Below are 115,343 nucleotides of genomic sequence, written 5' to 3' on the forward strand. Positions count from 1 at the left end.
GCCGCCCCTGTCGAAGTAATCATAGCAGCGCCCGAAAATCTTCTCGTTCATGGCTTCCAGCTGGGCCGGCGTCAGCTTTTCGGCTCCGGAATCCACATCCTGGCGACGGTAGATAGGAATGGAATTGCCCGACTCCATAATGGCCCGCAGAATCGGGTTCTGGAAGAAGGTGCTCTTGGCCAGGAAGGCAATGGGCTGGCGGCGGTTTACGGCCGCCACCAAGGGGTCCATGAGTGTGTTAGGGTGGTTGCTGCAGATGAGCAGCGGCCCGGGCTGCTGCAGGCGCTCGGGGTGGCGCACTTCCAGCTGCCGGAAAAAAACGCGCAACGCCACCTGCACCAGGGGCTTCATAACGGTGTAAAAAAGCATACCCGTGGGAAAGGGTGAGAGGAGAGTTGGTTATACTCAACCGTGGCCCCCAAGTTGCGGGAACGGGTTGGGGGTAGCAACCTGCACAATTTTCGGCGGAAGCGTCCAACCACAACCCGCCGAATTCAGACTTTTCAGCCGTGAGTCAGCCCGCCAAAAACCTGCATCTTTAGCCCTCGATGGCGCGCCTGTTTTTTCTCCTGTTTGTATGTTCCGCTGGTCTGGCCCTATGTCCGGCCCAGGCCCAAACCACAGCGGCTACTGCCGCTGCGGCCGAAGCAACGGCGTTGCGCCAAGCCCGGCAGCTGGTGATGGAGCGCCGCTACGAAGCCGCCTGGCAGCTACTTACCCTCACCGACCCCGCCAACGCGGTACCGGCCGTAGTGCTGGAGAAAACGGATGTGGCCCTGCACTACTATACCAACACCGAGAGCCTGCGCCGCTTCGCCTTCCGCAACCTTAAACTACTGGACCCCAGTCTCGACAGCATCCGCCAACTGGGTACCGACTCGTTACGCTACCGCTTTCCGGTACGCAAGGTGCTGGAACGTCTGCAAACCCGCTTCCCGGATAACTACAAGCTGGCCCGCGCCCTCGGCGACTACTATTTCACCGTGCAGCAATGCGACTGCGCTGAGGCCGAGTTGGGTGAAGACGAGGTGTTCCGGCGTACCATCAGGCAGTACCAGGAAGCCCACGCCCACGGCCAGGGCGACTACCTTTCTTACTTTGCCCTGGGCTATGCCTACCAGCGACTGGGGCAGTTTCAGGAGAGCTTGGCCCCGTTTGAGCGCAGCCTGCAGCTCCGGCCCACCTACGCCACCGCTCACCTCAACCTGGCCTTCGTACTGCTGGAAATCAAGCAGTTCCAGAAAGCCCAAGAACACGCCCGCCGAGCCGTGGAGCTGTTCCCCGACGACGCCCACAAGGAAGATGCCGCCTTCCTGCTCAGCCAGATTGAGGAGCGGATGAAATAGGTGGTTGGGTGGGTAGGTGGTTGAACGGCTGAGTTGCTATTGCGAGCAGCGCGAAGCAATCCGTCCTTTCCAGTGCTCCAAGCCTTGAAACGCAGAAAGCCCCTGACGTCTGGTTCTCACGTCAGGGGCTTTTGCGTGGGTCAGGGTGTTAAGCCTAGAGAAGGACGGATTGCTTCGCGCTGCTCGCAATGACAGTTCAACCACCCATCCACCATTCAACCATCTATTTTTGATTCATCACGCGGTTTTGGCGGTTGATGGACTCTAGGTGCACCGCGTCAAAGTACTTCATGATGAAGTCTTCGGTGAGGCCTAGCTTGTGGCCTTTCTGGATGCCGCGCTCCAGGATTTCGTTCCAGCGGCTGGCCTGCAGAATGGTGATGTTGTTTTCCTTTTTGTAGGTACCGATGTTCTCGGCTACCTGCATGCGGCGGCCCAGCAGGTGCAGAATCTCGTCGTCGAGCTGGTTGATTTGCTCGCGCATCTGGGCCAGCTTGTTCAGGAACTCCTGCTGGTCGGTGGTTTCGTGACGCCAGATCAGGCCGTCGAGCAGCTCGGCCAGGCGCTGGGGCGTTACCTGCTGCTTGGCGTCGCTCCAGGCGTTATCCGGGTCGATGTGCGACTCCAGCATCAGCCCGTCGAAGTCCAGGTCGATGCTTTTCTGGGCCACGGCGGCCAAACCGGTGCGGTTGCCGCAGATGTGGCTCGGGTCGCAGATGATAGGCAGCTCGGGCAGGCGGCGCTTCATTTCAATGGGCAGGTGCCACATGGGTGCGTTGCGGAACTCGGTGTTGCCGTAGCTAGCGAACCCCCGGTGAATCAGGCCCAGGTCCTTCACGCCCACTTTCGCCAGGCGCTCCACCGCCCCCAGCCACAATTCCAGGTCGGGGTGCACGGGGTTTTTGATGAGCACCGGAATATCTACGCCCCGCAGCGCATCGGCTAGGGCCTGCACCGAGAAGGGGTTGACGGTAGTGCGAGCCCCAATCCAGAGCACATCCACATCGAAGGCCAGGGCATCTTCCACGTGCTTGGGCGTGGCCACCTCCACGGTGGTAGGCAGGCCGGTGAGCTGCTTGGCCTTCTGCAGCCAGGGCAGGCCCTTGGTGCCGATGCCCTCGAACATGCCCGGCTTGGTGCGGGGCTTCCAGATGCCGGCCCGCAGCATATCCACCTTGCCGGTAGCGGCCAGCTGGGTGCAGGTGGCAATGAGCTGCTCCTCGGTTTCGGCGGAGCAGGGCCCGGAAATGATGAGCGGTTTTTTCTTCAGCAACGAGGTGGCAACGGGTTGCTCGGCGGTAAGCGACTGACTCATGGTATGGTTAGGTTGTATGTTTTGCGAGGAGCGGCTGTGTAACAACAGCTTACTTCAGAATTTTCTTGATGAGGTTGGCCTGCTGGATCTGTTGATAAACAGCCGGGTAGTCTTCCTGATTCAACAGCTGGCGCAGGTGCTGAAGCTGGTGAATATGCTCATCCAGCACATCGAGCACGTTTTCCCGGTTCTGGCGGAAGATGGGCACCCACATATCGGGCGAGCTTTTGGCCAGGCGCACCGTTGATTCGAAACCGCCGCTGGCCAGGGCGAAAATCTGCTCGTCTTCCTTTTCCTTTTCCAGCACCGTGAGGGCCAGGGCAAAGGAGGTGATGTGCGAAATGTGCGAAATGTAGGCCGTGTGCAGGTCGTGAGCGGTGCCATCCATGTACACCAGCCGCATGGCCAAGCGCCCAAATACAGCTTCCACCCGGGCCACGGCATCCGGGGCGCTACGGGGCGCGTCACAGATTACCAGCGTCTTATCCCGGAACAGCCCCGGCAAAGCCGCCGAAGGCCCCGAATACTCGGTCCCAGCCATAGGGTGCACCGCCACGAAGCGGCTCCGCTGGGGGTGATTCTCTACCGCGCCCAGCAACAGGGCTTTGGTGGAGCCTACGTCGATAACCGTTTGCCGCTCGGTGGCCGCGTCCAGCACCTGGGGGAGCACCGTGAGCATGGCATCCATGGGCACGGCCACCACTACCAGGTCGGCGCGCCGCACGGCCTCGGCCAAGTCCTGGGTGGGCTCATCAATGAGGCCGATGGCCACAGCTTCGCGCAGGTGCTCAGGGCTGCGGTCCACCCCGATGATGTGGTGGGCCAGGGCGGTTTCCTTGAGGCTCAGGGCCAGAGAGCCGCCAATCAGGCCTATTCCGATGATGGTAACTACCATGACGATGAGATTATTTGCCTAACGCCTCCCGCACCCGCGCCAGTGCCTGCTGCAGCACCTCAGTGGGCTGGCACAGACTGATGCGAATGAAGCCGTTGCCGTTGCTGCCGAAGATGCCGCCCGGCGTCAGGAACACCCGGGCTTGTTGCAGAATTTCGTCGCTGAGGGCGTAGCCGTCGGCATACCGGGCCGGCACCTGCGCCCACACGAACAGGCCTACCTGGTTGGCATTGAAGGTGCAGCCCAGTAGGTGCAGCAGCTCGAACACCAACTCCCGCCGGGCGCGGTAGTGGGCATTCAGCTCCTCGTACCAGCTGTTGTCTAGGTTCAACGCCTCCACGGCGGCCAGCTGCACTGGCAGGAACATGCCCGAGTCGAGGTTGCTCTTGAAGCGGAGCACGTCCTGCAGCACATCGGCCCGGCCGGCCAGCAGCCCCACGCGCCACCCCGCCATGTTGTGCGACTTACTCAAAGAGTTCAGCTCCAGAGCCACTTCCCGCGCCCCTGGTACCGCCAGCAGGCTCTGGGGCTGGGTTTGGTTCAGGATGAAGCTGTAGGGATTGTCGTGCACCAGCAGAATGTTGTGGGCCTGGGCAAACGCCACCAACTGCTCGAAAAACTCGGGGCTGGGGGCCGTGCCGGTGGGCATGTGCGGGTAGTTCACCCACATCAGCTTCACCCGGCTCAGGTCGCGCTGGGCCAGGGCCTGCAGGTCGGGCAGCCAGTTGTTCTCTGGTTTCAGGTCGTAGTCGACGGGGGTGGCGCCGCTGAGGTGGGCGGCGGCGCGGTAGGCCGGGTAGCCGGGGTTCGGAATCAGCACCTCGTCGCCGGCTTCCAGCAGCGTCATGCTGATGTGGATGATGCCTTCCTTGGAGCCCAGCAGCGGCAGCAGTTCCGTGTCGGGGTTCAGGGCCACGCCGTATTGCCGCTGGTACCAGTCGGCCATGGCCTGGCGCAGCGCGGGCACGCCCTTGTAGCCTTGGTAGGCGTGGGTGTTGGGCTGCTCGGCGGCGCGGGTGAGGGCGGCAATAACCTTGGGGTGAGGGGGCATATCGGGGCTACCGATGCCGAGGTTAATCACCTGCGCACCGGCTTTGTTCATGCCGTCAATTTCCCGCAGCTTCTGGGAGAAGTAGTATTCCTGAATATGCTGAAGGCGGCTGGCAACTTGCATGAGGGTAAGCTGATGGTTGGTTGTAATGGTTGGTTGAGGGCCTTGTTGTGACAAACAGCTGGTTGTTTAATTAGGCAAGCGTGAGCAGCTTCTTCGCCGGCTCCGAATGCAGGTTTTTGCTGTCATCCAGTCCTTTCGCGTAAGCTCCCAGCAGCTGCAGATTTTCAGTGAGCGGGGCCAGGGCAGCCAGGGTTTCGTCCAACTGGGCCGGAGCGTCAAACTCCAAATCGGCGTGGAAGAAGTAGTGCCAGGTGCGGCCCGGCTGGGGGCACGACTGCAGCTTGCTCAGGTTCACGCCCCGCTCGGCCACGGCCGTCAGGATGCGGGCCAGGCTGCCGGTAGTGTGCGGGGCTTCGAAATAGAGCGAGGCCTTGGTAGGTTGCTCCGTCATCGGGGCGTTTTCCGGGAGGGCCACCACCAGAAACCGGGTGTAGTTGTTCTTCTCCGACTGAATATCGGCGGCCAGCACGTTCAGGTCGAACAGCTCGGCGGCCAGGTGCCCGGCCACGGCGGCCACGCCCGTGCGCAGCCCTTCCCGGATGCGCTGGGCGCTCAGGGCCGTATCCTCGGTTTCTACCAGCTTCCAGTGCGGAAATTGATTCAGGTAATCCGCGCATTGCAGCAAAGCCATGGGGTGCGAGTGTACCTCCCGTATATCCTCCAGTTGCTGCCCGGGCAGCGCCAGCAGCTGCTGGCCGATGTGCAGGTACACCTCGCCTACCACCCGCAGGCCGGCCTTGCGCAGCAGGGTGTAGTTGGGCAGAATGCTGCCGGCAATGGAGTTTTCGATGGCCATAACGGCGGCGCGGGCCCGGCCCTGGGCCACGGCCTGCACCAGCGCGGTAAAGGTGGCGCAGGGCAGTACCGCCACGTCCGCGCCGAAGTGCTGGCGGACGGCTATCTGGTGGAAACTTCCGGCGAAACCTTGAATGGCAATCATTTTTTAGAAGTGAGAAATGAGTAGTGAGTAGTTAGACTGAGCAACAAAAAAGGGCCTCCGGTGTGGGGCCCTGGGTTGCAGTGGCGTGAAGCGTGGTGCTTCACAACTGGCAAGCGGGCCCCGGCGGCTTCCGGTAAAAGAAGCCGTAGCTAAAGCCGTAATAGAAGAATGCCTGCGGTGCCATGGGGCGGAAAAGTGAGCGTAAAAAAAGCGCCTCCCGAGCTGGTCGAGAGGCGCTGAAGAGTTCGGGTTAGGAAGGCTACAGGGCGGCCGCTCGACTACGCGTTGGCGTAGTAGAAATAATAGCTAAAAAAGAAGCGGGCCGTGGGCTGAGCCATGAGTGTCAGGGGGTTTACTGGCGGCAAGGTGGGGCCGGCCGGCGGCAATTCCAAATGCAACATGTAAAAAAAGCCCGAACAACTGTTCGTTTGTCTCCGAAATCAGCCGGAAAAAAGGCAACTTTCAGCTACCGTAGCGGCCTGACTGCCCGTCTCAGAAACAAGATAGATAACTCGTTGATTGATGCGTTTTTATAGCATAGCTACCGTGCTGGGGTTAACCGTTCAGGTGGCCTTGGCCCAAACTCCCGCGGCAACTGCCCTGACCCGCGCGGCCCAGCTCACAAAAGAGAAAAAATACGAATCGGCGTTTGACGTGCTGGACAAAGCCGACCCCAAAAACCTGCAGCCGGAACTACTGCTGGCCAAGGAAAAGCTGGTGCTGGAGAACTACCTCATCAGCATGAACCACCAGGCATTCGGGCTGCGCGACCTGGCTCCCGGCGAAACCGTGGAGAAGCTGCGTGGCAAGGAAGGCGACTACTCCATGCACATGCTGAATCTACCGCTGGAGCTCAACCGCCTGCAGCGCAAGTACCCCACCAACTACGCCCTCAGCAAAGGCCTCGGCGACTATTGGTACGCGGTGCTTATGTGCGGGTGCGGGGAGCAGGATAAGCCCGAGCGGCAGAAGCAGGACCTGGTGTTGCGCTACTACAACGCGGCTCACGCCCACGGCCTCGGCGACTATACCTCCTACTTCGGCGTGGGCTACGTGCAGCTGCTGCGCGACCAGGTTGTGCCCGCCACGGCAGCCTTCGAGAAGTCGGTAGCCCTGAAGGCCGACTACCCGAACTCGCACTACAACCTCTCCTACGCCCTGTGGCTGCAGAAAAAGCCGGCGGAAGGCATTGCGCACGCCAAAGCCGCCTACGACCTGTACGCAGACGAGCCGCGTCGCCGCGCTGATGCCGCCCGCATGCTGGGCATGCTGCAGGAGCAGCAGCAGAAACCGGCCGAAGCCAAAGCCGCCTATCAGCAAAGCCTGGTCCTGAACCCGCAGGATGCGCCATCCATGCTCGGGATGCTGCGGCTGGCGGTGGCGGCCCACTCACCGGAGGCGCCCACCTGGGCCGCCAAGCTCTACCAGCTCAATCCGGCCGATGACCAGATGTTCAGCGACATTCTGGACGTGTACCAGGAACATAATCAATGGGCGGAGGCCGAAGCCTTTTTCCGGAGCCAGCTGCCCACGGCCCCCAAGGAACCTACCGCGCAAGGCCTGCTGCATTTTTACCTTGGCACCCTGAATATGCAGCTGAAGCAGCCCCAGGCCGCTCGCCCGCACTTTCAGGAAGCCAAGAAGCAGTTGGCAACGGTGGTGAAGCCCGACCACCCAATAATGCAGGTTATTGAGAAAGGCCTGGCCGAGTCGAAGCCGTAACGGAGCAGCTTAGCACTGTTTTTGCCCGGCAGGCTTCCTACGCCTTTCTTCCTATTCCTATGCTGATTTCTACCCTGCTCGTATTGCTAAGCGGCCCGGCTCAGGCTCCCGACACCACTGGTACGGCTCCCGGCTACGGCGGCCACACCTACGCCTGGGGCACACTGGTGCCTCGGCGCGGCCCCGTGGTGCGGGCCTATCTGCCCACCACCGATGCTGGTTTTGAGATGCTGGTGCCCTACTACTCCAGCCTGCCCGCCGCTGCTACCCTCAAACCCAAAATGATAGCGGCCGCCAACGTCCGCTGGGTGCGGGTGGGCACCCACTACTCGGCGCTGATGCAGCCCGACAAAAACGAGCTGGGCGAACTGGCATCCCTTCGGGTATCGGGACCGGTAGAGGTATACCGCGTGAAAACAGTACCCCTTCCGGTGGCCAGCTTCATAGGTTCGGCCCCGGTGCTGAGCGCGCCAGCCTCGGGTAGCGTAACCACCGGTGCCCGGTGGTACCTGCGCCGCGCCGATGGCACCATCCTGCGCATCGACCCCGAGAAATTTGCTACCCAGGTAGCCGGCTTTCTGGCCGCTGACAAAGAGCTGGCCCAGCGCGTAGCCACGCGGCAGCCCGGCTACGGCTTAGCCGAGCTGGAAACCGTGGTGCGCCAGTACAACCAGCGGGCAGCTAGCCGTTGAATAAGTTGTTCAACAGACCATCATTCCGAGCATGTGGCGCATCAAGCCAGGGTCCGAGGAATCTCGCGTGCTGACGTTGCTACACCATCCGTCCTGCTGAGCTTGTCGAAGCATCTCTACCGCTTCGTTAGGCTATCATCACAACATCAGCACGCGAGATTCCTCGGCTGGGCTCGGAATGACGGTCTAATAAAGCGGTAGCTCTACAACAACCCATGCTCCACAGCCAGCCGGATGAGGGCGGCGGTGTTGTTCACCTCGAATTTTGCGAGGATGTTGCGGCGGTGCGTTTCTACGGTGAGGGCGCTCAGGAACAGCTGTTCGGCAATGGCTTGGCTGGTGAGACCCTGGGCAATGAGGGGCAGAATTTCCTTTTCGCGGCGGGTGAGCGGTGGTAGTGTGGGCGCGGGCGGCGAGGGTTGCAACAGTAGCTCCTGCACTTCGTCGCTGAAGTACTTGCGGCCCGCGTGCACCCGGCTGATGGCTTCGGCCAGCTCCTCGGGGGAGGCATTTTTGAGGACGTAGCCGGCGGCTCCGTCCTGCATCAGCCGCTGCACCATGCTTTTCTCGTTGAGCGTGGTGAGCACCAGCACCTTTACGCTTGGGTAGGTGCTGGCAAGCTGGCGGCACACGGCGCTGCCGGGCTGGTCGGGCAGGTTCAGGTCCAGCAGCACTACATCGGGCACCTCGGCGGCTACGGCGGCCAGGGCTTCGGCGGCACTGGCGCAGGTGCCCACCACCTGAATGTGGGGCAGAGGCTGCAGCAGAAGCCGCAGGCCTGCCAGCACCATCCGGTGGTCATCAACGAGCAATACACGAATAGCAGCCATACAGGAAAGTAGTCGGAAAGATATCAGGCAGAAAGCGGCGCGGCCCCGGTGGTGGGTACCGGCAGGGTAAGGGTAGCCGTAGTGCCCTGGTCGGTTTCAGATTCAAAGGTAAGCTGCCCGCCCAGCTGTTCGGCCCGGGCCTGCAGGCTGCGCAGGCCCACGCCCGTGCTGGCCAGCGTTGGGTCGAAGCCCCGGCCATCATCCTCTATTACCACGTGCAGCAGGGCATCGTGGCGCATGAGCTGCACCAGCACGTGCCGGGCCTGGGCGTGCTTCACCACGTTGTTCAGCAGCTCCTGCGCAATGCGGTACACGCCCGTTTCGAGGGCGGGGGGCAGCCGCTCAGTGAGGCCGTGCAGGTGCAGCTCCACCTGCAGCTGGCCGGTGCGGCGCAGGGCATCGCAGAAATCCTGCACGGCCTGGGCCAGCCCCAGCGCCAGCAGAGCCTCGGGCATCAGGTTGCGGGCCACGCGCCGCAGCTCACTAATGGAGCTATCCAGGTGCTCTACCGACTGCCCCAGCAACTCAGTGGCGGGCTCCGGCAGCGGGTGGCGGGTGCGCAGGGTGCCCAGGTACAGCTTCACGGTGGAAAGCATGCCGCCCAGGCCGTCGTGCAGGTCGCGGGCCACGCGGCGGCGCTCCTCTTCCTGGCCCTGCAACACCGATTGGGCAGCGCGTAATTCCTGCTCCTGCTCCAGCTGCCTAATCCGCTGCTGCTGCAGCTCCTGCTGCTGCCGGGCCAGCCGCCGCCGGTGCCGCAGCAGCCCCAGCGCCAGCAGCACGGCCACCCCCAGCACTCCGGCCAACAGCAGATATAATGTATTCAGGCGCCGTTGCTGCCGCAAGGCCAGCTGTTGGGCAGCTTGCTGCTGCCGGAGCTGTTGCAGCTGTTGGGCCTGCTGCCGGGTGCGGTACAGGGTTTCCAGCTGATTGACCTGCTGGCGCACCGTGGCCGCCGCCAGGGAGTCGCGCAGGTGCTGGCTACGGCGGTAGTAGCGCAGGGCCGTTTGGTATTGTCCGGTGCTTTCAGCTAGGCGGCCCAGCGCCGTCAGCACGGCGGCCTCCTGGTCGGTATCATGCAAAGGATGAAGCAGCTGCAGACTGTTGCGCAGCAGCTCCACGGCCCGGCCGGTGTTGCCCAACTGGGCTTCCAGCTGCCCCAGGTTGAAGAGCAAGCGGGCTTGGTAAGCAGGGTCACCTTTGCGGGCGGCGTAGGTAGCCGCCCGTTGCAGCGCCGGGTATGCCCGCTCGGGCTGCTGCCGGAACAGGTAATACTGCCCCAGCGTGCCGTAGTACTCGCCCGCGTACAAGCTGGCTTCGGGGTGAAGCGGGCGGGCCAGCTGCAGGAGGGTGTATGCACTGTCGGGCTGCTGCTGCTGGAGGTGCCAGGCGGCCAGCTGCAGGTAGGCGGGCAGCAGCTCGGGCCGGGGGCTGGGGCCGCCGGTTACTACCGCCCGCCGCCAGTAGCGGGTAGCCTGCTCAGGCTGGCGCAGCAACTGAAAGGTGCGGCCCAAGTTGGTGTACACCGTCAGCAGCACGGCCGTTTCGGAAGTATTTTCCAGATAACCCGCCGCCTGCAGATAGTAGCGCGTAGCCGCAGCCAGCTGCCCCTGCTGGTCGGCGGCGCTGCCGAGGTTGTTGGCAATGCTGGCCAGCAGCCGCCGTAGCCGCCCGCTGCCGGGTTTGCGGCGCAGCAGCGGCTCGGCCGCTTGCCGGGCACGCTCCGCGGCCTGCCGGGCCAGGTTGTAGCGGTGCCCAATAAGATGCAGTGCACTAAGCTGCAGCCAGCTATGCGCCTGTCCATACGCGTAGCCCAGGCGCTGACTCTGGCGCAGGGCCTGGGCGGCTGCTTGTCGGGCTTGGGCGGTGTCGGTGGCCGCCAGCGCGGCCGAGAGCCGCAGGGCCGTTTTCACCTGCTCGGTATCGGCGGGGATGGTGCGCAGGGCACGCTGCAGGCTGTCGATGGCACGTTGGGCATGGGCCGACTGAGGCAGCAGCAGCAGCACCCACACTCCTAGTGTCCGCGCACTTCGAAAACCAGCTGATAGCAACACCATAGCGGCTGCAAACATGCTCGGGTTTTTCAGAAAATTGGGTGCCCCGCAGAAAAATACTGGTTTTCCGGTAGGCCAGATTACCGCTTTCTGGTGAAGTCATGAAGGCCCCGCGTGGATCACCTTTGTATCGGTTCCTCCGCCGCCACCGCTTGCCTTTCTGCGCTATGAAAATCCTGTTTCTCCTGCTATGCACTGGCCTGCCGCTGCTGCGCTACACGCAACAATGGCAGCATGTTGCCGGGTCCGAAACGGCATCACTCGCGCAAACGGGCACTTCCGCGGCGGCCCGGGCTGGCTTCGTAGTGATGCCGGATGCGAAGCATAAAGGCTATTATCTGGTACGGCTGCCCGCCCGGCGTGAGGCTTTGCAGGTAAGCGTACTGGATGCCCACGGCCAACCCATGCAGCCGGCTCAGGTGGTGGCGGCTGCTACCACTACCCTCACCCTCGATGCCCGGCAGTGGCCCGCCGGCCAGTATCAACTACAGTTCCGCTCGGCTTCGGCAAGCATCAGCACCAGCCTGACCATTCCTTAATCAATACCTCGGGGCCTTACCTCCGCTCCTACTTCTTCCCTACTATGAAAACGCTTCGCCTCCTTCTCCTATTTCTGACTGGCCTGTTAGGCCTGATGAGCTGCCAGCACGATGCCGCGCCCGAGGTGCCGGTAACGCAATTGGAAAAGTACCTGGCCAACGACCCGCAGTACAGCACTTTCTACGCCGGCCTGCGCAAAACCGGGCTACTGCCGGAACTGAAGCCCGGTGAATCCTTTACCGTACTGGCTCCTACTGATGATGCCTTTGCCCAACTGAGCACCCCGTACGACGACTTCTCCACGGCCGACCGCATCAATGCCCTCACGGACGCCGGTAAGCTGCAGCTGCTGCGCGAGGTATTGCAATACCACCTGCTTCCCGGGCAGCAGCTCAGCAGCCTTTCTATATTTCCCTCCGTTGGCCGGGCCCAGTTTACCACGCTGCTGGCTGCCCCCAGCACCGCCCGCCGCGAGTTGCAGGTAGTACGTCACTTTGAAGTTATCAGCATCAACGGCCTGCTGAGTGGGGTTACATCCGCCGTCGGCGTCCCGCTGGCCGAATGCACAGTGCACCCGTTACGGCGCGTTTTGCTGCCCGGCACCCAGTCGCTGGCCGCGCTTATTCAGGAGCAGGCCCGGCAGACCGGTGGCCAGCACGCCCTGTTCTGGCAGGCCCTGCAGCGCCCGGCCGCGGCGGCTCTGCTCGCCGAGCTAACCTCTCCGCAAACCGACTACACCGTACTGCTGCCCTCCGATACCGGCCTGCTGGATCGGTGGCAGCAGCAAAACCCTGCCTGGACCAGCCTGAGCGCCGTACCCGATAAAGACCTACTTAAGACCCTGCGCTTGCACATTGTTTCCCAGCACCTGACGTCCAATGTCTTCCTGGGAATGGAGAAATCTCCCACTACTCTGTCTTCTGATATACTCAAGTTCACCGGCAGCTACACTTGGCCGAATGCCAGCAACCCTTCGCGCTATAGCTTTCAGGTGTGCACTCTGTTCTACTCCGGGGTAGAGGACCAGCAAACACCGTTTTTGCAGATTGACCACCAAGCTTCCAACGGCGTCATGCACCTACTGAACGGAGCTATTAAGCCGTGGTAAATCTATTGCAATTTATTGTCTGTGAAGTAACTATGTGAAAATACAATCAAGTGTTACTCAGTTTGCCGCTCGTGTTTCGCGGGCGGCAAACTGCGTTTCCAGGCCTTACAAGCGGTGGCTGATGAAAAAGTTGGCACGGTTTTGAAACACTACCCGTCAACTGGCTGCCCACCCTGCGCACACGCGGCGGCCGGTTTCTCCTTCCAACACCTTTCCTGCCATGAATACGAAGCGACTTTTCGGCCGCCTGGCCGCTGCTACTCTATTGTTTTCGGTTTTCACGTCGGCTGCAGAAGCGCAGGTGGTTACCCACCGCGTGCCCAAATACACCGGCCCGGCTCAGGCCCGCGCGGTGCGCCCGGCTCCTTCCTACTCGTCCTCCACGGCCACAGATGGGGTGAAATTTGGAGTGCGGGCCGGCGTCAACGTCTCCGACTTTTCGGGGGATGCCGTGAACAGCGTGATGGACCTGGCCGAGTACACCAACGGGGCGGTTACCAAGCAGATGAAGCCCGGCTTCTACGCTGGCCTCTACGCTACGCTGCCGCTGGGCCCACGCTTTGCCATCGAGCCCGGCATCGGCTACTCTGAGAAGGGTACCATTCTCACGGGCCGCATTCCGCTGGAGCAGTTTGATTTCCTGAATGCTAAAGTAACGGCCACCGGCCGCCTGGCTTACCTGGATATTCCGCTGCTGGCTAAGGCGTACCTGACGGATGGTTTCTACATCTACGCGGGTCCGCAGGCGTCGGTGCTGCTGTCAGGTAAGGCTCGGGTGCAGGCCGGGGCGCTGGGCTTCAACGCCATCAACACCAACTTCGACATCAAAAACCAGTTCCGCCAGGTTGATTTCGGGGTAGTGGGCGGCCTGGGCTACCAGTTCCAGAATGGCCTGGGCCTGAGCGCCGGCTATGACTATGGCCTGTCGTCTCTGGACAAGAACAACAACTTCAACGCCTACAACCGCGTGATTAAGGCCTCGGTAAACTACTCATTCTAAGCACCCGGCCTTCTTGAATAACGATAAACGGCCCCGCTGCTAACCAGCGGGGCCGTTTTTGCTACACATAGGATGCAGAGGTGGGAGGATATGACACCCAGATCAGAATAATAAAACCGAAGGCGGCCCGGCGGCGTGGGCCAGCGCCGGAGTCTGCAACCTCCTGCGCCTGCCGCCTTGTGAGTGAAGGTGGGCCGCCTCCGGTGAAAGTAAAATCAGAGCCGAAACGCCCGGAACCTTTGGCTAGTGTGGCGACCGGGCAGAATCAAGAGCTCCGGCAGGCAGCTCATAGTTGCATATTCTTGAAAATCTGTTAGTTATTTTTTTACAAAGCTTTTTACCGGGCGCCATACGCCTCGGGGCGCAAGCCTTCGGCCAGCTTCACCAGCCGCACCAGCTCGGCGCGGTAGCCGTCGGGGTCAAAGCGGCGGGCCCCGTCGGCCAGGCGGGTGGTGGCTTCATAGGTAGCCGTGCCCCGGTAGTCGCTCTGGCGGAGCAGCATGCCAAACTGGGCCACCGCCGCCGCAAAGCGCAGGTTCTCGCTGGCCTCCTGTATGGGCCGAGCGGTGCCGGTGAGCGGTATTTCCAGCTTGCGGCTCGTCAGGCCCTGGGGTTCTTTGTAGCGCAGCTTCACGGTGAGCAGCTCGGCTGAGGTTGGTACCGGCGTAGCAGGTTGGGTGGTTTGGTACTTGAGCGGGTCCACTGCACCGGGGGCACCTACGGGTACTACCTCGTAGAGGGCCGTAACGGTGTGGCCGGAGCCCAGCTCGCCGGCGTCTTTGCGGTCATTGTTGAAGTCCTCGGCGGCCAGCAGGCGGTTTTCGTAGCCCACCAAGCGGTATTCGCGCACCCGGCTGGGGTTGAACTCCACCTGCAGTTTCACATCCTTGGCCAGGGTGAACAGGGTGCCGCCGAACTGCTGCACCAACACCCGCCGGGCCTCGTCGAGGTTGTCGAGGTAGGCGTAGTTGCCGTTGCCCTTGTCGGCCAGCAGCTCCATCTTTTTGTCCTGGTAGTTGCCCTGGCCCACGCCCAGCACCGTCAGGAACACGCCGCTTTCCCGCTCCTGCTCAATGAGGTGCTCCATAGCGTCGTCGCTCTGCTCGCCCACGTTGAAGTCGCCATCGGTGCAGAGTAGCACGCGGTTGTTGCCGTCCTTATTGAAGTGCTGCCGGGCCACCTGGTAGGCCAGGCGCAGGCCCGCGCCCCCGGCCGTGGAGCCGCCCGCCGCCAGGTTGTCAATGGCCTGCAGAATAGTGGCCCGCTCGGTGCCGGCCGTGGGGGGCAGTACCGTGCCGGCGGCCCCGGCGTACACCACCAGCGCCACCCGGTCCTGGGGCCGCAGCTGCTTGGTGAGCAGGCGCAGGCTTTGCTGCACCAGTCCCAGCCGGTCCTCACCCTGCATCGAGCCCGACACATCCACGAGGAACACTAGGTTGGCGGGCGGCAGCTTCTCGGTGACTACCTGGCGGGCCTGCAGGGCTACCTGCACCAGTTGGTGCTCGGGGTTCCAGGGGCACTGGGCCTGCTCGGTGATGATGCGGAAGGGCTCGGGGACCGTGGCGGCGGGCTGGGGGTAATCGTACTGGAAGTAGTTGAGCATTTCCTCTACCCGCACGGCATCAGCGGGCGGCAGCTGGCCCTGCTGCAGGAAGCGGCGCACGTTGCTGTAGCTGGCCGCGTCCACGTCAATACTGAAGGTGCTCAGCGGCTCCTTGGCCACTTTTTGGAAGCCATTTTCCTGCACGTGGGCATAGGTTTCGCTGGAGCTAGGCGTGGGCTGCGGATATAGGTAACCGGGACTAACGGCCACGCCGGCTACGCGCCCCGAAAGGACATCTTTTGCGGCCCGACGCTTCTCATAGCTCCGGTTGCCACGGATGCGGCCGGGGGCGCCTGTTACTATTACTTCGTTCAACGTTTTCTGGTCGGCGGCCAGGGTTACGTTGATGACCGTTTGGCCATTGAGTTTTACTTCTTTCGCAACGTAGCCAACCGAGCTGAAAATAAGCGTGGTAGCTCCGGCCGGCAGCGTGAGAGTGTACGCACCATCATGGTCGGTACTTACGCCCACGCTGGTACCCTTTACCAATACCGTGACACCGGGTATGCCTTTGCCAGTGCTTCTCTCGCTCACGCGGCCCATGACAGTGTTTTTTTTCTGGGCTGGGTCTGCTACCTGGTAGAGGGCGTTGGCTTGTTGGGCCCGGGCGGCCGGGGCTGCCAGCCAAGCGGCCGCCAGCGTGCAATACAGAAGGGTTTTCATCAGCAGAAAGAATAGCGGTGTAAGGATGGGAACCGGCCGGGTTCTATAGGGTAGATGCCGTACTGTTTCGGATTCCACACGGCGGCGGCAAACTATTTTTTGGGGTAGCCAGAGAAACCCTAGCAAGAGGATTTCCGCCGCTGCTTGTTACTGGTGCCGTACCTTCGCCTTCCGCATGGCCTCCCTCCTCACTGACGCGCTCAACTTCCTGTCGAAAGCTACGCCCGGCCGCCTCTGGAACGGGGCGCAGGTGGTGGGCGGCTATGCCCTAAGCAAGCTCACAGGCAAGGCCCGCCACTGGGGCCTGCCGGTGGCCCTGAGCTTCGAGCCCACCACCAGCTGCAACCTGCGCTGCCCCGAGTGCCCCAGCGGCCTGCGAAGCTTCACGCGGCCCACCGGCATGCTGCCCGATGCGCTGTTTAAAAAGACCATCGACGAGGTAGCCTCCCGGCTTTGGTACCTGATTTTCTACTTTCAGGGCGAACCGTACCTGCACCCCAACTTTTTGGATTTGGTGCAGTACGCCAGCCGCAAGGGCATTTACACGGCCACCAGCACCAACGCCCACTACCTCAACGATAACAATGCCCGCCGCACCGTGGAGTCGGGACTCGACCGGCTGATTATTTCCCTGGATGGCACCACCCAGGATGTGTACCAGCAGTACCGGGTGGGCGGCAAGCTGGACAAGGTGCTGGAAGGCACCAAAAACCTGATTAAGTGGCGGCGGGAGCTGAAAAGCCAGACGCCCCGGGTGGTGTTTCAGTTTCTGGTGGTGCGCCCCAACGAGCACCAGATTGAGGAAGCCAAGCAGCTGGCCCAGGAGCTGGGCGTGGATGACGTGTGGTTTAAAACCGCCCAGATTTACGACTACCACAACGGCAGCCCCCTCATCCCCACCATCGACTACTACTCGCGCTACGAGAACAACCCGGACGGTACCTGGAGCATCAAAAACCGCCTGCTCAACCACTGCTGGAAGATGTGGCACTCCTGCGTGATTACCTGGGACGGCTTGGTAGTACCCTGCTGCTTTGATAAGGACGCGGAGTACCGCCTCGGCGACCTGCAAACCCAAACCTTCCGCCAGCTCTGGCACGGCACCAAATACCGTAACTTCCGCAGCGCCCTGCTCAAAGGGCGCGACCAGATTGAGATGTGCCGCAACTGCACCGAGGGCACCAAGGTGTGGGGCTAGGGTTGAATAGGTGAATTTGTGAACTGGCGGGCCGGGGCCGGATGTGCGGCAGAGCACTTATCTTGGCAGGTATCTAGCCCCCTGTTATCCACTACCCTATGTTCTCCACGGCCCGCATCACTACTATCCGCAAAAGCAAGGGCCTTTCGCAGGAGATGCTGGCGGAGCAATCGGGGGTGAGTTTGCGCACCATTCAGCGGGTAGAGCAGGGCGAAACTGAGCCGCGCGGCTACACTCTGCAGGCCTTGGCCGCCGCCCTCGATGTACCATTGGAAGCCTTCCGACCGGAGTCGGAGCCGGAACCGGTTGCCCCTACTCCACCCGCGCCCCCGGCCCCAGCCGCCCTCCGCTCCGACCCCGATTTTCTGCAGTTGCTCAACCTGAGTGCGCTGAGCTTTCTGGTGCTGCCGCTCCTGAATATTCTGGTGCCGTGGTGGCTGTGGCGGGCGCGCCGGCATACTACGGCACATGTGGCGGAGGTAGGCCGGCGGGTGCTGGGCTTTCAGATTTTGTGGCAGGTGGGTAGCTTCTTTGCCTTTATGCTGGTGCTGGTGGCGCAGCTGTTACTGGCTGGTTCGCACCGGGCCGTTTTTCCTGCGTTGTATACAGGCATGGTGGTGCTTACCTACGGCTTCAACGTGCTGATGATTGGCTACTATGCCATGCAGCTGCGTCAGGGCAACCTGGATATTTACCTGCCCCGGCTGTAAACCACAATTTCGCAGCGCATTATAAATCAGCTACATACACACAATGGCGGGCAAATGACGGGAGAATGACGCAGGGCCGAGTGCAGACAACCCGCACTTTTGGTGACATCAACCACCTGTGCTTACCCTGCTATGAAAACCCTGTTCAAAGTTCTCCTCGTTCTGATTGTGCTGCTGGTAGCCAGCGGCATTGGCGGCTACTTCTACGCTCGGCAAGCCTTTGCGCCGCCGGCCAATCAGCTTACCGTAGCCGGCCTGCCGGCTACTACTACCTTCGCCTGGCAGAGTGACTCAACGGTTACGCCGGCGCGGCCCCACGCGGTGCTGCTGGTGCCGGTGCAGCTGGCGGGCTGCCGCCGCACCTGCTACCTGCAGTTTGATACCGGTGCTCCGTACACGGTGTTCTACGCTAAGCCGCTGGCTGCCCTACGCGCCGCCTACCCCGCCACCCAAAACGCCCTGCTGCCCCAGCACGATACGCTCCGGGCCGTACGGTTCGGGTTGGGCAACGCGCAGGTAGCAGTAGCCAAAGCGCCAGTGCTGCGTTACGGTGCTGCCACGCTGCCCGCGGATAGCACCGCGCCGTTTGTCATCGGCTCACTGGGGGCCGATGTGCTGGTGAACCAGGCGTTGGGCATCGACTTTCCCCGGCAGCGCTTCAGCCTGTACTCCCGGTTGCCCGACAGCCTTACCCGGCGGGCCCAGTTCACCAAACTCAGCTTCGATAACCGCCGGGTGCTGGTGCAGGCCACCGTGCAAAACGACCAGCAGAATTACCTGTTCGACTCGGGCAGTAGCGCGTTTTCTCTGCTCACCAGCCAGGCCAAGTGGGAGAAGCTGGCCACCCCAGCCGCTACGCCCAGCGTATCGGGCGTGAACTCCTGGGGCAAAACGCTAACCGCCCACACCGTGGCCACTACGGCCGCTTTGCAGATTGGTACTCAGGTGCTGCCGCTGCACTCCGTCACGTACATGGATAATGTGAGCTTCTGGCAGCGGGCGCTCATGCAGGTTTCGGGTATGGGCGGCATGCTGGGCAACGAGGCCTTCACGCAGCACACTATTCTGCTTGATACCCAGGGCAGCCGGTTTGGCGTGGTGCAGTAAACTGCTTGGGCTCTGGCAATAAGAAAAGGCGTCCCGAACGAATTCGGAACGCCTTTTCTACTCATACGAGTACAGTTATTACTTGTGCTTCTTATCGAGGTTTTTACCCAGATCCTGTACGGTTTTCAGGAAATCATCCACGTCAGTATCAGCGTAGGTGCCGAAAGCGGAGGAAATAGTCCCGCGCGTACCATCGGCAGCCTCCACGGCGTACAGGATGGACATATCATCGGGGTTGCTTTCACCTTCGAAGCGGTAGAAGTCCACGATGGTCACGTCCTCGGGGCCGTAGCCTTTCGAGCGGTCATCTCCCATCGGGTACAAACGGCCATCCGTCACCCGGAAATCAGCCGTGAAGCCCTCTTTATTTAGTCTGCGCTCTACGTTTACGAGGGTGCGTTCTTCTTCTTTGTCCTGCATGGCGAGGGGTGTTTTAGGGAATAGGAAGGGATGGGGTCAGTGGGAATGTGGGTGGCCACGAAAAAGCCCCCGTGCCGGGCTATACGTAGCCGGCACGGGGGCGGGTTATATCCGAGGGCAAGAATATTGCGCCGTCAGGCTTTGGCTCCTTCACGGGCGGCAGCCAGCTCAATGGTGCGCTGCAGGCGGTCAACATCAATGGTGGAGCAGGCGCCCCCGCAGCCTTTAGCGCAGGCCGTTTGGTCTTTGGAGAAAAAGGAACGCCAGAAGATGCGCCCCACGTACCAAGCTGCCCCAACGAACAGCAGGGCAATGATGAGATACTGTATCCACATGATGCTCACAAAACTACGATGCGCGCCGGAAAGTTTACCGGTAAGGCCGAATCCATTTGGCTGTCATTCCGAGCGAAGCCGAGGAATCTTGCGGGCTGACATTGAATTAGGCAACTCAACGAAGCAGTAGAGATGCTTCGACAAGCTCAGCATGACAATACCACTGCAACGTCAGCACGCGAGATTCCTCGGCAGGCTCGGAATGACGAACAATGGTGGCTATGTGTACTCTACTCCGCTTCGTGCCAGAACTCCCGGATGGTGTTCTGCATTTCCTGGTGTACCAAGCCGTTGCTGGCTACCACCTGTCGGCCCGAAAGCGGGTCGCCATCCTGCAGGAACTCCGTTACGCGGCCCCCGGCCTCGCGCACCAGCAGAATGCCGGCTGCTACGTCGTAGGAGTTGAGGTTGAACTCGAAGAAGCCCTCGAAGCGGCCAGCGGCCACGTAGGCCAGGTCGGCGGCGGCGGAACCAACGCGGCGCACCCCGTGGGAGCGGCGCATGAACGAGCCCAGCACCTGCAGGTAGTCGTTCATCAGCTCAAACTTGGTGTAGGGGAAGCCGGTGGCAATAAGGCTGTTGTTGAGGTCGGGCACGTCAGACACGTGGATGGGCAGCTCGTTGCAGAACGCCCCGGCACCTTTGGCGGCCCGGAAACACTCGTCGCGCACTACCTCGTACACCACGCCGGCTACCAGCTCCTGGCCCTTCACCAGGCCCACGCTCACGCAGTACACCGGCAGGCCGTGCACAAAGTTGGTGGTGCCATCCAGCGGGTCGATAATCCAGTTGTATTCCTCGGCCCGGTCGGCACCCTCGGTGCCTTCCTCGGTGATGAAACCGGCTTCGGGCAGCACCTCGCGCAGGCCCGCCACCAACAGCTTTTCGGTTTCCTTATCCACATACGACACCAGGTCGTGCACGCCTTTCAGTTCAATGTGGCTGCGGTTGAACGTGGCCGCCTCTTGGCGGATAAATTGGCCTGCGTGGCGCGTTACGGCCGCCAGCTGAAAGCTGAGTTGATTGTAATCCATGCAATTAGTCGTGTTAAATCCTGCTGACCAAAGTTGAAGCAGAACATTCTAAGCCATTTCAGGCTGTTTGGGTTGTCTTTGTAATACGGCTCGCACCGCAACCAGCACCAACAGCAGCACTGCCAGCACCTGGCAGGCAGGGCCGAGCAGCTCGCCGTGCTGCACGTAAAACGTCAGCTCGGTGTTCAGGTGAACAGTGGCGCGGCTCACGGCGGGCACCCACCAGCCGGTTTGCTGGGTGATTTCGCCCTTCTGGTTGATGAAGCCCGAAATGCCGGTGTTGGCCGAGCGGGCCACGTCGCGGCGGGTTTCGATAGCGCGGAGCGTGGCGTACTGCAGGTGCTGCAGGTGGCCCGGCGAGTCGGACCACCACCCGTCGTTGGTGATGATGCCAATGAGCGTGGCCCCGTTCTGGGCGTACTGGTTCACGAAGTCGCCGTACACCGATTCGTAGCAGATAACCGGGGCTACTTTGAGGGCGGGCGTGGCCATCTGGTACACCGTGCGCTCCTCCTGGGAGCCCAGGCCACCGGCCGTACCACCCAAATCAATGACGAACATGCTCAGCCACGGCGGCACGCCCTCCACCCCCGGCACCAGCCGGCTTTTGTGGTAGAACTGCCCCGGCCCCGGCAAGTGCACGGCCGCGTTAAAGACATCATAGTAGCCTAAATCCTCGCGGAAGCGGGCGGTAGGGCTGGCCTTGGCTTTATCGGGGCCATACTGCTGCACGGAGGTGAGGCCGGTGATGAGGTCGAGGCCGGGGTGGCGGCTCAGCCACTCGCGCAGGCGCTGCACCTTTGGGTAGCTGTTGAAGGTAGCCTCGAAGTAGGTTTCGTCGAGCGACGTTTCGGGCCAGAGCACCAGCTTGGTTTGCGGGGTCAGGTTCTGCTCGGTGAGGGTCAGCAGGCGGGTCAGCTGCTCATCGTAGGACACAAACCGGGAGCCGCCCTCGAATTTCTCGTTGTAGGGGTCGATGTTGGGCTGTACCACCAGCACCTCGGCCGTTTCGCCCTTTTCCTGGTAGCGGCTTTCGATGAATTTCGACAACCCGATAGGCAGCAACACCGCCAGCAACGGCAGCAGCACCAGCCGCTGTAGCTGCACCCGTGATAAAGGTAGGCCTCCCGGCCGGGAGGCGGCGCGGTAGTCGCGGAAGGCAAAGAACACCAGCAGATTCACCACCCACATCCAGAGGGAGCCGCCCAGAAACCCGGTGTACTCGTACCACTGCACCCACTGATTGGCCTGGGCAAAGCCGTTGCCCAGCGTGAGCCAGGGCCAGGTCAGGAACCAGTGCAGGTGCAGCTGCTCGAAGGCAATCCAGAAAACAGGCAAAGAAGCATAGCCCAGCCTGGGGCCGAAGTGCTTCTTGGTGAGGCGGAAAGCGGTGAGGGGCAAGCTCATGAGGGCGGCATTGGCCACCACGGCCGTAATGCCGCCGCCCAGGGTGCTGTAGCTTACCCAATAGGTGGTAAACAGGTTCCAGAGCAGCAGCAGCAGGTAGCTGTAGCGCCACACTTTCCAGCCGCTCGCGCCGCGCCGGGTGAGCAGGTGCTCCAGCGTGAGGTAGGGTACCCAGCCCACCAGCAGTACCGCTGCCAGTGGGGCCGGATGCACCGGCCAGCCCAGCCACAGCAGAAATGCGCCCAGCAGCGCCAGCATAGTGGGCAGCCAGAACGCCGGAGTGGTGGCGGCCGGCGCGGTGGTGGCGCGGGTGGCGTTATTCGTCACGGTCATCGTTCTTGTAGCGGTCTTCTTTGGCGGGGCGCTCCTCCTTGCGGCCCTGCACTACCAGCACTATTTCGCCTTTGATGGCGGGGCGGGCGGCAAAGTTCCGGGCCAGGTCGGCCAAAGGAGCGGTTACGGTTTCCTCAAACAGCTTGGTTAGTTCCCGGCTTACGGAGGCCGGCCGCTCGGGCCCCAGCACCTCAGCCAGCTGCTCCAGGGTTTTCACAATGCGGTGCGGCGACTCGTAGAAAATCATGGTGCGGTGCTCCTGGGCCAGCTCCTGCAGGCGCGTCTGGCGGCCCTTTTTCACCGGCAGAAACCCCTCAAACGTGAACCGTTCCGCCCCAAACCCCGATTTCAGCAAGGCCGGCACAAAGGCCGTGGCCCCGGGCAGACATTCCACTTTGAGGCCCCGGGCCAGGCACTCCCGCACCAACAGGAAGCCGGGGTCGGAAATTCCGGGCGTACCGGCATCGGATACCAACGCCATGGTTTCGCCTTTCTCCAGGCGCTCCAGCAGGCGCTGCACCTGCTGGTGCTCGTTGTGGAGGTGGTAGCTGAGCATGGGCTTTTTCAGCTCCAGGTGCTGCAGCAGCCGGCCGCTGGTGCGGGTGTCCTCGGCCAGCACGGTATCTACCTCCCCCAGCACCCGAATGGCGCGCAGGGTTATATCCTCCAGGTTGCCGATGGGTGTGGGCACCAGGTACAGCAACGTCTTTTCTTGGGGTTCAGCCATACGGGCAAAGGTAGTTGAAGGGAGAGATGAGTGATGAATGATGAGAGTTGAGTGATGAATGATGAGTTTGTGTCGGAAGCCATATACTCCCCAACTGTTTAACTCATAACCCATCATTCATCACTCAACTCTCATACCTAATCACTCAACTCTCCACAGTTCCGCCGTAGTCAGCGGCCAGCTTGTCAATGGCAGCGGCCAGCTGGTGGTCTTTGGCGGTTACGGTATTGCCCGCGTCGTGGGTGCGCAGGCGGAAGCTGACCACATTATACTCGTTGCTCCACCACGGGTGGTGCTCCTGGTACTCGGCTTCCTCAGCCACGTCGCTCATGAAGCTGAAGGCCATTTTGAAATCCGGGAAGCGGAAGGTGCGGGTGAGGGCGTTGTCGGTTTCGGTCCACATAGGCGGCTGGAGGAGAAGATTTGAGCGAAAGGTAGTACAGCGGACCTAGTGCTGAGCCACCCAGCTTTTCAGCACCAGCCCGTCCGGTGTCAGAGCTACACTCAGGAAAGCAGGGTCCATGACAGACCAGCCGACCGGATAGAGCAATACGCGCACCGACCGACCGTGTGCCCGAAGGAACTGCGCTTCCTGAGCAGCTACCCGTTCGATGCTATTCATGCGGGAATTGGGGCCGGTAGCAGCACTCTTAGGGAGTGAAACCGAGTCTGGCAGCAGGGTGGTTAGCTCTTCCCGGTAGGGTGGTCCTAGTAGCTGTAGCACTTGCTGCTGCGTCATGCCGGGTCGTAGCTGACGGTGCACTACATCCTCCGCCATGTAACGGCGCGGATTATTCGTGTCCGTCATTTCCGGATTCTGCAGCCACACTTGTTGGTCGAAAGTAGTAGCAGGCTGGCAGGCGCTTGGCAATAGCACCCCACCAAGTAAGCAGTAGCGAGCAAGAGACATATGGTTCGGTTCTACAGTACGAGAGGGGCGCCTTTTATTTAGAGGACGTCACGCGCTTCCATCAGGGCAAAACCCAGCAAATTCAGGCCGGGCCACTCGGCGGGGTTGGCGGCGTGCGGATGATTCTGGGCCAGCCCAATGCCCCAGATGCTGTCAACGGGGCTGGCCTCTACCAGCACCCGATTGCCGGTACCCAGCAAAAATTCTCGTAGCGCCGGGTGCTGGCTGAACTTGGCCACGTTGCCCCGCACCACAATCTCAAACCGCGCAGCATTCCACCGGGCCTCATCGAAACCCTGTACTTGGCGGCCCAATCGTTTGGCCACATCGGGGTGAGGAGCCTGCAGGATGTCTTGGCGGGTGGCCTCATCCTGAAACAGCCGGGCTTTTTCGGCCATCATGTAGTGCTCGGCCGTGACGTACGTATCACCATCCGTCGTAAACGGGGCCGGATACCACTGGCTGAACACCTCTTTGCCGAGGCTGCCCTTACTGGTATAACCCCAGAAATACAGATACTTAGGCGCGGCTCCGTGGTGCAGGTGCCGGAGCAGGGTTTCTACGGAACGAATAGGCGGCAACTGATTGACAGACACAACAGTAAAGCAAATAACACGATAGTCAGGATCACCAAAGCTAAACCCAAACCTGGGAACGGCAGTACACTAACTCAGTACGCTCTGCCCACCTCAACACCTCTTTCACCATGGCTATTGACCCCAAAGACCGCCCCGTGCGCGTCATCAACGACGATACTACCGAACAGGAAATGGCGGCCGGCCACATTACGCCCGGCGGCGACCCACCCAAGAACGAAGCCGCCCGCGGGGGCTTCGGTAACCGGGAAGGCAAGGAAGGCTATGGCACTGACAGCGGCAGCGGCATTTCGGCCGTGTCGGTGAACGAGGATACCGACAAGATTGAGCATCCCGCTGATAACATGCGCACTTCCGACGAAGGCCGTCCCGACCGCCCCAACCAGGATTTGCCCGCTGATGACGACCAGGACCTAGAGGCCCGCCGCCCGGTAGACGAGCTGGATCTGGATGATGAACGCTCCGGCCACGACGAAATGGAAAATCCTGACTCCCGCGTAGGCATGGGGCAGATGGAGCCCAAAACCGGCACCAATGCTGACCTGGCCCGCCAGGGCACTAACGCCGACCTCACCGACCCCAACGCTTCCGATACGGCTATTATTCAGTAACGAAAGCCCCGCTTCGGCTGGCTAAGCCGCCCAGCCTCTCTCCCGCTCTTTTCTGTGAAAACAAACGAAACCACTTCCCGTCATGCCTTACAAAAGCAATAACACCAACCAGCAGTCCAAGGAAAACCACGGCAGCCCCACTCAGAGTGAGCAGCCTAAAGGCACCGGTAATTTACCCGTGAATCCGCGGAGCGAAGCCGAGGAAAACCGCTTGGCCGACGAAGCCCAGGATGCGGGCCAGCAGCACCCCAACCGCAACACCGAAAAGCCCGATCTGGACAAGCCTGCCTACAACTAAGCTGAGCAGTACCAGCAAAAAGCACCTGCCAAGGCAGGTGCTTTTTTTGTGTAACCTATTCATCCGCTGTTTTATGGCCCGCTACGTCACCACCGATTTGCACGGCTGTCTGCAGTCTTTCCAGCACCTGGTTGAATACAAGCTGAAGCTCCGCCCGCAGGACCAGCTTTATGTGCTGGGCGACTACGTGAACAAGGGCCCCGATACCCGCGGCGTGCTCGACTACCTGATGCAGCTGCCGCAACAGGGTTACCGGGTTATCTGCCTGCGCGGCAACCACGACCAGGAATTGCTCGACGCCGCCCAGGGCAATGCGACTCTCACCTGGGCCTCCGCCCAGGACCGGCAGCTTACCCTAAGCAGCTTCGGCGTGGAGCGCCCCGAGGATATTCCCACGCCCTACCTGCGCTGGATTCAGGAACTGCCTTACCAGCTGGAAGTACCGGGGTGGGTGCTGGTACACGCCGGTTTCAACTTCCGCCTCCCCGCCGCCGAAATGCGCCAGGACTGGCACACTATGCTCAATATTAAAGAGTTTGTAGCCGATGCATCCCGCTTGGAAGGTCGCCGACTGCTACACGGCCACGTACCAACACCTACTGCCGAGATTGAGAAACGAGTAAAGGCCCATGCCGGTGCTATTGGGCTAGACGCTGGCTGCGTGTACCGCCATAACCCGGAGCTACGCCATCTGGCCGCTTTCAACCTGGATACCGAGGAACTGATTCTGCAGCCTAACCTCGAGCCGGACTACCCAATTGGGGTGCGGTGAAATTCAACCCATTATTCTTGCGGCAGGGCATCGGAGCGGAGGAGCTGACGGGCAGCCTCCTGATAAGGATTGCGAGGGTCGTTGGCTACGGACCGAAGAGTATTGCGGGCGGCCGTAATCTGCTGGTTGCGCCAATAGGCCATACCCAGATGGTAGCGGGCCCGCCCCGCCAGCCGGGAGCCTGACTGCATAGCTACCCGACGCAAAAAAGGCTGCGCAGCCCGCACCTGCTCGGGCTCATCCTGGCTGAGCAAAAAAATACCGCTATAGTACGTGAGCGTATCCTGGCCCAACGTGCTGGTGGGCACCCGGCGCAGCGTGTAGAGAGCGGGCGTGTAATGGCCGTCCCGGTATTGGCGCATGGCTTCGGCCAGCAGAGGGCGCTGGCTTTCCTGAATTACCTCGTCGGCCAGGCCGGCATCGGGCACGTAGTAGCGGGTCCAGGCAATTTCGGGGCTGGAGCTGGCGGGCCGCATCAGAAACCACCACACGGCCAGCAATGCCACCAGCGCTACTCCGCCCACAATGGCCCACTGGCGCTGTAACCGGCGTTGGCGACGCTTGATGCGGGCCAGGGCCTCCTGGCGCTGGTCGAGGCGCCGGTCGAGGGCGAGCAGGCGCTGGCACAGGGTTTCGTGGCCCGCCACCCAGCGCAGGTCAGCCGAGAGCTGCTCATAGAGCTGATAGGCCTGGTATAGGTCGGCGTCCTGCTCCAGGCGGGTTTCAAAAGCCTCCTGTTCAGCGGCTCCCATCTGCCCATCGGCAAAGCGTTCCAGCTCATCGAGGTAGGGGCGCAGGTCGGGGGTGGGCGGGGTCATTGAAGTGCAGGTGCAGAAGTCGGCGGTGCATAGCAGGCTCAGGAACCTGATGCGGCAGCGTGAAGGAGAAACACAATGAGGTGGCTAAGCTACGCAGAAGCCGGCATAGCCGCTAGCTGGCGGCCGTTTCGGTACGCAGGCGCAACTCGTAGAGTTTACGCAGGCAGATGGATTTCTGCATTCGGGCCACGTTGGCATTGGCAAAGCCCATCTTTCCGGCCATCTTCTCAAAGTTGTAGCCCCGGAAATAAAAGTACATCAGCATCTTCTGGGAGTCGAGCCCCAACTGCCGGAACAGCTCCAGCAAGCGTTGGCGGCGGCCGGCCTCGGCTTTGGGCAGCACGGCCGTGGTGCGGGCAGCCCGCATTTGCTCATCGGCCATACCATACACGTACGCCCGCAGATCGGGGGGCAGTTTGGTCAGGCGCCCATCCGATACCTGATCGTAGAACTCTACCAGCACTGTGCGCAGCAACTCGTGGGCTTTGGGGGCGGAGAGTTGGTGCTGCCGACGGGCCCAGCGTGCAAACAGGTCCCGGTTCTGTTCATAGAAGGTAATCAGAAACGACTGATTGCCGACGCGGAGGCTGGTCAGGACTTCGGCGAGCTGCTGGGGTGTATTCATAGAGGCAAGATACGAGGGAACGGACGTTTGGTGACGCCCTCAACTACAACAGGCGGCCTGCCAGGCGGGAGGGTACTTTCCGGCTTATTGGCCCAGTAAAAAAGGCTGCCCCAGCGGAGCAGCCTTTCCATAGCTGAATTTGAACAGCCGCCGCCGTTACTTAATGAAGCGGCGCACCGTGGTTTTGCCCTCGGCGCTGACCACCACCAGCGAGTAGATACCACTGGGCAGCTTGGCAACATCGACCGGGCCCCGGCCGAGCTTTCCGGAGGCCAGGGTTTGGCCGTGCTCGTTCACAATGCGGTAGCTGCTGCCCGTCAGCACCACGGCCGATTGTACCTCCAGGCGGTCAATGGCGGGGTTGGGATACAAGGTCAGACTGGTTTGAGCCTCCGGCGTTTCTTTGGTTGTAGCCCCTGAAGAAGCCATCCGGGCGGCCGTACTGCTCCTGGTAATGCGCACCCAGTTGATATTCCAGCCCCCGCTCTGGGCGTAGATGCCAAAATTGTAGGTACCGGCGTTGATGGTTACGGTTTTGGATACAGTGGTCCAGGTTTGCCAGCCCCCGGTGCCGGGGATGGTGGAGTTACCGAACTGGATGGTACCGGCGTTCAAATCCGACGAGATGGTGCCCCCGCTACCACCGCTGGCTACGCGGTATTCAATAGTGTAGGTACCGGTGGTAGGGAAGTTGATGTTATTCCACACCAGATAGTCGCCGGCGTCCACGTAGCCCATGTTCTGCCCACCGCCGGCATCGGTGCAGGTTTCCACCGTCATGCCGTTGTTCACGTTGGCCGCTTCCGCCTGCAGGGTTACACTGAAGGCACTGGCAGTAGCCGCACGTACCCGCACTGAGGTAGCCTTATCATTCCAGTTGCCGGCACCCAAAGCGTTGTTTACCAGACAGCTGTTGCCGGCACTACCCACCGTCAGCGAACCGCCCGAGAAATTGTCGTTTTCATACAGCACTACCTCGTAGCCGCTGTTTACTTTGAGGGAGGAAATGTCGTCGTTGAGGATGCCCCGGCTTTGCAGGGCGCTCAGCGTGTAGTCACCTGCGGGCAGGGCTACGGCTGTGCCGGTGTAGTTGCAGTCCTTGTACATGGTGGCCACGCCGGTGCCGCCCGTGCCCTGGCCCGCAAAGCCGCCCCAGGTGGCCGTTACCTGCGTGGGTTGCGGGGTTTGCAAGGTGGCCGACTGGTCGTTCACGTCATCGTAGGCGAAGCCGTAGCTTTTGTTATCGTAGCTCACGCCGGGCAAGTGCCAGAAGCGGGCGTAGTAGTTCATGGGGGCCGCCTGGTAATATTTGCTGGCATCGTAGAAGTTCTGCTGGCCGGGGTTGGCGGTAGTCACGTCAAGTACGTGGCGGTTGATGGCGGCCGTAATCTGTGCCTGCACCACCAGGTCACAGTCTCCGTCGCCTACGCGGTTATCCAGCAGGCCCTTGCCCTCAAAGGCCATCTGGGTGGTGGGGCGGCCATTGATAATGCCCGTGCGGCCGGCAAACGCCCCGCTCTGCCCAACCACCGTCAGCCGGTCGTTGGCATCAATGCGGCCTTTGAATACGCCCGCGTTGCCGGCGTAAAAAATCAGATCCGTGCCTTTATACTTGTTCCAGATGGCGTCGATGTAGCTTTTGAAGTATTGCCCATAGGCCCCGTTGGGCGTGCCGTTGGTGCCGTCGCCGAAGGCCGCCGTTTTGCTGGGGAAGGTGATGACGCCGGTCGTGTTGTTCACGGTGCCCTGAAACTCGGTGGGCACGTTGGCCTTGTAGCGACTCACGATGTCGGCGGCCGTCAGCAGCTCCCCGGTTTTCTGGTACACGTTGTTGTTGCCGCGTAGCTCCAGCCCCATAGGATAGTTGAAAGCATCGACGCGGGTGGTGTTGCCGAAAAAGCCGTACTGGTTGTTGGTCAGCTCAATGTTCTCGTGCACAATGCCCTGGTTCGGGTCGCTGGCGTTTTGCAGGTTAGGGCCGGCGTAGCCGCTGGGTGCTCCGTTGGCCCCAAAGAAATACAGGTATAGCTGCTGCCCCCGCGAGATGTACACCCGGCAGCCGGCAATATAGGGCAGCCGGAACGTCCGGTTCGGGATGGTGCTGAGGCGGAAAAAGCAGGCCGCGTACTTTGAGTTCTGGCCCGGGCCGGTGTTACCGTTGATGGTGGGGCCGGTTACCGTATTATAGCTGGGGCTCATGGGCAGCACCTGGCTGTTGGTGGGGTTCACCCACACGTGGTTGCCGTTGGTATCAATGCCCACAATACCCACCCACAGGTCGGCGTCCGGGGTGGTGGAGTTGTTGTTGATGGTAAACGGGAGGCTGGTGTTCTGAGCCCAGGCCAGCAGCGGAAGCAGGTTGCTCAGTACCAGCAGGCACCAGGCAAAAAGAGTACGGTTTCTCATGGGTAGGAATTTGGTTGTGGGAAGTGAAAAAATGAACGGATTACGACCACGCGCAAGGCTTGGCAGCCCGCCAAAGTAGCCTCCCGCAACCACCCGAAAAATGACTCTTCCACGGTTCGTTTTTCCGTATTTTAGCTACCACACACTCCCCCTGCAAGCTACTGCACACGCCGGCCGGCCCTGCCACGGCACGGGCTTCAGCTTGCCCAGATGCAACCGACACTTAGCGCACACGTGGCCGGCGGCTACCTACCAGAGCAATGCCCAAATTTTATACCTGCTCGGGCAGGCGCTTTGGGGGAGCAGCCGTATCCCCGCTTACTTCGTTTCCTCATCCGCATTTCCGGCTTACCTTTGACCATATGGAAACGCACGCCACCACCCGCACCCTCGATACTGCCGTCTTCGACCTGATTCAGAAGGAGAAAGAGCGGCAAACCCACGGCCTGGAACTCATTGCCTCCGAGAACTACGTTTCGGAGCAGGTAATGCGCGCCCAGGGCTCCATCCTCACCAACAAGTACGCCGAGGGCCTGCCCGGCAAGCGTTACTACGGCGGCTGCGAGGTGGTTGATCAGATTGAGCAATTGGCCATTGACCGGGCCAAGGAACTGTTTGGAGTAGAGTGGGTGAACGTGCAGCCCCACTCCGGCGCTCAGGCCAACGCCGCCGTGATGCTGGCCGTGCTCCAGCCCGGCGACAAAATCCTTGGGTTCGACCTCAGCCACGGTGGCCACCTCACCCACGGCTCCCCCGTCAACTTTTCGGGTAAGCTCTACCGGCCCAGCTTCTACGGCGTGGAGCCCGAAACCGGCCTCATCGACTGGCAGAAGGTAAAGGAAACCGCCCGCCGCGAGCAGCCCAAGCTCATCATCTGCGGGGCCTCGGCCTACTCCCGCGACTGGGACTACCAGGCCCTGCGCGAAGCCGCCGATGAGGTGGGCGCTCTGCTGCTGGCTGATATTTCCCATCCTTCGGGTCTCATTGCCAAGGGCTTGCTGAACTCGCCCTTCGAGCACTGCCACATTGTAACCACCACCACCCACAAAACCCTGCGCGGCCCCCGCGGCGGCCTCATCATGCTGGGTAAGGATTTCGAAAACCCCTTCGGCCTAAAAACCCCGAAGGGCGAAATCCGGCTGATGAGCAGCCTGCTCGACGGGGCCGTATTCCCCGGCACCCAGGGCGGCCCGCTCGAGCACGTAATCGGGGCCAAGGCCGTAGCCTTCGGCGAAGCCCTCAGCGACGCGTACACCGACTACACCCACCAGGTAATTCGCAACGCTCAGGCCCTGGCCAACGGCTTCCTGGAGCGCGGCTACCAGATCATTTCGGGCGGCACTGATAACCACTTGATGCTGATTGACCTGCGCAGCAAGGGCCTCACCGGCAAGCTCGCTGAGAACACCCTCATCAAGGCCGACATCACCATCAACAAGAACATGGTGCCCTTCGATGACAAGTCGCCCTTTGTGACCAGTGGTATGCGCATCGGCTCGGCCGCCGTCACTACCCGCGGCCTCAAGGAAACCGATATGGCCCGCATCGTGGGCTTCATTGACGAGGTACTGACCCACAACGCCGACGACAGCCGCATTCTGCGGGTGCGGGGCGAAATCAACGAGTGGATGCAGCAGTATCCGCTCTTTTCGTAATCAATGCGTGAATGGGTGGATAAGGGAATAAGTGAGTGACTAACCAGCCGTAGAATTAGCGGGAGCAACATCCTGTTACCCGTCGCTTACGTTTGTTCTCATCGTTCCCGCACACTTCACTCATTCACTCATTCACCCATTCACTCAGTGAACCAACCTCAACCTGCGCTGGGCGACCAGCAGGAAATGTCCTTTATCGACCACTTGGAGGCGCTGCGCTGGCACGTCATCCGGGCGGTTATTGCCGTGGTGGTATTTGCCACCGGTGCTTTCTTCGCCAAAGACTTTCTGTTCCACGACCTGATTCTGGGCCCGTCCCGGCCCGATTTCTGGACGTATCAGATGCTGTGCCGGGCCGGAGCCGCGCTGCACGCTGATGGGCTGTGCGTGGATAAAATTGACTTTGTGATTCAGAACCGCGAGATGAGCGGGCAGCTGTCTATGCACCTCAGTTCGGCCTTCGTGGTAGGGCTGGTGCTGGGCTTTCCGTACCTGTTCTGGGAAATCTGGCGCTTTATCAAGCCAGGCCTGTACCCCCATGAGCGGGCCAATTCCCGCGGGGCCGTGTTCTTCGTGTCTATTCTGTTTGTGCTGGGTTTGTTGTTCGGCTACTACATAGCCGCACCCATGAGCATCAACTTCCTGGCGGGTTACGTGGTGGATGCCACCATCGAAAACCAGATTGACATGCAGAGCTACATCAGTACGCTCATGACCATGACCCTCTCGTGCGCCTTCGTGTTTGAGTTGCCCATGATTGTATTCTTCCTGGCCAAAGCCGGCCTGATTACGCCCGAAATCATGCGCGTGTACCGCAAGCACGCCATTGTGGTCATTCTCATTATCGCCGCCATCATCACTCCCCCCGATATTTCGGCCCAGCTGATTGTGACGATTCCAATTATGCTGCTGTACGAGCTCAGTATCAACATTGCCCGCATTGTGGGCCGTAGCCGCACGGCCGCCCTCAACGCCCAACTGGCCGAAAACCAGGGTATAGCATAAAAATATGCTGAATGTGAAAAATGAGGATGAAATGTGACTTAACCGCCCGTTTCATCCTCATTTTTCACATTCAGCACATTCCACTTCATTTTTCACATTGAGTATGAAACTTGCCATCGGCTCCGACCATGCTGGCTTCGGGTACAAACAGATGCTGCTAGAGTGGCTGCGCGATAATGGTTACGAAGTACAGGACTTCGGCACCCATTCTCTCGACTCCGTTGATTACCCCGACTACGTGCACCCCTTGGCCCTGGCCGTGGAGCGCGGGGAGGTTGATTTGGGAATTTTGCTGTGCGGCTCGGCCAACGGGGTGTGCATCACGGCCAACAAACACCAGGGAATCCGGGCGGGCCTGGCCTGGGTGCCGGAAGTAGCCACCCTAATTCGGCAGCACAACAACGCCAACGTGCTCTGTATTCCGGCCCGCTTTGTGAACGAGGAAACGGCCCGCGCCATTACCAGCCAGTTTTTGAACACCGCCTTCGAAGGTGGTCGTCATCAGACCCGCGTAGACAAGATCAGCTGCTAGGCCCGTAAGGGGAAAAAGCAGCGGGGGGTATGAATGACTACTGCACAGTAGTCATTCATACCCCCCGCTGCTTTTTCCCCTTACGGGTTTACATTCTATCAAAAAGTGGCCCTACCAGCCGTAGGCCGGCGGTGGTGCACAGGCCTCGCACATAAGGTCCGCACACGTTGCGGTACACATCGGCCAGGTTGAAGTATTCGGTGGGGAAGTACTGCTCGTTCACTACCAGCCCAAACAGGGCCAGTAATATGTGAGCCGTGGCGCGAGCATCCAGGTCGGCGCGGAACTGACCTTCCTGTATGCCTTCCTGCAACAGCCGAACCAGCAGCGGTTGAGTGTAAGCAGTCAGGTACTCCTGAATAAGGGACCAGGATTCCGGAAAACGTTCCCGCATCACGTGGTAATCGTGGTGGGGAGAGCGGCGCAGCTCCTGCAGGCTGTGGTGCAGCAAGGCCAGCAGGCACTCGGCGGGAGTGGCCAGGTTGGCCAGCAGCTGGTCATGCTCCTGCCGCTGCCGGCTGAGGTTGCGCTGCGTTACGGCGTGCAGCAGCGCGGCTTTTGAACCAAACACTTCCCGAAACGCGGCGGGCGAAAGGTCCAGCTCGGCGGCCAGCTGCTCCTCGTGCACGAGGCCCACGCCTACCCGGCGGAATAGGGTGTTGGCGCGGTCCAGTAATTGATGGAGTACAAGTTCCTCCATGGGGAAGGGCAAAAAATTAGAAATATGTTCCTATCCGCACGGCCCGGCGCCCCCATAACGCCGCGACGGCTCAGAGCAGCATACCCAGACCGAAAAAAAACAAGAGTTGCAGCAGGTACACCGTGGGCACCAACGCGTTACGCTTATCAAATTCTACCCGGTTGAAATACACCTGCAGGATGAGGCTAACTGCGAACCAGCCTTTGAAGTTCAACAGCGGAATTACATCATACTGCCAGCGCCAGAAATCATACCGGACGGCCACGGGCTCAATACAAATATCAAGCCCAACCATCAGGATGGCGGCTACAATGGCCCGCAAAATATCCGGAATGGGCAGGTAACGCGCCAGAATACCAGCGCAATATGTGAGCATCAGCCAGTTTACTCCTATGATAAGCGGGACATCCAGCCATTTCAGACCCAGCGTGGCCCCATATTCATACTGCCCGAACAGCAGCCCCGTCCGGATACCAACTACTTCCACTAGAAAGCCCACCAGAGCTGTCACCACGCAAAACCCCCAGAAAGCAGGCGTGCGGCGGGGTTGGAAGGCCAGCAGTAGCCCCAGGGTGAGCAGCAGATTCAGGGGCACGAATTTCAGATAGAACCCGGGATCCTGCGAGAAAGCCAGCCCCAGAAAGCCGGTAATGTGAAATAGCAATAAGATACCTTGTGCCCAGCGCAAACGCCGTTTCTGCACATCAGGGGTTGCCGTGGTTGGCGGAGAAAGTTGTTGCGTGGGTTCTGGCATGAGAGATAATGATGAAGCAGGAAGTAAGAAGTTTGAGTTGATGATTGTCTCGCCGGCCGGGCTGCTGGTTGGCGGTTTGCCGGCCTGCACTCACAATTCCTATCTCATCATTCATCATTCATAATTAAAGAGGACACAATGCGGGCCGAAAGCAGACAAAGCGGAATACCACCGCCAGGATGCACGGACCCGCCGCAAAAATACAGCCCATGCACTTGCCCCGAAAAGTTGGGATGACGCAGGAAGGCCGCGAGTGTATTGTTGCTGGAACTCCCGTATAACGCACCCCCGAAGGAAGACGTTCGGGCTTCAATGCCGGGCGGGTCCCACACGTGCTCGGCCCGGATGAGGCTACCCACATCGGTACCCAGCGCCTGGCTTACCCGGCGCAGCACGGCAGCGCGGGTCTGCTGCACCAGCTCCGGCCAGTTCTGGCCCTGGTGGTGGGGTACGTTTACCATCACAAACCAGTTCTCCTGACCGGGCGGGGCGTCGGTGGGCGTGTGACCGGAGGTAATATTTACGTACACCGTAGGGTCGGCGGCAATAGTCTTCTCCTGAAAGATGGCCTCGAACTCGCGCTTATAATCCGCAGAGAAGAAGATATTGTGCACGCCCAGCTCTGGGAAGCGCCGGGCAATGCCCCAGTAGAAAATCAGGGCTGAGGAGGAGCGGGGCTGGCGGAGGGTACGCTCGGGAGCCACCTGAGTGGGCAGCAGCCGGCGGTAGGTAGGCACCACATCCATATTACTCACTACCAGGCTAAAATCGTACACATTCTGCGGGGTACGCACCCCGGTTACGCGCCCTTCGGCGGTCAGAATTTCCAGTACCGGCTCCTGGTAGCGGAATTGCACGCCCAGCTCCTGCGCCAGCCGCACCAGACTTTGGGCAATGGCGTAGATGCCGCCTTCGGGGTAATAAGCGCCCAGTCCGTGCTCCAAGTGCGGAATCATGCTGAGTGTAGCCGGAGCTTGGTAGGGGTCGGAGCCGTTGTAGGTGGCAAACCGATCAAAGAGCTGCACCAGCCGCGCATCCTGAAACGCAGCGGCATGGCGCTGGTGCATGGTACTGGTGAGGCCCAGCTGGGGCAAGGCAGCCAAGGCCTTCAATACCTCCGGGCTCAGGTAGGTAGCGGCTTTATGCAGCGACTTTTGCAGAAACGTACCGGCCGTAGCCTCGTAGGCGCGGCCACTGCGACGCAGAAACTGCAGCACCTCTGCGGCAGGCACCTGCAGCTTTTGCTCCACCTCCTGAGCAAACCGCTTCTCATCGGCCCAGGCAGTAAGGCGGGTACCGTCGGCGAAGAAGTACTGGGTAATTGGGTCAAGGCGCTGGTAGCGGAAGTAGTCCCGGGGCTGACGGCCGGCCAGCTGGAATAACTCATCTACCAGATGTGGGAGCGTAAACAGCGACGGGCCCCCATCAAAGCGGTAGCCACCAGGCAGCTCCAGCTGATGCATTTTGCCCCCGAAAGACGCCTGGGCTTCGAACACCGTAACGGGGTGGCCCTGTACGGCCAGCCGTACAGCGGTAGCAATACCGGCAATACCAGCCCCGACAACAGCCACAGGTTGGGGAGAATGGGGGGAGCGGGTACGCGGCACGGAAAACAGACTAAGCGGAAGTACGGAAGTGGAGCGTATAAGCTACGAAGAACGGCATATCGGTAGCCCTAACACAAGCCGCCTTCAGGAAATGTTTTGCTTTCAGGCAGGCAGCAGAGGTAAAGTTGAGAAGTTGAAAAATAATTCTTTCGGAGAAGCTCTTTTTTGCGTGTTGCGTAACCGCCCTTCCCCGCCTATTGGCTCATTCGCTGCCCGCTGTTAAACCTATCTTTTGCGTGTGTGGTAAGTGTATAGCCCTGCGGGCGCAGGGGAGCAAAAATGCCCTTTCAAAGCTACCTGGCTTGATTTTTCCCCGCGTGCAACCTTACATTTGGTAAGCGGCATTCGGTAATTCAGGCCACAGGCCTACTGCACTACGGGGTCCTGCCAGGTGGCCTTGGTTCTGGCCACCTGCCTCCGCGGGCCTTCCCCTCGGCCGCGCCTATCCTCTCGGCAGCGGGGGCTACATTCAGTCCGATTTCTTCCGCAACGGCTACTGCCGGGTTATTTCCGCGGACCCAAGTACACGAGTGAGAAAAGCGGAAACGGAGCGGAGTTTCTCTGCTCTGTTTTTTTCTCTCTTGTTCGCCCTTCTCCCTCCCTAATCCCACCCCGTATGCTTTGCCGAAACTGGTTCGGGCTTAGTGCCCGTCAGGCTTCTCTTTTCTCCCTTGGCCTAGCCGTGTTATTGAGTAGTGGCTTACCAACTCCAACCAAGGCCCAGAAGCTGAGCATGCTCCGTGCGGCCGGTGCTGCAACCGTGAATGCCAGCGGCCAGGAAGTGGTATTACGGGGGTATAACGTGGGTGGCTGGCTACTGCAGGAAAGCTATATTCTGGATACGGATACGCTAAACAGCCAATGGCGCATTAAGCAGGGGATACTGCGCACGGCCTCCGAGGCCGAAATGGAGAAGTTTTATCGGCAGTATCGGCAGCAGTTTATTACCAAGGCAGATATTGACTTTCTGGCCCGGCAGGGATTCAACTGCGTGCGGCTTCCGCTGCACTACGACCTGTTTCTGACGCCCAAGCAGCGCCACGCCCGCACTGAGGTAATCCGGGACCCGCAGAACGACCAAAAGCTGGCGGCCTATGTGCAGGAACTTAGCCGGTGGTACGATATCGGCCAGCTGTTTGCCCGGCCCGGCCGGCTGGAAGGCGTCCGCTACATCGACAACGTGGTACAGTGGTGCGCAGCCAACGGTATGTACGTAGTGCTGGACCTGCACGCGGCCCCCGGTGGCCAGGGTACCGACCGCAACATCAACGACAACTTCCGGCCCCTGGATATGTGGAAGCGCCGGGATGCCAAGGGCCGCCCGATTTATCAGGACATCACCGTGCGCCTCTGGGAAATGCTGGCCGACCGGTACCGCCAGGAACCAGCCATTGCCATGTATGATGTTATCAATGAGCCACATAATCTGAATGCAGCGAACGGATTATCCGATGATAACCAGGAGCTGAATATCTTTTACTCCCGGGCCATTGATGCCATTCGGGCCCGGAATGACCAGCACCTGATTATGCTGGAAGGCAACGGCTACGGCAACGAGTACACCAACCTGACCCCCGACAAGCTCCGTAGCCGGGACAAAAGCAACCTAGTGTACAACGCCCACCGCTATTGGTGTCCTAACACCGCCGAGGCCGCCGATCCTAACCCCAACCAGATCAACCTACTCAGCAACCTCACGGCCTTCCGCGCCAAGTGGCAGGTACCGGTATGGGTGGGCGAAACCGGCGAAAACTCCAACGAGTGGTTTGCCGCCGCCGTGCAGGGCCTCAACGAACGGGGCATTGGCTGGGGCCACTGGAACATCAAGCGGGTGAACTCCGGAGCCGGCTTGCTGCGGGTGGCTCCTTACGGCAGCATCCTCACACCTGCTGGCCGGGCCCAGCTGTTACGTAATGCCCAATTTGCTAACTGCCAGATCAACCGGGACGTGGTGGCTGCCCTCACCCAACCAGCCGCCAACCGGCAGCCGTTCAGCCCTCTAGCTATTCCTGGCACCATTCCGGCTACCGATTACGACCTGGGTCGGGATGGGGTAGCCTACCACGACGACTTCTCGGCCCGTACCGACTACCGGAACCACACGCCCACCAACGGCGGCGGCGCCTACCGTAACGACGGCGTGGACATTGCCCCGAGCCCTGAGATGCCCAATGGCTTTGTTGTACAGGAACTTATGCCCGGCGAGTGGCTCACGTACACCGTGACCATCAATGCGGCGGGCAGCTACCGGGCCGAGCTACACCTGCAACCCGGCACTGAAACCGGCAAGCTCACCTTGCAACTCGGCGACATGCCCATGGGCTCGGCAACGGTACCCGCAGGCCCCAACTGGACCACCGTAACCCTGAACACCCCAGCGCTGCCCGCCGGCCGCCATACTCTGCGCCTGCTGGTAGATGCGCCGGTACAGCAGCTTGGCTGGCTCCGGTTCGAGCCGGCCAAGGTTGCCGGTGGTGCCGGTGAGTGATTAAACACTGCCAGGTTTTCGTACCTTAGAAGTTACCATGAAGCCTGTATTCCCTCACTTCCCACCGCGTCGGGCTACCTGGTTTTCTTCCCTGACGCTTAGCATCCTGCTGTTTATGAGTTCGTTATGCGCTCCTTCGGCGGCGGCTCGAACGGCTGACACCTTACGGGTAAGCTCGGCCTTGGATGAGCTGTTCGTGGACCCCGCATTCTACAGTGTGCTGGAGGACCCCACCGGCAAGCTCACCCTCAACCAGGTACGCCAACCGGCACGGGCCGGCCAATTCCGGGCCGGTAGCCAGCTGCCCACTACCACCATGGACCACCCCGGTGCTGCCTACTGGATGCGCCTGATTATCCGGGCCGATGGGCAACTGCAGCAGCACTGGTATCTGGAGATGTTCGACTCCCACCTTAACCAGGTGGAGTTTTTCCCGGCCGACGGGGCCGCTCCGACCATTACCGGCTCCGACCTGCCCCTGTTCACGCGCAAGTTTCCGTACAAGAATTTCCTGTTTCGTCTGCCCCTGCAGCCCAACCAGACCCAAACCTATTATCTGCGGCTGCAGTCCAGTTCTAAAACCACGTTCCTAAGCCGTCTTCGTACTGAGCAGCCCCTGGCCAACCATTTTCAGGCTGAGTACGGCTTATTGGGGGGCTTCTATGGTATTTTGCTGATCATGGTAGTGTACAACCTGTGTCTCTACCTGTTTATCGGCGAACAAACCTACCTGCGCTATGTGCTGTACGTGCTCAGCTGCAGCCTCGTGTTTTTATCGGAAGATGGCCTGGGCTTTCAGTACCTCTGGCCCGACTATCCGGCCCTGAATGAGTTGATTGTTGCCGGCTCTCCCATTCTGCTGCTGCTTACCTTCAGCTACTACGCCCGGCAGTTTCTGGATATGCCCCTGCGCCTGCCCCACTTTGACCGGTGGGTACGCGGGGTGGTCATCCTGAGTGTGGTTGGACTGATCATTGATGCCTTGTGGCTGAATTCAGGCTGGGGGTTCTGGTTTTACCTGCTACCCTACGGCCTTCTACTACGCGGCGTTTCGGGTGTGGCAGCAAGGGCAGCGCACGGCCCGTTTTTTCCTGCTGGCCCATGCCTTGGTAGCCATCAGCGTAGGCTTTCTCATTCTTCGCAAGCTGGGTATCAGCATGTTCACCAACACAGCCACCGTGTATAGCATGAATGTGGCTTTCGTGATTGAAGTAGTCGTGCTTTCGTATGCGCTGGGCGAGAAAATCAAAGCCATCAAGGATGCCACCATCCGGGCGCAGGATAAGCTGGTGAAGCAGCTACGCAAAAAGCACGAGGTGCAGGGGCAGCTGGTGGAGCAGCTCCAACGCAACCAGGAGCTGAAAGATCAGCTAAACAGCGAGTTGGAAGGCTTAGTAGCCCAGCGTACCGATGAGCTACGGCAGCAGAGCGACACCATTGCGGCCCAGAACCGGGAGTTGCTGCAGGCCAACGGCCTGCTGGCACTGCAGTCGGCGGCCATTGAAAAGCTGAATATGGACCTGCAGCGCGACCTGCAGGAGGTGAAAACGGCCCGGGTTCTTTCCAAGGAAGTAGATTTCGGCGAATTCAGCCAGATTTACCCCGACAAAGACGCCTGCCTCAGCTACCTGGCCAACCTGAAGTGGGCCGGGGGCTACCAGTGCCGCAAGTGCGGACACGAGAAGTACTGCGACGGACGGGAGCCCCATTCCCGCCGCTGCACTAAATGCCGCTACGTGGAGTCGGCCACCGCTTACACCCTGCTGCAGAAGTGTAAGTTCTCCATTATCAAGGCCTTTTACGCCGTTTTTCTGATTTATACGCACAAGGGTAATTACTCTTCTCAGGAGCTTTCCCGCTTGCTCGACTTGCGCCAGGGTACCTGCTGGAGTTTTAGCCAGAAGGTGCTGGAAGCCATGCGCCGCCGCCGCCTCGCTCCCGACTTCGACGAAAACGAAGGCTGGATCCACGTACTTCTGGATGCCACTACCACCGAGCCGGAAGAAACCTCAGACGTTGAATCGGCGGCGCACGCGTAGGGCAGCCAGAGTTCATTCCAACAGGCCAGGCCTTCCCAAGCGGAGGACCTGGCCTGCTTGCTTGTTTTCCAGCCAATCTGGTAAGCCCGCCGTCACCGCCGGAACAAGGTACCAGCTTGGCTTTTTACGGGCACCCTCATGACTGTCTGGCGGTTCAGCACCAAGCGCGTCATACCAGTAGGTAAGCACACACTTTTTCCGGGGCATAAGCACAAAAAAATATCCTGAAGAGGCTACTTTTTTGATTGTTTTTTACGTGCTGCCCCTTCCTTTCCCGAAGGGCCGTAGGGCTCCGCAAGGGCCCTAACTGCTATTGAGTACGTGTGTGGTAAGTGTATAGCCAAATTGTGCAGTAAGCTCAAAAACCTCATTTAGAGATCATACAGGCAGTTTTGCTATTGCTTTTCCTGAACAAGGTCGGATATATTTGAGAGTCCGCTTCTCACTTTATTCAACGGAAAGCAGCCCGAAGCGGCCGTTGACAGCGCACAGCATCAGCCCAAAAGGCCCGCACCGACTTTCCGTCTCATCGCATCGCTCACATTCGGGTCGGCACGCTGTGCCGGAACAATTTTTCAGGGGGCGGCACCACCCCAAGGTGCCGCTGTTTTTTCCTCAGTTTTACCTGCTTTTACTTCCCTCAATTCCCACACATCCATGAACCAACACTTCTACACGCAGGCGCTGCGCCGGGCAATGTGGCTGGCGGCCTGTGGGCTGACGGCGGCACCAGTGCTGGCCGCTGCCCCGGCTAACTCGCTGGACGCTGCCAAGCACCTTTCCACCCCGCAGGCCGACGTACCGGTGTCGGGCCGGATAACCCAGACGAACGGCGACCCGCTGCCGGGTGTTACCATTATTGTAAAGGGTACCACCCTGGGCACTACCACCGACGCGGATGGCCGCTTCAGCCTGAATGCCCCGGAAAACTCCACGCTGGTAATTAGCTACGTAGGCTTCACCCGCCGCGAAGTACCCGTTACGGGCGCTACCAGCACCCTGACCATCTCACTGGCCGAAGATACCCGCGCCCTGAGCGAGGTAGTGGTAGTGGGCTACGGCACCCAGGAGCGCGGCAGCGTAACGGGCGCCGTATCGTCGGTATCGGCGCGGGAAATTGCCTCCCAGCCGGTAGCCGATGCTACCCAGGCCCTGCAGGGCCGGGCGGCGGGCGTTACGGTAACCTCTAACGGCGGTGCGCCGGGTGGAGCAGCCGGTACTTCTATCCGGGTACGGGGGATTACCTCGGCGGGCAACAACAACCCGCTGTACGTGGTGGACGGCTTCCCGCTGCCCGAGGGCGGCGAAAACCAGCTGAACGCCATCAGCCCCAACGACATTGAAACCATTGACATTCTGAAGGACGCCTCGGCCACGGCTATTTACGGGGTACGGGCGGCCAACGGGGTTGTCATCATCACCACCAAGCGCGGCAAGGCCGGCACCTCCAGCATTAACCTGGATGTGTACCGGGGCGTGCAGCAGGTATGGCGCAAGCTGGATTTGCTGAACGCTGAAGAGTACGCCGTTATCAACAACGAAAACCGCCTGGCCGGGGGCGCCCCCATTGTGGTGGACCGCCTGCGCAACCCCCAGGCTCTGGGCGAAGGCACCGACTGGCAGGACCAGGTATTCCGCCGCGCCGCCATCCAGAACTACTCCCTCTCGGCCACGGGCGGCTCCGACAAGGCCCGCTTCGCCGTGTCGGGCAGCTACTTTCAGCAGGATGGTACCATCGTGGGCTCCGATTTCGAGCGGTTCACGCTGCGGGCCAACGGCGACGTGCAGGTAAACAAGATTCTGAAGCTGGGCAACAGCATTTCGCTCACCCACCTCTCCGACCGCCAGATTACCAGCAACAGCGGGGAATACGGCACCGTGCAGCAGACCCTGCGCATGCCCGCCATCTTGCCCGTGTACCGCCCCGATGGCTACTACTATGAGCCCCGCGGTCTGCAGGATAACTTCGTGGAGGAAAACCCGCTGGCCTCGGCTACCATTGCCCAGCAGCGCTTTACCCGCAACCGGGCCCTGACCACGGTATTTGCCGAGCTGGAGCCGGTAAAAGGCCTGCGCTTCCGCACCAACGTGGGCGCCGACTTTATCTTCGACAATTTCCGCGCCTTCCGGCCCGGGGTACCGGAGCTGGTGGTAAACGGCGAAACCTACTCCACGCGCTACACCCAGGCAACGTCCGGGGCCACGGCTACGTCTTCGTACGCGCCCAGCTACCTGATTGAAAACACGGCCACCTTCGACCGGCTGTTTGCCGACAAGCACCAGGTAACGGTGCTGCTGGGCCAGTCGGCGCAGCAGTTCGAGTACAGCAACGTGGAGGCCTACCGCACCGGCTACACCCGCAACGACCTACCCGTCATCAACTCGGGCCCCATCAACACCCAGATTGGTAACGCCGGCACCATATCCGTACCCTCGCGCCTGCTCAGCTACTTTGGCCGCCTGAACTACGAGTTTGCCGGTAAGTACCTGTTCCAGGCCATTGCCCGCTACGACGGCTCGGGCAGCTTCCCGGACGATGACAAGTTCGGCTTCTTCCCCGGTATATCGGCCGGCTGGCGCATCTCGGAGGAGGATTTCCTGAAAGGTAACCGGGTACTGAGCAACCTGAAGCTGCGCGTGGGCTACGGCAAGGTGGGTAACCCCAACAACGCCGGCCGCTTCGCCTACCTCTTCGCCATTAACTCCAACATCCGCTACCCCTTCGGCCCCAACGGCACCCTGCAGACCGGCGCGGCTCCTACCCGCCAGTCTAACCCCGATCTGCGCTGGGAAACCAACAACCAGACCAACATCGGCATCGACCTGGGCTTCCTGGATAACCGCTTCGAGGCCACCATTGACCTCTACAACCGCAACTCCCCGAACCTGATTGCGCCGGTACCGGTGTCGCTGGTATCGGGCACGTATGAGTCGGTAAACCGCAACGCGGCTTCGGCCTACAACCGCGGCATCGACTTCTCCTTCACCTCCCGCAACGTGCAAGGCAGCGGCAGCGCCCTGAACTGGACGACCACCCTGAACGTGTCGGCCTTCAAAACCGAGCTGGAGTCGTTGGGTGTGGGGCAGCCCTACAACGGCCTGGGCGCGCTTAGCGGCACCATCGTCCGCTACGATGAAGGCCAGCCCTTCGGCTCGTTCTTCGGTTTCGTGGCCGATGGTCTGTTCCAGACCCCGGAGGACATCCGCAACCACGCCACCCAGAACGGGGCCGCCCCCGGTGACATCCGCTTCAAGGACCTGAACGGCGACGGGGCCATTACAGCCGATGACCGCACGTTTATCGGCAACCCCAACCCCGATTTCATTTACGGCATCAACAACACCCTCACCTGGAAGGGCTTCGACCTGAACGTGTTCCTGCAGGGCTCCCAGGGCAACGACATTTACAACCAGAACCGCTACATCCTGGAAAGCCCGCTGTATGGCAACAGCAGCGGCAGCACCCGGGTACTGAAGCGTTGGACGGGCCCCGGCACCAGCAACGACGTGCCCCGGGCCGTGGGCGGCGACAATGCCGACCCCAACCAGAACCTGCGCGTGTCCACCTATTTTGTGGAGGATGGCTCTTACATGCGCATCAAGACCCTCACGCTGGGCTACACCCTGCCCAAACTCCTGCAGGACCGCATTGCCGCCAAGCAGCTGCGCGTGTACGTGAGTGCCCAGAATCTGGTAACCCTGACCAAGTACAGCGGCTACGACCCGGAAGTTGGCTCGCGCGGCGTTGATTTGGGCGTGTACCCGCAGCCACGGGTATTCCTGGCCGGCCTCAACATTGGTTTCTAAGCGGAATTTTCTGACAGTCAGCGAAGTTCCTCACCCGAACCAACCTTCTAAAATTCCCTAACAGCTTCTACGATGAACCCCATCACGAAATATACCAGCGCCACCCTGCTCACGCTGGGCCTGCTGACTGGGTGCGGCAAAGATTTTCTCTATGAGCGCCCCAACGACCAGGTAACGGACGCCAACTTTTACCGCACCGCCAACGACGCCATTCAGGCCACTAACGCCATTTACGGCGAACTGATTACGGCCGGCCAGTATAACGCCGCCCTCTGGGGCCTAGGCGATATTGGCTCCGACATCTCTACTACCGGTGGTGGTGGCGGCGGCGACGGTATTGAGTACCAGCAGCTCGATTTCTACAACATTCCCACTACCAACCCGGTAGCCAACCGCCTCTGGGGCAGCTGCTACGTGGGCATTGGCCGCGCCAACATTGTGCTGCAGAAGGTGCCCGCCATGAGCATCGATGCGGCCATTCAGAAGCGCTGCATCGGCGAGGCCCAGTTCCTGCGGGCCAAATATTACTTTGACCTGGTGCGGGCCTACGGCGACGTACCGCTGCTGACCACGCCCCCCGCCACGCTCAACGACGTGAATATTCCGCGCACGCCCGTGGCGCAGGTGTATGCTCAGATTGAGAAGGACCTGACCGACGCCATCGGGAACCTGCCCACCTCCTACAGCGGCGACGACATCGGCCGGGCTACCAAGTGGGCCGCCACGGGCCTGCTGGCCAAGGTGTACCTCACCGAAAACAAGCTGGCCGATGCGGCTACCCGCGCCCGGGAGGTTATCAGCGGCAGCGGCAAAGCCATGTGGGACAACTACGCCGATAACTTTAAGGTAGCCAACGAGAACGGCAAGGAGTCGTTGTTTGAGGCGCAGTTCATCTCGGGCCGTAACCAGTGGACCCAGGATGGTCCCGGCTTTAGCGGCAACGAGTTCTTCGGGCCCCGCGGCCAGGGTGCCGTACCCCAGGGCGGCTACGGCTTCAACATTCCGGAAGCAGACTTTGTGGCGGGCTACGAGGCCGGCGACCTGCGCCGCGACGCCACCATCTGGAAGCCCGGCGACGTGTACCCCGATGGCCGCGTGCAGCCCAACTCCCTGCCCGGCTCACCCAACGGCTACGGCTGCAAGAAGTGGTTTGTGGGCAAAACCAACACCAACATCTGGGACTCGGAGCTGAACATTCCGGTAATGCGCCTGGCCGAGGTGTACCTGATCCTGGCCGAAGCCGCCGGCCCCAGCACCGAAGGCTTCGAGGCCCTGAATAAAGTGCGCCGCCGCGCCTTTGGCCTGCCTATCAACACGGCCAGCGCCCGGGACCTGTCCGGCCTGAGCGGCGACGCCTACAAGCAAGCCATCTGGCGGGAGCGGAAATACGAACTGGCCTTTGAAATGGACCGGTGGTTTGACATGAAGCGCACCGGGGAGCTGCTCACCTCGCCCCAGCTGAAGGCTAAAGGCATTAAAACCTTCAACGTAGTGCTGCCCATTCCGCAGTCGGAGCTGGATGTGAACCCCGGCCTCCGCCAGAACCCCGGCTACTAACCCCACTAGTGCCCGGTCATTGGTCCGGGCTGCAGCCGGGTTGCCCAGTAGGGTAGCCAGAGCAGCCCGGGCCAGTGGCCCACTTCCCACCTTATTCCCACGCACACAATCCATGCAGTTTTTTACCCGCTTTGCGGCTTTGGGCTTGCTGATGGCACCCCTGCTGCTTGCTTCCTGCGAAAAGGAAGACGATAATGCTAAACTGGAAGGCCCCGTGCCCGAGTCCAGTTTCACCTATCAGGTGAACACCACCCAATATCCGGTGGCCGTTACCTTCACCAGCACCAGCCAGAATGGGTTCCTGTACCAGTGGAACTTTGGTGATAACACCCGCGCCTCCGGCAACACGACTACCCACGTGTACACCCAGCCTGGTACTTACCAAGTGGAGCTGATTACGGCCGGCCGCGGTGGTACCGGTATCTCCAACAAGCAGAACGTGGTAATTCCCGATCCGTGCACCAACGCCGGGTTCAGCAAGCTGGTAAACTGCGCCGGCAGCGGCACGCGGGTATGGTCCTTCTCTACTGAGCCGGGCGCCATCGTGCGCGAGTCGGCCACGGGGGCGGTACTTTCCACATCGGGCACGTTGCCCAACTGTCAGCTCGACGACCAGTTTTCATTCAGCAACAGTTATACTGTAAACTACGAAAGCGGTGGCCAGACCTTCCGGAACAACACCTGCGGTACTTCCCTGAACCGGGGCGGTGGCTTTGTGTTCCGGCCGGGCACCGGCGGCCTGGGCCAGATTGTGCTGCAGGGGAAAGGCGGCTTTATCGGCCTGCCCGACTCGGTAGCCAACAAAACCTATGACATCCTGGAAGCCACCGATACCAAGCTGCGTCTGCGGGGCACCAACCCCGACGGTAGCCGCACTACGGTAACCTTCATGCCCTTCGATGCCACGGCTCCCTATAAGCGCCTGCTCACGGGTGGCACCTCCAAAACGTGGATGCTGGACAATAAAACCGACGCCCCCATTACGGTAGGTACCGAAGCCAACCCGCTGGAGTATTTCGCGGGGGTTAAAGCCGGTGAATTGCCCGCCTGCCAGTCCGACGACGAGTACACGTTCTCCATGAACGATACGTTTACCTATGATGCCAAAGGCCAGACCTTCTCGGCAGCAGCGGGCTACACCTGCGCGGCTCCGTTGTCGGGTACCTCGCCCATGGTATTCGGCCCGGCCGCTGGTACCGGCCTGGCTCAGTTCACGCTTACGCGGGCCGGGGCATTCATTGCTGCCACCGACGCCTCGCCCACGGAGCGGGTGTACCGCATTCTGAGCATTGATAACAACAAAATGACGCTGCGCGCCGGCAGCGGCCAGAACGGCGGCACGGTGTTCACCATCAAAATGGTAGCCAAGTAAGCTGTACGCTTCCTGGCCCACAGCTGGCCGGCCAGTGCCACAAACGCGCTGGCCGGCTTTGGCGGTGCCGGGCAGTGCGTTTGTGGCACTTCCTGGGTCTTTCTGCTGTTGCTTTTCGTATGCTGACTACTTCCCGCCGACCCGCCATGCTGCTCACTACTGGTATAGCCTTGCTGCTGAGCCTGAGTGCCTGCACTGAAACTAAAACCAAGAATGTTCCGCAGCCGGTGCCCCCCACCCCTCCTACGCCGGCCGTAAACGAGGAGGCCCGTGACTATGACAAGTACACGGAGCTGGTGTGGAGTGATGAGTTCAACACCGGAGCCCTCGACCAGACCAAATGGACCTACGAACTGGGAGCCGGCGGCTGGGGCAACAATGAGCTGCAGACGTACACCAACGCCAACGACAACACCTACATGAGCGGGGGCAACCTCGTGATTCAGGCCAAGCAGACCGGGCCAAACTCCTATACCTCAGCTCGCCTGATTACCAAAGGCAAGAAGAGTTTCCAGTACGGACGTATTGATGTGCGCGCCAAGCTGCCGAAAGGCAAAGGGGTATGGCCCGCCATCTGGATGCTGGGCTCTGACATCGACCAGAATAACTGGCCTAAGTGCGGCGAAATTGACATCATGGAGCTGCGCGGCAGCCAGCCGCGGGAATTCCTGAGCACTATGCACTTCGGCACTAGCTCAGCCGACCACAAGTACAAAGGGATTACTAAGCCTGTACCCTTTGACTTGTCTGAAGACTTTCACACCTTCTCAGTGGTGCGCAGCAAAGATCTGCTTCGTTTTTATCTGGATGGGGAAATGCAGCCTTATTACCAGTTTACGGGCAGCGACGCCAGCCCCTTTCCTTTCAACAACCCGTTCTTCGTAATTCTGAACGTGGCCGTGGGTGGCAACTTCGACGGTAACCCCGTGGCTTCTACCACTTTTCCCCAGCAGATGCAGGTAGACTACGTGCGCTACTACCAATACAAATAAGCCAGCGCTCCTACTCAGGTAAGGGGGTGGGAAATAAACCAAGCCCGAGTAGAGCACCGGTGCCGCAAGGCCGCTGGCGTGGGTGAGAGTGGAGCCTGGCTGTGGTTTCCGGGTTCCGCTCCTCGCTCATCTTTACTTGCGCATTGTCGCATCCTGTCTGGCGGTAGCGCCGGGCAGACTATACCGGGGCCGGTTCACCAGTTAGGGGGGTGGGCCGGCTTTCGGCTTTTAGCAGGCGGCTGAAATAGTAATGACCTCAGCTAAAACCGTTTCGGGTTTGCGGGCCGAACAGCCGCCGCACCGGTTACTCCGGGGCCGGCAGCTGCTCCAGCCGGAGCTGGCGCGGTTGCTGGGGCTCGAGGTAAAAGGCGTACCGGGCGTTGAGGCCTCGCAGTTCAAACCGGATTTCGGCGGGTCGGCGCGGCGGCCGAAAGCGCGCCATCTGCCGAAACGAAAGGGCCGCCGTACCGGGCCGGCGCTTATCGATGGCCAGCAGGCCCCGCTGCCCATCCAGCAGGTAGTAGGTGTGCGTCTGCCACACGTAGCGGCGGGGCACTTCGTAGGCCATAGTGCCCTCGGTACCGGTGTAGCGCAGCCGCTGCCGTACCCGCCCGCGTGGTGTAATAACAAAGGCATTGGGGCTGCGCCGGCGACGGGCATCTTCCACCCATTGGTCCGCTTCCTGAAACTCCGCGCTGGGGGTCGCCCCTTCAATCGGCAGGTTTTCCGCGGTGGCGGGGCTGGCAGCGGCGGGCGGCGCGGGCCGGTAGTAGCCGTAGCGGTAGGCTGTAAATAAGGTGGTATCGGTGAGCGGAAAAGCGGCCACCAATTCGGCGCGGGACTTTTGCAGCGACACCGGCGGGCCGCTGGGCGGTACCAGGGCCTGGCAGGTAAGCAGCGTACCATCGGTCAGCAGCCGGGGCACACAGTCGGCCGCGCCCCAGTTGGAGCGGTAGCTATTGAACAGCTGCCGTCCGGACCCATCCAGCCGCAGCAGCACCACCACGCGCTGCGCAACATCACTGTACGGAATACCGATTTCCACCGCCAGGGCCAGCCGCTGGCTGGGGCCGTGTACACCCAGCAGGCGCGGGGCCTGCGGCTGGCTCACCGTCACCACGTCGGGGTCGACTACGCCGAAAAAATCGGCCTTGCGCAGCCGCTGCCGAAATACCATCCGGCCCACTGAGTCGAGCAGCGTGATAGTGTGCCAGCCTTCGTAGCCGCGCACCTGCCCGGTGCGGGCAAAGGAGGCCGAATCGGCGGCGAAGAAACTGCCCACGGCCCCCGTGGTAACGGCCAGCAGCGGCTTCGTGGAATCGGTATCGGCCCGCAGCAGCAGCCGGTACCGCTGCCGCCCCACCCGAAACACGGTGTCGTGGCCGACCTGCAGCAGCGCATATCCGGTTCGGCTGGCATCGGTGGTATCAGGCAGAACTACCGGATGCGGCGCGGCGTTACCAGCAGCCGCAGCCACTGTGTCGGCGGGTGCCCGGGTGACAAGCTCAGCGCGAGCCGCCGGTCGTTGTTCGCACCCTGCAAGCAGCAGCCAACCGGCACCGCAGCCAGCCAGCCATTTCCAGTAGTTCGTCATCGACCAGAAATATAAGTGGTTTGCCCACGTTCCGGCCCGACAGTTCATGCAACTCCCGAAACGCACTAAAGCCCGGCTTCTCCTGGTGGAAAAGCCGGGCTTCAGCATGGTAGAAATTCGGGTTACTCCACGGCCAGCACCAGGCCCTTCAGGTATTCGCCTTCGGGGTGGAACAGGCTTACGGGGTGGTCGGCGGGCTGGGTGAGGCGGTGCAGGATGCGAGCCGGGCGGCCAGCCTCGATGGCGGCGGCCAGCACGGCTCCTTCAAACAACTCAGCCGATACCACCTGCGAGCAGCTGAAGGTGAACAGCAATCCGCCGGGCGCAATCTGCCGGATACCGGCCGCGTTCAGGCGCTTGTAGCCCATCAGGGCGTTGTGGCGGGCCGAGAGGTGCTTGGCAAACGCGGGAGGGTCCAGCACAATCAGGTCGTAGGTTTCCTGGCTGTTTTTCATGAAGCTGAACACGTCCTCGGCATAGGCGGCGTGCTTGCTTTCCAGCCCGGTGAGGGCGGCGTTGCGCTCCGTGAGCTCAATGGCGCGCTTCGAGCTATCCACGGAATGTACCAGCTCGGCCCCGGCCTGCAGGGCGTAGGAGCTGAAGCCGCCGGTGTAGCAGAACGTGTTGAGCACCCGGCGGCCGGGCGCGTAGCGGGCCAGCAGGCTGCGGTTGTCGCGCTGGTCGATGAAGAAGCCGGTTTTCTGGCCCGTTTCCCAGTCCACGGCGAAAGGGTGGCCGTTTTCGTGCACCACGTGCTCCTGTCCGCTGCTGCTCCCGAACAGGTAGCCGTTCTGGGCCCCCGGGGCGGCCTTGGCCGGCACGGTTTCGGCACTTTTGTCGTAGATGGCGCGCAGGCCGGGAATCACCTGCTGCAGGGCTTCGGCAATGAGCGGGCGGGCCTTGTACATACCGGCGCTGTGCGCCTGCACCACGGCCGTGTCGCCGTACACATCAATGATTAGGCCGGGCAGTCCGTCGCCCTCAGCGTGGGTGAGGCGGTACACGTTGGTGTTGCCGGTACCCGTGAGGCCCAACCCCTGGCGCAACTGAAAAGCATTGCGCAGGCGGCCTTCCCAGAATGCCGCGTCGGGCAGTTGGGCGGCGGGTCCGAAATCGAGCATGCGCACGGCAATGGAGCCGGGGGCGTAGTGGCCCACGCCCAGCACTTCGCCGTTGGCGGCCTGCACCTGTACCACTTCGCCCTCTACCACCTCCCCCTGCATGCGGCCAATGGCCCCCGAAAATACCCACGGGTGCCGACGGCGCAGGGACTGGTCTTTTCCGGGTTTGAGGGTGATGACGGCAAGGGACATGGCAAATGGCTGGTGAAGTGGACTACAAAGGTAACCCAATCAGTCGGGCCGCAAGGGCGCCCGGCTCACCATCACACCGCGCCGGCCCCGGACAACCGGGTATCGGCTAATATCTTTGCGGCCTCCACCTTTCTGCTGCCCCCATGCCTTCCGCTACCACCGCCCACATAGTGGCCTACCGGCCCGAGCATCAGCCCGCTTTCCAGGCCCTCAATGAGGAGTGGATTACGCACTATTTTCAGCTGGAGGAGACGGACCACCGGCAGTTGCGCGCGCCTCAGCAGCATATTCTCGACCCCGGAGGGCACATTTTTATGGCGCTATTCGGGGATGAGCCCGTGGGTGCCTGTGCGCTGCTGTACGAAACCGCCACCAGCTACGAGCTGGCCAAAATGGCGGTGTCGCCGCATGCGCAGGGGCTGGGCATTGGCCGGCTACTGGGCGAAGCGGCCATTGCGCAGGCCCGCGCCCTCAGGGCTCAGCACCTGGAGCTGCTCTCCAACCGGCGGTTGACTACTGCGCTGGCCCTGTACCGCCGGCTAGGCTTCGTGGAGGCTCCGCTTGCGCCTACCGCCTACCAGCGCGCCGATATCCGAATGGTACTCAACCTGTGAGCCGCAGCTACGCAAACGGGTCGAGGTAGGCAATAAGCACGGCCAAAGCCGCCAGTCCGGCCAGCACCGCCCACACCGGCCCGCCCCAAATCAGCAAGCCAATCAGACTGAGGGGTAACACCACCAGCCCCAGCACGCCCAGCACCGTAGTGCCTAAGCCCACCTCGGCGGTGTGCCGGGGCCCGGCCGCACGACGCGCCGCCTGCCCGGCCGATTTGCCCGCCCGCAGCCGTGGCACCTGCGCTGCCCCAACTTGGGCTACCGCCTGCCGCAGCTGTTGCCGGAGCTGCCGCGGTTTGGGTTTTGTTCTTTGCTGAATAGCGGGTTGCCGCTCAGCCACCGGTTCAGCAGTGGCAATAATCCGGGGAGAAGCCCCGGGCGGCGTGATTACCGGCCGCGCCTCTGCCGTCATCGGCTGCTGCGCGGCCGGCGCGGGCCGGAACTGGTAGGCCGATTGCGAGCTGCGGCAGCCGGCCGCCAGCAGCACTAGCAGCAGCAGCGGGACACCGAAAAAAAACCGCGCACGGCGGGCAGGAACAGTAGAAGCAGGCATGGGCAGAACCAGTAGCAGCCGCAAGGTACGCGGCCCGACGAGCCCTATACGGCAGTTGGGGCTACTACGCTGCCAGTAGTATCGTTTTTACGCGGCAACGGCTTACCGGGCCGCTCAAACCAACGCCGGTAAATGGGCCGCCGCCAGGCAAACTGCGCCCACATGGCCGGCCACAGCAGCCGATCCAGCACCGTGTTACCGGCCGTATATTCCAGGTCCTCCACAATGTAGGTGCCGCCATCGGGGGCGGGCTGCATCAGGTGGCGGTGCTGCCAGTGGCGCAGGGGCGGCGGCAGCTGCCGGCCCTCATCCACGAAGTAGTACGTGCCATCGGGCGTTACGCCGTGGTCGGTGATAAGCGACGTCCAGCGGTAACGCAGCAGGCCGGCGCCCAGCTCAATGTGCACCTCGTCGCCACGGTGGCAGCCATCGAAGCGCAGCAGCCGAAAAGGCGGAAACGGCGGGGCCAGGGCCAGAAACAGCTCCCGAGTAAAGCCCTGCCACACCTGGGCAGGCGGGGCGGCTACGTGCGTGCGGAGGTAGAGGTGCATGCCGGTTTAACTCCGGCTGGCGGCCCAGGGTTTTCGGCCGGAGCCGGCGGCTTGGCCTACCAGCTGTACGTGGGCGTGGGCGTGGGCGTGAGCATCTCGAAGGTGGCAACGGATGCCAGATAGTAACCCCGCGCCTTCAGGCCCAACCGGAAGTGCGTGTCAATGGGCCGGGAATATTCCAGACCGGCCACCACGCCCGCTTCTTCGGGGTAGCTGTTGCGCATACTGGTTTCGTTGAGGGCAAAAACCGGGGCACCATACGCAGTGTACCCTTGGTAAGAGGCCGTCTGCGAAGCCGTGGTCATGTACAGTAAGCCGGCGTGCACGCGCAGGTTGCGGGCTACTTCCCGCTCATACACGGCCTGGAAGGCGTTGTTCACGTAGCGCAGCCGCACATCCACGGTGGGCGTACTGCCCCAGGCGGTTTCATACGGAATCTGCTTGTAGTCGGAGTTGACGGTGCGGGTGTAGCCCAGCGCCACGGCCCCGGTGCGGCCCACCCGGTACGATACCTCAGCCCCACCCGCCGTGCCCAGCAGCCGCACGTGCTGCAGTTCGGAGGGCGTATCCCGGAAAGAAGCTGCGAAAAAATTAGCACTGCCCCCGTAATGCACCTGCAGCCCCAGCCGCGCCGGCGGGAGTGTCTGCTGCCCGTACGCCAACGACGTTATCAACCCAACACTCATCCCCACACCTATTTGCACGCTCCGTATAGCTGTTCGCATACTGTCTGATCTACTATCTGAAAATTGAAACCTATCCGCAGCCGTCGGAGGCTACGCCAGAGCCGTAGTACGTAGCCTTTGCTTTGCACCTGACGACCAGCATGTACCATACTGAGCCTCGTTCCGGCAAACGTGAAGCAAAGGCTGACCGCGCTTACTTCGGCATAAACCAGTGCAGGAAGCCGCAGTTGTCGCACTCGTAGCAGATGGCGTGCGGGTCGGACCAGTCGGAAGTGAACAGCCCGGCGCGTTCCAGCTTCACCTCGTTGCGGTGGAAGCCCTGGTGCCCACAGATACTACACCGGAGCGTGTGGCCCTTTATTTCTACCCGAACAGGTTTTGGCGCGTCGAACAAGCCCATACTGCTTATTTAGCTAACCTTTGTTTCCTTTTAAATATGCCCAGACGACTATTTCTCACTCATCACTGCCATGGCATCTACTATCGTAAAGCTATGGTCATCGAAAGTCAGGAATTTTCCGTTGCCGATTCCTCGTAGTCCGGCTGAAGAGAAATTACCGAAACGCTTGACCTTATCCTTCCTGTTCCACCAGAAGAAACACGTGTCCTCGTAGGAACCATAGAAAATAACGTTGCCACGCGTGGTGGTTAGCGCGTGGCTACCACAAAAGCCATCCGGGGCTTCTTGGTGTATAATCTGGTAGTCAGTAAGACGTAGCTCCACCAAGGGAAAATCAGTGTAGGGATAGAACAGAATACTGTCTTTACCCAGTTTGCACATGCAGTAGCAGTCCAGTATAAAATGAGCTGGGTTGCTTGAGTTGAATCCCCAAAGCTGCTGCCCATCAAAGTTGAACACGGCCAATCCGTCACTACTTGGTTTACTGCTCCCGAAGCCTTCGTCAAAATAAGAAATAACAATCTTTCCGTCCTGCACCAGAACATCTTCAACTGCATCTCCTGCATCGAACGTCAGCATTTTATTACCGTCGACTCCAAAAACATGACCGTTGTCTTGTTGGCTACGCCGGGATTCTATTACCAGGAACCGGGTATCGTCAATTTTTCTGATTAGCGGAAATCGAAACTGCTGATGCAACGGTAGTTGCCACTGGTTGGTCCAGACTTCCCAATTGCTCAGTAAGGCAATAAAGTTGCCGTGCTCGTCCGCATCAAGGTTGAGTAGTCGAAGCTTGCCAGAAGCCAGGGGATGAATGATCTTAATATTCAATAGTTCAGCGTTGTCAACCTGCGTCAATACTACCCCAGCAGTTCCTCAATATCCTCGCGGGTGAGGCTCTTGATAATAGCTTCGTCGGTGGTGATGAGGTCGGTAACGAGCTGGATTTTCTTGTTCTGCAGGGCCAGGATTTTCTCCTCCACTGTGTTCTGGGTGATGAACTTGTAAGTGAACACCGTGCGCTGCTGCCCGATGCGGTGGGCCCGGTCCACGGCCTGGGCTTCCACGGCTGGGTTCCACCACGGGTCGAGGATGAACACGTAGTCGGCGGCGGTGAGGTTGAGGCCCACGCCGCCCGCTTTCAGGCTGATGAGGAACACCCGCAGCTCATCGGTCTGCTGGAACCGCTCCACTTCCTTATGCCGGTCCCGGGTGTTGCCATCGAGGTAGGCGTAGGCAATCTGCCGCTCATCCAGGGCCGCCCGCACAATGTCCAGGTGCTTCACAAACTGACTAAACACCAACACCTTGTGCCCCTCCGATACTACGCTCTTGATCATGCGCACCACTTCCCGCAGCTTGCCCGACTCGTGCTCGTAGTCCTCGTGGGCCATGCGCGGGTGGTTGGCAATCTGGCGGAGCTTGGTGAGGCCCTGCAGCAGCATAAACTGGGTGCTGGCCGTGCCGTGCTCCTCCAGGCTCTGCAGAATCTGGTTGCGGTAGAAGCTCTTGGTTTCCTCGTAGCACTGCTGCTGCTCCTCCGTCATGGGGCAGTAGCTCAGGTTCTCAATCTTCTCGGGCAGCTCCTTGGCTACTTGCGCCTTGTGCCGCCGCAGAATAAACGGCTTGATAAGCGCGTGCAGACGGCGCGTTTTGCCCTCGTCCTTGCCCTTCTCAATGGGTTTGAGAAATTCCTTGCGGAAGAACGCCTGCGAGCCCAGCAGTCCGGGGTTGATGAACGACATCTGCGACCAAAGGTCCATCGTGCTGTTCTCCACCGGCGTGCCCGTCAGAATCAGCCGGTGGCGGGAGTGCAGCCCGCGCACAGCCTGGGAGGTAGTGGAGCCGGGGTTTTTGATGGCCTGCGACTCGTCCAGAATCACGTAATCGAACTTGTAGGTTTTCAGCAGCTCCGTATCCAGGCGCACAATGCCGTAGCTGGTCAGCACCACGTCATAATCGGCAAACTGCTCCACGTTCTTGTCCCGGTACGTGCCCGTGTAAATGAGCAGGCGCAGCGCGGGCGTAAACTTAAAGGCCTCCGTCATCCAGTTATACACCAGCGAGGTAGGCATTACCAGCAACGAAGCCGCGCCTTTGGCCGCGCCACTTTCCTTGCGTTGCAGGAGCAGCGCCAGCGTCTGGATGGTATTATGGGTCAGGATGAAGTCGTCCGTCACGTACAGCCGGTCAGGCGCATCCACGCTGATGCACTGGGCCGGCAGCACCCCCACGCTTTCCACCGCCTTGATGCCCCGGTAGGGCTGGTATTTAGTTTTGGGCCGATACAGCACCGCTTTGCGCGTGAGACGGAAAGGCCGGATGTGCGGGGGCAGGCTCAGGGTAAGCGTATAGGTGCGCTGCCCGGTGCGCTGCTCGCCCTTGTGGGCGTAGGTGGGCAGCTTACTGCTGCGGCGCACCGTGCCGCCCAACGACTGCACCAAGCTGGTAACGCCCTCAATCAGCTGCCCGGAAACCGAGGTAAACTGGCATACGTCGCCACTGGCCGATACGTAGCCATCGGCATCCAGCAGGCCCTGCAACAGCGCCACGCGGGTAGCCACATCATTGAACAGGTAGCTTTCCGGGATGAATTTATCAGCCGACTTCTTGTCTTTCAGCCCCAGCGCCTTTATGTGCTGCATTAGGGCGTTGGTCCAGCCGCTGGCTTTCACCAGGTTGTAGTCGTACCCAGTTGGCGTTACGGGCTGCAGGCGCAGGCCGGTGGGCAGCGCGGCGGCAGCGTAGTTTACTATTTCGGTGTCGGCTGTGGTTTGGTCTACGCTGTTGCGGCGGAAGCACCCGTCGCCGAGCAGCAGCCCCAGCAGGTAGGGGTCCAGGGCAACGGGCCGGGACGCAAACTGTACGGCCTGCACCAGCGGGATAAACCACTTGGTATTGCCATGCTTGTCGTGTAGGTCGGCGGCCATGGTTTGCAGCTCCCGCACTTGGTAGGGCTGGCCCCTGTATTTCTGCACCGGGCTCTGCACGGCCCACAGGTGCTCGGCGCAGCACTCGGTACTGGAGCCATCCGTGAAAGTCACCCGGAAGATTTCCTTTTCGCCCTGGGGGAACACGCCGGTTACCCGGGAGCGGCCACCCTGAGAGTTGATCAGTTCGTCGCCCACCCGCATGTCGCCCATCCGTTTCCAACCCGTAGGCGTCAGGATGCGAGCGTGCAGCGGCTGCGCCTTGCCAAGCCCCATGTCATCGGCCAGGCAGCCCCCAAACTGGTAGTCCTGTACGAAATGCAGCCAGTTGTAGCCGGCCTTCTGGTAGGGCCGCAACTCGCCCCGGAACGAGGCCGGCAACGGGCGGTCCTCCACGGTTTCAAACTCGCGCAGCTTTTCCAGCTTCCGCGACATCACCACCGTGGCCAGGTTGCCGTTTTGCAGGTCTGAAACCAACGCCAAATGATGCTTGCGCAGCGTAAGCGAGTGGTTGTTTTCCTCCGAGAAGGCAAACAGCTCTAGGTACTGGGAAAACCACTCCTCCGGAATAATGGCAATCTGCCCGTTGGGCAGCCGGAATTCGTGGCGCTTGTTGAGAATGTAGGGTCGCAGCTTGATGAAGGGAATCTCAAACTCCCCGAAGCGCACTGTGCCGTGCACATCAAACCAGTCGTTGGTTTCCGTGATGCCCACCTGCACCGTTACCGCCCCAATAAAGTAGTCTTTGCCCGAGCTGCTGCCCTGCTGCACCGTGAAGCCCAGGCGCACCAGCTCATCGGCGTGGTGATGAAGCCAGCGGAAGGCCGTGGCCTTCTCCAGCACGGCCCGGCCGTTGCGCACTTCTAGGGCGCGGTCGGCCAGCTCGGCAATGATTTCCTGCTCCCGGTCGAGGTTGCGGATGAGGCGGTGGAAGATGTAGTTGTCCTCCTTTTTTTCCAGCTTCACGCACACCCGCTTGTCGTGGGCCGTGTGCACGGTATGGTCGCCGTAGCGGAAGCTCAAATCGAAGTGAATGTGGTCGGAGGGAGCCTCCACGGTGGCCACGGCTACGCCGCTAGTCGGGCTGCCGGCCCCACGCCGGGCCACGGCAGTGCGGGCGGGCGGGGCGGTTACCACCGTGGTGTGGGGCGCATCCGTGAAGGTAAGCTGAGGCCGGGCCACGTATCGCTCCGAGCGGATATCAAACCCCCGGGCGTGCACATCGAACGACTCCACCAGCGGGGCCACAAACCGCTGGAAGTAGCTATCCTCCACCTGCCGGGGAATCACAATGAACTTCTTGTTCAGGAACGGCTTGATTTTCTTGCCGTCCACGTCGTTGTGGAAGTTGTGCAGCGTGTCGCCCAGCAGCAGCCAGGCCGGCTGCTCGCACACGATTACGGCGTTTTTGTATTGAAAATCCAGCTTTTGCCCCTGGTACTGAATGGTGGGGAAGTAATGCGTGCTTTCCTCATTGCGCCGGAAATGGAACAGCACCGACGCCGGCTCGGCGGCCACCTGAATTTCGCGCCAGGTTGGCTCCCCATCCTTACCGGTAATAAAGACGCATTTATCCTTCAGCAAGCTCAAAATTTGCCCCATCCGCTCCTGCACGTAGCGACAAATGGCATCCTGCAGCCCCTTGTCACCCTTCTCAGGATCGTATATCTTCAGGAAGAAGTCGGCCGGGGTTGTCTTCTTCGACCAGAACTCTTTGATAACAGCATCCTGCTGAATCTGGTCGGTGAGGGCAATCAGCTCAAAATCCGATTCGTTCAGGCCGTCCGCAAACTCCGGCGCATTCTTGGCCGATACCGTTTGGTGCTGCAGCGTGAGCTGGCCCCGCTGATTGCGTTGCACCACATAAGACTCAAATAAATAGCCTAGATACTCGTGTTCGAGTAAAGAATATACAATCTGAAATGGCTCTGAAGTGGAGACCTTCATAGTCAGTAACTAAAATGCAGCGTTGAAAGTAGTAACAAATGCCAAATACTATATTTTTTACTAAAAAGTAAAATTTAATCCGAGAATAATCATATTATTTTGTTCAATTAGGCAAAAGTGTCTACCGGACTGCCCTTTGCAGTCTACGAAGGTAACGGACTTCTCTTTTTATAGTTATAGTTTCCCGCAAACAATCAATACGTTTTTCGGCGGCAAGTCAAGCCTGCTCCCCCGGATGTATCAGATTGGGAACTAAAGACCCTGTTGAAAGGCACTATAAGCCTATTTCCCACCAGGGGAAATACCTGACATGAAGTGAACTTCCTACAGATTTTCCCGTAGGTCGAGGCTGGCGGCGTTCAGGGCCGGGCGGATGGAAACGCTGATGGTGATAACCACAATGGCAATACCCGTCAGCACAATATCCGATAGCTGCATCTTAACGGGATAGGAATCCACCACACTGGTAGCCATGCCCATGCTCACGATGTGAAAGGTTTGCTGCAGCCAGCAGATGCCAACCCCCAGCACCAGGCCGGTTACGGCCCCCACCTGGGCCACAATGGCCCCTTCCAGCAAAAAGATGTTGCGAATGGTGCGGGAGCTGGCCCCCACAGCCATGAGCACGGCAATATCCTTGCGCTTGTCTATCACCAGCATCGACAGGGAGAAAAAGATGTTGATGCTGGCAATGAGCAGGATAAAGGCGAAGGTGATGAACACGAACATTTTCTCCACCTTGATGGCTTTGAGCAGAGAAACGTGCTGCTCATCGGAATCCAGCACCTTGAAGCCGCGGCCGAGTTGCCTTTTTAGGGCATCCTTCACGTCGCTGATGTCGCGGCCGGGCTTGGCCTTCACTTCCAGAGCCGTGCGGCGGTTGCCGTAGCGCAGCAGGTTCTGGGCAAACTCCAGAGGCACAAAGATGTAGCTGTCGTCAATGTGCTGCTCAATCAGGAACACGCCGCCGGCCAGGATATTCTGCTCGTTAAAGGCCGTTTCAGGGTTCATCGACAGCGTTTTGCGGCCCGTATTGCGCGGGTACAGCAAGCGCATGGGTGAGAACCGGTTATCAAGCGTGATGCTGAGCTCGTGCTGCACGCCGGCCCCTACCAAGGCGTAATCCAGCCCGTCGCGGTGCAGCTGGTGGCTGCCGTCCACAATGGCCGAGTCGATGTTGCTCTGCAGGTGGTAGTTGTCGGAAACGCCCTTCATCTTCACCACCATCTGCCGGTCGTGGTACTGCAGCAGGGCATTGTCCTCGATTACCTCCGTTACCAGCCGCACGCCGGCCGTAGCGCGCAATTTGGCCAGCAGGGCGGGGCTCAGCTCAAAGGACTTGCCCTGCACGGCAGTAATCACCAGATCAGGGTCCGATTTGCCGTAGAGGCTGCGCACCAGATCCTCCAGCCCATTGAACACTGACAGCACAATAATCAGCGCCATCGTTCCCACGGCTACGCCCACCATGGAAATGTTGGAGATGATGCTGATGATGTTGCGCTTCTTCTTCGAGAAAAAGTAACGCCGGGCAATGAGCAACGGTACGTTCACGTGCGGGGCGCGGGAGCGGGGCTAGTGGAGGAAGCTACGTTGGGAAAATAGCAACGGCATAATCAGGAGCAAGATACGCCGCTGCGCGAAAAAGGTCTATTTCCAGGCTTTCACAATCAGGCCCGTGCCCGAATCGTGTTTGGAATTGGCGTCAAACCAGTTCAGAATGAGGCAGAACGGAAAGGTAACGAGATAGTAGAAGGGCAGCAGCAGGAAAAACAGCTTCGATTTACCCAGCATCAGAATGGGATACTTCATGCTCAGGCGCCAGGAAATCTGGCCCGGCTCGCCGTAGCTGTACTGAGCCTCAATCCGCTCGAAACCGGCGGTGCGCAGCTTCTGCTGAATCTCATGGATGTTGTAGCCGTCGCGCACGTGCTCCTCAATGAAGCTGGTTTCACCGTCGGCGTGCACATCGGAGCCCCCCTGGTCGGAGGGAGTGGAGATGAGCAGCATGCCGCCGTCCTTGAGGGAGGTGTGAATGTTGCGGAATACTTCCACGTCTTCCAGAATGTGCTCCATCACATCCACCGACAGGGCCAGGTCGAAGGAGTTGGGTTGCTGGTAGAGCACCAGGTCCTGCACCGCAAACTGAGCATTGGTGCGGCCAATCTGCCGGAAGAAGCGGTTGGAATCGGCCACTTGCTCGTCCTTCACATCCACGGCCAGAATCTGCCACTTGCGGCTCAGGCCTGACAGCCAGTACGTGTACTGCCCGTAGCCGGAGCCGGCATCCAGAATGGCGAGGGGCTCCTCAGTACGGCCTTTAGCCCACTGGCGCAGCTCGCGGTGCACATGCCAGGTGCGCAGCAGCAGCAGATCAAGCAGATGGTAAAACAACTGCCGCAGCCAGGGCGTGCGGTTGAAAACTTCGCCGAGCGACTTCTTAATCGGGTCGTAGTACAAGGGAGAGTAACTGAGTAGCGGAGTAACTGAGTGACGTGTAACTGAATAGCGGAGTAACTGAGTACTTATTTTGGTGACGTGAACCTCAGGAGTATTGAACTAATACTCAGTTACTCTGCTACTCAGTTACTCTCTTCGTCGTCGGCGAAGAGTTTGGGGCGCTTGGGCGCGGCATTGGGCTCATCGGGAGTCGGCTGCTCGGGGATGGCCGGCGGAATGTGCAGGTTGCCGAACACGTTGTCCATGTGGGCCGCGTAGGAAGCCGAGTCGTCGAGGAAGAATACCAGTTCGGGCACAATGCGCAGCTGCTTGCGCACCCGCTTAGCCAGGGCCTGGCGGATTTCCTTGGCAGTATCCTGCACCAGCGCAAGTTGCTGATCGTCAGAGCTGGCAGTGCCTACCGTGAGCACGCTCAGGTACACACGGGCCACGCCCAGGTCGGGGGAGACGCGCACCAGACTGATGCCCGGCGGCAAGCCCGGAAACAGGTGCGGTAAATCACGCTGAAATACGGCTGCCAGGTCCTGCTGTAGCAGGCTGGCTACCTTTTGTTGTCGTTTGCTTTCCATAAGAATCCGCAAAGATAGGGACTTAGGGACTTAGGGACTTAGGGACTTAGGGACTTAGGGACTTAGGGACTTAGGTAAGGGGGAGGGGGTGTGGGGGCTATATTTGCTGCGTAACGGCCGAAGACGTCAGGAAACAGTCGTTGGCGCGTACTGGTGCTGTTTCCAGGTTCCCAAGTCCCACAGTTCCCAAGTTTCTCTTCCCTTGCTTCAATTTTTTAAAAGCTCCCTGCCTACCCGCCTGTTTGTGCTGCTGCTACTGCTGCTGGCCCTGCGGCTGCCGCTGTTGTGGTGGGGCATCCCGCTGATGCCGGTGGAACTGCGCAGTCTGCTGATCGGGGAGCGGCTACACGCCGGCGCCTTACTTTACCGCGACGTGTACGACAGCACGGCCCCACTGGCAGCGGCCCTGGCCGGCCTTTCCGAGTTGGTAGGCAACCGGCTGCTGTGGCTGAACCGGCTGCTGGCGCTGGCGCTGTTCACGTTCCAGGCATTGCGGTTCAACTTTGTGCTCAACCGCGCCGATGTGCACCCCGAACGGGGCTACGTGGGGGCGTTGGTGTATCTGCTGCTGGGCTCCATTACCACCGACCTGGACATTCTCTCCCCCCTGCTGTTGGGCCACTCATTTCTGATTGCCGCGTTTAGTGCGTTGCTGCCCACCTCCCGGGAGGGATATGATAACCGCAGGCTGTTTCGGGCGGGGTTTCTGATTGGGGTAGCGGCCCTGTGCTACCTGCCACTGGCCCTGTTTCTGCTGCTGGGCCTGTTTGCTGTTATCATTTTCGCCGCCAACTCGTTCCGGAGCTTTTTGCTGCTGGTGTGTGGCTTTCTGTTTCCCTACGCGGTAGTGGCAACGTTTTTCCTCTACAACGATTCGCTGCCGGGTTTCTCGCAGTTTCATTTGCGGCCCACGCTCAACGGACTGGTGGCGGGGGCCGATGGCCTGCCACTATGGGTGCACCTGCGGTTGCTGGTGTTGCCGGGTGTGCTGCTGCTACTGGGCCTGGGGCGCAGCTTCACGCTGCCGCCAGGGCTCGTATTCCAGGTGAAGTTTCAGCAGCTGATGCTGGTGTGGCTGGTGGTGGCCGCCGCCATGGCCGCAGCTGGTGGTGGCCGGGCCCCGGGCACCCTGGTGCTTATTCTGCCCCCACTTACGTATTTCAGCCTGTATCTGTGGCAGAAAAACCGTCGGGCCTGGGTGCCGGAAGTATTGCTGCTGCTGGTAGTAGGAGCGGTGCTGGTGGTGCGCTACCGCTCGGCGCTGTTTCTGGATAGCATCATTCCCATTCCGCTGGAAAGCCGCTACGCCGTGCAGCCGAACCCGCGCTATGCGTTTCTGCAGGGCCAGCAGATTCTGGTACTGGGGCCCGACATGCGCCCGTACGCCCACAACCACCTCGCCACGCCTTACCTCGACTGGCAGCTGGCTCAAACCGACCTGGGGCGCCTCAGCGAGTACGATGCCGTGTTTCGGGTGGCGCGCAATTTCCAGACCAGCCCGCCCCGCTACCTCATCGACCAACGGGGCCTCGTACCGGAGCTGCAATACAAGATACCCGCTATTTTCAGCCGCTACGAGCCCACTAATACGCCCGGCGTGTACCGGCTTAAATAGTGAGGTGGTGAACTGGTGAGTTTGACGTTTGAACCGCGCAACTGGCGCAGGCAGAACGTCAAACTCACCAGTTCACCACCTCACTATTTAGCTGATGCTCACGCGCACTTTGGCGGTGTACTCGCGCAGGGCGGTTTTGAAGTCGGTGCCGTGGTCCTGCATGTGGTTGAGGATGAAGATGGCCGCAAACACGTGGGTCAGCTGTTCGCCCTCATCCTCGCCTTCAACCTCAATGGCCAGGGGCTGTTCTTCCAGCAGGGCCTGCTCGGCGGCTACCAGGTTTTCCAGCGTCTGGGTTTCCACCAGGCGCTTGATTACGGGCATTTTCATGGCGGGGCGGGCTTAGTTCAGGCGCGAAATCAGGCTGGCTACGGCCTCTTCCTTGCTGGCAGCCACGGTATCTACCAGCTCCCCGTTGCGGAATACCGCGAAGAAGGGCAGGTTGGTTACGCTGGCCAGCTTGCGGGCCTCGGGGCTGGTTTCGGCGTTTACGTCCAGGAAGGTCATGCCTTCGTTCTGCTCGGCCAGGCGCTTAAACTTGGGCGAAAACAGGCGGCAGTTGCCGCACCAATCGGCGTAGTATTTCACCACTACTTTCTCATTGTCTTGCAGTAGCTGCTGAAAATCGGCGTCGGTGGCTTTCGTAACGGACATTCGGGGGGTATTTGGTGAAAAAATCAAGCGTAGCAGAGAAGAATTATTCTCATCTGGCAGCAAAGGTAAAGGCCGAAACTGCCAAAAAAGTTTGCCGCCGCTAACTTTTCTCCTTGGCCCTGTACACTTTCGGGGAAGCGGAACTCTGGCCCTGGCAAACCGTTTAGCCTGTTCGCCCTTCCCTTTTCGGGCCTTTACTATGCGCACCATTCTCTTCTTCGGCGACTCGCTTACGGCCGGCTACCAGCTCCGGGCCAGCGAGGCGTTTCCGGCCCGGATTCAGGAAAAAATCGATGCCGCCGGCCTGGCCTATAAAGCCTACAACTACGGCGTAAGCGGCGAAACCACGGCCGGGGGCCGGCAGCGCATCAGCACCGTGCTGCCCCGCTTTGAGCAACTCGACGTGTTTGTGCTGGAGTTGGGGGCCAACGACGGCCTGCGGGGTATTCCGGTGCGTGAAACCACCCAAAACCTGCAGTTTATCCTGGATGCCGTGCGCCGCACCCACCCCGCGGCCCGCATCGTGCTGGTAGGCCTGGAGTTTCCCTTTGATCTGGGGCCGCTGGCCACGTTGGGCGGCGGGCGGCTGGGCCATTACGCCCAGGAGTTCAACGCCCTGTTCCGGCAGCTGGCAGAGAAAAACCAAGTCGATTTTGTGCCCTTTCTGCTGCACGGCGTGATGGGCCAGCGCCACCTCAACCTCCCCGATGGCGTGCACCCCAACGCCGAGGGCCAGAAGCTGCTGGCCGCCAACGTATGGCAGGTGCTGCGGCCGGTACTGGAGCGGCAGCCATAAAGCAGCTGGCCAACACCGGATTCCTGCTACTTTCGCCTTACGTTCCGCCACTTCTCTTCATTTGCTATGAAACGCCCATTTTACCGCCTCGGCGACTGGCGCCGCAACCTGTTTCTGCTCACGGCAGCCGCCAGCCTGGGCCTGGGCGCTTTGCCGGCCTGCTCCTCCAACGACAGCCGCCCCGACGCCGCGGATTCCTCCTGGGACAATGCCACCGCCGACTCCTACAGCCAGGGCGTTATCACCGAAATGACGGAGACGCAGCCGGGCCAGTGGAAAATTACGGCCGAGCGGCCAGCTGGCAAGGAGGAAGTAGCCGCTATTCTGCGCCACTTCGACGGCAAGGTGGACACACTGCAGGGCCAGGCCTTGCAGCAGCAGATGCAGGACTACACCCGCCGCAACCCCGAAAACCGGGTAGGCGGCACCAGCATGATGGATGTGCTGATGTGGAGCGGCATTGGCTACATGGCTGGCCGCTGGCTGACGCCCAACACCGGCTACTACGCTTCGCCCGGCATTTTCCAGCGCAACAACGGCTGGCGGCAAACCATTGCCCGGGAGCGGGACAATGAGGGCCGAGGCTTTTTCGGGCGGGGTTTCAGCGGAAGCCGCAGCAGTGGCAACGCGGGCATCAGCGCCAGTCCCACCGTGCGGCGCACCGTGTCGCGCGGCACGTTCCGTAGCTCGGCACCCCGCAGCAGCCGTAGCAGCGGTTTCGGGAGCCGGGGCGGCTCCCGGGGCTTTGGCGGGTAAGCGCCTGGCTACCCAAGCGTTCAGGGCCGAAAAGCTGAGTGGGCTGAACCCACTCGCTGGCAGCACGCTTGGCGCTCCACCCCATTCCGCCAAAGCCTGCGGGAATTTTCAATCAGCGTTGAGCAGCCGGGGCCCGCAATCCGGCCCCCGGCTGCTCAACACCCAACCCCCTACCGTATGATTCGTTTGCTGCCGCTGCCGGGCAACGTGGAGCCGGCCATCCGCCAGCTGGGCTGGGAGTGGGCCGTGGAAGATGCCTGCGCGGCCTACCTGGCTCCCGAGGCCGTGGTGCTGCCCGAAGCCGAAGCGGAAACCCTGCTCCAGGCCGCCGACACGCTTTATGACATGCTGGTGCAGGCCATACCCGACCCCATTCCCAACGATTTTCTGCAGCAGCTCGGGATTCCCGCGAACCTCTGGGAAGCCGTGCGCCACAGCTGGAACGACGAGCGGCACTGGCACCTCTACGGCCGCTTCGACCTGGCCCAGACGCCCCACGGCCCCAAGCTGGTGGAGTTCAACGCCGACACCGCCACCAGCATCCCCGAAACGGCCGTGGTGCAGTGGGCCAGCCTGATGGCCGCCGGCCGCCCTGCCGAAGAACGGCAGGCCAACGGCCTGTTTGAAGGCCTGGAAGCCCAGCTGCGCCGCTGGCGGGAGCTGAACCCCGACCTGGCTCCCCACCTACTGCTGGTATATCTGCCCGATAGCGCCGAGGACGAAACCAACTGCGCCGTAGTAGCCGAGGCCGCCCGCGCCGCCGGGTTCGAAACGGCTTTCAGCTGCTCCGTGGATGCCATGCGCGTGGCGGTGGAAGGAGAGGACCGGGGTGCCTGGGCGGAGGTGGCTCTGGGCCAGTGGCAGCGCTTCGATTTTCTGTTCAAGCTGGTGCCCTGGGAGCTGCTGGCTGCTGAGGAGCCCGAGCTTACCGCCGACCTCACCCACCTGCTGCTCACCCGCGACCTGATAATTGCCAACCCGGCCTACGCGCTGCTGTTCCAGAGCAAGGCCCTGCTGGCTCACCTCTGGGACGTATTTCCGCACCACCCGCTGCTGGCAGAAGCCAGCCTGCGCGACCTGCCGGGCCACCACGTACGCAAGCCTTTGTTCGGGCGCGAGGGCCAGAACCTGACCGAGCTGGACGGCTCCCTCACCCGCCAGGAGCAGCCCGGCGACTTCGCCGACCAGCCCCAGGTACGCCAGCGCTGGCTGGATTTCCCGACTGATGCCCAGGGCCGCCGCTACCAGGCGGGCGTGTTCTGGGCCGGCGAGGCCTGCGCCCTCAGCTTCCGCCGGGACGCGGGCATCATCACCAACCTCTCCGAGTTCGTGCCGCACATTCTCACTGACTGAACTACAAATCGGGCCCCGGTCCGGCGGGCGTAGCCCGTCGGGCCGGTCCCTGCGTGCTGAGGTTGTTGCGTCGTCGTTCGGGTGCCCACTAACGACAACCGGCCCGACGGGCTACGCCCGCCGAACCGGCGTGGTTTTCAATCAGTGTAGGACGGCTACTACTTGGCGTTGTACATCCGCTCGTAGTACTCGGTGGCCATGCGGTGCGACTCAAACTCGGGCTCCACCTCGCGCATGCCGGTTTTCACCAGCTCCAGGAACTTCTCGGGCTGGCCGTAGTACAGGGGCACGATTTCGTTTTCGAGCACGTCGAGCACGTTGGTGGCCTCGATGTTATCCTTCACCTCATCGGGCTGGTTGATGTCGGTGTGCTCAATGATGAAGCCGTTTTCGCCGTGGCGCACGAACTCCGGAATCCAGCCATCGGCAATGCTCAGCGAGGCCGAAGCATTCATGGCGGCCGTCATGCCCGAGGTACCCGAGGCCTCGCGGGGGTAGCGGGGCGTGTTCAGCCAGATATCGGAACCCTTCTTCAGGGCCGCCGACAAGCCCAGCTCGTAGCCCGTGAGTACGGCGCAGTTTTTCAGGTTCTTGGTCTTCTCAATGATGCTGTTGAACAGGCCCACCGCCCCAAAATCCTTGGGGTAGGGCTTACCGGCCCAGATAACCTGCACCGGACGCTCCTGGTTGTTTACAATATCCAGGAACCGCTCAAAGTGACGCAGAATCAGGTCGGCGCGCTTGTAGCCGGCAAAGCGGCGGGCCCACACCACGGTCAGCACCTCCGGGTCGAGCAGCGTGCCGGTCTGGTCGGCCACGATGTCGAACAGCTGCTTTTTCAGCTCCCGCTTGCGGGCTTTCAGGGCCACGTCGTCGCCGGCTTCCAGGGCTTCGTGCAGGGCTTTGTCGCGCCAGTAGGTGCCGTTCTGGGAGTTGGTAATGGCAATGATGGGGCAGATGCCCGCATTGGTGCCCCACATATCGTTGGCCACTTCGCCGTGCACCTTGCTCACGCCGTTGCTGATGCGCGAGAAGCGCAGGGCCGTGAGCGTGTAGTTCAGGCGCTCCTGCTCCACCAAGCCCAGGCGGCGCACTTCCTCCAGCGGCACATTGCCGAAGAACGACATATCGTGCAGCAGCTTGATGGGGTGCTCCTCGTTGCCGGCCAGCTCGGGCGTGTGGGTGGTGAACACCAGGCGCTTCTTCACCTCCTCCAGGTTGCGGCCGTGCTTGTCGTAGAGGTAGAAGGCCAGGGGCAGGCCGTGGCCTTCGTTGAGGTGATACACCTCCGTGTGGCGGCCCAGCAAATCGAGCAGCTTACCACCGCCCACGCCCAGCAGAATGCTCTGGGCCACCCGGGCAGCCGTATCGGCGTCGTAGAGGTGGTGGGAGATGGTGCGGGAGAGGTAGTCGTTTTCGGGAATGTCCGTCGTCAGGAAGAACATGGGGGCCGTCCCGAACGTGTCGGGGGCCAGGTACAGGGCCTTCACCAGCACCTGCGCGTTGTGAATGGTAATGGGGAACACCAGGCCGGTATCCTGCAGGAAGCTGTAGTGCTTGAGGCGGAAATCGGCGCGCATGCTCTGGTCCTCGTTGCGGCCCTGGTCGTAGTAGCCGAACGACCACAGGATGCTGATGCCTACCAGGTTCTGCTTGAGCTCATACACGGAGCGCATGTGGGAGCCGGCCAAAAAGCCCAGGCCACCGGAGTAGGTTTTCAGGGCCTGATCCAAGGCAAATTCCATGGAAAAATACGCGGCCGGGGTGCTGAACTCGGGGGCGGGCGTGTAGGTATTAAACTCGAATGCCATAGGAGCAGAATGTGTGCGGTGAGTGTGAGCGGACGGGGAGCCCCAGACGTCAGCTCACCCGTTGAAAACCCAAAAAAAGCGGAAAAGAATGGACCAAGCGGATTGCATTCAAATAAGAATGCCAAAATGTTAACGAGCCACTAGTAAAAGGCAAACAAGCATCATGTGCCGGTTCATCCGTTTTGCCTGCACGAGGGCCGCTCTTTCCGGCTGGAAATTGTACTTCTGACAGAAAGATACAACCTCTGCACGGCTAACTATTTGATAATAATTCCTTAATATACACTGTCCTTTTCACCGCTTGAAGGCCAGGTACCTTTGCTGAAAGGGTTTCTCAGTCCTTTTTTCATTCCACAACCACACTCTTTCCTATGCGCTACCCCCTGCGCTGGCTCACAGCCTCCCTGCTGAGCCTCTCCGTTCTGTCCTGTGCCAAACAGGATAATCTTCCTTCTCCTGCTGCTGTTACCCCCGCCACCGCCGCCGCCGATGTAAGCAGCGCCGGTTTCCCGGAAGGCTTCGAAACCGGCACCAAAACGGCCTACACCACCGGCTCCGTCACGCTTGGCTCGGGCTCCTGGACGCTCAACGACGCGCTGCTCGGCAATACCACCGCCGACCCCAAAACCGGGGCGCAGTCGGTTCGGATGCGCAACACCGGCTCCCTCACCATGAACTTCAACGCTACCACCGGGGCGGGCGTGGTTACGGTGCAGCACGCCGTGTATGGCACCGACGGCAGCTCCCAGTGGGAGCTGTGGGTTAGCCAGAACAGTGGCAGCAGCTACGCCAAAGTAGGCAGCACTATCACCAGCAGCAGCAGTACCCTCAGCACGGCCTCCTTCACGGTAAACCTGAGCGGCAGCATTCGTCTGCAGATTCGCAAGACTTCCGGCGGTACCAACCGCATCAACCTCGATAACGTGACGATGGAGCAGTACGGGGGCGGTACCACGCCGCCGCCCACCGGCACGGGCAAGAAATTCCTGTTCGATGGCTCGCACGGGGAGCTGGCCGGCAACGCCGACTGGGTGCTGGACGTGAACAGCGGCGTGGCCTCGCGCTACCCCTCGCCCGACCAGAGCGGCATCACCGCCTCTACTCCCGAAACGTACTGGACCGGCGCCATTTCGGCCTGGGGCGTGGCCCTGGTGAAGCTGGGCCACACGGTGGAGCAGTTGCCGGCCGGCGCGGCCATCAGCTACGGCAACAGCAGCAACCCCCAGGACCTGAGCAACTACAGCGTGTTTGTGGTGGATGAGCCCAACACAGTGTTTACCACGGCCGAGAAAACGGCCATCCTGCAGTACGTGCAGAACGGCGGTGGCCTGTTCATGATTACCGACCACACCATTTCGGACCGCAACAACGACGGCTGGGACTCGCCCGAAATCTGGAACGACCTGATGCAGAACAATTCCGTGAAGGCCAACCCCTTCGGTTTCGCGGTAAACATGGACAACATCGTGGAGAACAGCACCAATGCCCTGGCCTCCACCACCAACCCCATCATGAACGGCTCCCAGGGCCGGGTGTCGCAGCTCTCCTTCCACAACGGCGCTACCATGACGCTCAACCCCACCGCCAACAGCACGGTGCAGGGCCTGGTGTGGCGCACTTCGGCCGCCCAGGGCAACAGCCTGGCTATGGCTGCCAGCAGCACCTTCGGCACGGGCCGCGTGGTTATTATCGGCGACTCCTCGCCGGCCGATGACGGCACCGGCTCGCCCGGCAACACCGTGTACGACGGCTGGAACGAAAACGTGAGCCACGCCCGCCTGCACCTGAACGCCTCGCTGTGGCTGGCTAAGCTGTAGAAACAAGCTAGTCTGCTCTCTTAGCCCCGCTACCTGACCTGCAGGTGGCGGGGCTTTTTTGGGCCCGCACCGGCCGGCGGTTGCCGGGGCTGCAGCTACTGGGCACGGTGCCGCCCCAGAGCCGCGCTGCAACGGCATTATCCGGCCTTCGGCACCACTTCCCTGAAAACCCATCAATTCACCACCAAAAACCCGTCAATACATCATCATTTCCAGGGCCCGCAGCAGTAGCATGGCAGGGGTGGGGGTGCGTACCTTGGCAGTTCCGTAATTCGTTTCCACCCCGCCTATGCGCTCCTTCCGATTTTTGCCCCTGCTAGCCGGCTCCTGGCTGGCCGCCGCTACCCCCGCCGCCGCTGCCCCGGCCGTAACCTTCACCGAGCTGGCCGCCCCGGCCGCCAAAACCGCTCCTATCCAGCGCATCGACCCCACTTTCTGGTGGGTGGGCATGAAAAACCCCAAGCTACAGCTGCTGGTTCACGGGCCCGGCATTGCCACCAGCACCGCCACCCTGAAAGCCTACGAGGGCGTGACTCTGGACGGCGTGCAGAAGCTGGAAAGCCCCAACTACCTGGTGCTCAACCTCACCATCAGCCCCTCGGCCAAGCCGGGCAAGCTGCAGCTGGAGTTTAAGGGCAGCAAAAAAACCACCTTCGCCTACGAGCTGCGCCAGCGCACCACCCCCGGCGACAAGCAGAAGGTGCAGGGCCTGACCCAGCAGGATTTCATCTACTTCCTGATGCCCGACCGGTTCTCGAACGGGGACCCCAAGAACGATTACATTGCCGGTATGCGCGCCCCCAAAGCGGCCCGCGACTCGATGTACAGCCGCCACGGCGGCGACCTGAAAGGCCTGGAAAACCACTTCGACTACCTGAAGGAGCTGGGTGCCACGGCCGTGTGGATGACGCCGGTGGTGGAAAACGACATGCCCAAGGCCAGCTACCACGGCTACGCCCTCACCGACTACTACAACACCGACCGGCGCTACGGCACCCTGGAGGAGTACCGGCAGTTTGTGGACCGGGCCCACGCCGCCGGCCTGAAAGTGGTGCACGACGTGGTGCTCAACCACATGGGCTCGAAGAACTACCTGTTCCTCGACCAGCCCGCCAAAGACTGGTTCAACCAGTGGCCCAACTTCACGCGCAGCAACTACAACTCGCAGGCCCTCAACGACCCGTACCGCGCCGACCTCGACAGCCGCCTCTACAACCAGGGCTGGTTCGACACGACCATGCCCGACGTAAACCAGCGCAACCCGCTGGTGGCTACCTACCTGATTCAGAACTTCCTGTGGTGGGTGGAGTACACCGGCCTCGACGCTTACCGCATCGACACTTACCCGTACTCCGACCCCAAGTTCCTGATGCAGTGGGGCCAGGCCCTGAACGACGAGTTCCCCAGCCTGTTCAAGTTTGGCGAGGCCTGGGTGGGCAGCACGGCCCAGCAGGCGTTCTTCGCCCGCAACATCTTCCAGCCGGTGGATGGCTTCAAGTCGAACCTGGAGTCGGTGTTTGATTTCCAGTCGACGTTTGCCCTGCACGACGCCATCAAGGGTGACCAGCCCAACATGGGCAAGCTCTACGATGCCCTGCAGGGCGACTGGATGTACGAGGACGCCACCCGCAACGTAACCTTCCTCGACAACCACGACATGAGCCGCTTCTATTCGGTGATTGGCGAGGACTTCGGTAAGTATAAGCTGGGCATTACCTGGCTGCTCACCTCGCGCGGCATTCCGCAGCTGTACTACGGCACCGAGGTGCTGATGAAGAACTTCTCGAACCCCGATGGCAAGGTGCGCGAGGACTTCCCCGGCGGCTTTGCCGGCGACAAGACCAACTACTTCACGGCCGCCGGCCGCACCGGCCAGGCCGGCGAGGCGTTCAACTACGTGAGCAAGCTGGCCCAGTACCGCAAAGCCCACCCCGTGCTGGCTACGGGCAAGCTGATGCAGTTTATCCCGCAGGACGGGGTGTACGCCTACTTCCGCTACAACGACCAGGGCCAGGCCGTGATGGTGCTGCTCAACGGCAACAAGGACGAGAAAACCGTGGACGGGGCCCGCTTTGCGGAGCGCACCGGCGGCTTCACGGGCGGCACCGAAATCATGACCGGCGCGGCCCTGGCTGACCTGAAGACCTTCAAAATTCCCGGCCGCACGGCCTGGGTGGTGGAGCTGAAAAAATAAGAATAGCGGGTACTACTGGGAACCACCGTCGGTACCCGCTAACTTATACCCTACCACCCGGTAGTATTTTCAGTTTAACCCTGATAAAATCATGACCGACCTGACCGATAAAGTAGCCATTGTAACGGGTGCCAGCCGCGGCATCGGCCGTGCCATTGCCTTGCTGCTGGCCATGCAGGGTGCCAAAGTGGTATCCGTAGCCCGCACGGCCGAGGAACTGCAGGAACTCAACAGCAAAACCCAGGGTCTGGCCATTCCGGCCGACGTAGCCGACGAGGAAGATGCCGCCCATATCGTAGCCGAAACGCTCAGCTACTACGGGCGGCTCGATATTCTGGTGTGCAATGCCGGCGTGGGCTCCTTCAACCTGCTGGAGCACTTTGATGCCGCCGAGTGGGACCGGATTTTCGACGTGAATGTGAAGGGCACCTTCCTGCTGTGCAAGGCCGTAGTGCCCCACTTCAAGGCCCAGGGTCACGGCCACATTGTGGGCATCACCTCCGATGTGAGCAAGCGCACCTTCGAGCACGGCACCGCCTACGGGGCCAGCAAGTACGCCCAGGATGCTCTGCTTAGCTCGTTGCGTAAGGAAGTACGGCCCCACGGCGTGAAAGTGAGCACCATCTACCCCGGTCTGGTAGATACTTACTTCAACGACTCCCGCCCCGGCAGTCTGGAAGCCGAGAAAACCCACCTCAAGCCCTCCGACGTGGCCCAGGCCGTGCGCTACGTGCTGGAAGCCCCCACTCATGTAGTAGTGGATGAGCTGATGCTGCACCCGATGACGCAGGAGTGGTAGCACGTCATTGCGAGCGGAGCGAAGCAATCCTTCCTTTCCTAAGCACTAAGCCTTGACCTATGCAAAAGCCAGGTCTTCGGTAGGCGGTTTACCATTGGCTTATCATATCCGGATGCTTGCACACTATAAAAGGAAGGATTGCTTCGCTCCGCTCGCAATGACAACTCAACCAAACGCCTATCTTGTTTGCCGATGAAATATCCTTTCCTGCCAGCCGCCGCTTGTGCGCTGGGGCTGGCCGCCTTCGGGCTTTCTTCCTTCACTTTGCAACCTCCCGCTTCCGTGGCCGAAACCGTGTATTCTTCGGACCCCAATACCACCGACGAGCAGCCCCAGGATCATAAGCTGGTGATTTACCAGATGATGACCCGCCTGTTCGGCAACAAAACCGCCGTGAACAAGCCCTACGGCACGCTCCAGGAAAACGGCGTAGGCAAGTTCAACGACATTACCACGCCCGCCCTCCAGGCCATCAAAAAGCTGGGGGCTTCGCACGTGTGGTACACCGGCGTGATTGAGCACGCCACCATGACGGACTACACCAAGCAGGGTATTGCCCTGGATGATGCCGACGTGGTGAAAGGCCGCGCCGGCTCGCCCTACGCCATCAAGGATTACTACGACGTGAACCCCGACCTGGCCGTAGACGTGAAGAACCGTATGCGGGAGTTCGAGGCCCTGGTGAAACGCACCCACGACAATGGCCTGAAAGTCATCATCGACTTCGTGCCCAACCACGTGGCCCGCACTTACAAGTCGGATGCCCACCCGGCGGGCGTGGCCGATTTGGGGGAGAAGGACGACAAAACCGTGGCCTTTGCGCCCAACAACAACTTCTACTACCTGCCGGGCAAACCCTTCGTGGTACCGGCCGGCTACAACCCGCTGGGCGCGCTGAAAGGCCCCCGCGAGGACGGCAAATTCCAGGAAAACCCGGCCAAGGCCACCGGCAACGACGTGTTTTCGGAAGCGCCCAAGGTGGACGACTGGTTTGAAACCATCAAGCTCAACTACGGCGTCGATTACCAGAACGGCCGCAAAAAACACTTCGAGCCCACGCCTGATACCTGGCTGAAGATGCGTGACATCCTCATCTTCTGGGCCAAGAAAGACGTGGACGGCTTCCGCTGCGACATGGCCGAGATGGTGCCGGTGGAGTTCTGGGCCTGGGTGATTCCGGAGCTGAAAAAGGTAAATCCCCAACTCGTGTTCATTGGCGAGGCCTACGACGCCAAGACGTACAAGATGTACATCGAGCAGGGCCACTTCGACTACCTCTACGACAAGGTGGGCCTCTACGACGGCCTGCGCCGCCTGATGCGCGGCGAGGGCACCACCGAGGATATTACCCGGGTATGGAAGGAGGAAAGCCGGGGCTTCTCGGGGCACATGCTGCGCTTCCTGGAAAACCACGATGAGCAGCGCATTGCCAGCAAGGACTTTGCCGGCAACCCCCGCGCCGCCATTCCGGCCATGACGGTTTCGGCTACGCTGGGCACCGGCCCAGTGATGCTGTATTTCGGGCAGGATGTGGGCGAGCCGGCTCACGGCTCGGAAGGATTCTCGGGCGAGGATGGCCGCACCACCATTTTTGACTACTGGGGCGTGCCCGAGCACCAGAAATGGATGAACGGCGGCAAGTTCGACGGGGGTAAGCTCGGCCCCGAGCAGCGCCAGCTCCACGACTTCTACGCCCGCCTGCTCACGCTCACCAGCCAGAGCGACGCCATCCGCCGCGGCCGCTTCTACGAGCTACAGGACGCCAACAACCTCGACGCGCAGTACAACCAGCGTCAGCTCTACACCTACGTGCGCTACACCGACAAGCAGAAGCTGCTCATCGTGGTGAACTTCAGCCCCGATAAAACCTATAAGCCTACCCTGCGGATTCCGCCGAACGTGATGCAGCTCATGGGCCTCAACCCCCAGCAGTTCTACACCTACTCGGAACTGCTCAGCCAGGCCCCGGCCGTGCAAACCCTCAACCTCACGCTGGCCCCCCAAAGCGCCTACATCTTCGAAATCAACCCCAAAAAATAGTGCTTAGTTGGTGGTGCTTAGTGCCTGGTTATTGCCAGAACGGCCTAAGCACTAGGCACTAAGCACTAAACTCTTCTTCCCTAATTCCCACAATATGGCAACCAGCGTAGCAGCCGCCCCCCCCGGCATTGAGAATAAACCCCGCCTCAGCTTCTGGCAGATCTGGAACATGAGCTTTGGCTTCCTGGGCATCCAGTTCGGCTTTGCCCTGCAGAACGCCAACGTGAGCCGCATTTTTGAAACGCTGGGCGGCACTGAAATAGCCCTGTACTGGCTGGCGGCCCCGCTCACGGGTATGCTGGTGCAGCCCATTATCGGCTATATGTCGGACCGGACGTGGAGCCCCACGCTGGGCCGGCGGCGGCCGTTCTTCCTGGTGGGGGCTATTCTGGCCTCGCTGGCGCTGCTGATTATGCCCAACGTATCGGCTCTGTGGATGGCCGTGGGCATGCTCTGGATTATGGACTCGAGCATCAACATCAGCATGGAGCCGTTCCGGGCCCTGGTGGGCGACCTGCTGCCCGGCGACCAGCGCACCACCGGCTTTGCCGCCCAAACCTTCTTCATTGGGGTAGGGGCCGTAGTAGCCTCCATGCTGCCCTGGATGTTTACTAACTGGTTCGGTATCAGTAATACAGCTCCGGCCGGCCAGATTCCGCCTTCGGTGAAGTACTCGTTCTACATCGGCGGCATTGCCTTCTTCACGGCCGTGCTCTGGACGGTGCTGACTACCAAAGAGTATCCCCCGGCCGACATGGCCGAGTTTGAGGCCGAAAAACGCCGCACGGCGGGCTTCTGGAACGGCATCCGCGAGTCGTTTGCCGGTATCTTCCACATGCCCAAAACCATGGCCCAGTTGGCCATTGTGCAGTTTTTCAGCTGGCTGGCTTTGTTTTCGATGTGGATTTACACTACCCCGGCCGTCACCAGCCACATCTACCACACCACCGACGCCACCTCCAAAATCTATAACGAAGGGGCCGACTGGGTGGGCGTGTGCTTTGCCGTGTACAACGGCGTTTCGGCCGTGGCGGCTTTGCTGCTGCCCGTTATTGCCCGCGCTACCAGCCGCCGCCTCACCCACCTCATCTGCCTCACGCTGGGTGGCCTGGGCCTGATTTCCATCTTCTTCATTCAGGACCCCAAGATGCTGCTGGTGTCTATGGTGGGCGTTGGGTTTGCCTGGGCTTCCATTCTGAGTGTGCCCTACGCCATGCTGGCCGGGGCCCTGCCCGCCAACAAAATGGGTTACTACATGGGCGTGTTCAACTTCTTTATTGTAATTCCACAGGTAGTAGCGGGCCTGATTCTGGGCTTCTTCACCAAGTCGGTATTCGGCGGCGAATCGGTGTACACGCTCATGCTGGGTGGTGTTTCTATGATTATCTCGGGCCTGCTGACCCTGCGCGTGCACGACGCTGATGAACTGCGCCTGCCAGCCGATGCCACCCTGCAAACCAGCTCGCCGGCTTACGATACTACCATTGAAGCTGATCCGCGCGTGTGATTCCGTGACTACCCGTAAGCCAGACGCCCCGCCGTACCACGTGGTACGGCGGGGCGTCTGGCTTACGGCAAATCCGGAGTTACCCGTGTTGCAGCCACTGTTGGGCCGGAAGTTCTTCGGTGAATACCTGCAGCCGGGTGCTGTTGCTTGGGTCGTGGTCGAACTCGGCAAGGCGGGGGCGCAGGATATCGGCGTGGTAGGGAGTAGTAAAATAGGCGATGCGCCGTGTTACGCCGGGTAAAGCCGCTTTGAAAGCCACCCTGAAGTCCTCCAACACCCACCGCAGGTCCACAGGATCGGCCAGCCCCCGGCTGCGCAGGTCGATCAGCCAGCGGCCTGCCTGCTCCTGCCGGGCTAGTTCCAGGGCTACCTGATAGCCCTCCCGGTGCTCCTCGGAAGTAGCCGGCCGCGTCCAGCGCAGAAACAGCAGCTGCAGGTCGGGCCGATAGGAGAGGCGCAGGTAGTCGAGGGTAGGCAGTGCGGACATAAGACAGGCAGGCAAAGGTACGCTTCTTTTGACCGGGAGGATGCAGCAAAGCTGCAATAAGTACATGAAATGAGCATGAAGCGGCCGGGTGCAACCCACCGCGTTTCCCTTGGTCAATAGCCTATAAAGCCCAACCACCCTCCGCACCCGTTGGCGGTTGGTTTTCGGGCTTTGACGGTTGAAACTATCCGGTTGGTTGGAACCCGGCCGCTTCGACCGGGGGCAATTGCCTTTCGGCGCGTACCTTCCGGTTCCATTTTTCTCATTCCGTATTTCCTTATCCACCGCAATGACCCGCAATCAACTGTTGCTGCTGGGCCTGGGTGCTTCGCTGGCGATGCAACCGGCCGCGGCCCAGCAAAAAACCACCAAGCCTGCCACCGTTACCAAAGCCCCCACGGCCACGGCCGGCGGCGCCCGTCTGGTAGAAAAAATCACCCGTAAACCCGGCGAGCTGGTAATTCCCTACGAGAAATACGTGCTGCCCAATGGCCTCACCCTCATCGTAGCCGAAGACCACTCCGACCCGCTGGTGCACGTGGACGTGACCTACCACGTGGGTTCGGCCCGGGAGCAGATTGGCAAATCGGGCTTCGCGCACTTCTTTGAGCACATGATGTTCCAGGGCTCCGACCACGTAGCCGACGAGCAGCACTTCAAAACGGTTTCGGCCGCGGGCGGTACCCTCAACGGCAGCACCAACCGGGACCGGACCAACTACTTCGAAACCGTACCCAGCAACCAGCTCGAAACCGCGCTGTGGCTGGAGGCCGACCGCATGGGCTTCCTGCTGGACGCCGTGACCCAGCCCAAGTTCGAGAACCAGCGCTCCACCGTGAAAAACGAGCGGGGCCAGAACTACGACAACCGGCCCTACGGCCTGGCTTCCGAAAACGTGAGCCGCACGCTGTACCCCTACGGCCACCCCTACAGCTGGCTTACCATCGGCTACCTCGAAGACCTGGACCGTTCCGATGTGAACGACCTCAAGAACTTCTTCCTGCGCTGGTACGGCCCCAACAACGCTACCCTCACGGTGGGTGGTGATGTGAAGCCGGCTGAGGTGGTGAAGATGGTGGAGAAGTACTTCGGCCCCATTGCCAAAGGCCCCGCCGTAGCCGCCCAGAAGCTGCCCGCCCCCAAGCTCACTCAGGACCGGTACGTGAGCTACAAGGACAACGTGCGCTTCCCCATGCTGCAGGTGGTGTTCCCGACGGTGCCCAGCGGCCACCCCGATGAGTTTGCCCTGGATGCCCTGGCCGATATCATCGGCAGCGGTAAGAACTCCCTGCTGTATAAAAACCTCACCAAAACCCAGCAGGCGGTACAGGCCCAGGCCTACAACAGCACCTCCGAGCTGGCTGGCGAGTTCACCATCGTAACCTTGCCCTTCCCCGGCAAAGGCCTCGACTCGCTGGAGCTGAAGGTGCGCAACACCCTGAAGGAGTTTGAGCGCACCGGCGCTACCGCCGAGCAGGTGGCCCGCTACAAAGCCAGCACCGAAGCCCAGATGGTGAACGGCCTAGCCAGCGTGCAGGGCAAAGTAAGCCAGCTGGCCGCCAACCAAACGTACTTCGGCAACCCCAACCGCCTGCCCCTGGAGCTGAAGGAGCTGCGCGCCGTAACCCCCGCCGACGTAAACCGGGTGTACAACACCTACATCAAAGGCAAAGGCGCCGTGGTGCTGAGCGTAGTGCCCAAGAACGGCAGCGTACAGCCTGCTAAGGCCGATAACTTTACCGTATCGAAGGACGGATATAAGGCTCCCGACTACGGCTATGAGGGCCTGAAGTACGTGAAGCCCACCGATACCTTCGACCGGAGCAAGCAGCCCGCCGCCGGGGCCAACCCCGTGGTGCAAGTACCCGCCGTGTGGCAGGCTTCCCTGGGTAACGGCCTGCGCCTGATGGGCACCCGCAATGCCGAAATTCCGACCGTGACCATGCTGCTCACCATCCGGGGCGGCCACCGCCTGGAGCAGGCCATGCCTAACAAAGCGGGTATTTCCTCGCTCACGGCGGCCATGATGAACGAAGGCACCCAGAAGTACACCGGCGAGCAGTTCAGCTCGGAGCTGGAGAAACTGGGCAGCGCCATCCGGGTAAGCACCGGCGACGATAACACCACGGTGTACGTGCAGAGTCTGACCAAAAACCTGCCCGCCACCATGAAGCTGCTGGAGGAGCGCCTGCTGCACCCCCGCTTCGATGAGGCCGACTTCGCGCGCATCAAGAAGCAGACGCTGGAAGGCATTGCCAACCAGAGCACCCAGCCGGTAATGATTGCCGACAAAACGTTTGCCCGCCTCGTGTACGGTGCCGGCGACATCATGCAGACCCCCGGCAGCGGCACCACGGCCACGGTAACCGGCCTCACGCTCGACGACGTGAAGCAGTTCTACCAGCAGTACTACGCCCCCAATGTGAGCTACCTGGTAGCCGTGGGCGACGTAGATCAGGCTACCCTCACCAATCAGGTGGGCTTCCTGAAAGGCTGGCAGCAGAAGCAGGTGAGCCTGCCCGCCGGCATGGCCACCACCCAGCCCGATAAAACCCGCATCTACTTTGTGAACAAGGACGGGGCGGCTCAGTCGGAAATCCGCATTGGCTACCTCACCCCGCTCACCTACGATGCCACCGGCGACTATTACCGCGCCTACCTGAGCAACTACTTGCTGGGCGGGGCCTTCAACTCCCGCATCAACCTGAACCTGCGCGAGGACAAAGGCTACACCTACGGGGCCCGCTCGGGCTTCCAGGGCACCCGTTACGTGGGCCCCTACACTGCCCAGGCCGGCGTGCGCGCCGATGCTACGGCAGCCTCGGTGAAGGAGTTCATGAAGGAAATTCAGGGCTACCGCAACGGCATTACCGATGAGGAGCTGCAGTTCCTGCAGGCCTCGGTGGGCCAGAGCGACGCGCTGCGCTACGAAACCGGCCAGCAGAAGGCCCTGTTCCTGAGCCGCCTGCTGGAGTATGACCTGCCCACCACCTACGTGCAGCAGCAGAGCGACATTCTGAAAAACCTGAAGAAGGAGGACGTACAGGGCATTGCCCAGAAATACCTGCCCGCCGACAACATGTACATTGTGGTAGTGGGCGACCGGGCTAAATCCTTCCCCGGCCTCTCGGAACTGGGCTATGAGGTAGTGGAACTGGACATGGATGGTAACCGCGTAGCTACTGCTGCTGCTGCGCCCGCTGCCCCGGCCCCCACTTCTACCCTCACGCCTCCCATGGAAACCGAGAAAATGAAGGTAAAAACCAAGGACGCCGACGGTAAGAAAGAGAAGCGCAAGTCCAAGAAAGACAAGGAGGATGCCAAGTAGGCTATTATTCCTATTCTGAATACCCCGGGCCCGATTCCAGCTGGAATCGGGCCCGGAACGTTTTTACGGCAGCAGAGCTTCCCCCGCCACCGGCACACGCTTCCGGACAAAAGGCAGAAACGGCCCATGGACACGTTTCCGATAGTACCAACCCCGGGAACCTCTTGCGCGCCTCTGCGTGTAGCCTGTATGCCGCCGTCGGGCTGAAATCCGTATCTTTCCCATGCCCGGATTAGGCGGCACTCTTATGGTAGTGGAGAAAGACCCCGCAACGACCCGGGCCCTGGACGACGTACTGGCCCGCCTCGACGCGTTTAAGCGTAAGTTTTACCTGAGCCTGTTGGTGCGCGGCCTCGTGGTGGCCGGCGGCCTCGTACTCAGCCTGTTTCTGGTATTCAACCTGCTCGAATACTTCCTGTACCTGCCCACCTGGGTGCGGGCCGGGCTGTTGTTCGGGTTTGTAGGCGGCTTGCTTTACGCTTTCGGGCGCTGGATCTGGCAGCCCCTGGCGGCCCTCACCAACCTGCGCCGCATGCTTTCCGATGAGCAGGCCGCCAAGCGGGTAGGGGAGCTGTTTCCGGAGGTACAGGACAAGCTCCTGAACGCGTTGCAGCTGCGCGGGCAGGCCCAGGAAAACGCTCTGCTGGCGGCCAGCCTGGAGCAGCGTGCCGGGCAGCTGCGCGGTGTGGAGTTCAGCCAGGGCATCAACATTCAGGCCCAGACCAAGCCGCTGTGGAAGTACGTAGCCATACCCGCCGCCGTGGTGGTGCTACTGCTGCTGGTGTATCCCAGCCTGTTTGTGCAGGGCACCGAGCGGATTCTGCACTACGACCGAAAGTACAGCCGCCCCGCTCCGTTCAAATTTGTGGTGGAGAACAAGCAGCTCACGGCTTTCAAAGGCGAAGATTTCACCTTGAACGTGACGGTGGAAGGGGAGGCCCTGCCCAACGAAATCAGCATCGAGTACGAGGGCAAGCAGCGCCATCTGGTGCGCGAGGCGGGCAACCGGTTCCGCTTCGATTTTCGCCAGTTGCGCCGAAGTGTGCCGTTTCAGTTGTCGGCGGCTGGCTTCTCGTCCGCTGAGTACAATCTGAACGTGAAGGAGCGGCCCAACCTGCGCGACTTTGCTGTGCGGGTTTCCTACCCGGCCTACCTGGGTAAGCCCGCCGAAACCATCCGCAACACCGGCAACCTCACCGTACCCGAGGGCTCCGACCTGCGCTGGGAGTTCCAGACCGAAGCCACCGACCAGCTCCAGCTCAAATTCCGCAACCCCAATGAAACCCTGACTGCCACGCCCGACGACGAACAGTTCCTGCTCAGCCGCCGGGCCCTGCGCAGCCAGTCGTACTCGGTGCACCTGCGCAACGCCGTAAGCCCCAACCGGGACCCGATTGAGTACCAGATAACCGTAATTCCAGACCAGACGCCGGAAGTAGCCTTGGAGAGCTTCCAGGATACCACTTCCCAGCGCTACTTGGCCCTGGGCGGCACTATTCGCGACGACTACGGCTTCTCGCGCCTGCAGCTGCACTACCGGGTGTTGAGCAAGGGTCGGCCCAACGCGGCGTACCAGGCCAAAGCCCTGCCCCTGGGCAGCGGCCCCAGCCAGAGCTACGCCTACCAGTGGGACACCCGCGCCCTGAATCTGCGCCCCGGCGACCGGCTGGAGTACTTCGTGCAGGCCTGGGACAACGACGGCGTGCACGGCCCCAAAGCCGGCCGCAGCCGCACCGCCGAGTTCCGCCTGCCCAGCCGCGCCGAGCAGCGCCAGCAGCTGGCCTCCCAGAGCCAGGCCGTGCAGAGTCAGCTCAGCCAGGCGGCCCAGCAAAGCAAGAAAATGGAGCGGGAGCTAGCTAAGGCCGAGGACAAGCTGAAGGTGAAGCGCGACCTGAACTTTCAGGACCGTAAGCAGCTCAAGGATATGCTGGACCAGAAGCAGCAGATGGACCAGGCCCTGGACGAGCTGAAGCGGCAGTTTGAGCAGCTCCAGGACCAGCAAAACCAGCTGGACCCGCAGAAGAACGAGCAGCTGGCCGAGAAAGCCAAGGAGCTGCAGAAACTGATGGAAACCCTGCTGGACCCCGAAACCAAGAAGCTCTACGAGGAACTGCAGAAGCTGCTGGACCAGCAGAAGGACCAGAACCAGCCCGATATGCAGAAACTGCTGCAGCAGCTGGAGAACAAGGAAAACACCTTGCAGAAGGAGCTGGAGCGCGCCCTCGAAATGTTCAAGCAGCTGCAGTTTGAGCAGAAGCAGGACCAGGCCCTGGAAAAGCTGCAGCAGCTGGCTCAGGAGCAGCAGAAGCTGGCCGAGGAAACCCAGAAAAACGATAAGAACAATCCGGAGAATAAACTCTCCAACGACCAACAAAAAACCAAAAACGAACAACTAAAAACCAACCAGGCCGAGCAGCAGCAGAAGTTCGACGAGCTGAAGCAGGACCTCAAGGACATGAAGGAGCTGGACCAGCAGCTCGACGGCCAGAACGGGGCCGACGAGATGAAGCAGGACCAGCAGCAGGTAGATGAGCAGCAGCAGCAAAGCCAGGAGCAGCTGAGCAAAAACCAGAACCAGAAAGCCAGCCAGAGCCAGCAGCAGGCCGCCCGTCAACTGCAGCAGATGGCCCAGAAGATGCAGCAGCAAATGGACCAGGAAGAATCGGACCAGCAGCAGCAGAACATCGACGACCTGCGCGACATCCTGGAAAACCTGCTCAAGCTCAGCTTCGACCAGGAAAACCTGATGAAGCAGTTCCGGCAGGTAGACCAGCAGGACCCGCGCTTTGTGCAGCTCGGCCAGACCCAGCGCAAGCTCAAGGACGACGCCCGTGTGGTGCAGGACTCGCTGTATGCCCTGGCCAAGCGCGTGTTTCAGATCAAGAGCTTCGTGACCCGGGAAGTGGGCGAGATGAACGGCCGCATGGATGAAAGCCTCGACCAGATCCGGCAGCGCAACGTGGGCCGGGCTACCAACTCCCAGCAGCTGGCCATGACCAGCATGAACAACCTGGCCCTGATGCTCAATGATGCCCTGCAGCAGATGCAGCAGCAGCAGCGCGAAAGTCAGCAGCAGCAACAGCAGCAGGGCGGAGGCAAACCAGGCCGCAAAAAGAAGAAAGGCAGCAGTGCGGGCGAGGGCCAGTTGGGCCGTATGCAGCAGCAGCTCAACCAGCAGATTCAGCAGCTCCAGCAGAGCGGTAAAACCGGCCGGGCCCTCTCGGAGGAGCTGGCCAAGCTGGCCGGGCAGCAGCAAATGCTGCGGCAGGCCATGCAGGAGCTGGAGCGCCTCCAGCAGAAAGGCGGGGGCAAGCCTGGCTCCAACAAAGACGGCCAGGGCCAGGACGGAGCCGGCGGCCTCGGTGACGTGAAAAAAATGATGGAACAAACCGAAACCGACCTCGTAAATAAGCGGCTGACGGAGCAGACTGTTATGCGCCAGCGCCAAATCCTCACCCGTTTGCTGGAAGCCGAGAAATCGGCCCGGGAACGGGACCAGGAGGAAAAGCGGGAAGCCCAGACAGCCCAAACCCGCCCTCCGGTATTTCCGCCGGCGTTTCAACAATATAAACGCCAGCAAAACCGGCAAACGGAGATGCTTCGGAGCGTACCGCCGACTCTCACTCCGTACTATCAGCGCGAGGTGAGTGAATATTTTCAAAAAATGAAATAGCGTTCCGCTAATTTTACCCCCTTACCCGCTGCCCCCTTCTTTTCCCTTTTATGAAGCAGGTCAAAATTCAGATTCCTTCCCTTGTTGAGAATATCCGCGTTGTCGAAAGCTTTATCGATAATTCCAAGGATACCTTTCACATCGACGACGACATTTACGGCAATATTATGGTAGCCGTAACCGAAGCCGTCAACAATGCCATTCGGCACGGTAACAAGTTCGATAAGGACAAGAATGTGTTCCTGTCGTTGTTTGTGGAGCCGGACCGGGTGAAGTTTGAAATTGAGGACGAAGGCACCGGTTTCGACTATACCAACCTTTCAGACCCCACGGCCCCCGAAAACCTGGAGAATCCTGGTGGCCGGGGCATCTTCCTCATTCGTCACCTGGCCGATGAGGTAGAGTTCCAGAAGGATGGCCGCCACGTGCAGCTCACGTTCATGCTCCCTTCTCCTTCAGCCACTGAAACCGAGCAGAGTTCAGCCATCAGCGGTACAGCCTCGGCCCACTAATTCTATTTTCAGTTTGCCAGCATGAGCGACCTGCCTACCGAGCACAACGAGTTTGAGGACCAGGATGACTTCGACCGTGAAAGCCACGGCATCGAGTTCATGGTGGAAGACGTGGAATTTGAGCTGGCCGATGCGCAGGACTTAACTTCCTGGATTGAGCGGGTAGCCGAGGTGCACGAGCACGAAATCGTGCAGCTCACGTATATCTTCTGCTCCGACGAATACCTGCACAAGGTAAACGTGGAGTACCTCGACCACGACACGTACACCGACGTCATCACCTTCGATAACGCCGACGACGCCGACATCATTGAAGGTGACATCTTTATTTCGGTGGAGCGGGTGCGCGACAATGCTGTTATCCACGGCGTCAGCTTCCGCGACGAGCTGCACCGCGTGATGATTCATGGCGTACTGCACCTGCTGGGCTACGCTGATAAAGACCTGCTCAGCCAGACTGCCATGCGCAAGAAAGAGGACGACTGCCTATTGCTGCGCACGTTTTAAGCTACGCTACCCTGATAAATGAAAACGCCCACCTTCCGGTGGGCGTTTTTTATTGAATAATGAGGTGATAAACAAAGAACGTCATGCTGAGCGAAGGCAAAGCATCTTTACCTCTGGCTTATTCAATCGTACAGGCGAAGCGGTAGAGATGCTTCGTCTTCGCTCAGCATGACGTTCTTTGTACCACGGCTATTTCGCTATGTCTGCTACACCTTCCCAACATCCGGTTCTGCGGGGCGACGCACTGGACTATTATTTGGCTCAAGGCTATTACCGCATGCAGCAGGATCTGTTTACCTGCCGGTTTCTGCCCGTTGATGGGGAGTTGTACACCGTGCATTGGTTGCGGTTGGTGCTCCCCCAGGTGCAGCTAGGCCCGGAGCAGCGCCGGCTGCTGCGCCTCAATGAGCAGTTTGAAGTGCACATCCGGCCGTTTGAGCTGCGGGCGGAATATGAGGAGTTATACGCCCGCTACCGGACCTCTATTACCTTCGACGCGCCGCCTACCATCGAATCTTTTTTGCTGGGCGGGGCCAGCCACAACGTATTCACCACCAGCGTACTGGAAGTGCGCGACGGGGAGCAGCTCATTGCCGCGGGTATTTTTGATAGTGGCCTGCGCACCCTGGCCGGCATTATGAACTTCTACGACCCCGTGTACCGCCGCCACAGCCTGGGCAAGTACCTGATGCTACTGAAGCTGCAGGTAGCGCAGCGCCAGCAGATGTTCTATTACTACCCCGGCTACCTGGTGCATGGCTACCCCAAATTCGACTACAAGCTGTTCCCCGACCGACAAGCCACGGAGGTATTTGACTGTACCACCGGGTTGTGGGAGCCGTTTTCCTGGGAGGCCGTGGCCCGGCACTCGGCGGAGCTACTGGCCACTTACCCGGATGAGGAGGCCGAGGTAGAGAATCTGGAGTAAACCCGCAGACCGCAAAAAACGGTGAAGTGCGTATCTTTGTGCACGTTTTGAGCGTGTTGCGTCCGACTTTCTGAAGTTGATTTCCTGAGGAAGCGCCCGCCCATACGCGGGCGTTCTTGGTTTAGCTGATGCGGCGAACTTTCTGGTTTGCGGCCTCTGTTTGCCTCAGACGCCCAAGGAAATGTGCGGCCCGCAATGCTGTTCCGGTGCCGGAAAAAGCCGCTCAATCCGCCCCAATCGTTTAAATCCGCAGTTCATGTTTCAGCAAGAAGAGTACGACGTAATAGTAGTAGGAGCCGGCCACGCCGGGTGTGAAGCGGCCGCCGCGGCTGCCAACATGGGCTCCAAGGTGCTGCTCGTGACAATGAACATGAACACCATCGCGCAGATGTCGTGCAACCCGGCTATGGGCGGGGTGGCTAAAGGGCAGATTGTTCGCGAGGTGGACGCGCTGGGCGGGCAGTCGGGCATCATCACCGACAAAACCATGATTCAGTTCCGGATGCTGAACCGCTCCAAAGGCCCCGCCATGTGGAGCCCCCGGGCCCAGTCGGACCGCATGCGCTTTGCCGAGGAGTGGCGCCTCACCCTGGAGCAAACCCTGAACGTAGATTTCTGGCAGGAAGCCGTAACCGGCATCCTGGTAGAAAACGACACGGTGGTAGGCGTGAAAACCCAGCTGGGTATTGAGTTCCGGGGCAAGGCGGTGGTACTCACCAACGGCACCTTCCTCAACGGCCTCATCCACATCGGCGAAAAGCAGTTTGGCGGGGGCCGCGCCGCCGAAAAGGGCAGCACGGGCATCACGGAGCAGCTAAAGGAGCTGGGCTTTGAGGCCGGCCGCATGAAAACCGGCACCCCGCCCCGCGTCGACGGCCGCTCCCTGGACTACTCCAAAATGGAGGAACAGCCTGGCGACGAGGTGCCCAGCAAATTCTCCTACCTCGATACGCCCGCGCTGGTGAAGCAGCGCCCCTGCTACATCACTTACACCAACCCAGAGGTGCACGAAATCCTGAAAGAGGGTTTCGAGAAGTCGCCGATGTTCCAGGGCCGCATCAAGGGCTTGGGGCCGCGCTACTGCCCGTCGGTGGAGGATAAAATCAACCGCTTCGCCGACAAGGACCGCCACCAGATTTTTGTGGAGCCCGAGGGCTGGAGCACGGTGGAAGTGTACGTGAACGGCTTTTCGAGCAGCCTGCCCGAGGACGTGCAGTACCGCGCCCTGCGCAAAATTGCCGGCTTCGAAAACGCCAAGATGTTCCGCCCCGGTTACGCCATTGAGTACGACTTCTTCCCGCCCACCCAGCTGCACCTCACGCTGGAAACCAAGCGTATCCAGAACCTGTACTTCGCGGGCCAGATTAACGGCACCACCGGCTACGAGGAGGCCGCCTGCCAGGGCCTGATGGCTGGCATCAACGCCCACAACCGGGTGCACGGCAAGGAGCCCTTTATCCTGAAGCGGAGCGAGGCCTACATCGGCGTGCTCATCGACGACCTGGTGAACAAAGGCACCGACGAGCCCTACCGCATGTTCACGAGCCGCGCCGAGCACCGCCTGCTGCTGCGCCAGGACAATGCCGACCTGCGCCTCACGCCCCTGGGCTACGAACTAGGTCTAGCCTCCGAGGAGCGCATGGAGCTGGTGCGCCAGAAGGAGCAGCAGACCCAAGAAGTAGCCAAGCTATTGAAGAACTTCGGCATCGAGCCCCAGGAAATTAATGGCTGGCTTACGGAAATTGGCTCGGCCACCATTCACGAAAAAACCCGGGCCGTGAACCTGCTGCGCCGCCCCGGCATCGATTTGGCCGCCCTGAGCCGGGTGCTACCTAGCCTTACGCTGGCCCTGGCCCCGTACCGCCCCGATGCGCTGGAGCAGGCCGAAATTCTGGTGAAGTACGAGGCCTACCTGGAGAAGGAGCACCAGCAGGCCGCCCGCGTGCAGGAGCTGGAAAACTTCGTGATTCAGGGCCGCCTCGACTACACCGCCATGCCCGCCCTCTCGCACGAAGCCCGCGAAAAGCTGCTCAAGATTCAGCCCGAAACCTTGGGCCAGGCCAGCCGCATCAGCGGCGTTTCGCCGGCCGACGTATCGGTGCTGATGGTGTACTTAGGGCGGTAGCCGCCCTGTCATCCTGAGCAACCAGCACGTCATTCCAAGCGGAGTCGAGGAATCTCGCGTGCTGATGTTGTGGTAGAAATCCTCCGTCAGCACGCAAGATTCCTCGACTCCGCTCGGAATGACGGTCTGTAAACCAAAGCGGCCGCAGAATCTTTCAGGTTCTGCGGCCGCTTTGGTTTCGTACTTTCGTGGTGCGCGTAACTATTACGGCTCCCTAACCGCCGGAATCAGCGCAATCAATATTAATCAGCGAGCATCTGTGATTTACGAGCGACTTGAGAAATGCCCGGTGTGCGGCAAAACCGAATTCCGCAACAAGCTAGTGGTGGAGGATAAGTCGGTGAGCAAGGAGAGCTTCGCCATTCAGCAGTGCGTGGCCTGCACGTTTCAGTTCACCAACCCCCGGCCCGACGAAGCCCACATCGGCCGCTATTACGAGTCGGACGAATACGTGTCGCACAACAGTGGGGCAGGGGGGGTAATTAACCAGGCGTATAAGGTGGCCCGGTTCTTCACCATGCGCCGCAAGGTAGCTTTGCTGAACAAGCGGGCCAAGAAGGGCCGGCTGCTGGACTACGGCTGCGGCACGGGGCACTTTCTGGCCGCCGCGAAGGGCAACGGCTGGCAGGTGGCGGGCTGGGAACCCAACGCCCGGGCCCGGGCCGAGGCCAGCCAGCGGGTGGGTCAGCCCATCGGGGTTGAAAGCCTGGTGCAGTTCCAGCCCGGCAGCTTCGATGCCATTACACTCTGGCACGTACTGGAACACGTTCATACCCTGAACGAAACCCTCGCTCAGCTCATCAGCTTGTTGAAGCCCGATGGCACCCTCATTATTGCCGTGCCCAACGTGGACAGCCTCGATGCCCAGCACTACCGCCAGGACTGGGCCGCCTACGATGTGCCGCGCCACCTCTACCATTTCACCCCCAAAACCATTACGCAGCTGCTCAAAAAGCACAAAATGCAGGTGGCGGAGGTGTTACCCATGCCCCTGGATGCCTACTACGTGAGCATGCTCAGCGAAAAGCACCGGGCCGAGCGGGGCGGCGGCATGCTCACGGTGCTGAAAGCCGGCTACAAATCCAACCAGTACGCCGCCCAGCATGAGGGCCAGTACAGTAGCTTGATTTACGTGGCTCACAAGCGCGGCACGGCAGGGTAGGGGAGAGGCCAACCGGCTACTACTGAATACACACCATTCCGGACTCCGGCCGAAACCGGCGGTACGCAGCTGCGTACCGCCGGTTTCGGTCGGGGTCCGGAATGACAGTTTTTAGCCGTTCCAGCGTTGGGGGTTGTACCTTCGGCTTCCGGATGATGGTACGCCGTATCCGGCCATTTTCCCGATCTGTTTTTCGCGTATGACCAACCCTGTTCGCGCTGGTATTGCTGGTATTCTTGTAGTGTGGGCCGCGGCAGCGGGCCTGAGCGGGTGCGCCGCCATCAGCTCGCCGGAAGGTGGGGTGCGCGACACCATTCCGCCCAAACTGGTGCGTAGCGTGCCCGCCAACGGCACCCGCAATTACCAGGGCCAATCGGTGCGGCTGGAGTTTTCGGAGCAGGTGCAGCTGAAGGACCTGGCCAAGAACCTGATTGTGGCCCCTATTATCGGCGACGATAATCCGTACAAAGTGCGGGAGGAACGCTCGGCCATCACGCTCACCTACGATAAGCCGCTGGCCGCCAATACCACTTATTCCTTCAACTTCGGCAACTCCATCAGCGACATTACCGAGAGCAACCCGGCGGCCAAGGCCATCGTCAGCTTCAGCACCGGCCCCGATCTGGACTCGGCTTCCGTGCGCGGCTCCGTGCAGGATGTGCTCAGCCAGCAGCCCGTAGAAAATGCCGTGGTTTTGCTGTACCCCGAGGCCGACACCTCCACCATCCGCCGGGGCCGGCCCACCTACCTGGCCCGCTCCGATAAGGGAGGCCGCTTCGAGCTGAACTACCTCAAGGCCGGCCGCTACCGCGCCTATGCTCTGCTGGATAAAAACAGCAATAACCGCTATGACGAGCCCGAGCGCATCGGCTACCTGCCCGACCTGCTCACCGTAGCCACCGGCCGCACCGACTCGCTGCGCTTCCTGCTGACCCGGCCCGATACCCGTCGCCCGCTCGTGACCACCCAGAAAACTGGTCCCACCGACTTCCGGGTGAGCTTCAACGAAGGCGTGCAGCAGGCTACGCTGGCCCCGCTGGGTAGCGCCGCTGCGCCGGCCGCCCTCAACGAGGCCGTTCAAATCACCGACAAGGGCCGCACGGCCGTGCTCTACCGCACCCCGGAACTGCAGGAAGGTCGCTTCCTGCTATCCTCCGCCGACAGCGCCGGCAACGTGGGCCGCGACACCATCAACGTGCGCTTTCAGGGCAACCCGCCCGCCAAGCGCGGCGCGGCCTACGCCGTGGAGGGCAGCCCCAGGGAAGTGTACCGTCAGGGGCAGGTGAAGTTCGTGTTCAATGAGCCCATTCGCCTCACACCCGGCAAACCCCTGGGCACTTTGCTGGAAGACTCCCTAAAACGCCGCCCCCTCATATTACCCGCCGATGGCAGCCTCAGCCCCGACCGCACTACGCTCAGCCTGAATCTGAACACCAACGCCCGTAAAACCGTCACGTTTCAGCTCGATAGCACGGTGGTGCGCAGCGTAACGGGGTTGCCGCTGGGCCTGAAGCCGCTGCGCCTCCGTGTGGTGGAGCAAACCAGCACCGGCACGCTCAGCGGCTCCATTCAAACGAAAGCCACCCGCTACTGGCTGCAGCTGCTTGATGCCAACGGCAACGTGGCCCTGATGCTGGACAGTCCCAAGGGCACTTACCGCTTCGATAACCTGCAGCCCGGCACCTACCGCCTGCGCGTGCTCCTTGATGCCAACGAGAATGGCCGCTGGGACGGTGGCGACCCGCAGCTGCAGCGCCCACCGGAACCCGTGTATCTGTTCCCTAAAACTATCCAGGTACGCTCCAACTTCGATAACGTCGAAACGCTGACGTTCTAGCGCCCTGGATTACCCAAAAGCAGCTGAGCCCGATTCTGAACCCGGAATCGGGCTTTTTTGCGCGCAACGACGAGAAGTAACGCCTGACTGAATAGCCGGAAAGCCCGCATGCCAAGGGTGCCCTGTGCAGCCTGGGCTACAGGGCAAGGATACGGAATAGGTAACAACCGGATTACTGTAGCTCGGTACGCGTGGCGCTCCATCTTTAACTCTGTACAGGGTTCCACCCGCTCTTCAGGTATGGACTGGTGCTTGCGGCGCCTTCAGTGGTACCAGGCTGGCTGGCGCCCCATCCTCTTTTGTTGCCAGCCGGCGCGCTCAAGGGAGCCTGCAAACCGTGTGCAATCATTGACGACCCACTGGTACCCGTAAAGTACAACTGGCTACTATATAGCTGAGCTACAATAAAGATATCCACATAGTAAAAACGACTTTCCAATCTGCTACGGCGTTTTCCTTCCTTTCTAAAACCGCAATCCACATAGTTTATCCACGTGAAAGCCCGCAATTCGCATAACCTGTGGATAATACTGGGGAAATCTGGGGATAACCCGTGGAGAACTTGCGGAAAAGTTTTTTTGGCTGACTGGTCCGTTTTAGCACCCCCTCGGCAGCGTCTAAAACCTGTGGATTAGGGTGGATAACTTTCCCCCGAAAATCCCACAATCCACACCTTGCTGTGCATGTGAATTGTGGATATGTGTCAAGTCGTGTGAATAGTTGAGAACTTACGTAACTCGTTGTAAATCAACCCAATGATATCCACATACCCTGTTGGTAGCCAGTGGATAACCTTGTTCTTGTACACATGTTACCCACGCCGTGGATAACCCTTGATTTTTATCCACTTATGAACAGCCCTAACGACAGGGATAAAAAGAGATTTTTAAATAAAAAGATTTTTAAAAGTTATTAACCTGTGGAAAAGCACACCCTCCGCTTCTTCGAAAGCCCGTTGCCGCTGGAAACCCGGAGTTGCCGTTGGATGCGCAACCCGTCCGGCAGATGCCGGCCAAACAGCGGCGCCAGCCCAGCAGCCGTTTATGTGACTTCGTGTCCCGGTACGCCTGCCCGGTAAACCGGCTCGGGTGCTGTTGATAAGCAAATGCACAAGTCCGCGCCTGAGGCAGGCGCAGCCGTTTTACTTCCGCATAATGTGTACTACGACGCGGGTACCGGAGCAACGGAGTCGGGGGAAACGCTCACGGGGCAGCAAACCGACAGGAGGTGTGTACAAGTCAGGTAGTTATCCACCAATAAGTGCCAGTTATCCACTCCGGCCGCTGCAAATACCGCAGAGCAAGGCAGCCTCTGGATTGAATCCGGCGTATAGCAACCGATCTGCTTCCTCTCCCACTTATGCCCTTCGACTACACCCTGGATTTTCGTACCGTGGACTTCCGCCGGCACCCCGAGCTGTACCGGGTAGGCAAAGGGGAGCAGGGTGTACTGCTGGTGCAGCCCTATAAAAGCGAGATTCTGCCCCACTGGCGCTTCCGTACGCCCGAGGTAGCCCGGGAGTCCTCAGAAAAGATTTACGGGCTGTTTAAGGCCTATTTACAGCAGCACGATTTTGTGGGGGCCGACATGGCCCGCAAGTTTCTGCAGATGGGATTCACCCGGGCCCGGCGCTACGCCAATCACAAGGGCGGCAAAAAGTACGACGGTCCGGTACCCGACGACAAAAAAGGCCAGAGCGGCAGCCACGGCCGCGCCGAACTGCCCCGCTCCCCCGAAGACCCCGAAAAGGCCGAAGCCGCCGCCATCTTTAAAGCCAAATGGGACGAGGCCAAGCATAACCCCGACTACCTGCAGCAGCGGGCTGAGTTTGAGGAGCGGTACGGCAAATAAGATGTCCATATTTCCTTGCTCGTTTTTGGTTCTTTGCCGCGGCTTATCCACCGCGTAAGGGATGCACAGTGCATACGTGCCGTATGCAACCACTGAAAACCGAACAACGGTAGAGCAGGCAACGGCAAACGAACCCCACAGACCCCTACCTTTACTTTTCCAGAATCAACCTCCTTTCACCATACATCGGCTATGCAGAACCCAGCTCAACCCTCCAGCACCGAAGAAAACGAAATCAGCCTCGGCGTAGGCATGGGCCCTCTCAAGTTCGGCGCTTCCATGGATGAAGTGCGCGCGCTAATGGGGGAACCCGAAGAAATTGAAGAGTCGGAAGAAGACGACGAGTTTGAACATCAGGCCTGGAACTACCTTGAAGAAGGCTACTCCCTGTACTTCGACCGGGAAGACGATTACCGCCTGAGCTGCATCGAGACGGACCACCCCGGCATGCGTCTCTACGGCGAGGCTATCCACGGCAAGAGCCCCCAGGAAATTCAGGACCTGATGAAGCGCCACGGCCACGAGCAAAGTGAAGTGGAAAAAATGGACACGGGCGAGATGCGCATCTCCTACGAAAAGGAAATGATTGACCTCTACTTCGATGAGGACGAACTACAGTTCGTCAACTTCGGGGTGTTCATCAACGACGAGATGGAGGTGCAGTGGCCCGCATAAACCAAAGTTATCCACATTTTGACCTGTTTTTGGTGTTGATAAGTGGATAAAGCGCTAAGTATCGGGAGTTTTCAACAGACTTTGCCAAAAACAAGCCCGCTGCTAGCTACACTAGCACCCCGCTGAAAATCAACCTGTCAACAAAAAAGCCGCCCCAAAACCGGGGCGGCTTTTTTGTGCGTTTTCAAGAACGGCTTACGAGGGCATGATGCTGCGGAACAGCAGGAACAGCACGCCAGCCAGCACCATCGTCACGGGCAGGGTGAGTACCCAGGCCAGGGCAATGTTGCGTACCATCTGAGGGTTCAGGTTTTTGATGCCCCGGTTGGCCACCATGGAACCCGCAATGGCCGACGACAGCACGTGCGTAGTGGACGAGGGCAGACCATAGCCGGTGGAAGCCCCAATCATGGCGGCGGCTACCAGCTCCGACGAGGCACCCTGCGCGTAGGTCAGGTGCTCTTTACCAATTCGCTCCCCGATGGTTTTCACGATGCGCTGCCAGCCCACCATCGTGCCAATGCCCAGCGACAACGCCACCATCAGCGACACTTCCCAGGGGGCGTAGTCGGTGAAGCGACGCATATCGGTCAGGCTGTCTTCGTACACCTTGCGGTCGGAGGAGCTCATGGGTACTTTGTCGCTGGCCGTGAATTTCTTCACGCGGCTGTTAAGCAACAGAATAGCCTTGCGGATTTCGAAGCGGGCTTGCTCGGGCAGTTGCTTCACGTCGGTTTTACCCAGAAAAATGGCGTCCAGCGCGTTGGTCTGGTTGCGCATCTCAGCCAGTAGCTGCCGGTCGGCGGCCCCCAACTCATTCGGATTCACTTTATTCATTACCTGCTCCACGCGGGCTAGTGAGTCGCGCACGTCAAGGGGGTTGAGCTTGGCATTGAGGGCAAAATGCACGGGCACAATGCCAATGAGAATCAGCATAATCAAACCCACGCCCTTCTGCCCGTCGTTAGAGCCGTGAAAATAGCTGACCAGCGTACAGGTAGCAATCAGGATCAGGCGAATCCAGATGGGTGGGGGCTTGCGCTTGTGCGGCTCCTTGAAGATGGTTTTGCTTTTGACAAAGCGCCGCAGCAAAAACATGAGCACGATGGTGAGCGAGAAGCCGAATAGCGGCCCAATGAGTAGGGCCAGGCCCGTTTCGCCGGCTTTGCTCCAGTTGACGGCCGCGGCCGCGGGGCTCAGCAGCGAGAAGGCAATGCCTACGCCCAGGATGGAGCCAATGAGTGCGTGCGACGAGGAGGCCGGAATACCGTAGTACCAGGTGCCCACGTTCCAGATGATGGCCGCCACAATGAGGGCACCCACCATGGCAATGCCGTGGTACACGTTCTGATCCACGAGGCTTTCCACCGGCAGCAGGTACACAATGCCCATGGCCACGCTGATACCGCCGGCAATTACGCCCACGAAATTCCAGAATGCCGACCATATCACCGCCACCCAGGGCCGCAGCGAGTTGGTGTAAATCACCGTGGCCACTGCGTTGGCCGTGTCGTGGAAGCCGTTTACAAATTCAAACGCGCAGGCGGCTAGCAGACAGGCAACCAGCAGCAGCAGCACATGAGGCTCTAAGCCAAACATAAGGGGGGGATTGGTGAAGATTCAGTTTTCGGCAACCAAAGGTACTGCCGCCCAAAGGGGGCGCAAGATTATGAAATTGTTACCGCACTGCCCCGAGGGCCGGCGAGTTGAGCCGCTAAACGCAGGAACCGGCAGCAGGTTCAAGCTCCTGCGGAGAAGGTCAGTAAATTACTGAAAAGCAGCAGTTCATATGCCTTTCTGAGGACCAGGCTAGCACGGTAGTAAATGCTTTGGCTACTTTTGCCATTATTAAGTATTGAGACGGGAGTAGTGAGTACCTAGTATGAACTGCCATCTGGAGTGCGAGAGAAGGGCCGCTTGTCTGCCTTCCGGCACCTACTACTCACTACTCATTACCTACTACTCACGACTGATAGCATGAGCAAACCCGCGCAACCCGCCGCCAATACCACTGAAGGCACCCTGGCCGAAATTGTGTCGCACGCCAAGGAATACGGCTTCGTTTTCCCCTCCTCCGAAATCTACGACGGGCTGGCCGCCGTGTACGACTATGGCCCCAACGGCGTGGAGCTGAAAAACAACCTGAAGCAGCTGTGGTGGAAGGCCATGACCCAGCTCAACCAGAACGTGGTGGGCATCGACGCGGCCATCTTCATGCACCCGACCACCTGGAAAGCTTCCGGCCACGTCGACGGCTTCTCCGACCCGCTCATTGACAACCTCGACAGCAAGAAGCGCTACCGCGCCGACGTGCTGGTGGAGGACAAAGCCGCCGAATACGAAAAGGCCGGCGAGCAGGAGCGCGCCGACGCGCTGCTGGCCACCCTGGGCCGCCTGCTGACGGATAATGACCTGCCGGCCGTGAAGCAGCTCATTATCGACGAGAAAATTCTCTGCCCCATCAGCAAAACCAGCAACTGGACCGATGTGCGCCAGTTTAACCTGATGTTCTCCACGCAGATGGGAGCGGTGGCCGAGGGCTCCAGCGAAATCTACCTGCGCCCCGAAACGGCCCAGGGTATTTTCGTGAACTTCCTGAACGTGCAGAAGTCGGCCCGCGCCAAGGTGCCGTTCGGTATTGCCCAGATTGGTAAGGCCTTCCGCAACGAGATTGTGGCCCGGCAGTTCATCTTCCGGATGCGGGAGTTTGAGCAGATGGAAATGCAGTTCTTCGTGCGCCCTGGCACCGAGGGCGAGTGGTACGAGCACTGGAAAGCCACCCGCCGCCGCTGGCATGAGGTAATGGGCCTGCCCGCCGACAAGCTCCGCTTCCACGACCACGAGAAGCTGGCCCACTACGCCAAGGCCGCCGTGGATATTGAGTACGAATTCCCCTTCGGCTTCAAGGAAATCGAGGGTATCCACTCCCGCTCCGACTTCGACCTGACCCAGCACCAGCAGTACAGCCGCAAAAAGCAGAACTACTTCGACAACGACCTCAACCCCGAAACCGGTAAGCCCTACGGCAACTACGTGCCCTACGTGGTGGAAACCTCGGTAGGGGCCGACCGCCTGTTCCTGGCCACGCTCTGCCAGGCGTATCAGGAGGAAACCATTGTGGAAGGCGAAGGCGAGGAGCAGAAAACCAAAACTCGCAAGCTGCTGCGCCTGCACCCGGCTGTGGCCCCGGTGAAGGCCGCCATTTTCCCGCTGGTGAAAAAGGACGGTCTGCCCGAGAAAGCCACCGAAATCTACAACAGCCTGCGTCACGACTTCCGGCTGGTAGTGGAGGAGAAGGACAGCATTGGCACGCGCTACACCCGCCAGGACCTCATCGGCACGCCCTTCTGCATTGCCGTCGACCACCAGACCCTGGAGGACAATACCGTGACCGTACGCCACCGTGACTCCCGCGAGCAGACGCGCATGCCCATCTCGGAGCTGCGCAGCTACATCGGCGAGGCCGTGAGCCTTTCGCGCATCTTCGAGCAGCTGTAAGGCTGAGCACTGTCCTAAACAATAGAACGGCCGCCGGAGCAATCCGGCGGCCGTTCTATTGTTTAGGACAGTGCGAGAAAAGGCAGTTAATTTTCACTGAGCCACTGGGTGGCGTCGCGGCGGGAGGTGAAGTAGTTGAACTCCACCCGGGACGGAGGTAGGGTAGAAGAGGCCAGGGAATTGCCAATCTGGTACTGGTACTGCCCCTCCGAAACCACAGCGGCAATAAACAACGGGCGGTGGGGCTGATCGGCCAGGGCTTCGGCCAAAGGACCTAGTAGCTCGTCGGCTTCGTCGGTGGGGGGGGCGTTGCGCTTAAGGTCCAGCAGCAGCTTGTCCACATTCTGGGCCAGCATTTCCTCCAGAGCGCGCTGGTAGGCCTGGCCAAACGATACCGACAAGCGGGTGGCGTTGTAGCTCAGGTATAAGGTTTCGGAAACCGGATTGTACGTGAGGGACGCATCCGGGGAAATGTACAAAGTCATGGCAAAAGAAAAAGAACAAGCTGGGCGCGTAATAATTCAATTTTGCGTGCGCGCAACGGCTTGTAATGCGGATGCTTACGTAGAATAAGGCATAAAATGTTCCCTATATTCTGAAGAATAAATGAGTTTTCCAATTGGACTCCTTACATCACCACTACTCTCAGCCGGAGGTTTACCGGCTGATGCTCACTGCTTACCTGCTGGGGGTTGCGTACCTTTGCTGCATTTTACCGGCCTATGTGGAGAAACCTCGCCTTATTCGTCATTAAGAACCGCCGCCTGCTGGTTGGGCTGTTGGCCGTTATAACGGTGTTTATGGCCTGGGAAGCCCGCAAAATCGAAATGACCTACGATTTTGCCCAGGTGGTTTCGCCCGATGACCCGGACATGGTGTACTTCCAGCGCTTCAAGCAGAAGTTTGGGGAGGATGGCAACGTGCTGGTACTGGGCATGCAGGATAGCTCGGTGTACCAGTTGGGCAACTTCAACGAGCTGCGCATGCTCACCGACACCCTGAGCAAGGTGGAGGGCGTGAACGGCATCCTGGGCGTAACGCGCCTGCCCCGGCTGGTAAAGGATACCGCCACCCAAACCCTGCGGGCTGAGCCCATCTTCCGGCGTTTCCCGAGTAGCCAGACGGAGCTGGACTCGCTGATGCGGGTGGTGAACTCCCAGGAGTTCTACAAAGGCCAGCTGATTTCGCCCACTACCGGGGCCACGCTGCTGGCCCTCACCATGGACCCCAAGTACCTGAACTCCAGCCGGCGCGAGGCGGTGATGCAGGAAATCTTGGGCCACGCCGAGCGGTTTCAGCAGAAAACGGGCATCAAGATGCACTACGCCGGCCTGCCCTACGTGCGGGCCACCATGACTACCAAGGTAGCCTCGGAAATGAAGCTGTTTGTGGCCCTCACCATTGTGATGATGGCCCTCACGCTGCTCATGTTCTTCCGCACGTGGTCGGCGGTGGTGTTCCCGCTGCTGATTGTGCTGATTGTAGTTATCTGGTGCATCGGGAGCATGGTGCTGATGGGCTATAAAATCAACCTGCTCACCGGGTTGATTCCGAGCATCATCATCGTTATCGGGATTCCCAACTGTACCTATCTGCTCAGTCGCTACCACTACGACTACCGCAAATCGGGCAACCAGGTGCTGGCTATGGCCCGGGTGGTGCGCAAAATCGGGCTGGTGACGCTCATGAACAACACCACCACGGCCATTGGCTTCGTGGTGTTCTGCTTCACCAACATTGCCATTCTGTTCCAGTTTGGAGCGGTGGCCACCATCAATATTTTCGTGGCCTTTGCGGTGTCGTTTATTTTGATGCCCATTGTGTTCACCATTCTGCCCCCGCCCACGCCCAAGCAGCTGGAACACCTGGAAGCCAAGCCGCTGATGAAGCTGCTGGAGTTCTTTGATTACGTGGTGCTGGAACGGCGGCGCACGGTGTACCTCACGGCCCTGGCGCTGGTGGTGCTGGCCTCGTTTGGGGTAGCCAAGGTGCGCTCCGTAAGCTACATGGTGGATGATCTGCCCAAAGATTCCTCGGTAAACTCCGACCTCAAGTTTTTCGAGCAGCACTTCAATGGCGTAATGCCGCTGGAGCTGGTGGTGGATACGGGCAAGGATAAAGGCTTGCTGAAGCTCAAAAACCTGGAGCGCATTGACCGCCTCGAAAACTTCCTGCGCACCCAACCCGTGCTGACGGCCCCGGTGAGCGTGGTAACGGCGCTGAAAGCTTCTACCCAAGCCTTCTACAACGGTAGCCCCGAGTTTTACCGCTTGCCCGATAACTCCGAGAAAAACTACATCTTCAGTTACCTGGCCCGTTCCCAGAATGCCAAAGGCAGCGAAGGGGCCCTGACCAGCAAGCTGCTCCGCTCCTTCACCGACAGCACCATGCGGGAGGCCCGGATTTCGCTGAAAATTGCGGACATCGGCTCCCACAACCTTGATACCCTGCTCAACAACCGTATCCAGCCCGAAATCGACCGGATTTTCAAGGGTACGGGCATGGAAGTGAAGAAGACGGGTACCACCATCATCTTCACCAAAGGCAACGAGTACCTGATTGGTACGCTCAAATCCAGCCTGCTGCACGCGTTTCTGCTGGTGGGTGTAGTCGTGCTGATTCTGTTCCGTAGCATCCGGGCGGTGTTCTTTACGCTGCTGCCCAACTTCTTCACACTGCTGCTCACGGGCGGGATTATGGGCTACTTCGGTATTCCGCTCAAGCCCAGCACGGCCCTCATTTTCAGCATTGCGCTGGGTATCGACGGCGACAACTCCATTCACCTGCTGGCCAAGTTCCGGCAGGAAATGGCTGCCAACGGCCGCCGTGTGAAGGCCGCCATCAGCACTACCCTCAGCGAGGCCGGCACCAGCATGATTTACACCAGCATTGTGCTGTTTCTGGGCTTTTCGGTGTTTGCCTTCTCGGAGTTTGGCGGTACCAAGGCGCTGGGCCTGCTCATGTCGGCTAGCCTGCTGATTACCAACTTCTCCAACCTGATTCTGCTGCCCTGCCTGCTCGTTACCTTCGAGCACGGCAAGGACGAGGACGTTATCGACCAGACCGGTATCCGGCACTACGACGACAACTACCACGAGGAAGACGACGACCTGGAACTGAACCTTAACCGGATGCAGGTGCAGCCGAAAGGCCTTGCGTAGTCGCCTCACCCCCTGGCCCCCTCTCCGAAAAGGAGAGGGGGAACTAGCTTAAAAATTTAAAAATCTAGTTCTACTAGCTCTGTTGCATCTAGCTCTAGTCCCCCCTCTCCCTTTGGAGAGGGGGCTAGGGGGTGAGGCGACCAGGGTTAGAAAAGACCCTCCCCACAAATGAACTACCCCGAATTCAAGCAGCCGCTCAACTACGGCCAGGTTGGTACTGATATCCTGGCGTGGTGGAAACAAAACGGCATTTTTGAGAAAAGCGTGAGCACCCGCGAGGGGCAGCCCACCTTCGTGTTCTACGAGGGCCCGCCCTCGGCCAACGGCGCCCCCGGCATTCACCACGTGATGGCCCGGACGGTGAAGGACATCTTCTGCCGCTACCAGACGCTGCTGGGCAAGCAGGTGAACCGCAAAGGCGGCTGGGATACCCACGGCCTGCCCATTGAGCTGCAGGTAGAAAAGGAGCTGGGCATCACGAAGGAGGATATCGGCAAGAAAATCAGCATTGAGGAGTACAACCAGCGCTGCCGCGAAACCGTGATGCGCTTCAAAGCCCAGTGGGACGACCTCACCGAGAAAATGGGCTACTGGGTGGACCTCGACGACCCTTACATCACCTTCGAGCCCGAGTACATCGAGAGCTGCTGGGCGCTGCTCAAGAAGCTCTACGACAAGGGCCTGCTCTACAAAGGCTACACCATCCAGCCCTACTCGCCGGCGGCCGGTACCGGTTTGTCGTCGCACGAGCTGAACCAGCCCGGCACCTACCGGGACGTAAAGGACACGACCATCGTGGCCCAGTTCAAGGTGCAGCGCGATGAGGCGTCGGAAAAGCTGTTTTCAAGCATCAAATACGAACTGCCGGAGAACTGGCATACGCTTGATGCGCCTGCTACAGAAAATGCGGGTGAAGTAGCTCGTGAGCAAATCGAGCAAAGCACGGAAGTGTTCATCTTGGCCTGGACAACGACGCCTTGGACGTTACCGGCTAACACTGCATTGGCAGTAGGGAAGAACATTCCTTACGTGCTGGTTTCTACCTTCAACCCATATACCGGTAAGCCAATTCATGTTGTGTTGGCTGAAGCTCTGGTGGGTAAGTACTTTGCCAAAAAGAATGAAGTAACCTCTTGGCAGGGACATTCTTCTTCAGCGGCTAAAGAACAGCCGTGGTTTGTTCAGGCGCGCTTCACCGGAGCTGACCTCGTGGGTATCCGTTACGAGCGGCTGTTTGGGCAGGACAAGGGCTATCCGGCGTTTGAGGGCGAGGAAAACGCCTTCCGCGTCATCAACGGCGACTTCGTAACCACCGAAGACGGTACCGGCATCGTGCACATTTCGCCCACGTTTGGCGCCGACGACTTCCGGGCCGCGCAGCTGGCCGGCGTGCCCGCCCTGCTGGTAGCCGACGACGAAGGCAAACTGGGCCCGGTGGTGGACCGCACCGGCCGCTACGTAGCTCAGATGGGCGAATTTGGCGGCCGCTGGGTGAAAAACTACGACGGCCACGACCAGAGCGGGGCCGACTACAAAACCCTCGACGAAAGCATTGCCATCCGCATGAAAGGCGACGGCACGGCCTTCAAAGTGGAGAAGTACGAGCACACCTACCCGCACTGCTGGCGCACCGACAAGCCCGTGCTGTACTACCCCCTCGACTCCTGGTTTATCAAAACCACGGCGGTGAAGGACCGGCTCATCGAGCTCAATAAAACCATCAACTGGCAGCCCGAAAGCACCGGCACCGGCCGCTTCGGCAACTGGCTGGAAAACCTGGTGGACTGGAACCTGAGCCGCTCGCGCTATTGGGGTACCCCGCTGCCCATCTGGCGCACCCAGGACGGCTCAGAGGAAATCTGCATCGGCTCGATTGCCCAACTGAGCGCCGAAATCGACAAGGCCGTGGCCGCGCAGGTGATGACGCACAACCCCATTGCCAGCGGGGAAATGACCGATTTGCACCGGCCCTACGTGGACGATGTGTTCCTGGTGAGCCCCAGCGGCCAGCCCATGTACCGCGAAACGGACCTCATCGACGTGTGGTTTGACAGCGGCGCCATGCCCTACGCCCAGTGGCACTACCCGATTGAAAACGAGGGGCAGTTCCAGAAGAATTTCCCCGCCGATTTCATTGCCGAAGGCGTGGACCAGACCCGCGGCTGGTTCTTCACCCTGCACGCGCTGGCCGTGATGCTGGAGGACTCAGTGGCCTACAAGAACGTGATGGCCAACGGATTGGTGTTGGATAAGAACGGCAACAAGATGAGCAAGCGCCTCGGCAACGCCATCGACCCGTTCCAGACCATCAGCCAGTACGGCCCCGACGCCACGCGCTGGTACATGATTGCCAACGCCCAGCCCTGGGACAACCTCAAATTCGACCTCAACGGCATCACGGAGGTGCAGCGCCGCTTCTTCGGCACGCTGTTCAACACCTACTCGTTCTACGCCCTCTACGCCAACCTCGACGGCTTCCAGGCCCGCGAGTTCGACCGGGTGCCCTACGCCGAGCTGAGCGAGCTGGACCGCTGGATTCTGAGCAAGCTGCAGTCGTTGATTCAGGAAGTGCGCGGCTATTATGATGGGTACGACCCCACCAAAGCCGCCCGCGCCATCCAGGATTTCGTCACCGACCAGCTTTCCAACTGGCACGTGCGCCTTTCGCGCCGTCGTTTCTGGAAGGGCGAGCTGACCCAGGACAAGAAAGCCGCCTACGAAACCCTGCAGGAATGCCTGGTGGTAGTGGCCCAGCTGATGGCTCCCATTGCGCCCTTCTTCGCCGAGTGGCTGTACCAGAATATGACCGGTGGTATGCGCGCCGAAGCCATCGAGGGTAACACCCCTCTAGCCGCCGAATCGGTGCACCTCACCTTGCTGGTGGAGGCCGACGAAGCCCGCATTGACAAGGCGCTGGAAGAGCGCATGGAACTGGCCCAGCGGATTTCTTCGCTCACCCACTCGCTCCGCAAAAAATCGGTGCTGAAGGTGCGTCAGCCGTTGCAGCGCATTCTGGTGCCGGTGTTCAACGACACCACCCGCGAGCAGGTGGGCAAGGTGGAAGACCTGATTTGCGCCGAGGTGAACGTGAAGCACGTGGAGTTCCTCGACGATACCAGTGGCGTGCTGGTGAAGTCGGTGAAGCCCAATTTCAAGCGTCTGGGCCAGCAGTACGGGGCCAAGCTGAAAGCCGTGGGCGCCCGCATCCAGCAGATGAGCGCCGAGGAAATCAGCACCCTCGAAAAAACCGGTCAGCTGGCCGTGGAAATCGACGGCGAAGCCTACACCCTGGCCCCCGACGACGTGGAAATCCGCACCCAGGACCTGCCCGGTTGGCTGGTGGCCACCGACGGCCCCCTCACCGTGGCCCTCGACGTGACCCTGACCGACGAGCTGCGCCAGGAAGGCGTGGCCCGCGAGCTGGTGAACCGCCTCCAGAACCTGCGCAAAGACAGCGGCCTGGAAGTGCAGGATAAGGTGCGCGTGACGCTGCAGCAGCAGCCCGAGCTGGCAGCCGCCGTGCAGTCGTTCGGCAGCTACATTCGGGAGGAAGTGCAGGCCCTGAGCCTGGATTTCGCCCCGGAAATCAGCGGCGGCGCGGTACTGGAATTCGACGAGTATTCGGTGCCGGTGCAGCTGGAAGTAGCCAACAAATAAGCTCCTTCAAGCGTAAAAAAAGGCCGCGAAACAGATGTTTCGCGGCCTTTCTTTTTATCGTCATGCAGAGGCGCAGCCGAAGCATCTCGCTCGGCTGATGTTGCAATGCCATCTAGGCATCAGCACGCGAGATGCTTCGCTGCGCCTCTGCATGACGTTCGGTTTTCAGTTGAAGAAGGTTTACGGCACCACCAATTCCTGCCGTACTTCGGCCAGCGACTTCTCTGCCAGTACGCGGTACACGTAGCGGCCCGGTGCCAGGCGTAGGGCAGAAAGTCATCCGTCGCCCGGATTTCGTGCACCAGGATGGGAGCCACGTCTTCGCGCACGGCCAGCTCGGATTGTAGATACAACTGTACCAACCGGCGCCCGGTGACGGGAATGGGACGGTACGGCCGCAAATCCAGGGAGGTGGTACGGATTTCGCGGGCCTCAGCGTAGGGCAGGGGCAGCTGCTGCAGCATGAGGTTATTACGCACCACGAGTTCCGCTTCCGGGTAAAACGGGCGACGCTGCCCACGTTGCACCCGGTATATCACCTCGGCCGTGCCGGGGGCCGTAGCCGGCAGCTGGTTGAGCGGCTCGTTGGATAAGCGGGACTGGTTGATGCGCAGTATCGGCCAGCCCGTAAGCTCCGTAAACCGCTCCGGCATTGGTTTCGACACCTGTTGCCCTCTCATCCTCAACTGGCTATTCAGCGAATTACCACCGTAAATCAATACCCGGGCCTGCGCGTCCTGCCGCAAAGCAGCCTGAAGCGCCGCCGCCTGGGCCTGGTTTCTATCGGCCAGCCCGTTGTACGTGTTGTAGGCAATCAGCATGAAACCCAACTGCCGGGCCGTGCGCACCAGGTTGGCGTAAGTGGCTTCCCGGGTTTCCACACCCGCCCATAGCGGCAGCGGAATCTGCCTGCTGGCCGCCGAATCCGTTAATGCCTCCAGGGCCAGGTAGCGGTACCCCTGCTGATACAGGCCCGGCAGCAGCGCCGCGGCCAGGGCCCGGTGCTGGGGCTGCGTAGGCGACTCATCGAGCAGTACGGCACGCACCGACGCCGTGCGGCGCAGAATTTCCGGTACGGCCGCCACGCTTACCAGCGTATCCGAAGCCGCCCGGCGCGGCCGGGCGCGGCTTTCCGAAGCAGCCGGGGCCGGTAACCGCACGTTTTCCAGCTGCTGGAAGTACGCCACCGAATCGGTGTTACCGGCCAGGGCGTGGTATTGTAGCAGCGTGTACCGCAGGGTGCCGTCCAACGACGGGTCGGCGGGGGAGTGGCGGCTCTGGGCCAATGCCACCAACGGCGCCAGATAGTCGCCGTTCGGGCGGCTTTCAAAAGCACTGCTGGCCAGGCGGGCGGGGGCCACCGTGCGCGGCCAGCGCCCCGCCTGCACCGATGGAAACGTGAACGTGACAAACTCGGCATCCATTTCCCGGCTGCGGCTTAGAACAGAAGCCGTCGGCTCTGTTTTGGCGTCGTCGGTGGCCAGCAGATACAGCCAGCCTTCCTGATCGGGTAGCGGGGCGGCGTATTCCATCCGCAAATCGGGCGAGGTAGCGGTAGTGCGCTGGTACCGGCCCAGGCCCGTTTCCTGAAAGCCGGCCTCCTTCCAGTCGGGGTTGCCAGCCAGCCGCAAAGCCCGCAGCTGATACGTTGGCTCGATGGTCGTACGGCCCGTGAACAGCACAGCCGCCTGCTTGCGCGGCACGGCTAGCTGCTGCAAGGTGGCCTGGGTAGCGGCATCGGGCTGGTTGCGCGGCTTCAGGTTTAGGGTATAGTCGCCGTTGAGCAGCAGGCTGGTGTTGAGCTGCTGGTTGTAGAAGGTGATGGTGGTAGTACTGCGCTGCTCGTTGGCGCGGGTAAGCGGGTGGGGCGTGGCGCAACCGCCCAATAACGCAACCGACAACAAGCTGCAACCGGCCATGTGCCGAAGCCGGGAAGGGTATAGTAACATAACAGACACGGTAGAAAGGGATACTGCTGGTAAGATAGAGGAAAGCGGGTTAGGGTATTCAGCCCGCCCGCAAAAGCCCGGCAATTCTGCGGAAGCAGCCAGATGGCGGTACCTTTGGCGAAAACCAGCCGCAGAGAGGTATTAGCACAAAGCCGTACAAACCGGCGGGTGATAAGCTCAAACCGGCACAAAATCCCACTTGCATCATGTACTATGCGGACCAAGTGTCTGCGGGGCCAGATGCAGCATAGTCAAAAAATCTTCGTCAATTTGTGCTTTGAGAGGGTAGAGGTGCCCGTGCTGACACGCTGTCAGGCCGGAGTCTCGCTTCTCACCGCTTGCCTCTCACTTCTATCGAATGAAATACTGGAAATACTACCTGGTGGCCCTGCTGGTCATCGTCATTGATCAGCTCTCCAAATGGGCCGTGCATCGCTACATGCCCATGGGAATGCCTGGGGAAATTCCGCTGCTGGGCGACTGGTTTAAGCTGCATTACACGCTTAACCCGGGCATGGCCTTCGGGGTAGAACTGCCGCCGCCCTACGGTAAAATTCTGCTTACCAGCTTCCGGCTGGTAGCCGTGGCGGGCATTGCCTACTACATTTACCGGCTTTGGAAGCAGCGTGCTCCCAACGGCCTGCTGGTGTGCATTGCCATGATTCTGGGTGGGGCCCTGGGCAACGTCATCGACTCCATTTTCTACGGCATCCTCTACAATAACGCACCCTATGGCTCGCCCACGCCTTGGTTTCACGGGCAGGTGATTGACATGCTGTACGTGGATATCTACGAGGGTATTCTGCCGGCTTCCTGGCCGCTGGTGGGCGGTTCGCACGTCTCGCTCTGGCCTATCTTCAACATTGCCGATTCGGCTATTTTTGTGGGCGTGGCGCTGATTCTCTTGTTTCAGAGCCGTTTCTTCGCGCATCATGAGCAGGCGCACCCGCTAGCGGCTGATGATGTAGCCGCCGCCCAGGCCCGCCGCGACGCGGAAGCTTCGGAAGTAGCGTAAAAAGTCGGCTCTGTGAGTTGACAACGGCCCGCCGGAGCAATCCGGCGGGCCGTTTTTGTATCTTGGCTAAATAAGACTGTCTTTATGATTATCAAACAGAAGCGAATTTACCGCGTCGATTTGCAAGCTCATCCTCAGGTGTTGTATCTGTTTGGTGACAACGAGGAACGGCGTGGTCTGGGTGGCCAAGCAATAGAAATGCGCGGTGAGCCTAATGCGGTTGGGGTTCGCACGAAACGTCGTCCACGCTTGAAAGAAGCTGATTTCTGGACCGATAATACCTTGTCCGAGAACTGTCGGATGATTGAAGAGGACTTGGCTCCAGTTCGGCGGCACTTAGCGGCTGGTAGTACTGTTGTTGTGCCCGAAGATGGAATTGGAACCGGTTTGGCGCAGTTGCAGGAGCGCGCCCCGCTAACTTTCGCTTTTCTTCAGCAGGCTTTACAGCAGCTGGGATAAGCTTTTCTCTGTGTCTGAATCATCCTTTCTCGTGCCCCAGCCAATTCTCTCCGTCCGCAACCTCACCATTGATTTTCATTCGCATCGTGGCACTACGCGGGCCGTGCAGGATATTTCCTTTGAGCTGCACCGGGGCGAGACACTGGCCATTGTGGGCGAATCGGGCTCTGGTAAATCGGTTACCTCCCTAGCCCTGATGGGGCTGATTCCGCTGCCGCCCGGCCAGATTGTGAGCGGCGAAACCCGGTTTCAGAGCGAGACGCTGGGGGAGGTGGATCTGCTGACGCTCTCGGACCAACAGCTGCAGCGGGTACGGGGTAACGACATCAGCATGATTTTTCAGGAGCCAATGACCTCCCTGAACCCGGTGTACACCTGCGGCAGTCAGGTAGTGGAGGCCCTGCGCCTGCACACCACGCTCACGGAAAAAGAGGCCGAGGTCCGCACCATTGAGCTGTTCACGATGGCCCAGCTGCCCCGGCCCGAAAAGATATTCAAGAGCTACCCCCACGAAATCAGCGGGGGCCAGAAGCAGCGCGTGATGATTGCCATGGCTATGGCCTGTAACCCCGCCATCCTTATTGCTGATGAGCCCACCACCGCCCTCGATGTAACGGTGCAGGCTCAGGTGCTGCGCCTGATGGACGGTCTGCGCCGGCAGCACCAGACGGCCGTCATCTTCATCACCCACGACCTGGGGGTGGTGGCCGAAATTGCCGACCGGGTGCTGGTAATGTACCGGGGCCGGGTAGTGGAGCAGGGGCTGGTGCTGGATATTTTCACCAATCCGCAGCACCCCTACACCAAGGGCTTGCTGGCCTGCCGCCCAAAACTTTCCATCGGGCAAAAAAAACTTCCCGTGGTGGCTGATTTCATGCGTGAAACGGTTGAAGGAGGCTTTATCAGCACTGAAACTGCCGCTGCGCAAGTGGCTGACGCTGTTGCAGGTGAAAGCAACGCTTTAACCTCTCAAAACAGCGCTGAAACCGCCAAAACGTTCCCCGTGGAACATGGCGTTTCACGGCCCGTGAAACCAGAATTTGGCTTGGAATCGGCTCCTGGGCTAGAGTCAGGCCAGCCAATGATGTTTGCGGCCGCCGCGCCGGAAGCACCGGAGTCTACGTACTTGGCCGATATGGTACGGCGCCAAGCAGTAGCTGCGGCCCCCTCCGTAGCCCAGGGTTTGAACTCTGGAACGCCCACACCAGCCGCGCCGACAACGAATAACCCACAACCCACAACCCACAACGCCCAGCCCATTCTCCGCGTCGAGAACCTCAACGTGCACTTTCCCATCCGCAAGGGTTTTTTTAACCGGACCAAGGAATTCGTGCGGGCCGTGGATGGGGTGAGCTTCGATATTTACCCCGGCGAAACGGTGGGGCTGGTAGGGGAGTCGGGCTGCGGCAAAACTACCTTGGGCCGGACGCTGCTGCGGCTGGTGGAGCCGACTTCGGGTAGCATTCTGTTCGAGGGGGTGGACCTGGCCACGCTGCCCGCCGAGGAGCTGCGCCGTAAGCGCCGGGAGTTTCAGATGGTATTTCAGGACCCCTACGCCGCCCTCAACCCCATGATGACCGTGGGCGAGGCCATTCTGGAGCCCATGCGCGTGCACGGTGTGGGTGGCAGCCGGCAGCAGCAGAAGGACCGGGTGCTGGAACTACTGCGCACCGTGGGCCTGCGGGAGGAACACTACCTGCGCTACCCGCACGAGTTCAGCGGGGGGCAGCGTCAGCGCATCTGCATTGCCCGGGCCCTGGCCCTGCAGCCCAAGTGCATCATCTGCGACGAGTCCGTATCAGCCCTCGACGTATCGGTGCAGGCCCAGGTGCTCAATCTGCTCAACGACCTTAAGCGCGAGTTCGGCATCACCTACCTGTTCATTACCCACGACCTCTCGGTGGCCCGCTTCATGAGCGACCGGCTGCTGGTGATGCGCCAGGGGAAAATCGTGGAAAGTGGCCCCGCCGCCGACATCTACGCCAACCCCCAACACGAGTACACCCGCCAGCTGCTGGCCGCCATTCCCAAGGATACTCCCGCTGATATCCGCGCTGCCGTAGCCAGCCGGGCGTAGTAGAACGTCATAAGGTGTGCATCCGCTTCGCCAACCAAACCATGCACCTTATCTACCCCTCACTGCCTTACGAAGTGCGTACTGTGGACCCGCTATGGGAACCGGAGTACGCCTGGGCGCGGGAGCAGGGGTGGAGCGTAAGTTTGTACGACAGCGAAACCCCACGCATGTGGTTGACGGCTGCAACAGCAGAGCCCGCTATTTATCGAGGCTGGATGCTATCCGCTGAGGAATATGAGCTGCTGGCAACACGGATAGCTTTGCGAGTATCAACGGTCAGCTATCTGGCGTCACATCAGGCTTCGGGTTGGTACGATATTATTCAACCCTTCACCTTCCCCAGTATCTTTGGTACGGTCGCCACGGTGCCCGACTTTTCAGCCGGGCAGCGCTATTTTGTGAAAGGACTGGTGAAGTCGTTTGGCAACGACTCCGTGGTGGCTTCGCAGGAGCAGTGGATGCGACTATGCCGGGTGCATGAACTATTGCCAACGGAGCCGCTGTTCATACGGCAGTTCACCCCACTGCAAGCCGGTTCCGAGCGGCGCTTCTTTGTGGTGGATGGCGTGGCCTACGGCGCAGCCGGCATCCTGCTACCCGATGAGCTGCGGCCGGTACTTGCGCTGCTACAGCCTCGCCTGTTCTATAGCCTGGATGTTGCCCTTACCAGCGCAGGCCAGCCGCTGATAGTGGAAGTGGGCGACGGACAGGTTTCAGACCTGAAGGAATGGGGACTGGCCGAATTTGGCAGCATAGTGCTGACAGCTTTAGTCCGCATAACGTAAGCATAACTGCCTATTTCATTCCCGGAATAGTTATTCCGCACTATATTCCGTATCATCTCTCCGAAGCCCGAAGCCGGGCTGGATTACTTACCTCCGGGAAACCTCGTAGTAGTACTAGTTTCCCACTTACTCAACCCCGCCGCCTGCGAAAACGACACCTTCTGGCGGCTCCTTTTCTACATGAAAGAAAAAGACGAACCCGCCGCCCCCCGCGCCTCCCGCGCGAAGGCAGCCCGCAACGAAGCCGTTGCGCCCTCCATTTCCCAGGACCTGGTGTTTCGCATCTTCCGCGACAACCCCGGTAAGGTCCTCTCTTACCGCCAGCTTTCCCGCCGCCTGGGCGTAACCACCAAAGAGCAGCGCGAGGATATCTTCACCCACCTGAAAAGCCTCAAGCAAAAAGGCCTGCTTAGCCTGCTCCAGAACGACGAGTATCGTCTTACTGACCCTGGCGCTGCTTATGCGGCTACGGAGCCCGCCAGCGGCCGCAAAACGCGCCGCAACGAGCGGGAACCCTTTGCTGCTACCAACCGCCGCGCCGGCCGTCCCGTGGAAACGGAATTCGGCCAGGACCCCGTGGTACACCGCCGCCGCGAGGCTGGCTTCGACTTCCCCAACTCCGACGACCCCTCCACGCCCCACCGCCGCCACCGCCCCGAGGGCGGAGGCGAGGTAATCACTGGCACCGTGGCCCTGGCTACTGCCTCCTACGCCTTCGTGATTTCGGAGGAAAGCGAGCAGGATGTGCGCGTGTTCACCGACCGCCTGAAGTTTGCCCTGCACGGCGACACGGTGCGCCTGCGCCTGCGCGGCTCCCGCGACGGCAAGCCCGTGGGCGACGTGCTGGAGGTAACCAACCGGGTGCGCCCCGAGCTGGTGGGCCGCCTCTACATGCAGGGCCCGGTAGGCTTCGTGAAGCCTGACAACCGCAAGGTGTACTTTGAGGTGATGGTGCCCGAGGAGCAGCTGCACGGGGCCCAGCACGGCGACAAGGTGCTGGTACAGATTACCGAGTTTCCGGATGGCGACACTGGCCACCTGCCGGTGGGCGAGGTGAAGCGCAGCTTCGGCAAGGCCGGCCAGAACGAAGCCGAAATTAACGCCATCATGGCCGAGTTTGGTTTGCCGTTTGAGTTCCCCGCCGAGGTGGAGGAGGAGTCGGAAAGCATTCCGCTGGAAATCCCGCAAAGCGAGATTGAGCGCCGCCGCGACTTCCGCCACATCACCACCTTTACCATCGACCCCGCCGACGCCAAGGACTTCGACGACGCCCTCAGCATCCAAAAGCTCGACAACGGCCACTGGGAAATTGGGGTGCACATTGCCGACGTGACCCACTACGTGCGCCCCGGTATGGCCCTGGAGAAAGAGGCCCGCTACCGCGCCACCTCCGTGTACCTCGTGGACCGTGTGATTCCCATGCTGCCCGAGCGCCTCAGCAACGGCCTCTGCTCCCTGCGCCCCAACGAAGACAAGCTGACTTTCTCGGCCGTGTTTGAGCTGGATGAGAAGGGCAAGCTGTACAGCTCCTGGTTCGGCAAAACCATCATCCATTCCGACCGGCGCTTCGCCTACGAGGAAGCGCAGGAGCGCATCGAAGGGCTGGACTCCGACTACACGCAGGAGATTCAATTGATGAACTCCATTGCCAAAAAGCTCTGTGCGCAGCGCTTCAAGCAGGGCGCCATCAGCTTCGAAACCCAGGAGGTGAAGTTCAAGCTGGACGCCGACGGCAAGCCGCTGGGCGTGTACGTGAAGGAGCGCAAGGATGCCCACAAGATGATTGAGGAGTTCATGCTACTGGCCAACCGCAAGGTGGCCGAGTTCGTGTACAAGCTCAAGCCCCGCAAGCCGCGCCTGACGATGGTGTACCGCGTGCACGATGCCCCCGACGAGGACCGCCTGCAGAACTTCGCCCTGTTTGCCCAGAAGTTCGGTCACCAGCTCGACCTCTCCAACCCCAAGAAGCTGAGCAGTGAGCTGAACGATTTGAGCAGCGAGGTAGTGGGCCGCCCGGAGCAGAACGTCATCCAGACGCTGGCCATCCGGACCATGGCCAAGGCTACCTACACCACCGACCCGCGCGGGCACTTCGGCCTGGCCTTCGAGCACTACTCACACTTCACCTCGCCCATCCGCCGCTACCCCGATATGATGGCCCACCGCCTGCTGGAGCACTACCTAGAGGGCGGCAAAAACATGGAGGTGGAGCCCATTGAGGAAGAGTGCAAGCACTCCTCGGAGCGCGAGAAGCTGGCCGCCAATGCCGAGCGCGCCAGCATCAAGTACAAGCAGGTGGAGTTCCTGCAGGACCGCCTCGGCGACCAGTTTACGGGCGTGGTATCGGGCCTGACGGAGTGGGGCCTGTACGTGGAAATCGAGGAGAACAAGTGCGAAGGCATGGTGCGCATTGCCGACATCCCCGGCGACTACTACGAGCTGGACAAGGACAACTACCGCCTCGTGGGTAAGAACTCCAAGCGCATCATCCAGTTCGGCGACGAACTGCAGGTGGTGGTGAAATCGGCCAACCTGCTGGACCGCACCATTGACTTCGAGCTGGTGGACAACCGCCCCGATTCGGTGAAACGCCGGGAGCAGGAGGAGCGCGCCGCCAGCCGGGAAACCCGCCGCGGCTACCGCCCCGAGAAGAGCAGCAAAGGCGGCCGCCCCGGTGGCGGTGGTAAAGCCAGCGGAGGCGGCAAGCGCCGCCGGTAACTCCCGTCATTGGAAGGCGGAGCCGAGGCAATCCGTCCTTCTCCGAACACAAAATTCTGACCTACGCTAAAGCCCCCAGTGCACTCCGCACCGGGGGCTTTTTGCCGATGCGCGACATGCTCAGGATGATGGGCCGTTATGGTCGTAGTCACTGCCGAGACCTCGCCGATGACACAGGCGCCTACATCTCCTTCCCCCAACCTACCGTACCTTGCCTGCCTCAACCTTGACCCCGCCATTCGTGGACCTTTCGTACTTCACTACCAAGCTTACTGCCGGCCTTTCCGGCCTCTCCTACGGCGAGCAGCCCACCACCCTCTACGAGCCCATCCGCTACATCATGGCCCTGGGTGGAAAGCGCATCCGACCCCTGCTTACCCTGCTCGGGGCCCACCTCTTCACCGACGACCTGGACGTCGTAGTGAAGCCCGCCCTGGCCACCGAAGTCTTCCACAACTTCACCCTGCTCCACGACGACCTGATGGACCAGGCCCCCCTGCGCCGGGGCCAGGCCACCGTGCACGAAAAGTGGAACCCTAATGTGGCCATTCTCTCTGGCGACGTGATGCTGGTGCGGGCCTACGAACTGTTCCTGGATGTGCCCCCGCACCTGCTGGCCCACGTGCTGCGCCGCTTCTCCCAGACCGCCGCCGAGGTGTGCGAAGGCCAGCAGTGGGATATGAATTTCGAAACCGAGTCCACTGTCAGCATCGAACAGTACCTGGATATGATTCGGCTGAAGACGGCCGTGCTGCTGGGCTTTGCCCTGGAGCTGGGTGCCCTGCTGGCCGGCGCTTCCCGCGAGGATGCCGACCACCTGCGCCAGTTCGGGGTGGGCATCGGGGTGGCCTTCCAGCTGCGCGACGACCTGCTGGACGTGTACGGCGACGCCGCCACCTTCGGCAAACGCGTAGGGGGCGACATTCTGAGCGACAAAAAAACCTACCTCCTGCTCACGGCCCAGGCCCAGGCCAACGACGCGCAACGCGCCACCCTGGCCCGCCATATCGGCCAGCCCGTGCCCGATGCCGAAGCCAAGGTGCAGGCCGTGCGCGCCATCTACGACGAGCTCGAAATCCGGCCTCAGACAGAAGAACTCATCAACCACTACTTCCTCGATGCCCTGCAGCATCTGGAGCGCGTGGCGGCCCCTGAAAAGCGCAAACAGCCCCTGCACCAGCTGGCCCTGCAGCTATTGGAACGAGAGCAATAACATACCCCGCCGGAAACGTTGGCCGGCTCCCTGGCCGTCCGGTTACAACGTTTCCGGTTTCTTTTCACCT

The 115,343-nt window shown here is 60.4% G+C and carries 89 protein-coding genes and 2 pseudogenes (1 of these 91 only partly in view); 51 read left to right on the top strand and 40 right to left on the bottom strand.

The features are described 5' to 3' along the window. Window positions 1-369 carry the 5' portion of a lysophospholipid acyltransferase family protein gene (locus ACN19L_RS11890; RefSeq protein WP_426489724.1) on the bottom strand. The gene continues 999 nt to the left of window position 1, outside the view, so 369 of the gene's 1,368 nt are visible here — the first part of the coding sequence; its start codon is at window positions 367-369; the stop codon falls past the left edge of the window. A gap of 179 nt (window positions 370-548) precedes the next feature. Here ACN19L_RS11890 and ACN19L_RS11895 point away from each other — a divergent pair, with 179 nt between their 5' ends. Continuing rightward, window positions 549-1,346 carry a tetratricopeptide repeat protein gene (locus ACN19L_RS11895; protein WP_426489725.1) on the top strand — a complete coding sequence of 266 codons (798 nt, stop codon included), beginning with the start codon at window positions 549-551 and terminating at the stop codon, window positions 1,344-1,346. Window positions 1,347-1,569: 223 nt separating this feature from the next. Here ACN19L_RS11895 and ACN19L_RS11900 read toward each other — a convergent pair whose 3' ends face one another. The 4 genes from ACN19L_RS11900 to ACN19L_RS11915 all read right to left on the bottom strand — a co-directional run bounded on the left by ACN19L_RS11900 (window position 1,570) and on the right by ACN19L_RS11915 (window position 5,670). Next, on the bottom strand, window positions 1,570-2,661 hold the full coding sequence (locus ACN19L_RS11900; RefSeq protein WP_226271385.1) for a chorismate mutase: 1,092 nt from the start codon (window positions 2,659-2,661) through the stop codon (window positions 1,570-1,572). 49 nt (window positions 2,662-2,710) lie between these two features. Next, entirely contained in the window at window positions 2,711-3,556 is an 846-nt protein-coding gene (locus ACN19L_RS11905; protein ID WP_226271384.1) for a prephenate dehydrogenase, read from the bottom strand. A gap of 10 nt (window positions 3,557-3,566) precedes the next feature. Continuing rightward, entirely contained in the window at window positions 3,567-4,730 is a 1,164-nt protein-coding gene (locus ACN19L_RS11910) for a pyridoxal phosphate-dependent aminotransferase (protein ID WP_426489726.1), read from the bottom strand. Between the two features lie 70 nt (window positions 4,731-4,800). Next, window positions 4,801-5,670: a prephenate dehydratase gene (locus tag ACN19L_RS11915; protein WP_426489727.1), complete on the bottom strand. Its 870-nt coding sequence runs from the start codon at window positions 5,668-5,670 to the stop codon at window positions 4,801-4,803. A 522-nt stretch (window positions 5,671-6,192) separates the two neighbouring features. Here ACN19L_RS11915 and ACN19L_RS11920 point away from each other — a divergent pair. Both ACN19L_RS11920 and ACN19L_RS11925 read left to right on the top strand, forming a co-directional pair. Then, the gene (locus tag ACN19L_RS11920; RefSeq protein ID WP_426489728.1) at window positions 6,193-7,392 is read left to right on the top strand and encodes a hypothetical protein; all 1,200 of its coding nucleotides are present in this window, start codon (window positions 6,193-6,195) and stop codon (window positions 7,390-7,392) included. A gap of 59 nt (window positions 7,393-7,451) precedes the next feature. After that, complete coding sequence (locus ACN19L_RS11925) at window positions 7,452-8,084, top strand: hypothetical protein (RefSeq protein WP_426489729.1); 633 nt, start codon at window positions 7,452-7,454, stop codon at window positions 8,082-8,084. A 203-nt stretch (window positions 8,085-8,287) separates the two neighbouring features. Here the strand turns inward: ACN19L_RS11925 and ACN19L_RS11930 are convergent, their stop codons facing one another. Together ACN19L_RS11930 and ACN19L_RS11935 are read right to left on the bottom strand one after the other, a co-directional pair. After that, window positions 8,288-8,914, bottom strand: a complete 627-nt coding sequence (locus ACN19L_RS11930; RefSeq protein ID WP_426489730.1) for a response regulator — start codon at window positions 8,912-8,914, stop codon at window positions 8,288-8,290. Window positions 8,915-8,937: 23 nt separating this feature from the next. Beyond that, a complete protein-coding gene (locus tag ACN19L_RS11935) occupies window positions 8,938-10,986 on the bottom strand; it encodes a tetratricopeptide repeat-containing sensor histidine kinase (protein ID WP_426489731.1) in 2,049 nt (682 codons plus the stop codon). Window positions 10,987-11,135: 149 nt separating this feature from the next. Between ACN19L_RS11935 and ACN19L_RS11940 the strand changes: the two genes are divergently transcribed. The 3 genes from ACN19L_RS11940 (at window position 11,136) to ACN19L_RS11950 (ending at window position 13,616) form a co-directional block, all read left to right on the top strand. Next, on the top strand, window positions 11,136-11,507 hold the full coding sequence (locus ACN19L_RS11940) for a hypothetical protein (RefSeq protein ID WP_426489732.1): 372 nt from the start codon (window positions 11,136-11,138) through the stop codon (window positions 11,505-11,507). 44 nt (window positions 11,508-11,551) lie between these two features. Continuing rightward, window positions 11,552-12,616, top strand: coding sequence for a fasciclin domain-containing protein (locus tag ACN19L_RS11945; RefSeq protein WP_426489733.1), 1,065 nt, complete (start codon window positions 11,552-11,554; stop codon window positions 12,614-12,616). Between the two features lie 220 nt (window positions 12,617-12,836). Further along, on the top strand, window positions 12,837-13,616 hold the full coding sequence (locus ACN19L_RS11950) for a porin family protein (RefSeq protein WP_426489734.1): 780 nt from the start codon (window positions 12,837-12,839) through the stop codon (window positions 13,614-13,616). A 337-nt stretch (window positions 13,617-13,953) separates the two neighbouring features. Here the strand turns inward: ACN19L_RS11950 and ACN19L_RS11955 are convergent, their stop codons facing one another. After that, window positions 13,954-15,882 carry a YfbK domain-containing protein gene (locus ACN19L_RS11955; RefSeq protein WP_426489735.1) on the bottom strand — a complete coding sequence of 643 codons (1,929 nt, stop codon included), beginning with the start codon at window positions 15,880-15,882 and terminating at the stop codon, window positions 13,954-13,956. A gap of 175 nt (window positions 15,883-16,057) precedes the next feature. Between ACN19L_RS11955 and ACN19L_RS11960 the strand changes: the two genes are divergently transcribed. The 3 genes from ACN19L_RS11960 (at window position 16,058) to ACN19L_RS11970 (ending at window position 18,897) form a co-directional block, all read left to right on the top strand. Continuing rightward, window positions 16,058-17,080: an SPASM domain-containing protein gene (locus tag ACN19L_RS11960; RefSeq protein WP_426489736.1), complete on the top strand. Its 1,023-nt coding sequence runs from the start codon at window positions 16,058-16,060 to the stop codon at window positions 17,078-17,080. A gap of 98 nt (window positions 17,081-17,178) precedes the next feature. Then, window positions 17,179-17,790, top strand: a complete 612-nt coding sequence (locus tag ACN19L_RS11965) for a helix-turn-helix domain-containing protein (RefSeq protein WP_426489737.1) — start codon at window positions 17,179-17,181, stop codon at window positions 17,788-17,790. 132 nt (window positions 17,791-17,922) lie between these two features. Continuing rightward, window positions 17,923-18,897: a hypothetical protein gene (locus tag ACN19L_RS11970; RefSeq protein ID WP_426489738.1), complete on the top strand. Its 975-nt coding sequence runs from the start codon at window positions 17,923-17,925 to the stop codon at window positions 18,895-18,897. 78 nt (window positions 18,898-18,975) lie between these two features. Here the strand turns inward: ACN19L_RS11970 and ACN19L_RS11975 are convergent, their stop codons facing one another. From ACN19L_RS11975 to ACN19L_RS12010, 8 genes and pseudogenes are all read right to left on the bottom strand, one after another. Beyond that, window positions 18,976-19,317 carry a hypothetical protein gene (locus ACN19L_RS11975; protein WP_426489739.1) on the bottom strand — a complete coding sequence of 114 codons (342 nt, stop codon included), beginning with the start codon at window positions 19,315-19,317 and terminating at the stop codon, window positions 18,976-18,978. Between the two features lie 134 nt (window positions 19,318-19,451). Next, the gene (locus tag ACN19L_RS11980; protein ID WP_226271398.1) at window positions 19,452-19,652 is read right to left on the bottom strand and encodes a FeoB-associated Cys-rich membrane protein; all 201 of its coding nucleotides are present in this window, start codon (window positions 19,650-19,652) and stop codon (window positions 19,452-19,454) included. A 230-nt stretch (window positions 19,653-19,882) separates the two neighbouring features. Next, a complete protein-coding gene (locus ACN19L_RS11985) occupies window positions 19,883-20,686 on the bottom strand; it encodes an inositol monophosphatase family protein (protein ID WP_426489740.1) in 804 nt (267 codons plus the stop codon). Between the two features lie 48 nt (window positions 20,687-20,734). Further along, window positions 20,735-22,426: an apolipoprotein N-acyltransferase gene (gene lnt, locus ACN19L_RS11990; RefSeq protein ID WP_426489741.1), complete on the bottom strand. Its 1,692-nt coding sequence runs from the start codon at window positions 22,424-22,426 to the stop codon at window positions 20,735-20,737. Then, on the bottom strand, window positions 22,410-23,153 hold the full coding sequence (gene rsmI / locus ACN19L_RS11995) for a 16S rRNA (cytidine(1402)-2'-O)-methyltransferase (protein WP_426489742.1): 744 nt from the start codon (window positions 23,151-23,153) through the stop codon (window positions 22,410-22,412). The genes lnt and rsmI overlap by 17 nt, the downstream gene beginning before the upstream one ends. Window positions 23,154-23,298: 145 nt before the next feature. Beyond that, window positions 23,299-23,562, bottom strand: a pseudogene (locus ACN19L_RS12000) (4a-hydroxytetrahydrobiopterin dehydratase); the annotation flags it as partial. Between the two features lie 39 nt (window positions 23,563-23,601). Beyond that, window positions 23,602-24,063, bottom strand: coding sequence for an outer membrane protein assembly factor BamE domain-containing protein (gene bamE, locus ACN19L_RS12005; protein WP_426489743.1), 462 nt, complete (start codon window positions 24,061-24,063; stop codon window positions 23,602-23,604). A gap of 38 nt (window positions 24,064-24,101) precedes the next feature. After that, on the bottom strand, window positions 24,102-24,659 hold the full coding sequence (locus ACN19L_RS12010; protein ID WP_426489744.1) for an NADAR family protein: 558 nt from the start codon (window positions 24,657-24,659) through the stop codon (window positions 24,102-24,104). A 110-nt stretch (window positions 24,660-24,769) separates the two neighbouring features. Between ACN19L_RS12010 and ACN19L_RS12015 the strand changes: the two genes are divergently transcribed. From ACN19L_RS12015 to ACN19L_RS12025, 3 genes are all read left to right on the top strand, one after another. Continuing rightward, window positions 24,770-25,270 carry a hypothetical protein gene (locus tag ACN19L_RS12015; RefSeq protein ID WP_426489745.1) on the top strand — a complete coding sequence of 167 codons (501 nt, stop codon included), beginning with the start codon at window positions 24,770-24,772 and terminating at the stop codon, window positions 25,268-25,270. A gap of 82 nt (window positions 25,271-25,352) precedes the next feature. Further along, window positions 25,353-25,568 (top strand): hypothetical protein, encoded by a 216-nt coding sequence (locus tag ACN19L_RS12020; RefSeq protein ID WP_426489746.1) that lies wholly within the window; start codon window positions 25,353-25,355, stop codon window positions 25,566-25,568. A 73-nt stretch (window positions 25,569-25,641) separates the two neighbouring features. Continuing rightward, entirely contained in the window at window positions 25,642-26,340 is a 699-nt protein-coding gene (locus tag ACN19L_RS12025) for a metallophosphoesterase family protein (protein WP_426489747.1), read from the top strand. A gap of 11 nt (window positions 26,341-26,351) precedes the next feature. On the opposite strand, the gene ACN19L_RS12030 is transcribed toward ACN19L_RS12025, so the two are convergent. The 3 genes from ACN19L_RS12030 to ACN19L_RS12040 all read right to left on the bottom strand — a co-directional run bounded on the left by ACN19L_RS12030 (window position 26,352) and on the right by ACN19L_RS12040 (window position 30,189). Further along, window positions 26,352-27,158 (bottom strand): hypothetical protein, encoded by an 807-nt coding sequence (locus tag ACN19L_RS12030; protein ID WP_426489748.1) that lies wholly within the window; start codon window positions 27,156-27,158, stop codon window positions 26,352-26,354. Window positions 27,159-27,270: 112 nt separating this feature from the next. Continuing rightward, window positions 27,271-27,783 carry a hypothetical protein gene (locus ACN19L_RS12035; protein WP_426489749.1) on the bottom strand — a complete coding sequence of 171 codons (513 nt, stop codon included), beginning with the start codon at window positions 27,781-27,783 and terminating at the stop codon, window positions 27,271-27,273. 156 nt (window positions 27,784-27,939) lie between these two features. Then, window positions 27,940-30,189, bottom strand: coding sequence for a beta-1,3-glucanase family protein (locus tag ACN19L_RS12040; RefSeq protein ID WP_426489750.1), 2,250 nt, complete (start codon window positions 30,187-30,189; stop codon window positions 27,940-27,942). A gap of 362 nt (window positions 30,190-30,551) precedes the next feature. Here ACN19L_RS12040 and glyA point away from each other — a divergent pair, with 362 nt between their 5' ends. From glyA to rpiB, 3 genes are all read left to right on the top strand, one after another. Then, window positions 30,552-31,844 (top strand): serine hydroxymethyltransferase, encoded by a 1,293-nt coding sequence (glyA, locus tag ACN19L_RS12045; RefSeq protein WP_426489751.1) that lies wholly within the window; start codon window positions 30,552-30,554, stop codon window positions 31,842-31,844. A gap of 147 nt (window positions 31,845-31,991) precedes the next feature. Beyond that, on the top strand, window positions 31,992-32,849 hold the full coding sequence (tatC, locus tag ACN19L_RS12050) for a twin-arginine translocase subunit TatC (RefSeq protein WP_426489752.1): 858 nt from the start codon (window positions 31,992-31,994) through the stop codon (window positions 32,847-32,849). 103 nt (window positions 32,850-32,952) lie between these two features. After that, window positions 32,953-33,381: a ribose 5-phosphate isomerase B gene (gene rpiB, locus ACN19L_RS12055; RefSeq protein ID WP_426489753.1), complete on the top strand. Its 429-nt coding sequence runs from the start codon at window positions 32,953-32,955 to the stop codon at window positions 33,379-33,381. A gap of 88 nt (window positions 33,382-33,469) precedes the next feature. On the opposite strand, the gene ACN19L_RS12060 is transcribed toward rpiB, so the two are convergent. The 3 genes from ACN19L_RS12060 to crtD form a co-directional block, all read right to left on the bottom strand. Continuing rightward, window positions 33,470-34,081 (bottom strand): TetR/AcrR family transcriptional regulator, encoded by a 612-nt coding sequence (locus tag ACN19L_RS12060; RefSeq protein WP_426489754.1) that lies wholly within the window; start codon window positions 34,079-34,081, stop codon window positions 33,470-33,472. A gap of 70 nt (window positions 34,082-34,151) precedes the next feature. Beyond that, on the bottom strand, window positions 34,152-34,835 hold the full coding sequence (locus ACN19L_RS12065; RefSeq protein WP_426489755.1) for a carotenoid biosynthesis protein: 684 nt from the start codon (window positions 34,833-34,835) through the stop codon (window positions 34,152-34,154). A 107-nt stretch (window positions 34,836-34,942) separates the two neighbouring features. Further along, a complete protein-coding gene (gene crtD, locus ACN19L_RS12070) occupies window positions 34,943-36,406 on the bottom strand; it encodes a 1-hydroxycarotenoid 3,4-desaturase CrtD (RefSeq protein ID WP_426489756.1) in 1,464 nt (487 codons plus the stop codon). A gap of 769 nt (window positions 36,407-37,175) precedes the next feature. Here crtD and ACN19L_RS12075 point away from each other — a divergent pair. The 7 genes and pseudogenes from ACN19L_RS12075 to ACN19L_RS12105 all read left to right on the top strand — a co-directional run bounded on the left by ACN19L_RS12075 (window position 37,176) and on the right by ACN19L_RS12105 (window position 48,697). After that, entirely contained in the window at window positions 37,176-38,930 is a 1,755-nt protein-coding gene (locus tag ACN19L_RS12075; protein WP_426489757.1) for a cellulase family glycosylhydrolase, read from the top strand. A gap of 115 nt (window positions 38,931-39,045) precedes the next feature. Further along, window positions 39,046-40,111: pseudogene (locus ACN19L_RS12080) on the top strand (7TMR-DISM family protein); the annotation flags it as partial. A gap of 333 nt (window positions 40,112-40,444) precedes the next feature. Continuing rightward, a complete protein-coding gene (locus ACN19L_RS12085) occupies window positions 40,445-40,969 on the top strand; it encodes a transposase (RefSeq protein WP_426493582.1) in 525 nt (174 codons plus the stop codon). Between the two features lie 657 nt (window positions 40,970-41,626). Then, complete coding sequence (locus ACN19L_RS12090; RefSeq protein ID WP_426489758.1) at window positions 41,627-44,776, top strand: SusC/RagA family TonB-linked outer membrane protein; 3,150 nt, start codon at window positions 41,627-41,629, stop codon at window positions 44,774-44,776. Window positions 44,777-44,848: 72 nt separating this feature from the next. Beyond that, window positions 44,849-46,333 carry a RagB/SusD family nutrient uptake outer membrane protein gene (locus ACN19L_RS12095; RefSeq protein WP_426489759.1) on the top strand — a complete coding sequence of 495 codons (1,485 nt, stop codon included), beginning with the start codon at window positions 44,849-44,851 and terminating at the stop codon, window positions 46,331-46,333. Window positions 46,334-46,445: 112 nt separating this feature from the next. Continuing rightward, window positions 46,446-47,705: a PKD domain-containing protein gene (locus ACN19L_RS12100; protein ID WP_426489760.1), complete on the top strand. Its 1,260-nt coding sequence runs from the start codon at window positions 46,446-46,448 to the stop codon at window positions 47,703-47,705. A gap of 119 nt (window positions 47,706-47,824) precedes the next feature. Beyond that, a complete protein-coding gene (locus ACN19L_RS12105; RefSeq protein ID WP_426489761.1) occupies window positions 47,825-48,697 on the top strand; it encodes a glycoside hydrolase family 16 protein in 873 nt (290 codons plus the stop codon). A gap of 304 nt (window positions 48,698-49,001) precedes the next feature. Here ACN19L_RS12105 and ACN19L_RS12110 read toward each other — a convergent pair whose 3' ends face one another. Beyond that, a complete protein-coding gene (locus ACN19L_RS12110; RefSeq protein WP_426489762.1) occupies window positions 49,002-50,174 on the bottom strand; it encodes a hypothetical protein in 1,173 nt (390 codons plus the stop codon). Window positions 50,175-50,413: 239 nt separating this feature from the next. Next, window positions 50,414-51,604 (bottom strand): class I SAM-dependent rRNA methyltransferase, encoded by a 1,191-nt coding sequence (locus ACN19L_RS12115; protein WP_426489763.1) that lies wholly within the window; start codon window positions 51,602-51,604, stop codon window positions 50,414-50,416. Between the two features lie 143 nt (window positions 51,605-51,747). Here ACN19L_RS12115 and ACN19L_RS12120 point away from each other — a divergent pair, with 143 nt between their 5' ends. Next, entirely contained in the window at window positions 51,748-52,218 is a 471-nt protein-coding gene (locus ACN19L_RS12120) for a GNAT family N-acetyltransferase (RefSeq protein WP_426489764.1), read from the top strand. A 7-nt stretch (window positions 52,219-52,225) separates the two neighbouring features. Here the strand turns inward: ACN19L_RS12120 and ACN19L_RS12125 are convergent, their stop codons facing one another. The 9 genes from ACN19L_RS12125 to ACN19L_RS12165 all read right to left on the bottom strand — a co-directional run bounded on the left by ACN19L_RS12125 (window position 52,226) and on the right by ACN19L_RS12165 (window position 62,314). After that, complete coding sequence (locus tag ACN19L_RS12125) at window positions 52,226-52,771, bottom strand: hypothetical protein (RefSeq protein ID WP_426489765.1); 546 nt, start codon at window positions 52,769-52,771, stop codon at window positions 52,226-52,228. A gap of 44 nt (window positions 52,772-52,815) precedes the next feature. After that, window positions 52,816-53,322 carry an SRPBCC family protein gene (locus tag ACN19L_RS12130; RefSeq protein WP_426489766.1) on the bottom strand — a complete coding sequence of 169 codons (507 nt, stop codon included), beginning with the start codon at window positions 53,320-53,322 and terminating at the stop codon, window positions 52,816-52,818. Between the two features lie 56 nt (window positions 53,323-53,378). Continuing rightward, window positions 53,379-54,008: a hypothetical protein gene (locus tag ACN19L_RS12135; protein WP_426489767.1), complete on the bottom strand. Its 630-nt coding sequence runs from the start codon at window positions 54,006-54,008 to the stop codon at window positions 53,379-53,381. 193 nt (window positions 54,009-54,201) lie between these two features. Next, a complete protein-coding gene (locus ACN19L_RS12140; RefSeq protein ID WP_426489768.1) occupies window positions 54,202-54,408 on the bottom strand; it encodes a hypothetical protein in 207 nt (68 codons plus the stop codon). Window positions 54,409-54,456: 48 nt separating this feature from the next. Then, complete coding sequence (locus ACN19L_RS12145) at window positions 54,457-55,266, bottom strand: hypothetical protein (protein ID WP_426489769.1); 810 nt, start codon at window positions 55,264-55,266, stop codon at window positions 54,457-54,459. A 2-nt stretch (window positions 55,267-55,268) separates the two neighbouring features. Continuing rightward, window positions 55,269-59,201 carry an SNF2-related protein gene (locus tag ACN19L_RS12150; RefSeq protein ID WP_426489770.1) on the bottom strand — a complete coding sequence of 1,311 codons (3,933 nt, stop codon included), beginning with the start codon at window positions 59,199-59,201 and terminating at the stop codon, window positions 55,269-55,271. Between the two features lie 408 nt (window positions 59,202-59,609). Continuing rightward, the gene (locus ACN19L_RS12155) at window positions 59,610-60,839 is read right to left on the bottom strand and encodes an FtsX-like permease family protein (RefSeq protein ID WP_426489771.1); all 1,230 of its coding nucleotides are present in this window, start codon (window positions 60,837-60,839) and stop codon (window positions 59,610-59,612) included. A gap of 96 nt (window positions 60,840-60,935) precedes the next feature. Then, the gene (locus ACN19L_RS12160) at window positions 60,936-61,745 is read right to left on the bottom strand and encodes a class I SAM-dependent methyltransferase (RefSeq protein WP_426489772.1); all 810 of its coding nucleotides are present in this window, start codon (window positions 61,743-61,745) and stop codon (window positions 60,936-60,938) included. A 122-nt stretch (window positions 61,746-61,867) separates the two neighbouring features. Beyond that, the gene (locus ACN19L_RS12165; protein WP_426489773.1) at window positions 61,868-62,314 is read right to left on the bottom strand and encodes a ribosome-binding factor A; all 447 of its coding nucleotides are present in this window, start codon (window positions 62,312-62,314) and stop codon (window positions 61,868-61,870) included. A gap of 202 nt (window positions 62,315-62,516) precedes the next feature. Here ACN19L_RS12165 and ACN19L_RS12170 point away from each other — a divergent pair, with 202 nt between their 5' ends. Then, a complete protein-coding gene (locus tag ACN19L_RS12170) occupies window positions 62,517-63,929 on the top strand; it encodes a hypothetical protein (RefSeq protein ID WP_426489774.1) in 1,413 nt (470 codons plus the stop codon). An 87-nt stretch (window positions 63,930-64,016) separates the two neighbouring features. On the opposite strand, the gene ACN19L_RS12175 is transcribed toward ACN19L_RS12170, so the two are convergent. Next, window positions 64,017-64,259 carry a DUF6952 family protein gene (locus ACN19L_RS12175; RefSeq protein WP_125426530.1) on the bottom strand — a complete coding sequence of 81 codons (243 nt, stop codon included), beginning with the start codon at window positions 64,257-64,259 and terminating at the stop codon, window positions 64,017-64,019. Window positions 64,260-64,271: 12 nt separating this feature from the next. Next, entirely contained in the window at window positions 64,272-64,583 is a 312-nt protein-coding gene (locus tag ACN19L_RS12180; RefSeq protein WP_125426532.1) for a thioredoxin family protein, read from the bottom strand. Window positions 64,584-64,782: 199 nt separating this feature from the next. On the opposite strand from ACN19L_RS12180, the gene ACN19L_RS12185 reads away from it, so the two are divergent. The 3 genes from ACN19L_RS12185 (at window position 64,783) to ACN19L_RS12195 (ending at window position 67,488) form a co-directional block, all read left to right on the top strand. Further along, window positions 64,783-65,379, top strand: coding sequence for an arylesterase (locus ACN19L_RS12185; RefSeq protein WP_426489775.1), 597 nt, complete (start codon window positions 64,783-64,785; stop codon window positions 65,377-65,379). A 66-nt stretch (window positions 65,380-65,445) separates the two neighbouring features. Continuing rightward, window positions 65,446-66,135: a hypothetical protein gene (locus ACN19L_RS12190; protein WP_426489776.1), complete on the top strand. Its 690-nt coding sequence runs from the start codon at window positions 65,446-65,448 to the stop codon at window positions 66,133-66,135. A 177-nt stretch (window positions 66,136-66,312) separates the two neighbouring features. Then, window positions 66,313-67,488 (top strand): glutathionylspermidine synthase family protein, encoded by a 1,176-nt coding sequence (locus ACN19L_RS12195; protein WP_426489777.1) that lies wholly within the window; start codon window positions 66,313-66,315, stop codon window positions 67,486-67,488. A 158-nt stretch (window positions 67,489-67,646) separates the two neighbouring features. Here ACN19L_RS12195 and glgP read toward each other — a convergent pair whose 3' ends face one another. Further along, the gene (gene glgP / locus ACN19L_RS12200) at window positions 67,647-69,299 is read right to left on the bottom strand and encodes an alpha-glucan family phosphorylase (protein WP_426489778.1); all 1,653 of its coding nucleotides are present in this window, start codon (window positions 69,297-69,299) and stop codon (window positions 67,647-67,649) included. Window positions 69,300-69,670: 371 nt separating this feature from the next. Between glgP and ACN19L_RS12205 the strand changes: the two genes are divergently transcribed. From ACN19L_RS12205 to ACN19L_RS12225, 5 genes are all read left to right on the top strand, one after another. Continuing rightward, complete coding sequence (locus tag ACN19L_RS12205; RefSeq protein ID WP_426489779.1) at window positions 69,671-71,116, top strand: hydrolase; 1,446 nt, start codon at window positions 69,671-69,673, stop codon at window positions 71,114-71,116. Window positions 71,117-71,405: 289 nt separating this feature from the next. Further along, on the top strand, window positions 71,406-73,310 hold the full coding sequence (locus ACN19L_RS12210) for an alpha-amylase family glycosyl hydrolase (RefSeq protein ID WP_426489780.1): 1,905 nt from the start codon (window positions 71,406-71,408) through the stop codon (window positions 73,308-73,310). Between the two features lie 91 nt (window positions 73,311-73,401). Further along, window positions 73,402-74,109 carry an SDR family oxidoreductase gene (locus ACN19L_RS12215; RefSeq protein ID WP_426489781.1) on the top strand — a complete coding sequence of 236 codons (708 nt, stop codon included), beginning with the start codon at window positions 73,402-73,404 and terminating at the stop codon, window positions 74,107-74,109. A gap of 192 nt (window positions 74,110-74,301) precedes the next feature. Beyond that, window positions 74,302-76,149: an alpha-amylase family glycosyl hydrolase gene (locus ACN19L_RS12220; RefSeq protein WP_426489782.1), complete on the top strand. Its 1,848-nt coding sequence runs from the start codon at window positions 74,302-74,304 to the stop codon at window positions 76,147-76,149. Window positions 76,150-76,243: 94 nt separating this feature from the next. Further along, window positions 76,244-77,656 carry an MFS transporter gene (locus tag ACN19L_RS12225; protein ID WP_426489783.1) on the top strand — a complete coding sequence of 471 codons (1,413 nt, stop codon included), beginning with the start codon at window positions 76,244-76,246 and terminating at the stop codon, window positions 77,654-77,656. 79 nt (window positions 77,657-77,735) lie between these two features. Here the strand turns inward: ACN19L_RS12225 and ACN19L_RS12230 are convergent, their stop codons facing one another. Then, the gene (locus ACN19L_RS12230) at window positions 77,736-78,143 is read right to left on the bottom strand and encodes a hypothetical protein (RefSeq protein ID WP_426489784.1); all 408 of its coding nucleotides are present in this window, start codon (window positions 78,141-78,143) and stop codon (window positions 77,736-77,738) included. Window positions 78,144-78,432: 289 nt separating this feature from the next. Here ACN19L_RS12230 and ACN19L_RS12235 point away from each other — a divergent pair, with 289 nt between their 5' ends. The 10 genes from ACN19L_RS12235 to ACN19L_RS12280 all read left to right on the top strand — a co-directional run bounded on the left by ACN19L_RS12235 (window position 78,433) and on the right by ACN19L_RS12280 (window position 94,741). Beyond that, window positions 78,433-81,471, top strand: a complete 3,039-nt coding sequence (locus ACN19L_RS12235; RefSeq protein ID WP_426489785.1) for a M16 family metallopeptidase — start codon at window positions 78,433-78,435, stop codon at window positions 81,469-81,471. A gap of 223 nt (window positions 81,472-81,694) precedes the next feature. Beyond that, complete coding sequence (locus ACN19L_RS12240) at window positions 81,695-85,144, top strand: DUF4175 family protein (protein WP_426489786.1); 3,450 nt, start codon at window positions 81,695-81,697, stop codon at window positions 85,142-85,144. A gap of 50 nt (window positions 85,145-85,194) precedes the next feature. Beyond that, complete coding sequence (locus ACN19L_RS12245; RefSeq protein ID WP_426489787.1) at window positions 85,195-85,656, top strand: ATP-binding protein; 462 nt, start codon at window positions 85,195-85,197, stop codon at window positions 85,654-85,656. 21 nt (window positions 85,657-85,677) lie between these two features. Then, complete coding sequence (gene ybeY / locus ACN19L_RS12250; RefSeq protein ID WP_426489788.1) at window positions 85,678-86,163, top strand: rRNA maturation RNase YbeY; 486 nt, start codon at window positions 85,678-85,680, stop codon at window positions 86,161-86,163. A 199-nt stretch (window positions 86,164-86,362) separates the two neighbouring features. Next, window positions 86,363-87,091 carry a GNAT family N-acetyltransferase gene (locus ACN19L_RS12255; RefSeq protein WP_426489789.1) on the top strand — a complete coding sequence of 243 codons (729 nt, stop codon included), beginning with the start codon at window positions 86,363-86,365 and terminating at the stop codon, window positions 87,089-87,091. A gap of 256 nt (window positions 87,092-87,347) precedes the next feature. Next, a complete protein-coding gene (gene mnmG, locus ACN19L_RS12260) occupies window positions 87,348-89,216 on the top strand; it encodes a tRNA uridine-5-carboxymethylaminomethyl(34) synthesis enzyme MnmG (protein ID WP_426489790.1) in 1,869 nt (622 codons plus the stop codon). 259 nt (window positions 89,217-89,475) lie between these two features. After that, the gene (locus ACN19L_RS12265; protein ID WP_426489791.1) at window positions 89,476-90,378 is read left to right on the top strand and encodes a class I SAM-dependent methyltransferase; all 903 of its coding nucleotides are present in this window, start codon (window positions 89,476-89,478) and stop codon (window positions 90,376-90,378) included. A 199-nt stretch (window positions 90,379-90,577) separates the two neighbouring features. Continuing rightward, window positions 90,578-92,215 (top strand): Ig-like domain-containing protein, encoded by a 1,638-nt coding sequence (locus ACN19L_RS12270; RefSeq protein ID WP_426489792.1) that lies wholly within the window; start codon window positions 90,578-90,580, stop codon window positions 92,213-92,215. Between the two features lie 1,359 nt (window positions 92,216-93,574). Next, on the top strand, window positions 93,575-94,066 hold the full coding sequence (locus ACN19L_RS12275) for a DUF4385 domain-containing protein (RefSeq protein ID WP_426489793.1): 492 nt from the start codon (window positions 93,575-93,577) through the stop codon (window positions 94,064-94,066). A 192-nt stretch (window positions 94,067-94,258) separates the two neighbouring features. Then, complete coding sequence (locus ACN19L_RS12280) at window positions 94,259-94,741, top strand: hypothetical protein (protein WP_426489794.1); 483 nt, start codon at window positions 94,259-94,261, stop codon at window positions 94,739-94,741. Between the two features lie 195 nt (window positions 94,742-94,936). Here the strand turns inward: ACN19L_RS12280 and ACN19L_RS12285 are convergent, their stop codons facing one another. After that, window positions 94,937-96,340 (bottom strand): inorganic phosphate transporter, encoded by a 1,404-nt coding sequence (locus ACN19L_RS12285; protein ID WP_426489795.1) that lies wholly within the window; start codon window positions 96,338-96,340, stop codon window positions 94,937-94,939. 378 nt (window positions 96,341-96,718) lie between these two features. On the opposite strand from ACN19L_RS12285, the gene ACN19L_RS12290 reads away from it, so the two are divergent. Further along, window positions 96,719-98,239, top strand: coding sequence for a glycine--tRNA ligase (locus tag ACN19L_RS12290; protein ID WP_426489796.1), 1,521 nt, complete (start codon window positions 96,719-96,721; stop codon window positions 98,237-98,239). Window positions 98,240-98,325: 86 nt separating this feature from the next. Here the strand turns inward: ACN19L_RS12290 and ACN19L_RS12295 are convergent, their stop codons facing one another. Then, entirely contained in the window at window positions 98,326-98,724 is a 399-nt protein-coding gene (locus ACN19L_RS12295) for a hypothetical protein (protein WP_426489797.1), read from the bottom strand. Window positions 98,725-98,961: 237 nt separating this feature from the next. Here ACN19L_RS12295 and ACN19L_RS12300 point away from each other — a divergent pair, with 237 nt between their 5' ends. Further along, window positions 98,962-101,400, top strand: a complete 2,439-nt coding sequence (locus ACN19L_RS12300; RefSeq protein WP_426489798.1) for an efflux RND transporter permease subunit — start codon at window positions 98,962-98,964, stop codon at window positions 101,398-101,400. Window positions 101,401-101,568: 168 nt separating this feature from the next. Then, complete coding sequence (gene ileS, locus ACN19L_RS12305) at window positions 101,569-105,057, top strand: isoleucine--tRNA ligase (protein WP_426489799.1); 3,489 nt, start codon at window positions 101,569-101,571, stop codon at window positions 105,055-105,057. Between the two features lie 119 nt (window positions 105,058-105,176). Here the strand turns inward: ileS and ACN19L_RS12310 are convergent, their stop codons facing one another. Continuing rightward, window positions 105,177-106,976: a hypothetical protein gene (locus tag ACN19L_RS12310; RefSeq protein WP_426489800.1), complete on the bottom strand. Its 1,800-nt coding sequence runs from the start codon at window positions 106,974-106,976 to the stop codon at window positions 105,177-105,179. 388 nt (window positions 106,977-107,364) lie between these two features. On the opposite strand from ACN19L_RS12310, the gene ACN19L_RS12315 reads away from it, so the two are divergent. The 6 genes from ACN19L_RS12315 (at window position 107,365) to ACN19L_RS12340 (ending at window position 115,273) form a co-directional block, all read left to right on the top strand. Continuing rightward, window positions 107,365-108,021, top strand: coding sequence for a lipoprotein signal peptidase (locus ACN19L_RS12315; protein ID WP_426489801.1), 657 nt, complete (start codon window positions 107,365-107,367; stop codon window positions 108,019-108,021). A gap of 84 nt (window positions 108,022-108,105) precedes the next feature. Continuing rightward, window positions 108,106-108,480, top strand: a complete 375-nt coding sequence (locus ACN19L_RS12320) for a hypothetical protein (protein WP_426489802.1) — start codon at window positions 108,106-108,108, stop codon at window positions 108,478-108,480. Window positions 108,481-108,511: 31 nt separating this feature from the next. Then, window positions 108,512-110,557, top strand: coding sequence for an ABC transporter ATP-binding protein (locus ACN19L_RS12325; protein ID WP_426489803.1), 2,046 nt, complete (start codon window positions 108,512-108,514; stop codon window positions 110,555-110,557). 167 nt (window positions 110,558-110,724) lie between these two features. Beyond that, complete coding sequence (locus ACN19L_RS12330) at window positions 110,725-111,342, top strand: ATP-grasp domain-containing protein (RefSeq protein WP_426489804.1); 618 nt, start codon at window positions 110,725-110,727, stop codon at window positions 111,340-111,342. A gap of 180 nt (window positions 111,343-111,522) precedes the next feature. After that, window positions 111,523-114,060 (top strand): ribonuclease R, encoded by a 2,538-nt coding sequence (gene rnr, locus ACN19L_RS12335; RefSeq protein WP_426489805.1) that lies wholly within the window; start codon window positions 111,523-111,525, stop codon window positions 114,058-114,060. Between the two features lie 241 nt (window positions 114,061-114,301). After that, entirely contained in the window at window positions 114,302-115,273 is a 972-nt protein-coding gene (locus tag ACN19L_RS12340; protein WP_426493583.1) for a polyprenyl synthetase family protein, read from the top strand. Window positions 115,274-115,343 lie beyond the last annotated feature (70 nt).

The sequence above is a fragment of the Hymenobacter sp. 102 genome, assembly GCF_049949205.1.
Classification (GTDB): Bacteria; Bacteroidota; Bacteroidia; order Cytophagales; family Hymenobacteraceae; genus Hymenobacter.

Excerpts from the sequence above, each read along its gene's own strand:
- ACN19L_RS11895 (WP_426489725.1), top strand. The coding sequence starts at position 549 with ATGGCGCGCCTGTTTTTTCTCCTGTTTGTATGTTCCGCTGGTCTGGCC.
- ACN19L_RS11900 (WP_226271385.1), bottom strand. The coding sequence starts at position 2,661 with ATGAGTCAGTCGCTTACCGCCGAGCAACCCGTTGCCACCTCGTTGCTG.
- ACN19L_RS11905 (WP_226271384.1), bottom strand. The coding sequence starts at position 3,556 with ATGGTAGTTACCATCATCGGAATAGGCCTGATTGGCGGCTCTCTGGCC.
- ACN19L_RS11910 (WP_426489726.1), bottom strand. The coding sequence starts at position 4,730 with ATGCAAGTTGCCAGCCGCCTTCAGCATATTCAGGAATACTACTTCTCC.
- ACN19L_RS11915 (WP_426489727.1), bottom strand. The coding sequence starts at position 5,670 with ATGATTGCCATTCAAGGTTTCGCCGGAAGTTTCCACCAGATAGCCGTC.
- ACN19L_RS11920 (WP_426489728.1), top strand. The coding sequence starts at position 6,193 with ATGCGTTTTTATAGCATAGCTACCGTGCTGGGGTTAACCGTTCAGGTG.
- ACN19L_RS11925 (WP_426489729.1), top strand. The coding sequence starts at position 7,452 with ATGCTGATTTCTACCCTGCTCGTATTGCTAAGCGGCCCGGCTCAGGCT.
- ACN19L_RS11930 (WP_426489730.1), bottom strand. The coding sequence starts at position 8,914 with ATGGCTGCTATTCGTGTATTGCTCGTTGATGACCACCGGATGGTGCTG.
- ACN19L_RS11935 (WP_426489731.1), bottom strand. The coding sequence starts at position 10,986 with ATGTTTGCAGCCGCTATGGTGTTGCTATCAGCTGGTTTTCGAAGTGCG.
- ACN19L_RS11940 (WP_426489732.1), top strand. The coding sequence starts at position 11,136 with ATGAAAATCCTGTTTCTCCTGCTATGCACTGGCCTGCCGCTGCTGCGC.
- ACN19L_RS11945 (WP_426489733.1), top strand. The coding sequence starts at position 11,552 with ATGAAAACGCTTCGCCTCCTTCTCCTATTTCTGACTGGCCTGTTAGGC.
- ACN19L_RS11950 (WP_426489734.1), top strand. The coding sequence starts at position 12,837 with ATGAATACGAAGCGACTTTTCGGCCGCCTGGCCGCTGCTACTCTATTG.
- ACN19L_RS11955 (WP_426489735.1), bottom strand. The coding sequence starts at position 15,882 with ATGAAAACCCTTCTGTATTGCACGCTGGCGGCCGCTTGGCTGGCAGCC.
- ACN19L_RS11960 (WP_426489736.1), top strand. The coding sequence starts at position 16,058 with ATGGCCTCCCTCCTCACTGACGCGCTCAACTTCCTGTCGAAAGCTACG.
- ACN19L_RS11965 (WP_426489737.1), top strand. The coding sequence starts at position 17,179 with ATGTTCTCCACGGCCCGCATCACTACTATCCGCAAAAGCAAGGGCCTT.
- ACN19L_RS11970 (WP_426489738.1), top strand. The coding sequence starts at position 17,923 with ATGAAAACCCTGTTCAAAGTTCTCCTCGTTCTGATTGTGCTGCTGGTA.
- ACN19L_RS11975 (WP_426489739.1), bottom strand. The coding sequence starts at position 19,317 with ATGCAGGACAAAGAAGAAGAACGCACCCTCGTAAACGTAGAGCGCAGA.
- ACN19L_RS11980 (WP_226271398.1), bottom strand. The coding sequence starts at position 19,652 with ATGTGGATACAGTATCTCATCATTGCCCTGCTGTTCGTTGGGGCAGCT.
- ACN19L_RS11985 (WP_426489740.1), bottom strand. The coding sequence starts at position 20,686 with ATGGATTACAATCAACTCAGCTTTCAGCTGGCGGCCGTAACGCGCCAC.
- lnt (WP_426489741.1), bottom strand. The coding sequence starts at position 22,426 with ATGACCGTGACGAATAACGCCACCCGCGCCACCACCGCGCCGGCCGCC.
- rsmI (WP_426489742.1), bottom strand. The coding sequence starts at position 23,153 with ATGGCTGAACCCCAAGAAAAGACGTTGCTGTACCTGGTGCCCACACCC.
- bamE (WP_426489743.1), bottom strand. The coding sequence starts at position 24,063 with ATGTCTCTTGCTCGCTACTGCTTACTTGGTGGGGTGCTATTGCCAAGC.
- ACN19L_RS12015 (WP_426489745.1), top strand. The coding sequence starts at position 24,770 with ATGGCTATTGACCCCAAAGACCGCCCCGTGCGCGTCATCAACGACGAT.
- ACN19L_RS12020 (WP_426489746.1), top strand. The coding sequence starts at position 25,353 with ATGCCTTACAAAAGCAATAACACCAACCAGCAGTCCAAGGAAAACCAC.
- ACN19L_RS12025 (WP_426489747.1), top strand. The coding sequence starts at position 25,642 with ATGGCCCGCTACGTCACCACCGATTTGCACGGCTGTCTGCAGTCTTTC.
- ACN19L_RS12030 (WP_426489748.1), bottom strand. The coding sequence starts at position 27,158 with ATGACCCCGCCCACCCCCGACCTGCGCCCCTACCTCGATGAGCTGGAA.
- ACN19L_RS12035 (WP_426489749.1), bottom strand. The coding sequence starts at position 27,783 with ATGAATACACCCCAGCAGCTCGCCGAAGTCCTGACCAGCCTCCGCGTC.
- ACN19L_RS12040 (WP_426489750.1), bottom strand. The coding sequence starts at position 30,189 with ATGAGAAACCGTACTCTTTTTGCCTGGTGCCTGCTGGTACTGAGCAAC.
- glyA (WP_426489751.1), top strand. The coding sequence starts at position 30,552 with ATGGAAACGCACGCCACCACCCGCACCCTCGATACTGCCGTCTTCGAC.
- rpiB (WP_426489753.1), top strand. The coding sequence starts at position 32,953 with ATGAAACTTGCCATCGGCTCCGACCATGCTGGCTTCGGGTACAAACAG.
- ACN19L_RS12060 (WP_426489754.1), bottom strand. The coding sequence starts at position 34,081 with ATGGAGGAACTTGTACTCCATCAATTACTGGACCGCGCCAACACCCTA.
- ACN19L_RS12065 (WP_426489755.1), bottom strand. The coding sequence starts at position 34,835 with ATGCCAGAACCCACGCAACAACTTTCTCCGCCAACCACGGCAACCCCT.
- ACN19L_RS12075 (WP_426489757.1), top strand. The coding sequence starts at position 37,176 with ATGCTCCGTGCGGCCGGTGCTGCAACCGTGAATGCCAGCGGCCAGGAA.
- ACN19L_RS12085 (WP_426493582.1), top strand. The coding sequence starts at position 40,445 with ATGGACCTGCAGCGCGACCTGCAGGAGGTGAAAACGGCCCGGGTTCTT.
- ACN19L_RS12090 (WP_426489758.1), top strand. The coding sequence starts at position 41,627 with ATGAACCAACACTTCTACACGCAGGCGCTGCGCCGGGCAATGTGGCTG.
- ACN19L_RS12095 (WP_426489759.1), top strand. The coding sequence starts at position 44,849 with ATGAACCCCATCACGAAATATACCAGCGCCACCCTGCTCACGCTGGGC.
- ACN19L_RS12100 (WP_426489760.1), top strand. The coding sequence starts at position 46,446 with ATGCAGTTTTTTACCCGCTTTGCGGCTTTGGGCTTGCTGATGGCACCC.
- ACN19L_RS12105 (WP_426489761.1), top strand. The coding sequence starts at position 47,825 with ATGCTGACTACTTCCCGCCGACCCGCCATGCTGCTCACTACTGGTATA.
- ACN19L_RS12115 (WP_426489763.1), bottom strand. The coding sequence starts at position 51,604 with ATGTCCCTTGCCGTCATCACCCTCAAACCCGGAAAAGACCAGTCCCTG.
- ACN19L_RS12120 (WP_426489764.1), top strand. The coding sequence starts at position 51,748 with ATGCCTTCCGCTACCACCGCCCACATAGTGGCCTACCGGCCCGAGCAT.
- ACN19L_RS12125 (WP_426489765.1), bottom strand. The coding sequence starts at position 52,771 with ATGCCTGCTTCTACTGTTCCTGCCCGCCGTGCGCGGTTTTTTTTCGGT.
- ACN19L_RS12130 (WP_426489766.1), bottom strand. The coding sequence starts at position 53,322 with ATGCACCTCTACCTCCGCACGCACGTAGCCGCCCCGCCTGCCCAGGTG.
- ACN19L_RS12135 (WP_426489767.1), bottom strand. The coding sequence starts at position 54,008 with ATGAGTGTTGGGTTGATAACGTCGTTGGCGTACGGGCAGCAGACACTC.
- ACN19L_RS12140 (WP_426489768.1), bottom strand. The coding sequence starts at position 54,408 with ATGGGCTTGTTCGACGCGCCAAAACCTGTTCGGGTAGAAATAAAGGGC.
- ACN19L_RS12165 (WP_426489773.1), bottom strand. The coding sequence starts at position 62,314 with ATGGAAAGCAAACGACAACAAAAGGTAGCCAGCCTGCTACAGCAGGAC.
- ACN19L_RS12175 (WP_125426530.1), bottom strand. The coding sequence starts at position 64,259 with ATGAAAATGCCCGTAATCAAGCGCCTGGTGGAAACCCAGACGCTGGAA.
- ACN19L_RS12180 (WP_125426532.1), bottom strand. The coding sequence starts at position 64,583 with ATGTCCGTTACGAAAGCCACCGACGCCGATTTTCAGCAGCTACTGCAA.
- ACN19L_RS12185 (WP_426489775.1), top strand. The coding sequence starts at position 64,783 with ATGCGCACCATTCTCTTCTTCGGCGACTCGCTTACGGCCGGCTACCAG.
- ACN19L_RS12190 (WP_426489776.1), top strand. The coding sequence starts at position 65,446 with ATGAAACGCCCATTTTACCGCCTCGGCGACTGGCGCCGCAACCTGTTT.
- ACN19L_RS12195 (WP_426489777.1), top strand. The coding sequence starts at position 66,313 with ATGATTCGTTTGCTGCCGCTGCCGGGCAACGTGGAGCCGGCCATCCGC.
- glgP (WP_426489778.1), bottom strand. The coding sequence starts at position 69,299 with ATGGCATTCGAGTTTAATACCTACACGCCCGCCCCCGAGTTCAGCACC.
- ACN19L_RS12205 (WP_426489779.1), top strand. The coding sequence starts at position 69,671 with ATGCGCTACCCCCTGCGCTGGCTCACAGCCTCCCTGCTGAGCCTCTCC.
- ACN19L_RS12210 (WP_426489780.1), top strand. The coding sequence starts at position 71,406 with ATGCGCTCCTTCCGATTTTTGCCCCTGCTAGCCGGCTCCTGGCTGGCC.
- ACN19L_RS12215 (WP_426489781.1), top strand. The coding sequence starts at position 73,402 with ATGACCGACCTGACCGATAAAGTAGCCATTGTAACGGGTGCCAGCCGC.
- ACN19L_RS12220 (WP_426489782.1), top strand. The coding sequence starts at position 74,302 with ATGAAATATCCTTTCCTGCCAGCCGCCGCTTGTGCGCTGGGGCTGGCC.
- ACN19L_RS12225 (WP_426489783.1), top strand. The coding sequence starts at position 76,244 with ATGGCAACCAGCGTAGCAGCCGCCCCCCCCGGCATTGAGAATAAACCC.
- ACN19L_RS12230 (WP_426489784.1), bottom strand. The coding sequence starts at position 78,143 with ATGTCCGCACTGCCTACCCTCGACTACCTGCGCCTCTCCTATCGGCCC.
- ACN19L_RS12235 (WP_426489785.1), top strand. The coding sequence starts at position 78,433 with ATGACCCGCAATCAACTGTTGCTGCTGGGCCTGGGTGCTTCGCTGGCG.
- ACN19L_RS12240 (WP_426489786.1), top strand. The coding sequence starts at position 81,695 with ATGCCCGGATTAGGCGGCACTCTTATGGTAGTGGAGAAAGACCCCGCA.
- ACN19L_RS12245 (WP_426489787.1), top strand. The coding sequence starts at position 85,195 with ATGAAGCAGGTCAAAATTCAGATTCCTTCCCTTGTTGAGAATATCCGC.
- ybeY (WP_426489788.1), top strand. The coding sequence starts at position 85,678 with ATGAGCGACCTGCCTACCGAGCACAACGAGTTTGAGGACCAGGATGAC.
- ACN19L_RS12255 (WP_426489789.1), top strand. The coding sequence starts at position 86,363 with ATGTCTGCTACACCTTCCCAACATCCGGTTCTGCGGGGCGACGCACTG.
- mnmG (WP_426489790.1), top strand. The coding sequence starts at position 87,348 with ATGTTTCAGCAAGAAGAGTACGACGTAATAGTAGTAGGAGCCGGCCAC.
- ACN19L_RS12270 (WP_426489792.1), top strand. The coding sequence starts at position 90,578 with ATGACCAACCCTGTTCGCGCTGGTATTGCTGGTATTCTTGTAGTGTGG.
- ACN19L_RS12275 (WP_426489793.1), top strand. The coding sequence starts at position 93,575 with ATGCCCTTCGACTACACCCTGGATTTTCGTACCGTGGACTTCCGCCGG.
- ACN19L_RS12280 (WP_426489794.1), top strand. The coding sequence starts at position 94,259 with ATGCAGAACCCAGCTCAACCCTCCAGCACCGAAGAAAACGAAATCAGC.
- ACN19L_RS12285 (WP_426489795.1), bottom strand. The coding sequence starts at position 96,340 with ATGTTTGGCTTAGAGCCTCATGTGCTGCTGCTGCTGGTTGCCTGTCTG.
- ACN19L_RS12290 (WP_426489796.1), top strand. The coding sequence starts at position 96,719 with ATGAGCAAACCCGCGCAACCCGCCGCCAATACCACTGAAGGCACCCTG.
- ACN19L_RS12295 (WP_426489797.1), bottom strand. The coding sequence starts at position 98,724 with ATGACTTTGTACATTTCCCCGGATGCGTCCCTCACGTACAATCCGGTT.
- ACN19L_RS12300 (WP_426489798.1), top strand. The coding sequence starts at position 98,962 with ATGTGGAGAAACCTCGCCTTATTCGTCATTAAGAACCGCCGCCTGCTG.
- ileS (WP_426489799.1), top strand. The coding sequence starts at position 101,569 with ATGAACTACCCCGAATTCAAGCAGCCGCTCAACTACGGCCAGGTTGGT.
- ACN19L_RS12310 (WP_426489800.1), bottom strand. The coding sequence starts at position 106,976 with ATGGCCGGTTGCAGCTTGTTGTCGGTTGCGTTATTGGGCGGTTGCGCC.
- ACN19L_RS12315 (WP_426489801.1), top strand. The coding sequence starts at position 107,365 with ATGAAATACTGGAAATACTACCTGGTGGCCCTGCTGGTCATCGTCATT.
- ACN19L_RS12320 (WP_426489802.1), top strand. The coding sequence starts at position 108,106 with ATGATTATCAAACAGAAGCGAATTTACCGCGTCGATTTGCAAGCTCAT.
- ACN19L_RS12330 (WP_426489804.1), top strand. The coding sequence starts at position 110,725 with ATGTGGTTGACGGCTGCAACAGCAGAGCCCGCTATTTATCGAGGCTGG.
- rnr (WP_426489805.1), top strand. The coding sequence starts at position 111,523 with ATGAAAGAAAAAGACGAACCCGCCGCCCCCCGCGCCTCCCGCGCGAAG.